This is a genomic window from Azospirillum sp. Marseille-Q6669, from assembly GCF_965111635.1.
The window spans coordinates 555,612-667,138 of sequence record NZ_CBCOOP010000005.1 but is presented as its reverse complement, the minus strand read 5'-3'; the positions used below and the strand labels follow the sequence as shown (position 1 = coordinate 667,138).

At 69.5% G+C, this 111,527-nt stretch carries 106 protein-coding genes and 1 tRNA gene (2 of these 107 cut by a window edge); 52 read left to right on the top strand and 55 right to left on the bottom strand.

What is annotated here, in order from left to right; all coding sequences use genetic code 11:
- The 8 genes from ACWPXE_RS28455 to ACWPXE_RS28420 form a co-directional block, all read left to right on the top strand.
- Window positions 1–1,180 carry the 3' portion of a GNVR domain-containing protein gene (locus ACWPXE_RS28455; protein ID WP_454020505.1) on the top strand. Its footprint begins 1,094 nt before the window's first position, so 1,180 of the gene's 2,274 nt are visible here — the last part of the coding sequence; the start codon falls outside the window, past its left edge; the stop codon is at window positions 1,178–1,180.
- 142 nt (window positions 1,181–1,322) lie between these two features.
- On the top strand, window positions 1,323–2,768 hold the full coding sequence (locus ACWPXE_RS28450) for a flippase (protein ID WP_454020504.1): 1,446 nt from the start codon (window positions 1,323–1,325) through the stop codon (window positions 2,766–2,768).
- 233 nt (window positions 2,769–3,001) lie between these two features.
- Window positions 3,002–4,357, top strand: a complete 1,356-nt coding sequence (locus ACWPXE_RS28445; RefSeq protein WP_454020503.1) for a nucleotide sugar dehydrogenase — start codon at window positions 3,002–3,004, stop codon at window positions 4,355–4,357.
- A 68-nt stretch (window positions 4,358–4,425) separates the two neighbouring features.
- Complete coding sequence (locus ACWPXE_RS28440) at window positions 4,426–5,424, top strand: NAD-dependent epimerase/dehydratase family protein (RefSeq protein ID WP_454020502.1); 999 nt, start codon at window positions 4,426–4,428, stop codon at window positions 5,422–5,424.
- A gap of 14 nt (window positions 5,425–5,438) precedes the next feature.
- Window positions 5,439–6,527, top strand: a complete 1,089-nt coding sequence (locus ACWPXE_RS28435; protein ID WP_454020501.1) for a GDP-L-fucose synthase family protein — start codon at window positions 5,439–5,441, stop codon at window positions 6,525–6,527.
- On the top strand, window positions 6,434–7,705 hold the full coding sequence (locus tag ACWPXE_RS28430; RefSeq protein WP_454020500.1) for a glycosyltransferase family 4 protein: 1,272 nt from the start codon (window positions 6,434–6,436) through the stop codon (window positions 7,703–7,705). Before ACWPXE_RS28435 ends, ACWPXE_RS28430 begins: the two co-directional genes overlap by 94 nt.
- Window positions 7,702–8,913, top strand: coding sequence for a glycosyltransferase (locus ACWPXE_RS28425; RefSeq protein WP_454020499.1), 1,212 nt, complete (start codon window positions 7,702–7,704; stop codon window positions 8,911–8,913). Before ACWPXE_RS28430 ends, ACWPXE_RS28425 begins: the two co-directional genes overlap by 4 nt.
- On the top strand, window positions 8,913–10,061 hold the full coding sequence (locus tag ACWPXE_RS28420; protein ID WP_454020498.1) for a glycosyltransferase family 4 protein: 1,149 nt from the start codon (window positions 8,913–8,915) through the stop codon (window positions 10,059–10,061). The genes ACWPXE_RS28425 and ACWPXE_RS28420 overlap by 1 nt, the downstream gene beginning before the upstream one ends.
- A 6-nt stretch (window positions 10,062–10,067) precedes the next feature.
- Here ACWPXE_RS28420 and ACWPXE_RS28415 read toward each other — a convergent pair whose 3' ends face one another.
- Both ACWPXE_RS28415 and ACWPXE_RS28410 read right to left on the bottom strand, forming a co-directional pair.
- Complete coding sequence (locus ACWPXE_RS28415) at window positions 10,068–10,670, bottom strand: demethoxyubiquinone hydroxylase family protein (protein ID WP_454020497.1); 603 nt, start codon at window positions 10,668–10,670, stop codon at window positions 10,068–10,070.
- A 4-nt stretch (window positions 10,671–10,674) separates the two neighbouring features.
- Window positions 10,675–12,627 (bottom strand): right-handed parallel beta-helix repeat-containing protein, encoded by a 1,953-nt coding sequence (locus ACWPXE_RS28410; RefSeq protein WP_454020496.1) that lies wholly within the window; start codon window positions 12,625–12,627, stop codon window positions 10,675–10,677.
- 280 nt (window positions 12,628–12,907) lie between these two features.
- Between ACWPXE_RS28410 and ACWPXE_RS28405 the strand changes: the two genes are divergently transcribed.
- The 5 genes from ACWPXE_RS28405 (at window position 12,908) to ACWPXE_RS28385 (ending at window position 17,490) form a co-directional block, all read left to right on the top strand.
- Window positions 12,908–14,335 (top strand): hypothetical protein, encoded by a 1,428-nt coding sequence (locus tag ACWPXE_RS28405; RefSeq protein ID WP_454020495.1) that lies wholly within the window; start codon window positions 12,908–12,910, stop codon window positions 14,333–14,335.
- Window positions 14,332–14,859, top strand: a complete 528-nt coding sequence (locus tag ACWPXE_RS28400; RefSeq protein ID WP_454020494.1) for a hypothetical protein — start codon at window positions 14,332–14,334, stop codon at window positions 14,857–14,859. Before ACWPXE_RS28405 ends, ACWPXE_RS28400 begins: the two co-directional genes overlap by 4 nt.
- Before the next feature lie 110 nt (window positions 14,860–14,969).
- A complete protein-coding gene (locus tag ACWPXE_RS28395) occupies window positions 14,970–15,512 on the top strand; it encodes an alginate O-acetyltransferase AlgX-related protein (protein ID WP_454020493.1) in 543 nt (180 codons plus the stop codon).
- 29 nt (window positions 15,513–15,541) lie between these two features.
- Window positions 15,542–16,546, top strand: a complete 1,005-nt coding sequence (locus ACWPXE_RS28390; protein WP_454020492.1) for a glycosyltransferase — start codon at window positions 15,542–15,544, stop codon at window positions 16,544–16,546.
- Window positions 16,546–17,490, top strand: a complete 945-nt coding sequence (locus ACWPXE_RS28385) for a glycosyltransferase family 2 protein (protein ID WP_454020491.1) — start codon at window positions 16,546–16,548, stop codon at window positions 17,488–17,490. The genes ACWPXE_RS28390 and ACWPXE_RS28385 overlap by 1 nt, the downstream gene beginning before the upstream one ends.
- Window positions 17,491–17,499: 9 nt before the next feature.
- Here the strand turns inward: ACWPXE_RS28385 and ACWPXE_RS28380 are convergent, their stop codons facing one another.
- Window positions 17,500–19,002: a hypothetical protein gene (locus ACWPXE_RS28380; RefSeq protein ID WP_454020490.1), complete on the bottom strand. Its 1,503-nt coding sequence runs from the start codon at window positions 19,000–19,002 to the stop codon at window positions 17,500–17,502.
- A 230-nt stretch (window positions 19,003–19,232) separates the two neighbouring features.
- Between ACWPXE_RS28380 and rpmH the strand changes: the two genes are divergently transcribed.
- The 6 genes from rpmH (at window position 19,233) to ACWPXE_RS28350 (ending at window position 24,019) form a co-directional block, all read left to right on the top strand.
- Window positions 19,233–19,367, top strand: coding sequence for a 50S ribosomal protein L34 (rpmH, locus tag ACWPXE_RS28375; protein WP_014239280.1), 135 nt, complete (start codon window positions 19,233–19,235; stop codon window positions 19,365–19,367).
- Window positions 19,368–19,372: 5 nt separating this feature from the next.
- The gene (gene rnpA / locus ACWPXE_RS28370) at window positions 19,373–19,855 is read left to right on the top strand and encodes a ribonuclease P protein component (protein ID WP_454020489.1); all 483 of its coding nucleotides are present in this window, start codon (window positions 19,373–19,375) and stop codon (window positions 19,853–19,855) included.
- Window positions 19,852–20,172: a membrane protein insertion efficiency factor YidD gene (gene yidD, locus ACWPXE_RS28365; RefSeq protein ID WP_079285227.1), complete on the top strand. Its 321-nt coding sequence runs from the start codon at window positions 19,852–19,854 to the stop codon at window positions 20,170–20,172. Before rnpA ends, yidD begins: the two co-directional genes overlap by 4 nt.
- Before the next feature lie 27 nt (window positions 20,173–20,199).
- A complete protein-coding gene (gene yidC, locus ACWPXE_RS28360; RefSeq protein ID WP_454020488.1) occupies window positions 20,200–21,939 on the top strand; it encodes a membrane protein insertase YidC in 1,740 nt (579 codons plus the stop codon).
- A 144-nt stretch (window positions 21,940–22,083) separates the two neighbouring features.
- Window positions 22,084–22,746: a ribosome biogenesis GTP-binding protein YihA/YsxC gene (gene yihA / locus ACWPXE_RS28355; RefSeq protein ID WP_454020487.1), complete on the top strand. Its 663-nt coding sequence runs from the start codon at window positions 22,084–22,086 to the stop codon at window positions 22,744–22,746.
- Between the two features lie 4 nt (window positions 22,747–22,750).
- Entirely contained in the window at window positions 22,751–24,019 is a 1,269-nt protein-coding gene (locus tag ACWPXE_RS28350) for a cation:proton antiporter domain-containing protein (RefSeq protein ID WP_454020486.1), read from the top strand.
- A gap of 4 nt (window positions 24,020–24,023) precedes the next feature.
- Here the strand turns inward: ACWPXE_RS28350 and ACWPXE_RS28345 are convergent, their stop codons facing one another.
- Entirely contained in the window at window positions 24,024–24,254 is a 231-nt protein-coding gene (locus ACWPXE_RS28345; protein ID WP_454020485.1) for a hypothetical protein, read from the bottom strand.
- A 169-nt stretch (window positions 24,255–24,423) separates the two neighbouring features.
- On the opposite strand from ACWPXE_RS28345, the gene argB reads away from it, so the two are divergent.
- From argB to ACWPXE_RS28330, 3 genes are read left to right on the top strand one after another with little or no spacing between them, the layout of a single operon-like run.
- The gene (gene argB / locus ACWPXE_RS28340) at window positions 24,424–25,323 is read left to right on the top strand and encodes an acetylglutamate kinase (RefSeq protein ID WP_145625606.1); all 900 of its coding nucleotides are present in this window, start codon (window positions 24,424–24,426) and stop codon (window positions 25,321–25,323) included.
- 24 nt (window positions 25,324–25,347) lie between these two features.
- Window positions 25,348–25,665 carry a hypothetical protein gene (locus ACWPXE_RS28335; protein WP_454020484.1) on the top strand — a complete coding sequence of 106 codons (318 nt, stop codon included), beginning with the start codon at window positions 25,348–25,350 and terminating at the stop codon, window positions 25,663–25,665.
- Window positions 25,666–25,681: 16 nt separating this feature from the next.
- Complete coding sequence (locus ACWPXE_RS28330) at window positions 25,682–26,665, top strand: magnesium transporter CorA family protein (protein ID WP_454020483.1); 984 nt, start codon at window positions 25,682–25,684, stop codon at window positions 26,663–26,665.
- Between the two features lie 7 nt (window positions 26,666–26,672).
- On the opposite strand, the gene ACWPXE_RS28325 is transcribed toward ACWPXE_RS28330, so the two are convergent.
- From ACWPXE_RS28325 to ACWPXE_RS28290, 8 genes are all read right to left on the bottom strand, one after another.
- Window positions 26,673–27,215 carry an MAPEG family protein gene (locus tag ACWPXE_RS28325; protein ID WP_454020482.1) on the bottom strand — a complete coding sequence of 181 codons (543 nt, stop codon included), beginning with the start codon at window positions 27,213–27,215 and terminating at the stop codon, window positions 26,673–26,675.
- A 6-nt stretch (window positions 27,216–27,221) separates the two neighbouring features.
- Window positions 27,222–28,178 carry an acetyl-CoA carboxylase carboxyltransferase subunit alpha gene (locus ACWPXE_RS28320; RefSeq protein WP_237904345.1) on the bottom strand — a complete coding sequence of 319 codons (957 nt, stop codon included), beginning with the start codon at window positions 28,176–28,178 and terminating at the stop codon, window positions 27,222–27,224.
- Window positions 28,179–28,265: 87 nt separating this feature from the next.
- The gene (locus ACWPXE_RS28315; RefSeq protein WP_454020481.1) at window positions 28,266–28,856 is read right to left on the bottom strand and encodes a DMT family transporter; all 591 of its coding nucleotides are present in this window, start codon (window positions 28,854–28,856) and stop codon (window positions 28,266–28,268) included.
- Complete coding sequence (locus ACWPXE_RS28310; protein WP_454020480.1) at window positions 28,829–29,665, bottom strand: DUF29 domain-containing protein; 837 nt, start codon at window positions 29,663–29,665, stop codon at window positions 28,829–28,831. Before ACWPXE_RS28310 ends, ACWPXE_RS28315 begins: the two co-directional genes overlap by 28 nt.
- 65 nt (window positions 29,666–29,730) lie before the next feature.
- The gene (gene aceB / locus ACWPXE_RS28305; protein WP_454020479.1) at window positions 29,731–31,335 is read right to left on the bottom strand and encodes a malate synthase A; all 1,605 of its coding nucleotides are present in this window, start codon (window positions 31,333–31,335) and stop codon (window positions 29,731–29,733) included.
- A 141-nt stretch (window positions 31,336–31,476) separates the two neighbouring features.
- Window positions 31,477–32,496, bottom strand: coding sequence for a site-specific tyrosine recombinase XerD (xerD, locus tag ACWPXE_RS28300; protein WP_237904349.1), 1,020 nt, complete (start codon window positions 32,494–32,496; stop codon window positions 31,477–31,479).
- A complete protein-coding gene (locus ACWPXE_RS28295) occupies window positions 32,493–34,532 on the bottom strand; it encodes a hypothetical protein (protein ID WP_454020478.1) in 2,040 nt (679 codons plus the stop codon). Before ACWPXE_RS28295 ends, xerD begins: the two co-directional genes overlap by 4 nt.
- Window positions 34,513–34,653: a hypothetical protein gene (locus ACWPXE_RS28290; RefSeq protein WP_247888010.1), complete on the bottom strand. Its 141-nt coding sequence runs from the start codon at window positions 34,651–34,653 to the stop codon at window positions 34,513–34,515. The genes ACWPXE_RS28295 and ACWPXE_RS28290 overlap by 20 nt, the downstream gene beginning before the upstream one ends.
- Window positions 34,654–34,901: 248 nt before the next feature.
- Between ACWPXE_RS28290 and ACWPXE_RS28285 the strand changes: the two genes are divergently transcribed.
- The 4 genes from ACWPXE_RS28285 (at window position 34,902) to ACWPXE_RS28270 (ending at window position 38,016) form a co-directional block, all read left to right on the top strand.
- Entirely contained in the window at window positions 34,902–35,537 is a 636-nt protein-coding gene (locus ACWPXE_RS28285) for a shikimate kinase (RefSeq protein WP_454020477.1), read from the top strand.
- Window positions 35,538–35,544: 7 nt separating this feature from the next.
- Entirely contained in the window at window positions 35,545–36,669 is a 1,125-nt protein-coding gene (gene aroB, locus ACWPXE_RS28280) for a 3-dehydroquinate synthase (protein ID WP_454020476.1), read from the top strand.
- Between the two features lie 113 nt (window positions 36,670–36,782).
- Window positions 36,783–37,268, top strand: a complete 486-nt coding sequence (locus ACWPXE_RS28275; protein ID WP_454020475.1) for a CBS domain-containing protein — start codon at window positions 36,783–36,785, stop codon at window positions 37,266–37,268.
- Between the two features lie 136 nt (window positions 37,269–37,404).
- The gene (locus ACWPXE_RS28270; RefSeq protein WP_454020474.1) at window positions 37,405–38,016 is read left to right on the top strand and encodes a DUF2889 domain-containing protein; all 612 of its coding nucleotides are present in this window, start codon (window positions 37,405–37,407) and stop codon (window positions 38,014–38,016) included.
- Between the two features lie 119 nt (window positions 38,017–38,135).
- On the opposite strand, the gene ACWPXE_RS28265 is transcribed toward ACWPXE_RS28270, so the two are convergent.
- A complete protein-coding gene (locus tag ACWPXE_RS28265; protein WP_454020473.1) occupies window positions 38,136–38,558 on the bottom strand; it encodes a ribbon-helix-helix domain-containing protein in 423 nt (140 codons plus the stop codon).
- A gap of 311 nt (window positions 38,559–38,869) precedes the next feature.
- Window positions 38,870–39,142 (bottom strand): BolA family protein, encoded by a 273-nt coding sequence (locus ACWPXE_RS28260; RefSeq protein WP_014239259.1) that lies wholly within the window; start codon window positions 39,140–39,142, stop codon window positions 38,870–38,872.
- 165 nt (window positions 39,143–39,307) lie between these two features.
- Between ACWPXE_RS28260 and ACWPXE_RS28255 the strand changes: the two genes are divergently transcribed.
- From ACWPXE_RS28255 to cobT, 5 genes are all read left to right on the top strand, one after another.
- The gene (locus ACWPXE_RS28255; protein ID WP_237904357.1) at window positions 39,308–39,892 is read left to right on the top strand and encodes a J domain-containing protein; all 585 of its coding nucleotides are present in this window, start codon (window positions 39,308–39,310) and stop codon (window positions 39,890–39,892) included.
- Window positions 39,893–39,965: 73 nt separating this feature from the next.
- Window positions 39,966–40,970 (top strand): cobaltochelatase subunit CobS, encoded by a 1,005-nt coding sequence (gene cobS / locus ACWPXE_RS28250; RefSeq protein ID WP_454020472.1) that lies wholly within the window; start codon window positions 39,966–39,968, stop codon window positions 40,968–40,970.
- 29 nt (window positions 40,971–40,999) lie between these two features.
- Entirely contained in the window at window positions 41,000–41,266 is a 267-nt protein-coding gene (locus ACWPXE_RS28245; RefSeq protein WP_094301715.1) for an AbrB/MazE/SpoVT family DNA-binding domain-containing protein, read from the top strand.
- Window positions 41,263–41,658: a type II toxin-antitoxin system VapC family toxin gene (locus ACWPXE_RS28240; RefSeq protein ID WP_186464801.1), complete on the top strand. Its 396-nt coding sequence runs from the start codon at window positions 41,263–41,265 to the stop codon at window positions 41,656–41,658. The genes ACWPXE_RS28245 and ACWPXE_RS28240 overlap by 4 nt, the downstream gene beginning before the upstream one ends.
- Before the next feature lie 9 nt (window positions 41,659–41,667).
- Window positions 41,668–43,533 carry a cobaltochelatase subunit CobT gene (cobT, locus tag ACWPXE_RS28235; protein WP_454020471.1) on the top strand — a complete coding sequence of 622 codons (1,866 nt, stop codon included), beginning with the start codon at window positions 41,668–41,670 and terminating at the stop codon, window positions 43,531–43,533.
- A 78-nt stretch (window positions 43,534–43,611) separates the two neighbouring features.
- Here the strand turns inward: cobT and ACWPXE_RS28230 are convergent, their stop codons facing one another.
- Window positions 43,612–44,124, bottom strand: coding sequence for an invasion associated locus B family protein (locus tag ACWPXE_RS28230; RefSeq protein WP_014239253.1), 513 nt, complete (start codon window positions 44,122–44,124; stop codon window positions 43,612–43,614).
- A gap of 279 nt (window positions 44,125–44,403) precedes the next feature.
- Between ACWPXE_RS28230 and ACWPXE_RS28225 the strand changes: the two genes are divergently transcribed.
- Complete coding sequence (locus ACWPXE_RS28225) at window positions 44,404–45,432, top strand: Fe(3+) ABC transporter substrate-binding protein (RefSeq protein ID WP_454020470.1); 1,029 nt, start codon at window positions 44,404–44,406, stop codon at window positions 45,430–45,432.
- Between the two features lie 67 nt (window positions 45,433–45,499).
- On the opposite strand, the gene ACWPXE_RS28220 is transcribed toward ACWPXE_RS28225, so the two are convergent.
- The 12 genes from ACWPXE_RS28220 to ihfB all read right to left on the bottom strand — a co-directional run bounded on the left by ACWPXE_RS28220 (window position 45,500) and on the right by ihfB (window position 55,484).
- Window positions 45,500–46,348, bottom strand: coding sequence for a pirin family protein (locus ACWPXE_RS28220; RefSeq protein WP_454020469.1), 849 nt, complete (start codon window positions 46,346–46,348; stop codon window positions 45,500–45,502).
- 104 nt (window positions 46,349–46,452) lie between these two features.
- Window positions 46,453–48,177, bottom strand: a complete 1,725-nt coding sequence (locus ACWPXE_RS28215) for an ABC transporter permease (RefSeq protein ID WP_454020468.1) — start codon at window positions 48,175–48,177, stop codon at window positions 46,453–46,455.
- Between the two features lie 131 nt (window positions 48,178–48,308).
- The gene (gene upp, locus ACWPXE_RS28210) at window positions 48,309–48,959 is read right to left on the bottom strand and encodes a uracil phosphoribosyltransferase (RefSeq protein WP_014239248.1); all 651 of its coding nucleotides are present in this window, start codon (window positions 48,957–48,959) and stop codon (window positions 48,309–48,311) included.
- Between the two features lie 108 nt (window positions 48,960–49,067).
- Entirely contained in the window at window positions 49,068–49,982 is a 915-nt protein-coding gene (locus tag ACWPXE_RS28205; RefSeq protein ID WP_454020467.1) for a diguanylate cyclase, read from the bottom strand.
- A gap of 184 nt (window positions 49,983–50,166) precedes the next feature.
- Window positions 50,167–50,811 carry a phosphoribosylanthranilate isomerase gene (locus ACWPXE_RS28200; protein WP_109138558.1) on the bottom strand — a complete coding sequence of 215 codons (645 nt, stop codon included), beginning with the start codon at window positions 50,809–50,811 and terminating at the stop codon, window positions 50,167–50,169.
- Window positions 50,812–50,824: 13 nt separating this feature from the next.
- A complete protein-coding gene (gene pyrF / locus ACWPXE_RS28195) occupies window positions 50,825–51,538 on the bottom strand; it encodes an orotidine-5'-phosphate decarboxylase (protein WP_454020466.1) in 714 nt (237 codons plus the stop codon).
- 104 nt (window positions 51,539–51,642) lie between these two features.
- Window positions 51,643–52,263, bottom strand: a complete 621-nt coding sequence (locus tag ACWPXE_RS28190; RefSeq protein WP_454020465.1) for a hypothetical protein — start codon at window positions 52,261–52,263, stop codon at window positions 51,643–51,645.
- 42 nt (window positions 52,264–52,305) lie between these two features.
- Complete coding sequence (locus ACWPXE_RS28185; RefSeq protein WP_014239243.1) at window positions 52,306–52,449, bottom strand: hypothetical protein; 144 nt, start codon at window positions 52,447–52,449, stop codon at window positions 52,306–52,308.
- Window positions 52,450–52,549: 100 nt separating this feature from the next.
- On the bottom strand, window positions 52,550–53,662 hold the full coding sequence (locus ACWPXE_RS28180; protein WP_454020464.1) for an NAD(P)/FAD-dependent oxidoreductase: 1,113 nt from the start codon (window positions 53,660–53,662) through the stop codon (window positions 52,550–52,552).
- 14 nt (window positions 53,663–53,676) lie between these two features.
- Entirely contained in the window at window positions 53,677–54,633 is a 957-nt protein-coding gene (locus ACWPXE_RS28175) for an ornithine cyclodeaminase family protein (protein ID WP_454020463.1), read from the bottom strand.
- A gap of 88 nt (window positions 54,634–54,721) precedes the next feature.
- Window positions 54,722–55,111: a lipopolysaccharide assembly protein LapA domain-containing protein gene (locus ACWPXE_RS28170; RefSeq protein ID WP_035671079.1), complete on the bottom strand. Its 390-nt coding sequence runs from the start codon at window positions 55,109–55,111 to the stop codon at window positions 54,722–54,724.
- An 88-nt stretch (window positions 55,112–55,199) separates the two neighbouring features.
- Window positions 55,200–55,484: an integration host factor subunit beta gene (ihfB, locus tag ACWPXE_RS28165; RefSeq protein ID WP_014239239.1), complete on the bottom strand. Its 285-nt coding sequence runs from the start codon at window positions 55,482–55,484 to the stop codon at window positions 55,200–55,202.
- A gap of 275 nt (window positions 55,485–55,759) precedes the next feature.
- On the opposite strand from ihfB, the gene ACWPXE_RS28160 reads away from it, so the two are divergent.
- Entirely contained in the window at window positions 55,760–56,566 is an 807-nt protein-coding gene (locus ACWPXE_RS28160; RefSeq protein WP_454020462.1) for a DUF2189 domain-containing protein, read from the top strand.
- A gap of 128 nt (window positions 56,567–56,694) precedes the next feature.
- Here the strand turns inward: ACWPXE_RS28160 and rpsA are convergent, their stop codons facing one another.
- The 4 genes from rpsA to ggt all read right to left on the bottom strand — a co-directional run bounded on the left by rpsA (window position 56,695) and on the right by ggt (window position 62,656).
- On the bottom strand, window positions 56,695–58,404 hold the full coding sequence (rpsA, locus tag ACWPXE_RS28155; RefSeq protein ID WP_035671076.1) for a 30S ribosomal protein S1: 1,710 nt from the start codon (window positions 58,402–58,404) through the stop codon (window positions 56,695–56,697).
- A gap of 157 nt (window positions 58,405–58,561) precedes the next feature.
- On the bottom strand, window positions 58,562–59,224 hold the full coding sequence (gene cmk / locus ACWPXE_RS28150; RefSeq protein ID WP_454020461.1) for a (d)CMP kinase: 663 nt from the start codon (window positions 59,222–59,224) through the stop codon (window positions 58,562–58,564).
- 5 nt (window positions 59,225–59,229) lie between these two features.
- Complete coding sequence (aroA, locus tag ACWPXE_RS28145) at window positions 59,230–60,567, bottom strand: 3-phosphoshikimate 1-carboxyvinyltransferase (protein ID WP_454020460.1); 1,338 nt, start codon at window positions 60,565–60,567, stop codon at window positions 59,230–59,232.
- Between the two features lie 310 nt (window positions 60,568–60,877).
- Window positions 60,878–62,656: a gamma-glutamyltransferase gene (gene ggt / locus ACWPXE_RS28140; RefSeq protein ID WP_454020459.1), complete on the bottom strand. Its 1,779-nt coding sequence runs from the start codon at window positions 62,654–62,656 to the stop codon at window positions 60,878–60,880.
- A gap of 206 nt (window positions 62,657–62,862) precedes the next feature.
- Here ggt and ACWPXE_RS28135 point away from each other — a divergent pair, with 206 nt between their 5' ends.
- The 4 genes from ACWPXE_RS28135 to ACWPXE_RS28120 all read left to right on the top strand — a co-directional run bounded on the left by ACWPXE_RS28135 (window position 62,863) and on the right by ACWPXE_RS28120 (window position 64,899).
- Entirely contained in the window at window positions 62,863–63,255 is a 393-nt protein-coding gene (locus ACWPXE_RS28135; protein WP_149164117.1) for a TIGR02300 family protein, read from the top strand.
- Window positions 63,256–63,382: 127 nt separating this feature from the next.
- Window positions 63,383–63,458: transfer RNA gene (locus ACWPXE_RS28130), tRNA-Ala, on the top strand.
- 170 nt (window positions 63,459–63,628) lie between these two features.
- A complete protein-coding gene (locus ACWPXE_RS28125) occupies window positions 63,629–63,907 on the top strand; it encodes a hypothetical protein (protein WP_119508056.1) in 279 nt (92 codons plus the stop codon).
- Between the two features lie 89 nt (window positions 63,908–63,996).
- The gene (locus tag ACWPXE_RS28120) at window positions 63,997–64,899 is read left to right on the top strand and encodes a pirin family protein (RefSeq protein ID WP_014239231.1); all 903 of its coding nucleotides are present in this window, start codon (window positions 63,997–63,999) and stop codon (window positions 64,897–64,899) included.
- On the opposite strand, the gene ACWPXE_RS28115 is transcribed toward ACWPXE_RS28120, so the two are convergent.
- Genes ACWPXE_RS28115 through ACWPXE_RS28095 form a run of 5 tightly spaced genes read right to left on the bottom strand, consistent with a single transcriptional unit; the run spans window position 64,877 to window position 75,596 of the window.
- Window positions 64,877–66,847: a molybdopterin biosynthesis protein gene (locus ACWPXE_RS28115; protein WP_454020458.1), complete on the bottom strand. Its 1,971-nt coding sequence runs from the start codon at window positions 66,845–66,847 to the stop codon at window positions 64,877–64,879. The two genes, ACWPXE_RS28120 and ACWPXE_RS28115, sit on opposite strands and share 23 nt — an antisense overlap.
- A gap of 27 nt (window positions 66,848–66,874) precedes the next feature.
- Window positions 66,875–68,107, bottom strand: a complete 1,233-nt coding sequence (locus ACWPXE_RS28110) for a molybdopterin-binding protein (protein WP_454020457.1) — start codon at window positions 68,105–68,107, stop codon at window positions 66,875–66,877.
- A 31-nt stretch (window positions 68,108–68,138) separates the two neighbouring features.
- The gene (locus ACWPXE_RS28105; RefSeq protein WP_454020456.1) at window positions 68,139–69,059 is read right to left on the bottom strand and encodes a diguanylate cyclase; all 921 of its coding nucleotides are present in this window, start codon (window positions 69,057–69,059) and stop codon (window positions 68,139–68,141) included.
- Between the two features lie 52 nt (window positions 69,060–69,111).
- Window positions 69,112–72,924: a response regulator gene (locus ACWPXE_RS28100; RefSeq protein WP_454020455.1), complete on the bottom strand. Its 3,813-nt coding sequence runs from the start codon at window positions 72,922–72,924 to the stop codon at window positions 69,112–69,114.
- A gap of 59 nt (window positions 72,925–72,983) precedes the next feature.
- The gene (locus tag ACWPXE_RS28095) at window positions 72,984–75,596 is read right to left on the bottom strand and encodes an ATP-binding protein (protein ID WP_454020454.1); all 2,613 of its coding nucleotides are present in this window, start codon (window positions 75,594–75,596) and stop codon (window positions 72,984–72,986) included.
- Between the two features lie 576 nt (window positions 75,597–76,172).
- Here ACWPXE_RS28095 and ACWPXE_RS28090 point away from each other — a divergent pair.
- The 5 genes from ACWPXE_RS28090 (at window position 76,173) to ACWPXE_RS28070 (ending at window position 80,036) form a co-directional block, all read left to right on the top strand.
- On the top strand, window positions 76,173–77,288 hold the full coding sequence (locus ACWPXE_RS28090) for a glycosyltransferase family 2 protein (protein WP_454020453.1): 1,116 nt from the start codon (window positions 76,173–76,175) through the stop codon (window positions 77,286–77,288).
- Window positions 77,285–77,710 carry a GtrA family protein gene (locus ACWPXE_RS28085; protein WP_454020452.1) on the top strand — a complete coding sequence of 142 codons (426 nt, stop codon included), beginning with the start codon at window positions 77,285–77,287 and terminating at the stop codon, window positions 77,708–77,710. The genes ACWPXE_RS28090 and ACWPXE_RS28085 overlap by 4 nt, the downstream gene beginning before the upstream one ends.
- Window positions 77,711–77,898: 188 nt before the next feature.
- Window positions 77,899–78,378: an Hsp20 family protein gene (locus ACWPXE_RS28080; RefSeq protein WP_014239222.1), complete on the top strand. Its 480-nt coding sequence runs from the start codon at window positions 77,899–77,901 to the stop codon at window positions 78,376–78,378.
- A 74-nt stretch (window positions 78,379–78,452) separates the two neighbouring features.
- On the top strand, window positions 78,453–78,686 hold the full coding sequence (locus ACWPXE_RS28075; protein WP_014239221.1) for a DUF1150 family protein: 234 nt from the start codon (window positions 78,453–78,455) through the stop codon (window positions 78,684–78,686).
- 252 nt (window positions 78,687–78,938) lie between these two features.
- Window positions 78,939–80,036 carry a hypothetical protein gene (locus ACWPXE_RS28070; RefSeq protein ID WP_454020451.1) on the top strand — a complete coding sequence of 366 codons (1,098 nt, stop codon included), beginning with the start codon at window positions 78,939–78,941 and terminating at the stop codon, window positions 80,034–80,036.
- A gap of 42 nt (window positions 80,037–80,078) precedes the next feature.
- Here the strand turns inward: ACWPXE_RS28070 and ACWPXE_RS28065 are convergent, their stop codons facing one another.
- On the bottom strand, window positions 80,079–80,480 hold the full coding sequence (locus ACWPXE_RS28065; protein WP_454020450.1) for a DUF2141 domain-containing protein: 402 nt from the start codon (window positions 80,478–80,480) through the stop codon (window positions 80,079–80,081).
- 186 nt (window positions 80,481–80,666) lie between these two features.
- On the opposite strand from ACWPXE_RS28065, the gene ACWPXE_RS28060 reads away from it, so the two are divergent.
- A complete protein-coding gene (locus ACWPXE_RS28060; RefSeq protein WP_454020449.1) occupies window positions 80,667–81,518 on the top strand; it encodes a LytTR family DNA-binding domain-containing protein in 852 nt (283 codons plus the stop codon).
- Between the two features lie 444 nt (window positions 81,519–81,962).
- Window positions 81,963–83,873, top strand: a complete 1,911-nt coding sequence (locus ACWPXE_RS28055) for an acyltransferase family protein (RefSeq protein WP_454020448.1) — start codon at window positions 81,963–81,965, stop codon at window positions 83,871–83,873.
- Between the two features lie 61 nt (window positions 83,874–83,934).
- On the opposite strand, the gene acnA is transcribed toward ACWPXE_RS28055, so the two are convergent.
- Window positions 83,935–86,625 carry an aconitate hydratase AcnA gene (gene acnA / locus ACWPXE_RS28050; RefSeq protein WP_454020447.1) on the bottom strand — a complete coding sequence of 897 codons (2,691 nt, stop codon included), beginning with the start codon at window positions 86,623–86,625 and terminating at the stop codon, window positions 83,935–83,937.
- Between the two features lie 248 nt (window positions 86,626–86,873).
- On the opposite strand from acnA, the gene ACWPXE_RS28045 reads away from it, so the two are divergent.
- Complete coding sequence (locus ACWPXE_RS28045) at window positions 86,874–88,217, top strand: ABC transporter substrate-binding protein (RefSeq protein ID WP_454020446.1); 1,344 nt, start codon at window positions 86,874–86,876, stop codon at window positions 88,215–88,217.
- 7 nt (window positions 88,218–88,224) lie between these two features.
- Here the strand turns inward: ACWPXE_RS28045 and ACWPXE_RS28040 are convergent, their stop codons facing one another.
- The gene (locus ACWPXE_RS28040) at window positions 88,225–89,244 is read right to left on the bottom strand and encodes a class I SAM-dependent methyltransferase (RefSeq protein WP_454020445.1); all 1,020 of its coding nucleotides are present in this window, start codon (window positions 89,242–89,244) and stop codon (window positions 88,225–88,227) included.
- A 320-nt stretch (window positions 89,245–89,564) separates the two neighbouring features.
- Here ACWPXE_RS28040 and ACWPXE_RS28035 point away from each other — a divergent pair, with 320 nt between their 5' ends.
- Together ACWPXE_RS28035 and ACWPXE_RS28030 are read left to right on the top strand one after the other, a co-directional pair.
- A complete protein-coding gene (locus tag ACWPXE_RS28035) occupies window positions 89,565–90,155 on the top strand; it encodes an NUDIX domain-containing protein (RefSeq protein WP_454020444.1) in 591 nt (196 codons plus the stop codon).
- Between the two features lie 14 nt (window positions 90,156–90,169).
- The gene (locus ACWPXE_RS28030; protein ID WP_237904388.1) at window positions 90,170–90,790 is read left to right on the top strand and encodes a 3'-5' exonuclease; all 621 of its coding nucleotides are present in this window, start codon (window positions 90,170–90,172) and stop codon (window positions 90,788–90,790) included.
- A gap of 24 nt (window positions 90,791–90,814) precedes the next feature.
- On the opposite strand, the gene mtnA is transcribed toward ACWPXE_RS28030, so the two are convergent.
- On the bottom strand, window positions 90,815–91,915 hold the full coding sequence (gene mtnA / locus ACWPXE_RS28025) for an S-methyl-5-thioribose-1-phosphate isomerase (protein ID WP_454020443.1): 1,101 nt from the start codon (window positions 91,913–91,915) through the stop codon (window positions 90,815–90,817).
- A 145-nt stretch (window positions 91,916–92,060) separates the two neighbouring features.
- On the opposite strand from mtnA, the gene ACWPXE_RS28020 reads away from it, so the two are divergent.
- Window positions 92,061–93,770 carry a sensor histidine kinase gene (locus tag ACWPXE_RS28020; protein WP_454020442.1) on the top strand — a complete coding sequence of 570 codons (1,710 nt, stop codon included), beginning with the start codon at window positions 92,061–92,063 and terminating at the stop codon, window positions 93,768–93,770.
- Between the two features lie 36 nt (window positions 93,771–93,806).
- Here ACWPXE_RS28020 and ACWPXE_RS28015 read toward each other — a convergent pair whose 3' ends face one another.
- From ACWPXE_RS28015 to ACWPXE_RS27995, 5 genes are all read right to left on the bottom strand, one after another.
- Window positions 93,807–94,376: a 3'-5' exonuclease family protein gene (locus ACWPXE_RS28015; protein ID WP_237904391.1), complete on the bottom strand. Its 570-nt coding sequence runs from the start codon at window positions 94,374–94,376 to the stop codon at window positions 93,807–93,809.
- 30 nt (window positions 94,377–94,406) lie between these two features.
- On the bottom strand, window positions 94,407–96,224 hold the full coding sequence (locus tag ACWPXE_RS28010) for a putative nucleotidyltransferase substrate binding domain-containing protein (protein ID WP_454020441.1): 1,818 nt from the start codon (window positions 96,222–96,224) through the stop codon (window positions 94,407–94,409).
- A 117-nt stretch (window positions 96,225–96,341) separates the two neighbouring features.
- Complete coding sequence (locus ACWPXE_RS28005; protein ID WP_237904393.1) at window positions 96,342–98,060, bottom strand: cation acetate symporter; 1,719 nt, start codon at window positions 98,058–98,060, stop codon at window positions 96,342–96,344.
- Window positions 98,060–98,362: a DUF485 domain-containing protein gene (locus tag ACWPXE_RS28000; protein WP_109070658.1), complete on the bottom strand. Its 303-nt coding sequence runs from the start codon at window positions 98,360–98,362 to the stop codon at window positions 98,060–98,062. Before ACWPXE_RS28000 ends, ACWPXE_RS28005 begins: the two co-directional genes overlap by 1 nt.
- A gap of 218 nt (window positions 98,363–98,580) precedes the next feature.
- Entirely contained in the window at window positions 98,581–99,108 is a 528-nt protein-coding gene (locus ACWPXE_RS27995) for a DUF1178 family protein (protein WP_454020440.1), read from the bottom strand.
- Between the two features lie 131 nt (window positions 99,109–99,239).
- On the opposite strand from ACWPXE_RS27995, the gene ACWPXE_RS27990 reads away from it, so the two are divergent.
- Complete coding sequence (locus ACWPXE_RS27990) at window positions 99,240–99,845, top strand: class I SAM-dependent methyltransferase (protein ID WP_454020439.1); 606 nt, start codon at window positions 99,240–99,242, stop codon at window positions 99,843–99,845.
- 7 nt (window positions 99,846–99,852) lie between these two features.
- Here ACWPXE_RS27990 and ACWPXE_RS27985 read toward each other — a convergent pair whose 3' ends face one another.
- The 4 genes from ACWPXE_RS27985 to ACWPXE_RS27970 form a co-directional block, all read right to left on the bottom strand.
- Window positions 99,853–100,689 (bottom strand): carbon-nitrogen hydrolase family protein, encoded by an 837-nt coding sequence (locus ACWPXE_RS27985; protein WP_454020438.1) that lies wholly within the window; start codon window positions 100,687–100,689, stop codon window positions 99,853–99,855.
- A complete protein-coding gene (grxC, locus tag ACWPXE_RS27980; protein ID WP_014239199.1) occupies window positions 100,686–100,949 on the bottom strand; it encodes a glutaredoxin 3 in 264 nt (87 codons plus the stop codon). Before grxC ends, ACWPXE_RS27985 begins: the two co-directional genes overlap by 4 nt.
- A gap of 89 nt (window positions 100,950–101,038) precedes the next feature.
- Complete coding sequence (locus ACWPXE_RS27975) at window positions 101,039–101,779, bottom strand: ComF family protein (protein WP_454020437.1); 741 nt, start codon at window positions 101,777–101,779, stop codon at window positions 101,039–101,041.
- Between the two features lie 13 nt (window positions 101,780–101,792).
- Window positions 101,793–102,059, bottom strand: a complete 267-nt coding sequence (locus ACWPXE_RS27970; protein ID WP_145701156.1) for a flagellar biosynthetic protein FliQ — start codon at window positions 102,057–102,059, stop codon at window positions 101,793–101,795.
- A gap of 94 nt (window positions 102,060–102,153) precedes the next feature.
- Here ACWPXE_RS27970 and ACWPXE_RS27965 point away from each other — a divergent pair, with 94 nt between their 5' ends.
- On the top strand, window positions 102,154–103,050 hold the full coding sequence (locus tag ACWPXE_RS27965) for a methyltransferase domain-containing protein (RefSeq protein WP_454020436.1): 897 nt from the start codon (window positions 102,154–102,156) through the stop codon (window positions 103,048–103,050).
- An 18-nt stretch (window positions 103,051–103,068) separates the two neighbouring features.
- On the opposite strand, the gene ACWPXE_RS27960 is transcribed toward ACWPXE_RS27965, so the two are convergent.
- The 3 genes from ACWPXE_RS27960 to ACWPXE_RS27950 form a co-directional block, all read right to left on the bottom strand.
- A complete protein-coding gene (locus tag ACWPXE_RS27960) occupies window positions 103,069–103,836 on the bottom strand; it encodes a sulfite exporter TauE/SafE family protein (protein ID WP_149164084.1) in 768 nt (255 codons plus the stop codon).
- Between the two features lie 104 nt (window positions 103,837–103,940).
- The gene (locus tag ACWPXE_RS27955; RefSeq protein ID WP_145681247.1) at window positions 103,941–104,546 is read right to left on the bottom strand and encodes a general stress protein; all 606 of its coding nucleotides are present in this window, start codon (window positions 104,544–104,546) and stop codon (window positions 103,941–103,943) included.
- Between the two features lie 83 nt (window positions 104,547–104,629).
- On the bottom strand, window positions 104,630–104,776 hold the full coding sequence (locus ACWPXE_RS27950) for a hypothetical protein (protein WP_014239193.1): 147 nt from the start codon (window positions 104,774–104,776) through the stop codon (window positions 104,630–104,632).
- 104 nt (window positions 104,777–104,880) lie between these two features.
- Between ACWPXE_RS27950 and ACWPXE_RS27945 the strand changes: the two genes are divergently transcribed.
- Window positions 104,881–105,444 carry an ankyrin repeat domain-containing protein gene (locus tag ACWPXE_RS27945; RefSeq protein ID WP_454020435.1) on the top strand — a complete coding sequence of 188 codons (564 nt, stop codon included), beginning with the start codon at window positions 104,881–104,883 and terminating at the stop codon, window positions 105,442–105,444.
- Between the two features lie 7 nt (window positions 105,445–105,451).
- A complete protein-coding gene (locus tag ACWPXE_RS27940; RefSeq protein WP_454020434.1) occupies window positions 105,452–106,459 on the top strand; it encodes a cobalamin biosynthesis protein CobD/CbiB in 1,008 nt (335 codons plus the stop codon).
- Window positions 106,460–106,707: 248 nt separating this feature from the next.
- Here ACWPXE_RS27940 and ACWPXE_RS27935 read toward each other — a convergent pair whose 3' ends face one another.
- The 3 genes from ACWPXE_RS27935 to secA form a co-directional block, all read right to left on the bottom strand.
- Window positions 106,708–108,261: a DEAD/DEAH box helicase gene (locus ACWPXE_RS27935; RefSeq protein ID WP_454020433.1), complete on the bottom strand. Its 1,554-nt coding sequence runs from the start codon at window positions 108,259–108,261 to the stop codon at window positions 106,708–106,710.
- Window positions 108,262–108,514: 253 nt separating this feature from the next.
- The gene (mscL, locus tag ACWPXE_RS27930) at window positions 108,515–108,961 is read right to left on the bottom strand and encodes a large conductance mechanosensitive channel protein MscL (RefSeq protein ID WP_454020432.1); all 447 of its coding nucleotides are present in this window, start codon (window positions 108,959–108,961) and stop codon (window positions 108,515–108,517) included.
- A gap of 135 nt (window positions 108,962–109,096) precedes the next feature.
- Window positions 109,097–111,527: the 3' portion of a preprotein translocase subunit SecA gene (gene secA, locus ACWPXE_RS27925; RefSeq protein WP_454020431.1), read on the bottom strand. It continues 320 nt past the right edge of the window; 2,431 of the gene's 2,751 nt are visible here — the last part of the coding sequence; its start codon lies off the right edge, out of view; its stop codon occupies window positions 109,097–109,099.

Here is a 111,527-nt window from a genome sequence, read left to right as displayed (position 1 = left end):
CGACCTGCAGGGCCAGATCAAGGCCGACGTGGGCCGCATCGTCCAGAACCTGAGCAACGAGGTGGAGGTCGAGCGGGGACGCGAGGCCGCCCTGAAGACCAACCTCGACCAGCTCCAGGCCCAGCGCAACCAGCAGCAGGAATCCAACGTGACCCTGCGCACGCTGGAGCGCGACGCCGAGACCTCGCAGACCATGTACGAGGCGATGCTGACGCGCTTCCAGGAGATCGCCGGCCAGACCGAGATCCAGCAGCCCGATGCCCGCATCGTGTCGGAGGCGGCGATCCCCCTGAACCCGTCGCAGCCCAACAAGAAGATGATCGTCCTGCTGGCCCTGGTCGCCTCGGCCACGCTGGGCGTGCTGCTGGCGATGCTGCGCGAGCAGTCGGAGCGCGGTTTCCGCAGCCCGCACCAATTCGAATCGGCGACCGGCGTGCGCTCGCTGGGCATCGTCCCGGCCATCGGGCGTCGCCGCCGCGGCACGTCGCCCGCCGCCTACGCCATCGACAAGCCGATGTCGGCCTTCGCCGAGGCGATGCAGAACCTGCGCACCACGCTGCTGCTCGCCAACCCGGACGGCCACCAGCGGGTGATCCTGTTCAGCTCCTCCGTCCCCGGTGAGGGCAAGAGTTCGATCGCCGCGGCCTTCGCCCGCATCTGCGCCAACGCCGGCCAGAAGACGATCATCCTGGACTGCGACATGCGCCGCAAGGGGCTGCACCCGATGCTGGGGCTGGAGAACCGGCACGGCCTGTACGAGGTGCTGTCCGGCGAATGCGCGCCGAACGAGGTGATCCAGACCGACCCGCGCACCGGCCTGCATTTCATCGCGTCGGGCCGCGGCTCCGCCCTGCCGCAGGACATGCTGGGCTCCAGCCGGATGCACCAGCTCATCTCGCGGCTGGCGCTCGAATATGACCGGGTGATCCTGGACAGCCCGCCGGTGCTGGCGGTGTCGGAGGGCAAGCTGCTGGCGGCGCTGGCCGACCAGACGGTCTTCATCGTGCATTGGGGCAAGACCAAGCGGGAGACCGCCATGGCCGGGCTGAAGGAGATCGTCGAGGCGGGCGGCGAGGTCGTCGGCGTCCTGTTCTCGCAGGTCGATATCCGCCGCCACGCCCAGTACGAGTTCCCGGACAGGGGGCGCTACCATGGCTACCGCCGCTACTACGCGAACTGACGGCGGCGTTGGAGAAAAGCGACGGCGTCGGGCCGCCCTCCCGACCTCCCCCCGGGGGAGGAGAAAAGCCCTCTCCTGCGCAGCGGGGGAGGGTTGGGTGGGGGCCCGCCGCCCGCACGTCCCTTTACATCCGAAAAGACCCATGACCGCCGGACGACGCATTTTCCTGAACATCCGCGCGCTGGGGCTGGCCCGCGTCGCCACGCTGCTGAGCGGGCTGATCACCACGGCCTGGACCGCGCGCGCGCTCGGACCGGACGGGTTCGGCGTGCTCGGCTTCGGCACCTCCATGCTCGCCTACGCCGCGCTGTTCGTGAATCTGGGCCTCTCCACCTACGCGGTGCGCGAGATCGCCCGCGACCGGGAAAAGGCCACCGATTTGGCGGACCATGTGCTGACGCTGCGGATGCTGCTGGCCGTGTTGGTCGGCGGGCTCTACGCCCTGTTCGTGCTCCAGCTCGACAAATCGGCGCTGGTCAAGGCGGTGCTGCTGGTCCAGGCGGTGCAGTTGCTGGGCAACGCGCTGTTGCTCGACTTCGTCTATCAGGCGACGGAGCGGATGAGCGTCATCGCGGTGCGCGAGATCGGCACGTCGCTCGGCAACATGGTCGCCGTGCTGGCGCTGGTGCGCGGGCCGGACGATCTGGCCATCGCCGCCGGCATCACCGCCATCTCCTTCGTCATCAACGCCGCCCTGATGCTGGCCCGCTTCAGCCGCGATTTCCGGATGCCGCGGCCACGGGTGGACCTCGCCAAGTGGCGGGACATCCTGAAGACCTCCGCCCCGATGGCGGTCAGCGTCTTCGCCTGGGCCCTGTTCTCGCACCTGGATCTGGTGATGCTGGGCTTCATGGCCCCGCAGACGGAGGTCGGCTGGTACGCCGCGGTGACCAAACTGCTGGTGCTGTCGCTGACCGCGGGGAACATCATCCTCAGCGCTTTCATGCCGCAGCTCGCCGCCGCCTATGGCGACCGCGAGGCGATGCAGGCGCGGATGCGCGACTACGCCGCGACCATCCTGTCCATCGGCGCGCTGATCGCGGCGGGCGGCTTCACCTTGGCGCCGGCCATCCTGGGCACCGTCTTCGGCCCGGCCTACGCACCGGCCGCCGACACGCTGCGGCTGCTGATGATCGCGGTCGCCATCGTCCACATCAATCTGACGATGGGCAACCCGCTGCTCGTCTGGCACCGGCAGACCGGATACATGACCGCCATCCTGGTCGGCGGCCTGACCAACGCGGCGCTGAACCTGATCCTGATCCCACGCTACGGGATCGAGGGCTCCGCCGCCGCCACCATCGTCGCGGAGTTGACCGCCATGGCCGGACTCGCCTGGCTGCACCGGCGGGCGGTCGGCCAGCTCTATCTCGGCATCGCCGCGCGGGCGGCACTGTGCGCAGCACTCGCCATGGCGGCCACCATGGGGCTGACCCACGCGCTGCCCGACCTGATGGCCCCCGCGCACCCGCTGCCCGCGCTGCTGATCGGCGGCAGCGTGCTGGTCGCGGTCTACGCGCTGGCGGCTCTGCTCACCGGGCTGGTGCGTCCGTCGCGGCTGCGCCGGCTGATCATGGCAGCGGCATGATGCGCCCGCCTCATCCCGAATCCCGAAGGACGCCGACCGGACGCACCCTTGCCGCCGGTCCGGGGTACCACGAACAAAACAATTCCCGATCAACGGCATAGCCAATTCACGCCACCCCGAATGGCCGGAACAATGCCGCGTTGCAAGACGTTCGGATTGCGCATGGCGCGGGTGGCGGATGGCGGCGGCGCCTTTGGATGCATGCTCCAATCACTAAGCAGGATCGAAAGACTATGCTCCCAAAGTCCTTTCCCGACCGGAACGTCTGCGTGCTCGGTCTCGGCTATGTCGGGCTGACGCTGGCCGTCGCCATGGCGGACGCGGGGTTCCAGGTGCACGGCGTGGAGGTGCGGGACGAGGTGCTGGACAAGCTGGCCCGCGGCGTCCCCCATTTCCATGAGCCTGGCCTCGCCGAGAAGCTTCGTCACGTGATGGAGCGCGGGCGGTTTACCTTCGGCCACACGCCGGACGGGTGCCGGGACTGCACCGTCTTCATCATCACCGTCGGCACCCCGCTGGACCGCGACGGCCGCGTGCGCACCGACATGATCGAGGCGGCAACCCGTCAGGTGGCCGACCGCATCCACGACGGCGACCTGGTCATCCTGCGCTCCACCGTGAAGCTGGGAACGACCCGCGAGGTGGTGGCGCCGATCCTGCGGCGCACCGGCAAGCGCTTCGACATCGCCTTCTGCCCCGAGCGCACGCTGGAGGGACAGGCGCTGGTCGAGCTGAACCAGCTTCCGCAGATCATCGGCGCGGAAAGCGTCGAGGTGGCGGCCCGCGCCTCGCAGATCTTCGGCATGCTGACCCCGACGACGGTCAAGGTCTCGACGCTGGAGACGGCGGAGATGATCAAGCTGGTGGACAACACCTACCGCGACGTCACCTTCGCCTTCGCCAACGAGATCGCCCGGCTGTGCAACGCCATGGAGGTGTCGGCGCTGGAGGTGTCGCGGGCGGGCAAGCTGGGCTATCCGCGCACGCAGCTTCCGCTGCCCGGTCCGGTCGGCGGCCCCTGCCTGGAGAAGGACCCGCACATCCTGATCGAATCCGCCCGCGGGTTCGGGGTGGACATGGACATCACCGCCGCCGGGCGCCGCATCAACGAAAGCCAGCCGGTCGAGGTGTCGCACTTCCTGGAGCGGCTGACCGGCTCCATGCAGGGCTTCCCGCAGGAGCCGACCATCAGCCTGATGGGCCTCGCCTTCAAGGGCCGTCCGGCGACCGACGATTTGCGCGGCACCATGGCGAAGCCGCTGTTCGAGGAGCTGCGCACCCGCTTCCCCAAGGCGCGCTGGCGCGGCTTCGACGCGGTGGTGGCGGCGGACGACATCCGTGGCTTCGGGCTGGAACCGGCCAACAGCATGGCCGAGGCGGTGGAGGGCGCCAACCTCGCCGTCATCCTGAACAACCACCCGGTCTTCACCTCCATGCCGCTGCCCGATCTGGCGCGCCGCATGGACCGGCCGGGGGTCATCTACGACTTCTGGAACAACTTCAACAGCCGCGAAGTGGACCTGCCCGAGGGCACGGCCTACGTGGCGCTGGGCAGCCACGGCGCCGCCCGCTTCGCCCATGTCGCTTGAAGAAATGTCGCCTGAAGGAACGTCGCTTGAAGAAGCGTCCCTTGACGCTGTCGCCTAAGGAAAGAACAATGCCGAAACATTATCTCGTGACCGGGGGCAGCGGCTTCATCGGCGCCGCCCTGGTCCGCCGGCTGGTGCGCGACGGGCACCGCGTCCGCGTGCTCGACGACAACTCCCGCGGCCACCCGCGCCGGCTCGGCGACGCCGTGGACGCGGTCGAATTCGTGTCTGGCGACATCCGCGACCCGGCGGCGGTGGAGCAGGCGGTGCGCGGCGTCGATGGCGTCCTGCATCTGGCCGCCGTCAACGGCACCAAGCACTTCTACGAGAAACCGGAGGTGGTGCTGGACGTCGGCGTGCGCGGCATGCTGAACGTCCTGGACGCCTGCCGGTCGAACGGGGTGGGCGATCTGGTCGTCGCCTCCTCCTCCGAGGCCTACCAGACCCCGCCGACGGTGCCGACGCCGGAGGACATCCCGCTGGTCGTGCCGGACGTGCTGAACCCGCGCTACAGCTACGGCGGGTCGAAGCTGATCTCGGAGCTTCTGGCGGTCAACTGGGGCCGCAGCGGCTTCGACCGCGTCGCCATCTTCCGCCCGCACAACGTCTACGGCCCCGACATGGGGTGGGAGCATGTGGTGCCGGAGTTCGTGCGCCGCGCCGTGGCCGCCATCGACCGCAGCCCGGAGGTGCTCGTGCCCTTCCCCATCCAGGGCGACGGCACCCAGACCCGCGCCTTCATCCACATCGACGACGCGGTGGATGGCATCATGACGGTGATCGAGCGCGGCGAGCATCTCGGCATCTACCATGTCGGCAACCCGGAGGAGATCTCCATCGCCGAACTCGCCCGGCAGATCGTCGGCGTGCTCGGACGGGTCGCGGACATCCAGATCGGGCCACCCGCCCCCGGCGGCACCCAGCGGCGCAGCCCCGACATCGCCCGCCTGTCCGCGCTCGGCTACACGCCGCGCATCCCGCTGAAGGACGGTCTGCCCGGCGTGGTGGACTGGTACGCCGCCCGCAGCCGCGACGGCGACGCCCCGATCGCCAGCGCCGCCGAATAAGGGAACCGAGACCCATGGAGCGAAACAGCCGCATCTTCGTCGCGGGGCACCGCGGCCTCGTCGGCTCGGCCATCGTCCGCCGTCTGGTGGAGGCCGGCTACAGCGACCTCGTGCTGCGTGGCCGCGACGAGCTGGACCTGACCGACCAAGCCGCGGTGCGCGCCTTCTTCGACCGGGAAAAGATCGACTACGTGATCCTGGCAGCGGCCAAGGTCGGCGGCATCCTGGCGAACGAGCGCTTCGGCGGCGACTTCATCCGCGACAACCTGCTGATCCAGACCAACGTCATCGACGCGGCCTGGCGGGCGGGGGTCAGGAAGCTGCTGTTCCTCGGCTCCTCCTGCCTCTACCCGAAGTTCGCGGAGCAGCCGCTGAAGGAGGAGGCGCTGCTGACCGGCGCGCTGGAGCCGACCAACAAGCCCTACGCCATCGCCAAGATCGCCGGCATCACCCAGTGCCAAGCCTACCGGCGGCAGTACGGCTTCAACGCCATCTGCGCCATGCCGTCGAACCTCTACGGCCCCGGCGACCATTTCGACCCGGAGGGCTCCCACGCCATCCCCGGCATGATCCGGCGCTTCCACGACGCGAAGATGGAGCAGGCGCCCAGCGTCACCCTGTGGGGCACCGGCACGCCGCGGCGCGAGTTCCTCTATGTGGACGACATGGCCGACGCCTGCCTGCATCTGATGGAACGCTACGACGGGGAGGACATCATCAACGTCGGCCCCGGCGAGGACATCGCCATCGGCGATCTGGCCCGGCTGATCCGCGGGGTGGTCGGCTACGAGGGAACGTTGACCCAGGATTTGAGCAAGCCGGACGGCCACCCGCGCAAGCTGATGGACGTGTCGCGCCTGTTCGCCACCGGCTGGCGCCCCAAGGTCGGGCTGGAGGAGGGGCTCCGCCGCACCTACGCGTGGTTCCTGGAAAACGCCGCCCCGCCGGTCCCCGCCCCGCCCCTGGATCCGCCGCCACAACGACCGGCGAAGCCGCGGAGTGACCACCCATGCCCGATGACTCCACACCCCTGCGCACCCCCGTCTCCGCTGGGACGATGGCTCCGGCCGCCCTGCCGCCATCGGTCCTGCTGGTGGCGATGAGCTATTGGCCGGAACCGGCCGGCAGCGCGCCGATGATGACCGACCTCGCCACCGCCTTCGCCGCGGCGGGGACGGACATGACCGTGCTGACCGCCCGCCCCAACTATCCGGGCCAAGCCATCTACGACGGCTACGCCGATGGGGCCGAGGACCGCCGCACCGTGAACGGCGTCCGCATCGAGCGGCTGTTCACCATCCCGCCGAAGGGCGGCGGCATGAAGGGCCGGCTGATCCACGAGGGGGTGCTGCACGCCGGCTTCCTGGCGGCGCGCGCCCGCGGGCGAGTCGGGCGGCACAAGGCGGTGCTGTCGCTCTGCCCCTCCATCTTCAGCGTCGCCGTCGCCGACCGCTTCCGCGCGCCGGGCGGGCGGCACATCGCCATTGTCCACGACATCCAGTCGGGCCTCGCTGGCGCGCTGGGGATGGGCGGCGGGGCTGCGCTGAAGGCCATCCAGGCGGTGGAGCGCACCGCGCTGAACCGCGCCGACGGCATCGTCGTGCTGTCGGAGGCGATGGCCGACGTGCTGCGCGACCTCGGCGTGCGGCGGCCGATCACGGTCATCCCGCCCCATGTCGACGCCGAGGCCGTCCGCCCCCTGCCCCGGCCCGAGGGCCAGCCGCCGACCGTGCTCTACAGCGGCGCCTTCGCCCGCAAGCAGGGGCTGGACCAGGTGCTGGAGATGGCCCGCCACCTCCACGCGCTGCGCCCCGACGCCCGCGTTCTGCTGCGCGGCCAGGGCGGGCTGGAGGAGGAGCTGAAGGCCCAGGCCAAGGCGATGGCGCTGCCCAACGTGGAGTTCGCCCCGCTGATCGCCTCCGACCGCCTCGCCGAGGGGCTGGCCGAGGGCGACGTGCATCTGGTGCCGCAGCGTCCGGAGGGGGCGGCCTTCGCCATGCCGGGCAAGGCGGTGACCATCCTGTCCGCCGGACGGCCCTTCGTCTGCACCTGCCTGCCGGGCTCGGCGCTCGACCGGCTGGGGACGGAGATCGACGCCTTCCTGCGCACCCCGCCCGACGCGCCGGAGGCCATGGCGCAGGCCGTGGCCGACCTGTTGAACGATCCCGCCCGGAGCGCGGCCATGGGCCGCCGGGGCCGTGCCTGGGTGGAGGGCAACGCCAGCCGCAGCGCCGTCCTGGCGCGCTACGCCGCGCTGCTGCTGGGAGACGACGCCGCATGACGAAGCCCGCCCTGGTCTTTTCCTGGGAGATGTTCGGCCCCTACCACATGGACCGGTTGGAGGCGGTGGGCCGTCGGCTCGGCCATCTCTACGACGTGGTCGGTCTGGAGGTCGGGTCGAAGTCCCACACCTACGCCTGGGACTCCACCGGGGAAGGGCAGCAGTTCCGCAAGGTCACGCTGTTCCCCGGACGCTCCAAGGCGGACATTCCGGCCTTCCAGGTCTACCGCGCCCTGCTGCGCGAATGCCGCAAGGCGGGGGCCAGCCATGTCTTCCTCTGCCATTACGAGGAGCCGGACGTCTTCGCCCTGGCGGTGACGATGCGGCTGATGGGCCGGCGCGTCGTCAACATGAACGCCTCGAAGTTCGACGACAAGCCGCGCGTCCTCTGGCGCGAGGCGCTGAAGTCCCTGCTCTACAAGCCCTATCAGGCGGCGATCGGGGGCAGCCACCGCACGGTCGACTACTACCGCTTCCTCGGGTTGCCCAAGGACCGGCTGTTCATCGGCTACGACACCCTGTCGCTGGAGCGGGTGCGCCGGCTGTCCGGCATGACCCCGGCCCCGGACGGCGTGCCCTTCGCGGAGCGGCACTTCACCATCATCGCCCGCTTCGTGCCGAAGAAGAACCTGTTCCGCGCGGTCGAGGCCTACGACCTCTACCGCCGGCTCGCCGGAGACGCGGCGCGGCCCCTCCACCTCTGCGGCTCCGGCCCGCTGGAGGCGGACCTGCGGGCGGAGGTCGCCCGGCGCGGGCTGGAGGGGCACATCCTTTTCCGCGGCTTCCTTCAGGAGAAGGGGATCGCGGAGACGCTGGGCTCCACCCTGTGCCTGCTGCTGCCCTCGCTGGAGGAGCAGTTCGGGCTGGTGGTGAACGAGGCGCTGGCGATGGGCGTGCCGACGATCCTGTCCGACCAGTGCGGCGCCCGCGACGTGCTGATCCGCAGCGGGCTGAACGGCCACATCGTCGAGCCCGACAACCCGGAGGGGCTGGCCCGCCACATGCTGTCCGTCGCGTCGGACGAGGCGGAATGGCGCCGCCTCAGCCTCAACGGCCGCCCATTCCAGGCGCTGGCCGACGCCGGCTATTTCGCGGAGGCCGTGGAGAAGGCCCTGCACAGCCTGGGCGCCCGCAAGGATGCCGACCAGGGCGCCGCCCAAAGCACCGATGAAAGCGCCCGCAAGGGCACTCGTGAAAGCGAAGCCTGATGACCGACCGCCGCAACACCCCCCACATCGTCGTCTCGGGCCGCCTTCCCCCGCCCATGGACGGGATGAGTCGGGTCACCGCCCTGGTGCTGGACCGCCTGCGCGATCGCGGGCCGGTGCAGGCCACGGTGGAGGTCGCGGACCTGTCGCCGGGTTGGAACGGCGGCGGCCTGCGCTACCACGCGGCCAAGGCCACGCGCGTCCTGCTGGCGGGCCTGCGGCTGGCGGCCGGGGCGACGATCCCCGGACGGCGTTTCTACATGCCCGTCGATTCGGGGCTGGGGATCTTCTACACCGCGGCGCTGGCCGGAACGGCGCGGCTGTTCGGCTATGAACGGACGCTGCACCACCATTCCTTCGCCACCATCTCCAAACCTACGTGGCGGATGAGCCTGCTGACCCGGCTGGCCGGCACGGACTGCATGCATGTGCTGCTCTGCCCGGCCATGCAGGCGCGGTTCCAGGCGCTCTACCCGGCAGCCAAGACGGCGATGAGCGTCTCCAACGCCATCTTCACCCCGCCGGTGCCGCGGCCGCGCCACGGCAAGTCCGGACCGCTGCGCATCGGCCACCTGTCCAACTTGTGCGCCGACAAGGGGCTGGACACGCTGTTCACCCTGCTGCGCGCCCTGCGGTCGGAAGGGGTGGACGTCAAGCTGGTGCTGGCCGGGCCGGGGCTGGGGCGCATGGACAATGCGCTGGTCGCGGCGGGGCTGGTGGCCTTCGACGGCGACGTGGAGTATCGCGGCCCGGTGGACGACGACGCCAAGGCGGCCTTTTACCGCGACATCGACGTCTTCGTCTTCCCCACCCGCTACCGCAACGAGGCGCAGCCGCTGGTGCTGTTCGAGGCGATGGCGGCGGGCGTGCCGGTGCTGGCCTATGACCGCGGCTGCATCGGCAGCGACATTCCCCGTCCCGGCCTCGTCCCGCAGGACCGGGATTTCATCCAGGCGGTGCTCCCGGCATTGCGCCTGTGGGCCAAGGACCGCGACGCGCTGGCGCTGGCCTCCGAGCAGGCCCACGCCCGCGCCCGCGCCGCCCACGAGTCCGGGCACAGCGGCCTCGACGCGTTGCTCGACCGCATCGCCGGCCCGCTGCCCGAAGCCGCCGGAACCGCCGTCCGGCCAAAACGCGCCATGGGCTGAGCGCCCTCACACCCAGCGCGCCGCCATCACCCCCACGCGGGACAGCAGCACCGCCAGCCACGCCAGCGCGCGGGCGGTCCAGGGCGGCGCCGGGTCCAGCCGGGCGGCGTCGCGGGCGTGGAGGCGCTCGTCGAGGCGGCAGGCCTCCAGCAAATTCAACAGATCCGGATCGGGAGCGAGCCGCCGCGCCAGGGCGATCTGCCGGGCGTAATGCCCGTCCACCCACGCCTCCACCCCGGCGACCACCGCGTAGAAATAGGGCGGGCCGAGCCAGGCCGGCAGCCCGCCCATCACCCGGCCCGACCAACGCCAGAAGGCCAGCGGCGCGCTGCGCTTCTCTGGCGGCAGGACCGCCTCGAACAGCCGCAGGTGCCGCCGCTCGACCCTTCGGTGGGACGCGGCGAAGCGCAGGACGTCCGGATCGGAGGTGGCGCCGGCGACGCCGTCGTAGAGGGCGACCGCCACGGTCTCGCCGACATGGCTGGCGCGCAGCTCGCGCAGGATGCGCGGCGGCAGGGCGGACAGGTCGAGTTGCGGCGGCGCCAGCCCGATGGTGGCGGATGGCGGGGCCTCGGCCAAGGGCTTGGGCGACGGACTGAGCGTGTCCACGGGCTCAGCGCGCCCCTTCCGGACCGATGCGCGACCAGGGAAGCTCCTGGAAGCCGATCTTCAGGGCGGGGGAATTCGGGCGCAGACGGTAGTCGTCCTTCGACGGGTTCATGAAATAGGGGTCCGGCTGGTTGCCTCCCTGAACGGAGCGCGCCTGCGTGCGTTCCACCGGTGCCCCCGGCGCGCGCAGGCCGCGGCCTGGCCGGTCGAAGATGTTGTTCTCCAGCCGGTACTCGCCGCCGGTCAGCGCGGTCACCAGCTGCTCCACCGGGACGCGGGCGTGGATCAGGTTGCGGCTGGCCTCGTTGTCGCGCAGGAAGCCCGCCGTCCCCGCCTTCGGCACCCATTCGAAGCGCATGAAACGGTCGCGCTCGTCGGTCAGCACGGCGATGTTGTTCTCCACCCGGTTGCCATCGCCGCCATGGATGAAGACCGACGCCCAGCCGGTGTCCTCCAGGAAATTGCCCTCGACCCGCACGCCGTTGGTCAGGTCGTCCAGATAGACGCCGAAGCCCTTGTAGCGGGTCATCCAGCGCCCCGCCGCGTCGGTGGCGATCCCGCCGGTTCCCCGGATGTCGTTGAAGCGGATGACCAGCTTGGTGTCGATGTCGCTGCGCCCCAGCGTCTCGATGGCGCCGAGGTCGGCGGTCTCCCGCCCGATGTCGCGGATGCGGTTGTACTCGATCACGTTGTCGGTGTTCTTCGTCTCCGGGTTCCAGTTCTTCATGGAGATGCCGTAGCGCGCGGCGTGCCGGATGTCGTTGTGGGCGATCTGGGTGCGGGTCACCCCAGCGCTCATGATGCCACCGCCGTAGAAGTTCACCTCGCCGACATGGCGGATGGTGTTGGCGACGATGCGGTTGCCGGCGCTGCCCGGGGTGAGTTCGATCCCGCTGCGCCCCAGATGCTCCAGCCGGTTGCCGCGCACCTCGCTGTCCGCGACGCCGACCAGCAGCATGCCGGTTCCGACTGCGGAGAAACGGTTGTCGAGGACGCGGTGCCCCGAACCGCCGGCCAGCCGCACCGCCGCCCCGTTGTAGGGCACGTCGGCGAAGGACAGCCCGTCGAGGGTGATGGAGTCCGTCTTCTCCGCCTGGATCAGCGGTGCGGTGCGGGCCACCACCGCCTCGCCGTCGCGGGCGAAGGCCGCCGGGTCGTGGGGGCGAAGCAGCAGGCGCCGGTCCTTGGCGCTCCAGGCGAACTGGCCGGGGAATTTCAGGAAGTCGGGATGGCCGAGCAGGCGGAAGGTGCTGCCGTCGCGGAACGGGTACCAGCCGTCGCGGTCGAGGACCAGCGTGCCGTTGCGGTCGATGCGCTCGATGCCGCGGATGTCATCGGCCTGCCGCTCGCGGTCGAGCGCCTGGACGCGCACGCCGGGGACCGCCCAGGCCGCCTGGACGGTGCCGGGCGGAAAGCGGAACTGCCGCTTGTCGCCGCCGCCCTTGGTCTGCTGGGCGATGAACCAGCCGCTGCGGATCGGGTCCTGCGGGTCGAAGGCGCCGCTCTGCGCGGCGCGCAGCCGCACCCCGCCGGCGGTCACGTCCAGCCCCGGCTCGCGGGCCAGCGGGGCGGAGACGACGCCGTCCCGCTCCGCCTTGAAGCCCGTCACCACCTCCCCGCCCGACAGGACCGGGGTTTCACCGGGAAAGGCGGCGATGCGCAGCCCGGAATCCTCCGGACCCAGCGTCACCGTGTCGGTCAGCCGGTGGGTGCCGCCGCGCAGCAGAACCAGATGCAGCCCGCGCTTGCGCGCCTCCTCCACCGCGCGGCCCAGCGTGGCGACCGGGCCGTCCCGTCCGTCCAGGGTGGAGGCGGCAACCCGCCCGGACCAGCGGTCGTCGCCCTGGGGCGAGACGTGGATCGCCGGTTCGGCCGCAAGGGACGGGTGGGGACCAGCCAGGAAGAGGACCAGCCACAACAGCCCGCCCGCGAAGAGTCCAGGAATCCGGCGCGTCATATCATCTCCGTTCGGCACCCCAGCGAAACTGGCGGCGGGGGCCGGATGAAGCAAAAGCGCGGACGGGGTGCCTCGAAGGTGCCCTGCGGATAGCCCTGACCGGGCGGACCTCGCCGTCTGCGCTCCCGGACGGGGGGACCCGACCGGGGCCGGCGGCGTTGCTTCCGGATGTGCCGCCGTCGCTCCCGAGGGCCGGCACGACGACACCGCCCCACCGGCCGCCCCACCACCGGCCGTGGCTGGCGGTGACGCGCGTTCACGAGGTAAGGCGGAGTCCGGCATGATCGAAACGGCGTTGATCGCGCAGGTGCTGGTGGTGGCCCTGGTCGCCGTGGTGTTCCTCAGCACCGGCACCGCGTCGATGTTCCACCCGCTGACCTACTATCTGATCTTCCACACGCTGGTCTTCGTGATCCGACCGCTGCTGGTCCACGGCTTCGGCATCGACAACGCCTGGCTGTTCATGGGCTACTGGCCGAGTGCGGCGGAGTTCGTGAAGTCGCTGACGGTCAGTTCGGTCGCGCTCGTCGCCTTCTCCGTCGCCTGCGGCTGGGCCGGGCGGGTCAAGCCGGACCTCAGCCGGGCGCCCACCTTCACCTTCGACCGGCTCGACATCACCGCCTTCGTCCTGACCGTGGCGGCGCTGGGGCCGCTGGCCATCTATTCGGCCATCCTGCGCCAGGACGGCGCCGACTTCACCGGCACCGGCGACGTGCAGATGGAGCGCGACCCGCTGACCGGCCAGCCGGTCTACGTCAACACCACCGGCTACATCGCCGAGGCCCATTCGATGGGCCTGCCGCTGACGCTGGGCATCATCTGGGTCAGCCGCTTCCACCCGCTGTCCTTCATCCCCTTCATCGCCTTCGTCAGCTACCGCGCCTATCTGGGCTGGGGGCGCTGGGCGATCATCATGGGCGTGCTGGGCATGGTGCTGCTGATCCTCTACCACACGCGCACCAAGTGGTTCCGCTGGTGGCAGCTCGCCTGCGGCCTGCCGGTCCTGCTGCTGTTCCACACGCTGGGCAACAACCGCGACTTCCTGCGCGGCGTGCTGGCCGGCACCGAGAACCCTGGCAAGCTGTTCAGCATCTTCCAGGGCGGCGAGGGTTCCTTCGTCGAGAGCGTGTCGAACCAGGACATCGCCAACTTCGACTTCCTGGCCTTCATCCTGTGGGCGGTGCCGCAGCAGTCGGGCACCTACACCTGGTTCACCCAGTATCTCCAGCTCTTCACCGAGCCGATCCCGCGCATGCTGTGGCCGGACAAGCCCATCGGCGCGCCGGTCAAATGGGTGTCGCTGCACGATTTCGGCAACTTCTCCAACCTGACCACCTCGCTGGCCGGCGACGGCTGGATGAGCGCGGGGTGGATCGGCGTGATCGTCACCATGGTGGTGGTCGGGCTGATCCTGGGCCGGCTGCACCGCTGGTTCTGGGAGTCCGGCTTCACCAACCGCTACGCGGTGCTGTTCTATTGCGCCTTCATCCCGCTGTCGCTGCAATGGTACCGCGACGGCAACATCACCATCGTCAAGTTCGGCTTCTTCTCGCTGCTGCCCATCCTGCTGTGGATCGGCGCGACCAAGGCGCTGCGCCTGTGGATCGGCGACTCCGCCGGGTCGCCGCTCGCCCAAAGCCGCATGTCCGTCTTCCACAAGCCCGCCTTCCGCCTGCCCGGCGTCCGGTTCCCCGCGGACCGGGCGTGAGGCGACCGGTGAGGGGCGGGCTGGACAGGATCGTTCTGCGCGGGCTGGCCCTCGCCGCCGCGCTGGTCCTGCCGCTGGCCTTCGCGCTGGACCCGCCCGACGGCGACCTGACGGAGTTGGGCGGCTTCGCCGAGAACCGCTTCGGCCCCAAGGCACCGCGCGCGATCTTCGTGCCGCCGCTCGCCGAGGCGGCCCGGCCCGGCGCCTCCTACGACGTGCTGGTGTTCGGAGACGGCTTCTCACGCCCCGAAGCGGAAGAGCGCCACGGCCGCTACGGCCATTACTGGACCGACCACCTGGTCAATCTGACCGGCCTGACCGTCGGCGTGCGGGCTGCGGGCGCCGCGCCGATGGCCGCCTATCTGACCTCCCCTGACTTCCGGGAGCGCCCGCCGCGCGTGGTGATCCTTCAGTTATCGGAACGCGACCTGGGGGAGCGTGTCGGCGGGCTGGCGCTGTCCACCGTCACCACCCCCGCCCCCCACGGGGTGACGACGCCGCGCCCCTCGCCGTCCAGCCCCTAAACCGCCAGCCACGGTCCCTGGAGCGCACACGCGCCCAGGCCTGGAACCCGCCGCCGGTCGGCCACGCGCTCGACCTGCTGGTCAAGGCGCTGCCGCGCGCGCTGCTGAACGTGACCGGTGGCCCGGTGGAGGAGCGGTCCCTGGCCTATGCAGGCCTGTTCAGCTCCGCCGCCGCGACGACCACCCTCTTCCGCGCGGAGGATTTCCAGCCCTGGCGGGCCGATCACCGCCTGCTGGAGGAGCGCCGCGCCGGGCTGCACGCGATCCAGGACGCGGTGGAGGCCAACGGGGCGACGCGCTTCCTGCTGCTGATCGCGCCGGACAAGGGCACGGTCTACGCCGATTTCCTGCTCGATCCGCCGCCTCAGCGGTCCGCGGTGGATGAGGTCATGGCCGCCGATCCGACGCTCCAGGCGGTGCCGCTGGCCTCCGGCCTGACGGCGCTGGCCGCCGGCGGGGTGCGCGACCTCTACGCGCCCAACGGCAGCCGCTGGGGGCTGGAAGGGCAGCTCTACGCGGCACGGACGGTCGCCCGCACGCTGGGGCGGCTGGGCGTGCTGTCCGGCGCCACCGATCCCTCACCCGACGTCGCCATCCTGCCCTGCCGGCCGGGCCAGGGCGACTGCGCCCCCACGCGCACCCAAACCGACTGATGGACAGGACCAGGAGGAACCGCCCAGCCATGGCTCAGGACCAATTTTCGGCAAACAGCGTCCCGGCGGACGTGGCCCACGGCGTCGTGGCGATCGTCGTCACCCACAACCGCCTGCCGCTTCTGGCCACCTGCGTCGCGGCGATCCTCGGCCAGCACCCGCGGCCGGAGCGGCTGGTGGTGGTGGACAGCGGCTCCAGCGACGGCACGCCGGAGTGGCTGGCCGCTCAGGCGGAGGAGTGGGACGACGCGCTGGTCGTGGTGCGGCAGGCCAACTGCGGGTCCGCCGGCGCCTACCACACCGCCTTCGAGACGGCGCTCGGTCTCGGCGCCCGCTGGATCTGGAGCACCGACGACGACGGCATTCCGCAGCCCGGCGCGCTGGCCGAACTGCTGGCCCAGGCGCGGCACCACGGCCTGTCCATGGTCGGCCCGCTGGTGCTGGCGGCGGAGGACCGCTCCACCCTGGCCTTCCCCATGCAGGGCACCCGCGACCCGGACAGCCTGATGGCGCGGGCGGTTGACGGGCTGGTGCCGGGCACCATCGCCCTGTTCAACGGCACGCTGATCGGGCGGGCGGTGTTCGAGCGGATCGGCAACGTGAAGCGCGAGATGTTCATCTGGGGCGACGAGTACGAGTTCACCCTGCGCGCGCGCCGCGCCGGGCTGAAGGTCGGCACGGCGGTGAAGGCGCTCCACATCCATCCCGGCATGTCGCGGACGGAGCACAAGGTGCTGGGCGGTCGGCTGGGCACGGTGGAGACGATGCGGGCCGACCGGGCGCCGCATTTCTTCCGCAACATGGGTTACATCCACGCCAACTACGAGAAAGCCGGGGTGATCCCGCGCATGATCGCCAAATACACCGCCCATTATCTGGTGAACCGGGACTTCCGTAGCCTGCGGGTCTTCCTGGACAGCTACCTGTCCGGCCTGCGCGACGAGTATCCGGAGGAGCTGAAGCGCCCGCCGGTCCGGCTGCCCCTGCCCGAGCGGCCGCGCACCGCCTCGTCCTCCTCCAGCGAGGTCGCCTGATGCCCACCGTCAGCGCCGTCATCGCCACCTTCAACCGCGCGCCGGAGCTTCGCACCGCGCTGTCCCGCCTGCTCGCCCAGACGCACCCCGTCGCGGAGATCCTGGTGGTGGACGACGGGTCCACGGACGGCACCGACGCCATGGTGCGGGGGGAGTTCCCCACCGTCCGCTACGTCCGGCTGCCGCACAACGCCGGGCTGATCTACGCCCGCAACTTCGGCTTCGTGAACACGGCGGGCGATTATGTGCTGTCGGTGGACGACGATTCCTGGTTCGCCGAGCCGGACGGCCTCGCCCGCGCGGTGGCCCACATGGAGACGCACGCGGACGTGGCAGCGGTGGCCTGCAACATCGAGACGCGCGACGGGCTGATCTATTTCCCGCCGCAGGCCGATCCCTTCGACGCGCCCTGGTACGTCGGCTGCGGCCATCTGCTGCGCCGCCGCGCGGTCGCCGCCGTCGGGCTCTACATTCCAGAGTTGTACCGCCAGGGGGAGGAGAAGGACCGCTGCCTGCGGCTGATCGGCGCCGGCCACCGGGTGGTCGCCCTGCCCGGCATCATGGTCTATCACGACAAGAGCGAGAAGGGCCGCAAGCCGGGGCTGGAGCGTTTCTACAACCACCGCAACGACCTGATCCGCGAGATCGCCCGCTGCCCCGCCGGCCTGCTGCCCTGGCGCTTCGCGCGGAGCTGGATCGGCAACAGCTGGAAGAACCTGCGCCACGGCCCACGGCTGACCGACCTCAAGGTCCTGCTGGCCCTGCCGGAAATCCTCCGCATCGGCCTGAAGCACCGCGCGCCCGTGAGCGAGGACGCCTACCGCCGTTGGCTGCACCTGTCCAAGACAGCCGCACCCGGCCTTCCCCAACCCGACCCGACCCCAAGCCACAATCCCTCCCCGCCCAGCGGAGGAGGGTTAGGGTGGGGCAAGCCGCCCCCTTGAAGCCCTCCCCTACGCCGACGTCCGCGCCAGATGGTGCCCGATCGCCGTGCGCAGCTTGTTCAGGCGGCGCGGCAGCTTGCGGAGCTGGCGCAGCACGGCGGGCTGCGGCGGGTTGATCGGCTCGCTCAGCAGGTCGGGGGCCATGCGGCGGATCAGTTCCGCCTGATGCTGGCTGGAGCGGCGGACATCCACCGGCATGGCCAGGGCGATCGCCAGGAAGTCCGCGCAGTTGCCGACCTGGAAGAGCTGCCGACCGGTCAGGTCCACCCCCTGGTCGATGGCCGACAGCCAGCCGGCCACCCGCTGCTCCAGATAGAAGCGGTCGCGCAGGTCCATCGTGCCGCCCGGCAGGACGTCCGGCGTCTTCACCACCCAGGCCAGCCACTCGCGCAGCGCCTCGCAATGGGACGGCGGGTTGTAGAGCTTGCCGCGGAAGGCGTCGAACATCCGGGCGGCGGTATCCTCGCCGTCGGCGGCAAGGCCCGGCGGAATCTGACCCCAGTAGAAGCAGCGCGCCACCTCGAAGACGCCGCCATGCAGGACCACGGCACCCTCCGGCACGCCGTCCCAGGCGCCGTTGGCGTAGAACTCGCCGTCCATCGCCGCGGTGTGACCGCCGGTGTGGGCGGCATAGTCCCGCGCGCGCTGGGCGTCCAGCGGGGGGCAGGGGATCAGGTGATGCTCCACCCCGGCCAGCCGGGCCAGCTTCGGCGGCAGCTTGCGGTCGCCCGGCGTCAGGTCGCGATGGTCGAAGGTGAAGGTGGCGAAGGGCACCTCGGCCTTCTGCGCGGCGGCCAGCAGCAGCCGCGTGTCGTAGCCGGCGGTGAGCTGGAGCATCAGCGGGCGATGGCCGCCCTCCGGTCCCGACAGCGTCCGGTGCAGGTTGCGGATGGCGGTGACCAGGATGGATTCCATCCGCTCATAGGCGAGCGAGTCGGAAAAGCCCGGCGGAACCGCGGGAAAGGGCCGGCGGAAGGTCAGGAAGCCCGGATCGTCCATCGGGCGGGCCGGGTCGAGCACCTGGGTCGGCAGCAGCCGGCGCACCCCCGCCAGCCCGGAGCCGGGCAGCGGGTACCAGTCCAGCCCGGCCTCGTGCGCCAGCGGGCGGCGGAAGCTCGCCTCCTCGCCCAGCAGTTCGGCCATCACCCCGGCGCTGGAGGTGAGCGTCAGGGCGCCATCCACCATCCCGTAGAAGCAGCCGAGCGTCCCGCCGGTGTCGAGATGGACCGCGCGGTTGTTGAGCAGCAGCCAGCGTCCCGTCCAGGAGCGGCACAGCTCCGCGATGTCCCCGGCGCTCGACGCGGCCAGCGCCTCCACCGGGTCGGGGCGCGCCGGGTCGGTCTGCACGGGCAGCCCCAGCAGATGCCAGACCGTCTTGTCGGCGCCCAGCACGCGCCGGACCGGCAGGTCGGGACAATGGGACAGGACGAGCCCGCCGATGTCACGGCTCACCCAATCCGGACGGAGCGCGTGGGTGTTTTTGGACACGATGAATTGCCGCCGGTGCAGCATGCCGACTTCCCCCGGACCTTTCGCGAATGTCAGGGGGTAAACACGCCGCACGGCAAGGGAGGCAGGGCCCTACCCCTTTTCACCCTCCTTTGCGCCACCCTTCTTGCCTTCGCCCATCCGAACGGAGAATATTTCCCACGCTTGGGTGGCAGCGCGTGATTGACTCCGGGGGTCGGTACCTCTATACAGCGGGGCTCATTTTTTGCCCTGAGATCGAGGAGTATGGTGCCGTGAAACGCACGTTCCAGCCCAGCAAAATCGTGCGCAAGCGCCGGCATGGCTTCCGCGCCCGCATGGCGACCGTCGGTGGCCGCAAGGTGATTGCCCGCCGTCGCGCCAAGGGCCGCAGTGTCCTGAGCGCCTGATACGCATGGCGGCGCCGGACCCCAGGGTCGGGCGCCTGAAGCGGCGGCCGGAGTTTCTGGCCGTGGCCGGTACACGGCGCAAGCATGTGGCTCCCGGCCTTATCCTGCAGGTGCGCCGACACGACGAACGGCAGCGGCCCGCCCCTGGCGAGCCGCCGATTCGTCTTGGCCTGACGGCGAGCCGCAAAGTAGGGAACGCGGTCGTGCGCAATCGCGCACGCCGCCGCCTTCGCGAAGCGGCCCGTCAAATTCTGATCGCCCACGCGGCCCCCGGTCACGATTTCGTGCTGGTGGCCCGCGCCGCGACGGCCGAACGGCCGTGGACGGAGCTGCTGGGCGATCTGATCGCGGCGCTGAAACGCCTCGGTCTGTGGCGCGACGTCTCTAAGAGCGACGCGTCCAGGAACGAGGTGAATGGCGGGCCAAACGCCGTCACACCCAAAGGCGGGACCGGCAACGGTTCCGGCGGCGGGGAGGTCGGCGCGTGAGCCCGCTCGCCTATTTTCTGCGCGCGCTCGTGGTCGGCTATCAGTGGACCCTGTCGCCCTTCATCGGGTGGCACTGCCGATTTCAGCCGACCTGTTCAAACTATGCGCTGGATGCGCTATCTAAGCACGGAGCGATCCGGGGCAGTTGGCTGACCGTCCGGAGGCTTCTGCGCTGCCATCCCTGGGGCGGGTGGGGATATGATCCCGTGCCCGAGCCGGGGCGGTCCACCCGCTGTTCGCACGGGCCGGACGACGCGGCGCATCGATGCAGCAATTCGCATGCCGGCCTGAAAACCGGCGTTCGGCCCCCTTCTTAACAGAAGGCCCACGGCAACCGGGATGCCATGACCGATCAACGCAACCTCATCCTCGCGATCGCTCTGTCGATCGCCATCCTCCTGGGATTCCAGTATTTCTACGATGGACCCCGGGTGAAGCAGCAGCAGGCTGCGCAGCAGGCCGCCCAGACGGAGCAGTCGGTCGCCCCCGGCGCCGCGCCCGCTCCGGGCGCCGCTCCCGGTTCGGTGCCCGGCACGGCGGCTCCCGCCACGGTCCGCGACCGCGCCGGCCTGCTCGCCGAGCAGATGGCCGCCGGAACGCGCGTCAAGATCAACACGCCGTCGCTGCACGGATCGGTCAATCTGGTTGGGGGCCGCATCGACGACCTGACGCTGGCCGACTACCGCGTCACCCCTGATCCCAAGAGCCCGGAAATCGTGCTGCTGGCCCCCGCCGGCACGCCCGAGGCCTATTACGCCGAGTTCGGCTGGGTTCCGGAGGACAAGTCACAGCCGGTTCCCGGCGCCGACACCCGTTGGACCGCCGCCGGCACCGCGCTGACCCCGGACCAGCCGCTGACCCTGACCTGGGACAACGGCAAGGGTCTGGTGTTCGAGCGGACCATCGCGGTCGATCCGAACTTCATGTTCACGATCACCCAGAAGGTGCGCAACACCGGCTCCGCCCCGGTCAGCCTGCTGCCCTACAGCCTGGTCAGCCGCGCCGGCACGCCGCACACCGACGGCTACTACATCCTGCATGAAGGCCCGCTCGGCGTCTTCGACGGCAAGCTGAACGAGCACAAGTACGACGACCTGCGCAAGGCCGGCACCATCTCCGCCCAGTCGACCGGCGGCTGGATCGGCATCACCGACAAGTATTGGCTGGTCTCGCTGGTCCCCGACCAGAAGGCCCCGATCACCGCCCGCTTCGTCCACTCCGCCCCCGGCGCCGCCGACCGCTATCAGGTCGACACGCTCGGCAAGGCCGTGGAGGTCGCCCCCGGCGCCACCATCGAACTGACCGACCGCCTGTTCGCCGGCGCCAAGCAGGTCCGGCTGCTCGACGACTATTCGGACAAGCTGGGCATCGCCAACTTCGATCTGGCGATCGACTTCGGCTGGTTCTACTTCCTGACCAAGCCGTTCTTCTACGGGCTGGACCTGCTGGGCCGCCTGTTCGGCAACTTCGGCATCGCCATCCTGGTCTTCACCGTGATCGTCAAGGCGGCCTTCTTCCCGCTGGCCAACAAGTCCTATCACGCGATGGCCAAGATGAAGAAGCTGCAGCCCAAGATGATGGAGCTGCGCGACCGCTTCGGCGACGACAAGGTCCGCCTGAACCAGGAGATGATGGCGCTCTACAAGCGCGAGAAGGTCTCGCCGGTGTCGGGCTGCCTGCCGATCCTGATCCAGATCCCGGTCTTCTTCGCGCTGTACAAGGTGCTGTTCGTGACCATCGAAATGCGGCACGCGCCGTTCTTCGGCTGGATCCACGACCTGTCCGCGCCCGATCCGACCACCATCTTCAACCTGTTCGGTCTGATCCCGTGGCAGCCGCCGCACATCCTGATGCTGGGCCTGTGGCCGATCATCATGGGCATCACCATGTACTTCCAGCAGAAGCTGAACCCGGCACCGCCCGATCCGGTGCAGCAGAAGGTGTTCCAGTTCCTGCCGATCATCTTCACCTTCATGCTCGCCAGCTTCCCGGCTGGTCTGGTGATCTACTGGGCCTGGAACAACACCCTGTCCATCGCCCAGCAGTGGATCATCATGCGGCAGGACGGTGTGAAGGTGACCTGAGGGTTCTCTTCACCTGATACCCGGCTTCCCTGACTTCAGGGCATCGACCGCCGGCAAGCGCCTCCCTTGACGGGCGTTTGCCGGCGGTTATGTTTTGGGCCGGTCACGATCATCCGTACCCCGTGTCTTTCGAAAGCGCCGTCCATGACCTCTTCCAGCAGCTCCCCGATCTCCGGTTTCGACGAGGAGGCCCTGGAAGCGGGGCGGCTTCTGTTCGCCAAGGAATGCGACTTCATCTGGGGCGCCCAGACGGCGGAGCAGTTGCCGGAGGCCGACCTGCCGGAGGTCGCCTTCGCCGGACGGTCCAACGTCGGCAAATCCAGCCTCGTCAACGCGCTGACCGGGCGCAAGACGCTGGCCCGCACCTCCAACACGCCGGGCCGCACCCAGCAGCTCAACTTCTTCAACCTCGGCAACCGGCTGAAGTTGGTCGACATGCCCGGCTACGGCTACGCCAAGGAGTCGAAGGAGAAGATCGAGATCTGGAACGACATGGTCCGCCGCTTCCTGCGCGGCCGCGTCACGCTGCGCCGGGCGCTGGTTCTGGTCGATTCGCGCCACGGGCTGAAGCCCAACGACGAGGAGATCATGACGATGCTCGATCAGGCGGCGGTGCCCTACGTCGTCGTCCTGACCAAGTCGGACAAGGTGCGGTCGCAGGAGCTGGCCGAGGTGAGCAAGCGCACCGTGGCGGCCCTGAAGAAGCACCCCGCCGCCTTCCCGGAAATCCACGCCACCAGCGCCGAGAAGGGCCAGGGCATCGCGGAGCTGCGGGCCAGCCTCGCCCAGCTCGCCAGCCTGGGATGACCCGATGCCCGTCGAGCTGACGCCGGCCCTGCTGTTCCTCATCCAGGCCATCCTGCTGATCGCCGGCCCGTTCCTGCTGTGGCGGCTGTCCGGCCTGAAGCATGTGGCCCCGATGGTGGTCATCCAGATCCTGTTCGGGATCGCGCTCGGCCCGTCGGTTCTCGGGCAGGCCGCCCCGGAAATCTGGCAACCGCTGTTTGCCAAGGGATCGCTGGCGCCGCTCTCCGGGCTGGCTCTGCTCGCCGTGGTCTTCTTCGCCTTCCTGACCGGGCTGCATCTCGATCTGGAGGAGTTCAAGGGGCGCGGGCGCGCCTTCGTCGGGATCAGCCTGTCGAGCATGATGGTGCCGACCCTGCTCGGCGGGGGGCTCGGCTGGTGGATCGTCGGCGCCTTTCCCGAGATGGCCGGGCCGAAGGCCGACCCGCTGTTGTTCGCCGCAGGCTTCGGCATCTGCGTCGGGGTTACCGCCCTGCCGGTGCTGGGGGCCATCCTGCGCGAGATGGGGCTGATCGGGGAGCGGGTCGGGCGGCTGGCGCTGGGCTATGCGGCGGTCAACGACGCGCTGCTGTGGCTTCTCATCACCGCCGTGCTGGCTCTGGCGGCGGGGGGAAGCGGCGGCTTCGCCGGGGTGGCGTGGATCGCCGTCCTCGGCTTCGCCTATCTGGCCGCGACGGAGCTGTTCGCGCGCCCCCTGCTGACCCGGCTGATGAACCGCATCGCCCCGGACGGCTCGGTCGGCGACATGGTGGTGGTGGTCACCTGCGCCGCCCTTCTCGGCTCGGCCGCAGTGACGGAGCTGATCGGGCTGCACTACATCCTGGGCGCCTTCGTCGCCGGCACGGTCATGCCGCGGCGGCTGGCGGCGGCCATCCTGGACCGGCTGGAGCATTTCGCCACGCTGATCCTGCTGCCCTTCTTCTTCACCCTGACCGGGCTGAAGGTCAATCTCGACCTCGCTGCCTCGGCGCAATGGTGGGTCTTCGCGCTGGCGACGGTGGCGACCATCCTGGGCAAGGTCCTGGGCACCGCCCTGCCCGCCCGGCTGTCGGGCGAAAGCGCCGCTGATTCCTGGCGGCTCGGCACGCTGATGTCCTGCAAGGGGCTGATGGAGGTCATCGTCCTGACCATCCTGCTGGAGGCCGGGGTGCTGTCGGAGGCCTGCTTCTCCGCCATGGTGCTGATGGCGGTGGTGGTCACCGCGCTGACCCAGCCGATGACCCTGCTGGCCGGGCGGATCGCCGCCCGCCGGGCGGGCCACGCCGGCACAGCCTGACCCGTCAGCCGGGTTTCCGCACGTTTCCGGTCACCACCGGATCGGCGCCCGGCCCCTCAGACCCGGCCTTTCCGTCCCCGCGCGCCTGCTCCTTCAGCGCCTTGTTGGCCTCCGTCACCTCCTGCGCGTCGGAGGAGCCATAGATCTCCTCGGCCCGCCGGGCGGTCTCCTCCATCTCGGCCTTGTGAGCCTCGGTGAAGGGGTTGCGCGGGGTCGGCATGATGCGGTCGTTCATGGCACCGTCCTTTGCGGTTCATCCTACCCCGGGCGAACCGCCGGGCGCGGCGAGGGTTCCCGGTCGCGGCGCCCCCCTGAAAAAGCCCCCTAGGCACCCCCGGCGCTTTCCGTTAAAGAGTCGGCGGAATCTCACCCGATTGGCCCACCCCGACGAACGGCTCCATCCCGTGCAGAACACGACCCGCGACGAGTGGCTCGCCAAGGCCCGCACCCTGTCCGAAGCCCTGCCCTACATGCGCCGCTACGCCGGGCGCACCTTCGTCATCAAGTACGGCGGCCACGCCATGGGTGACGACAGCCTGGCGGAAAAGTTCGCCCGCGACATCGTCCTGCTGAAGCAGGTCGGCATCAACCCCGTGGTCGTGCACGGCGGCGGCCCGCAGATCGGGCAGATGCTGCAGCGGCTGGCCATCAAGTCCAGCTTCATCGACGGCCTGCGCGTCACCGACAAGGAGACGGTCGAGGTGGTCGAGATGGTGCTGGCCGGCTCCATCAACAAGCAGATCGTCGCCGCCATCAACAACGCCGGCGGCCGTGCTGTCGGCCTGTCGGGCAAGGACGGCAGCCTGATCACCGCGCGCAAGCTGCGCCGCACACAGCGCGACCCGGACAGCAACATCGAGAAGGTGCTGGACCTCGGCTTCGTCGGCGAGCCCTATCAGGTGAACCCGCAGATCCTCACGTCGCTGGCCCAGTCGGACATCATCCCGGTCATCGCCCCGATCGGCTTCGACCGCAACGGCGACACCTACAACATCAACGCCGACACCGCGGCGGGTGCCGTCGCCTCGGCGCTGGGCGCCACCCGCTTCTTCCTGCTGACCGACGTCGCCGGCGTTCTGGACAAGAACAAGGAACTGGTGCCGCGCATGTCGCTGGATCAGGCGCGCGCCGCCATCGCCGACGGCACCGCGACCGGCGGCATGATCCCGAAGATCGAGACCTGCATCGACGCCGTCGAGCAGGGCGTGGACGCCGCCGTCATCCTGGACGGCCGGGTGCCGCACGCCCTGCTGCTGGAGATCTTCACCGAGGGCGGCGCCGGCACGATGATCGGCCGCGAGTGACCGGCTAAGCGAAGGGGACCCGCCATGTCCGACGTGCGCAAGGACCTGCTCCGCCAGATGAAGGCCATCCGCGAACGGATGGACCCGAAGCTGCTGGAACGCGCCAAGCTGTCGGTCTTCGGCAAGGTCCCCTACGACCGCGACTCGGCGAAGGAGGCGGTCGGGCATTTTCTCGACTCCAAGGACGACGGCGGGGCCTTCCGCCGCAAGCTGGAGGCCGCGCTGCGCCAGGACGGCGCACCCGTCGACCTGCCGGATGGGGACGCCGCGAGCGACTCCTCCGGCCCCGCCGAGGAGCCGTCCCAGCCGCGCAAGCCCCGCCGTTTCGGCCGCCTCCTCTAAGATCCAGGGGGCCGCCATGCTCCACGTCTTCGCCTGCGACGGTGACCGGCTGCGCTGGGCCCGCGAGGCCGAGGGCGCCCGCACCCCCCTGCCCGCCGAGGCCGTCTGGCTCGACCTACAGAACCCGACCCCGGAGGAGCTGGTCCGCGCCGAGGCGCTGATGGGCATCAAGCTGCCGACTCGGGAGCAGATGGCGGAGATCGAGGAATCGAGCCGCCTGCGCATCATCCCCGGCGCCGTGCACATGACCGCGCTCGTCCTGGTCTGGGCCGACACCGACCAGCCGCGCATCGTGCCGGTCAGCTTCGTCCTGGCCGGCGGGCGGCTCGCCACCATCCACGCCGTCGATCCGCAGCCCTTCCTGGCCTTCCGCCGCCGCGTCACCCGCAGCGGCGGCGCGGAGTTGACGGCCGAGGCGGTCCTGGCCGCCCTGCTTGATGGCGTGGTGGAGCGCACCGCCGCCGTTCTGCGCCGCGTCGGGCTGGAATTGGACACCATGGGCAGTCGCGCCTTCCGCGGGCGCGCCCTGCCGGTCAAGGGCGAGCGACGGGACGACACCCGCACGCTGAAGCGCATCGGCCACACCGGGCATCTGATCGGCAAGGCGCATGTCAGCCTGTCGACGCTCAACCGCCTGCTGACCTTCCTGGCCCGCGGCGAGGGCTGGACCCCGGCCAAGCGGACCCGGCGCTGGGCGCGCGCCGCCCTGCAGGACGTGACGGGGCTCGGGGAGTACGCCCAGTTCCTGTCCGGGAAGGTCAGCCTGCTGCTGGACACCACGCTGGGCCGCATCAACGTGGAGCAGAACGAGATCGTGAAGATCGTCTCGATCCTGACGGTCGCCCTGTTCCCGCCGACCCTGGTCGCCAGCATCTACGGCATGAACTTCGTGGCCATGCCGGAAAAGGACTGGACCTTCGGCTATCCGCTGGCGGTGATGCTGATGATCCTGTCGGCGACGCTGCCGATGATCTACTTCAAACGGCGGCGCTGGCTGTAACCCCCGCTCAGCCGATGGCGAGCGCCAGCGCCCAGCCCAGCACGACGAGGTTGACGGTCAGCGTGACCGCCATGCCCGGCGCCCGCACATAGGGGTGGATCAGGTAGCCCGCCCAGAACAGCAGGCGGCCCAGCACGAACAGCGCGGTCGCCAGTCGGGCGAATCCCAGGGCGGGCAGCGGCATCTGCGCCACCAGCGCCGCCAGGGCGGGCACGAAGATCAGCGTCTGCTCCACCGTGTTGGTCAGCACGCGCTGGCTGACCCGGTAGAAGCGCGACTCGGCGTCGTCGATGGGGTTCAGGGCGACGGAACGGGCGCGGGCGACCAGCACCCCGCCCACCGTCAGGAACAGCAGCAGCGCCGGCCACAGGGCGAGCCGGCCCCAGAAGGCCATGCGCGCGCCCGGATCGGCGATGTCGGGCGGCGGGGCGAACAGCGGCGGCAGCAGCCACAGGGCCAGCAGCGCCACGACAACCGCGGCGAGGTTGACGGTGGCCGCCAGACGCAGAAGACGGGTCTTGGAGGGACGGGTCTCCGGTGCGGCGGCCATGACGCCTTAGCCCAGGCCCTTCTGGCCCATGTCAAGGAACTTCTGGCGGCGCTGGGCGCGGATCGCCGCGCCGTCCAGCCCGTCGAGATCGCCCAGCGACTCCTCGATGGCGTCGCCCAGCGCCTTGACGGTCTCCGCCGGGTCGCGATGGGCGCCGCCGATCGGCTCGCTCACCACCCGGTCGATGACGCCGAGTTCCTTGAGGTCGTGGCTGATCAGGCGCAGCGCGACGGCGGCCTCGCCGGCCATGTCGGGGTTGCGCCACAGGATCGACGCGCAGCCCTCCGGCGAGATGACGGAGTAGATGGCGTGCTCCAGCATCAGAACCCGGTCGGCCGTCGCGATGGCGATGGCGCCGCCGGACCCGCCCTCGCCGATCACCGCAGCCACCATGGGCACGGTCAGGCGCAGGCAGCGCTCGATGCTCTTGGCGATGGCCTCGGCCTGGCCGCGCTCCTCCGCCTGGACGCCGGGGAAGGCGCCGGCGGTGTCGACCAGCGAGACGACCGGCAGTTTGAAGCGGTCGGCGAGGTCCATCAGGCGCTGGGCCTTGCGGTAGCCCTCGGGCTTGGCCATGCCGAAGTTGTGGCGCACGCGCGTTTCGGTGTCGTGGCCCTTCTCCTGCCCGATCACCACGACCGAGCGGCCGCGGAAGCGGCCCAGCCCGCCGATGACCGCGCGGTCTTCGGCGAAGCCGCGGTCGCCGGCCAGCGGCGTGAAGTCGTCGATCAGCCCCTTCACATAGTCCAGACAGTGCGGACGGTTGGGGTGGCGGGCCACCTGCACCTTCTGCGCCGGGGTGAGCTTCGCGTAGGTCTGCCGGAGGAGCTTGTCGACCTTGGTCTGCAGCTTCGTCACTTCGTCGGCGATGTTGATGTCGCCGGCGTTGGTCAGGTGGCGCAGTTCCTCGATCTTGCCTTCAAGCTCGGCGATCGGCTTTTCGAATTCCAGGAAGGTTTGCATGCCGGAAGGATCACGGACCGAATAGGATAGGACGCGGACGTCGCGGACCGGCCTTGGTACCACGGTGCGCGGCGGCGATGCCACAGCTTATCGCGCGAATCGCCGGCCAAAACTGACCAGAAGCACGCCCAGGACGATCACCGCCGCCCCGCCCCACACCCATGGGGAATAGCGCTCCCCGAACAGCAGCGTCCCGGTGCCCAGCCCGACGGAGGTCGCCACGTAGCCGATCTGGCTGAGATAGACCGGCCCGGCGACGATTTGGAGCCGGAAATACAGCACGTAGGTCAGCGCCGTCACCGCGATCTGGAGCAGGGCCAGTCCGGGCGCGAGACCCAGCGCCGGAAGCTCCGCCACCGCCCCGGTGCCGAGCAGCGCCAGCAAGACCCAGCCCGCCCCGCCCAGCATGGTGCCCGCCGCCAGCGCCACCGGCTGCCCGCCCGGCGGCCAGGCCACGGTGCGGTAGACGTTGCCCGCCGCGACCGACAGCGGCATGACGAAGGCCAGCGCCATCCAGCCGGCCAGATCGGGCGAGGGCAGGCTGCCGCGCGGCCCGACGATCATCAGCGCGCCGACGAATCCGAGCAGAATGCCCGCCACCCGCCCGCGGTCGGGCTTTTCGATCCGCACCGCCACGGCCATCAGCAGCGTCAGAATCGGCGGCAGCGTGTAGACCACCGCCGACAGCCCGCCCCCAGCCAGGGCATGACGAAGAACAGCACCACGTTGGGCAGCGCCATGGACAGCAGCCCCGACACCGCGAAGTAACGCAGGTACCGCCCGGTCAGCGGCATCGGTTGCCGTTTGACGCGCGCCATCCCGGCCAGGATCCCCCGGCGCCCAGCATCATGGAGAAGGCCCAGGGCAGCGGCGGCACGCCGGCCGCCTGCGCGATCTTGGTGACCGGAAAGATCACCCCGATCAACCCGCCGACCAGGAGCAGCAGCGCAAGCGATTCGGCCCCGCGCGAGACCGGCGGGAGGTTGGCGGATGGAAGGGTCAATGTCAGACCCGCGGGGTCCGGGGCTACGACGCCAGCCGTCTTCCAGATCGTCCGGAAAAGCCGGGTCGAGGGTCTGCTCCACCGTGAAGGGGCTGTCCTCGGAAAAACGCTCCACCGGCAGATCGGTTTCGCGGGCGGCCTCACGCCGGGCAAGCTGGTAGGCCTTGGCGAACAGCGCGGGCAGCTTGGGCGTCAGGCTGGGGTTGTCCTCCAACACAAGGGCCGCGTTGTCCCGCTCCCGCTGGATGCTGTTGCGCCAACTCCGCGACCGGCGGGCGGGTTGTTCCTGCCATTTCAGGAGATGCAAAAGAATCAGGCGCAGGCAGCTTCGCAGACGGTCGGCCTCGCTGCGGCCCATGCTCTCGATCTCCTCCGCGAGGTTTTCGGCGTCCACTTCGGACAGCTTGCCGGCGCGCAGAAGCCCGGCCTGCTCCTGCGTCCAGCCGTAGAAATCGTCTCCATACGCGGCGGCGTTGCGTCCCATGGCGGCCCCTTCGGGTGATGTGCCGACACCAATATGGTGAACACGCCGTGGGCTTGGCAACGCCCTCACGCCCCCTGCGCGACGATGCGGTCGTAGGCCGGCAGGGTCAGGAAATCCACGAAGTCGTCCCGCTCCACGAGGTCGCGCAGCATCACCGCGGCGTCCTCGTACAGTCCCCGTTCGAAGGCGCGATCGCCGACGCGGGCCTTCCAGGCGGCCAACTCCTCGGCAATGGTCTCGTCCACCAGCTCCATGGTCACCGGGCGACCGTCGTCCAGCGCGGCGCCGTGGTGGACCCACTGCCAGAGCTGGGTGCGGCTGATCTCGGCGGTGGCGGCGTCCTCCATCAGGTTGAACAGCGGCACGCAGCCGATGCCGCGCAGCCACGCCTCCAGATAGCCGATGGCGACGGCCACGTTGTTGCGCAGGCCGCGCTCCGTCTTCGGCCCCTCCGGGACGGCCAGCAGGTCGGCGGCGGTCACGCTGACGTCGGCGCGCTTGCGGTCGATCTGGTTGGGCTTGCGCATGTAGGCGTCGAAGACCTCCCGCGCGACGGGAACGAGGCCGGGGTGGGCGACCCAGGTGCCGTCATGGCCGTTGGACACTTCCCGCTCCTTGTCGGCGCGGACCTTGGAGAAGGCCACCTCGTTGGCCGCCGGATCGTCTTTCACCGGGATGTAGGCGGCCATGCCGCCGATGGCCGGGGCGCCGCGGCGGTGGCAGGTCTTGACCGCCAGCAGGCTGTAGGACTGCAGGAAGGGCGTCGCCATCGTCACCTCCGCCCGGTCGGGCAGGACGGCGGCGGGGTCGTTGCGGAAGGTCTTGATGAAGCTGAAGATGTAGTCCCAGCGCCCGCAGTTCAGCCCGGCGGAATGGTCGCGCAGCTCGTAGAGGATCTCGTCCATCTCGAAGGCGGCCAGGATGGTCTCCACCAGCACCGTGGCCTTGATCGAGCCATGCGGGATCTTGAGATAATCCTCGGCGACCGAGAACACCTCGTTCCACAGTCGCGCCTCGAAATGGCTTTCCAGCTTCGGCAGGTAAAAATAGGGGCCGGAGCCGTGGGACAGCAATTCCTGCGCGTTGTGAAAGGTGTAGAGGGCGAAGTCGAACAGCGCGCCGGACACCGGTTCGCCGTCGAATCGGACATGCTTCTCCGCCAGATGCCAGCCGCGCGGACGGACCTTGAGGACGGCGGTCCTGTCGTTCAGCCGGTACTTCTTGCCCGACACCGGATCGTCGAAGGCGATGGTCCGGCGCACGGCGTCGCGCAGGTTGACCTGTCCGTCGATCAGGTTGGCCCAGGACGGGCAGCTCGAATCCTCGAAATCCGCCATGAAGACCTTCGCGCCGGAATTCAGCGCGTTGATGATCATCTTGCGGTCCACCGGCCCGGTGATCTCCACCCGGCGGTCGAGCAGGTCGTGCGGCAGCGGCGCGATGGTCCAGTCGGCCTCGCGGATGGCGCGGGTTTCCGGCAGGAAGTCCGGCGTGTGGCCCTGGTCGATCAGCGCCCGCCGCTTGGTCCGCACGTCGAGCAGGCGCAACCGTTCCGACCCGAACCGCCCCTCCAGCTCCGCCAGGAAGGCCAACGCCTCCGGCGTCAGGATCGTCTCGAAGCCCGGCGTGATCGGACCCAGGATCTCAAGCCCGGAGATGGTCGTGGCCATGCGGTTCCCCCAGTTCGTCGCGAGGGCGGTCCGGCGCACTCGCCTGCCAACCCCATTAGGACAAGGGCTATACCACAGCGGGAGAAGCCGCCATAGCCGGATTGGCATCCTTTGAAAGGGGCAACCCTTTTGCGCGCAACACTATTGCGTACGAACGGTTTTTCGCCGGGCCAGCGGGTGATGCTCGTGAACGACCTGTTTCAGACGCTCCGACACCACGTGGGTGTAGATCTGGGTGGTGGCGATGTCGGCGTGCCCCAGCATCTTCTGGACCGAGCGCAGGTCCGCCCCACGGTCGAGCAGATGGGTGGCGAAGGCGTGGCGCAGGACGTGAGGGCTGACCTTCTCCGGGTCGATGTTCGACTCGATGGCCAGCTCCTTCAGCAACTGGGCGAAGCGCTGGCGCGTCAGGTGCCCGTTGGTGGAGCTGCGCGATGGGAAGAGGAAGGCGATCGGCCCGTTCTCCCGGCCAGCCAAAATGAAGTGGCTCCGCCAGGGCAGATAGGCGCCCAGCGCGGCGGAGGCCGGTTCGGACAGCGGCACCATGCGCTCCTTCCCGCCTTTGCCGCGCACGATCAGCCCGCGCCCGTCGCGCAGGATGGCGGCCATCGGCAGGCCGACCAGTTCCGACACGCGCAGACCGGTGGCGTAGAGCACCTCCAGAAGCGCGACCAGCCGCAGCCCTTCCGGACCGCCGCGGGTCTGGGCGGAGTCGATCATCCGCGTGACCTCCTCCACCGTCAGGATCTTGGGCAGCGGGCGGCCCTGCTTGGGGCTGTCGAGCGCCGAGGCCGGATCGTCCACCCGTCGCCCTTCCGAGACCAGAAAGCGGTAGAACTGGCGCATCGCCGACAGGCGGCGGGCCAGCGTGCGCGGCGCCGGCTTCTGCCCGCCCTCCACATACTGGAAGGCGAGGTAGGCGCGCAGATCCTCCGTCACCGCCTTTTCCAGCGGCTGGCCGCGCTGGGCCAGCCAGAGGGCGAGGTCGGCGAGGTCGCGCTCGTAGGCCATGCGGGTGTTCAGCGCCGCGCCGCGCTCCGCCGTCAGCATGTCCAGAAAGGCGTCGACATGGGGCGAGGCCGCGATCGGGCGCGGTTTGCAGGGGCGCCCGCGCCGCTTCGGCTGGGCTTTTGGCGGGGTCGTTTTGGGCATGGGACTCATCCGGCCAGGACCGCGGCGGCTTCACGGGCGATCGCGCGGGCATCGCTGTCCAGACCCACGGCGCGCAGGGCACTGACCACACGCGCCACCACCGCGGGCGGCGTGCCCGCCGGCCCGGCGTTGCCGAGCAGCAGCAGGGCGGCCAGCGCCGTCTCGCCGACGCGCCGGTCGGATGAAGCCTCGGCCAAGCGTTGCCAGAGGGCGGGATCGGCGGTGGGAGGACGGGCGTCCATAGGCGTGGGGGCCGTCTCCTCGGGGTCAGCGGTCCGGCGCCACGCCTCCTCCGGCACGGCGAGGCCCATCGCCTGGAGCAGGGCCAACTGCCCGGCGACGCGGGCGCGGCCCTCCGGATCGGCGCCGCGCAGCGATTCGTCCAGCCAGCCGGCGAGGCCCAGCGCCCCACCGCCCGGCGGCGGACCGAGCGCGATGACGGCGAGCGGCCACAGCCGCGCCACCTCCGCCGTGGGACGGCTGCGCAGGGCGAGATCGTACCAGCGCTTGCCCTTGTCGGCCCGACCCAACGCGAAGCAGAGCCGCGCGGCGGCGGGGGCCAGGGCGGCGGCGTCCGGAGTCGGCGACAGGGTGTCGAGCATGTCCGCCACCACCGCCCCCACCGGACCGGCCAGCATCGGCGGGTCGAGAAGCTCCAGCGCCAGCCCGGCCAACTCCACCCGCCGCCCGCCGCCCATGGCGGCGAGCATGGCCTGCTGCACCAGCGCGCGGGTGCGGGCCGTGCGGTCGCGGGCCGCGGCGTCCTTCAGCCGCAGCAGCTCGTCCCCCTTGGCCGGGGCGGCGCGGTACGCCTCCGCCAGCCGCCGGGAATCGAGGAACAGGGCGGTGGCGGCGCGCTCCGCCGCGGTCATGCGGGTCGCCGGGTCGGTGCCATTGTTGGACGCCACCGCGGCCAGACGGGCCGGGTCGGTCAGGGACAGCACATCCGGCGGCAACCCGGCCTGGACCGTCCGCAGAGCGGCCAGGGTCAGCGGGCTGGGGTCCTTCAGGATGCGCAGCCGGACCGCCGGGCCGCCGGCCATCGCCTCGGCCACCCGCAGGAAATCGGGATCGCCGCCGGGCTGCTCACGCAGCATCTCGAAGGCGAGGTCGTCCCCCGCCGGGGCAGCCCCGGCCTCGGTGGGCATCACCCCGCCGATCCGCCCGGCGCGCAGGCGGCAGAACAGCGCCACCCTCTGCCAATAGGGGCCGGTGAAGGGCTTGGCACGCTCCGTCGCGGCGGCGCAGTCCAGAGGGCCGGCGAGCAGTTGGGCGTCGGTCACGGCGCGGGCGGCGGCCTCGTCGGCCGTCATCGCCTCGGGCAGCAGAGCGGCAAGGTCAGCCGCGCCCCGCGGGTCGCCCATGTCTGCCAGCTTCTCCACCCGTAGCGCGCCGAAGCGGCGCACCGGCTCGGGTTCGCCCGGAGCGGCCGCGGGCGAGCCGCGGCTGAGCAGCAACCGGCGCTGCAGCTCCTTCACGGCGGGCGACGGGGTGAGGGTGGGCAGCTCCGGCAGCAGGGCCAGCACCTCGGCGCGCGGGATGCCGCGCCAGGGGTCGCCGCCCAGTCCGGCGGCTCCCTCCAGAGGCCCGGCGCCGTCGGGGTCGAGCGGCCCCAGCGTCTCCACCGCAATGGCCGAGGGCGACGCCACGGTGGGCACCACGTCGAAGGACGGCGTATGGACGGGCGGCGGAGCGGCGGGCGGGGTCAGCGGTAGCGGAGCAGCGGACGGTCCCGGCGAGGCCAGCGGATCGTCCAGGACCCGCCCGGCCCCGGATTCGACGTCGGGGACGGCCATCCGTTCCGGCGGCGGAAACAGGCGGATCGGCGGCCCGGAAGGCACGGCCTGGGTATAGGCCTGGGCCAGCGCCGGCGTCGCCGCTCCCATCAGGGCTGCGGACACAGCCAGGGCCAGAGGGGCCAACCCGAGAGAAGCGGCGGCAAACATGGAAACGGCGCCGGCTCCGACCCGTCCGCCCCGTGGCGGAGCGGCAGACCGGCGGCGGCGCCCGGCGGCGTCCCCGGCGTCAGCGGGGGAACCGCTCATCCGGAATGACCTTTTCCACCGTCTTGGACGGTGCCGGCATGTCCCAGGAGGCAAGGAAGGCCATGCCACCCCCGATGACGAAGAGGAACAGGACGAAAAGAATGGAAATAACCCGGCTCATGGCGATTGGAGTCGTGTTTCTGTGGAAGGAACGGCGGCGCTGTATCACGGTCTGCGTCCGTGCGGCTTGGGACAAGGGTGCGCTTTCATGCTAATCATCGCACACCGTCCGCACCGCTGGCCCGATGGCCGATGAACGCCGGACGTACCACTTTAGCCACGGGGGCGCCGCTGCGCAACATGCGCAGGCCCCTGCGACCGAATCGAACACCGGCACCCCGGTCTCGCATCAGGAAAGTCCACAGCACCATGACCGCCCGCCTACCACCGCAGGGACAACCGCAAGCCCCTTCGAAGATTCTGCCGAAGACGGTGGTGCTGGTCGGCTTGATGGGCGCCGGGAAAAGCGCGATCGGGCGACGGCTGGCCGCGCGGCTGCACCTGCCCTTCGTCGATGCCGACACGGAGATCGAGACGGCGGCGGGCTGCTCCATCGCGGAAATCTTCGCCCGCGACGGCGAGGCGGTGTTCCGCTCGGTGGAGCGGCGGATCATCACCCGGTTGCTGACCGAACAGCCGGTGCACATCCTGGCGACCGGCGGCGGCGCCTTCATGGACCCGGAGACGCGCGCGGCCATCCGCGCCCACGGCCTGTCGGTCTGGCTGCGCGCCGAACTGGACGTGCTGCTGGCCCGCACGGCACGGCGCACCCACCGCCCGCTGCTGAACGCCGGCGATCCCAAGGAGATCCTGAGCCGGCTGATGACCGCCCGCTACCCCGTCTATGCGGAAGCCGACCTGACGGTGATCAGCGACGAGCGCCCGCCGGAAGCGACCGTGGAGCAGGTGATCGAGGCGCTGGAGGCGCATTTCGGCATCACCCTGCCCCACTCGCATCACCATCATCACCGCCACCCGGCGCATCACCACCACGACAAGCCCTGATCCCGCCATGACCAAAACCGTCACAGACACCGTCCGCCTCGACCTCGGTCCGCGCAGCTACGACATCCTGGTCGGCGACCGGGTGCTCGACGGCGCCGGAGCGCGCATCGCCGCGATCACCAAGGGCAAGGCGCCCATCGTCGTCACCGACGAGAACGTCGCTCCGCTGCACTTGCCGACGCTGGAACGCACACTGCGCGACGCCGGCATCGAGCCGACCCAGGCCATCGTCCTGCCGGCGGGCGAGAAGACCAAGGACATCGCCCATTTCGAACGGCTGATGGACGCCGTCCTGGCGCGCGGGATCGAACGGTCGGCGGTCCTGCTGGCGCTCGGCGGCGGGGTGATCGGCGACATCACCGGCTTCGCCGCCGCCTCGGCGCTGCGCGGCATCGACTTCATCCAGGTGCCGACCACGCTGCTGAGCCAAGTGGACAGCTCGGTCGGCGGCAAGACCGGCATCAACAGCCCGCACGGCAAGAACCTGATCGGCGCCTTCCACCAGCCGCGTCTGGTCATCGCCGACACCGCCACGCTGGATACCCTGCCGCGGCGCGAGGTGCTGGCCGGCTACGCCGAGGTGGTGAAGTACGGGCTCATCCGCCTGCCCGGCTTCTTCGCCTGGCTGGAGGCGAACGGCGAACGGGTGGTCGCCGGCGACAGCGATGCCCGCCGCCACGCCGTCACCGAAAGCTGCCGGGCCAAGGCCGCCATTGTCGGCGTGGACGAGCGGGAGAGCGGCGACCGCGCCCTGCTGAACCTCGGCCACACCTTCGGCCACGCGCTGGAGGCGGCGACCGGCTTCGGCTCTCGCCTGCTGCACGGCGAGGCGGTGTCGATCGGCATGGTCCTGGCCTTCGACCTGTCGGTGCGGCTGGGGCTGTGCCCGCCGGCGGACGCTGAGACGGCGCGCGCCCATCTGGCCCGCGTCGGTCTGCCGGTCCGTCCCACCGACGTGCCCGGTGTGGAATGGGACGTCGACGGGCTGATCCTGTCCATGGCCAAAGACAAGAAGGTCAAGGACGGGCGCATCGCTTTCGTGCTTGTGCGCGCGTTGGGTGACGCCTTCACCCAGCGCGACGTCGATCCGGCGGTGGTGCGTGCGCTACTGGAGGATGCCGTCGCGCGCTGATGCGCTGCACCATAATCCCTTGACCGTTGGGGTGGCAAACTGTCAGAGTTAACGACAGTTCCGATTCGCGTCCAAGATGCGAGAAAAAGCCGCCCCACAAAGGGAGAAGGGACATGCCGAACCGCAAGCTCATCCCCGACGTCATCAAGGATCAGCAGCTCGTCTGCCTGTCCCCGGAGGCCAGTGTCCACGACGCCACCGTTCTGATGGCGGAACGCCGCGTCGCCGCCCTCTTGGTCACCCAGGACCAAGCGGAAGGCGGCCGGTCGCTGAAGGGCATCTTCACCGAGCGCGATCTCGCGGCCCGCGTCGTCGCCCCAGGCCGCGATCCAGCAGCGACCCGGCTCGCCGAGGTCATGACCGCTTCTCCCGACACGCTGGGACCGGACGCCCACGCCTACGAAGCGCTGGACCTGATGGAGCGCCACCATTACCGCCACCTGCCGGTCACCGCGAACGGCGAATCGGACGGCATGGTGATGGGCATCGTCTCCATCCGCGACCTGTTCGCCGTGGTCCGCGCTCATCTGGAGGACGAGATCCGCGACCGTGAGGCTTTCATCTTCGGGTCGAACTACTCCGCCGGCGCTCCTCCATAACCCCAGGCACAGCGCCTCGGCGCGTAATGCTGCAATGCGGTGAAGCCGGCTTGACCTGAACGCTGGCCCCACCGATATTCCCGGGTACGCCCCAACAATCAGGCCGTCCGAACTAGGCCGAACGTCAGAGAGTCCCATGCCGCTGTCCGAACCCGCCGCGCGCGAACCGATCCACATCCGGGAAGTCACCTGCCGGGGCTATCGGCGGACCGATGGGCTGTGGGATGTCGAAGGCCATCTGACCGATGTGAAGAGCTACGCCTTCCACACCGAGCAGCGCGGTCAGATCCTGCCCGGCGACCCGGTGCACGGCATGTGGCTTCGCCTGACGGTGGACAACGACCTGATCGTCCAGGCGGTGGAAGCGGTGACGGAGAAGAGCCCCTACCGCACCTGCGGCTCCGTCACACCCAATTTCCAGCGGCTGGTCGGGCTGAAGATCGGGCCGGGCTGGACCCGCGCGGTGAAGGAGCGGCTGGGCGGCGTCCAAGGCTGCACGCATCTGGTGGAGCTTCTGGGGCCGATCGCCACCACCGCCTTTCAGACCATCTATCCCATCCTGGCGCGCGAACAGGCCGAGAAGGCCCGGGCGGCCGGCGGCGAGGCGGGCAGCAAGGAGGACATGCTGCGCACCAAGCGCCCGGTGCTGCTGAACACCTGCCACATCTTCGACAGCAACGGCGAGGTCGTGCGGAAGAACTGGCCCGACCACTACACCGGCGACCGTCCGCGCGACGCCGCGGACTGAGGCGGCGGTCGGGGCCGACCGGTCTTCATCCGCATCGGACACAGCTTACCGGACAGACACATAAGGGCGCATCCTGTGGACGCGCCCTTTATCTTCTGCCGATCGGAATGCTCCTCCTGTCACGCTTCCAGCGCGGACCGCAGGCCCTCGATCGCCGCGCCCGGCTTTGCCGCCGGCGGCAAAGCCGATGCCGTGGTGCCGGCCCCGCTTTCCGTACGATCCAGCTCGTCGAGCGGTGGCAGGTCGAAGGGCGTCCCCACGAAGGGATCGCCCCCGCCGTGTCCGGCCTGGACATGACCGTCCTCGGTGCAGGCCCGGCGGAAATAGGCTGCGATGAAGACGCGGACCGCCGAGGTCAGGGTGACCTCCGCATTGTCCGCGCCCGGACCGCGCCGCCGGACCTGCTCGTCCAGCCGGTCCTTGATCAGCGTGCAGAGGCCGTTGACCGTCAGGCCCTCGCGGCGGGCGATGTCCTCCAGAGCGTCCCACATGGTCGGCTCCAGACGCATGCTCGTGCGGCGCCCGGCAATCATGATGTTCATGCTCTTCAGCGGTTCCACACACGCGTTGGGATTCACTGTTAACCGCTTCTTCGGCCCGCGCTTCGCCATACGCCGCCCTCTCCACGAACCCGCCGGACGACGCGCGAAAAGTGCATCGCCCACGGCGCATTGATTGGTTGCATGCGCTGCACTCTACTAAATACAGCGAGAATTGCAACCACGGCAGCACTCCAATTATGTTTGAAGACGGAAAAGAACCTCTAGTAGTTGCATGCGTATGTATGCATTTGCAGGTGGCGCTTTTCCCTTGCTGCACGGGCGGCGGCCCGGCGTTCTTGTCGGCGTTGCTGTCAGCGGGCCTCTTCGGGGGTCAGCGTGGTCAGGCCGAGGGCGTGAACGCGCTCCGCCATTTCTTGGGCGAGCAGGCCATAGACCAGCCGCTGGCGCTCCACCCGCGACTTTCCGGCGAAGGCCGCGGAGACGATGGTGACGTGAAAATGCGTCTCGCCTTCCGGGTGGGCGCCGCCATGGCCGGCGTGCCGGCCGGAGTCGTCCTGGATGTCGAGCCGCTCGGGGGCCAGCGCGTCAGTCAGCTTCCGGCGCATGCGGGTGGCGTATTCCATGGGGGTCCTCATTGGGTTTGGGCGGGGTCGGGTTTGGGATTGAGGTGACGGCGCGGCACCGCTCCCGTCAAGCCGCCAATGCCGCAGACCGGCCATTTTCCGCAGTTCGGCACCGCCCCCTTGCGTGCGCTTGCCAGAAAGGATGCCTCTTCCCATACTTCGCACATGAGCAAGCCACGCACCCGCTACGATTTCAGCCGCTACGACCAGCCGCGCACCGCCGTGCGCGCCTGCGATCATCCGGGCTGTGCGGGCGAGGGCGCGTACCGGGCGCCGAAGAGCCGCCGGCAGCTCAACGACTACTACTGGTTCTGCCTGGACCATGTGCGCGAATACAACCGCGCCTGGGACTATTACGCCGGCATGAAGCCCGAGCAGATCGAGGCCGAGGTCCGCCGCGACACCACGTGGCAGAGGCCGAGCTGGCCGCTCGGCTTCTGGGGGGTGCAGGAGAAGTTCCTGCGCGACCGCGCGATGCACGGCTTCAGCTTCGAGTTCGGGCGCGAGGCCGGCAAGGACCAGTCCGAGGAGAGCAAGCAGCGCCGCCAGGCCGCCCGCAGCGCGGAGGAGGAGGCGCTGGTCGTCCTCGACCTCGCCCCGCCGGTGGATTTCCCGCGCATCAAGGCGCGCTACCGCGAGCTGGTGAAAATCCACCATCCCGACGCCAATGGCGGGGACAAGGCGGCCGAAGAAAAGTTGAAGGAGATCAATCAGGCCTACAACACGCTGAAAGCCTGCTATGGTGCGTAACCCCGACGGTTGGCCGGACCAGATTGGCCGGGCGGCCCCGACAACAGACACGTTGGAACGATAAGAACCTCCCATGCCTTCTCAAGGAGCCACCCAGGCCAGCTCGGCCCTGTTCGATCACGTTCCCGACATCACCCTGTCGGTGCGTCAAGTGTTCGGCATCGACAGCGACATGCAGGTGCCGGCCTTCAGCCAGCGCACGGAGCATGTGCCGGACATCGACGAAGCCTACCGCTTCGACCGCGACACGACGCTCGCGATCCTGGCTGGCTTCGCCTACAACCGTCGCGTCATGGTCCAGGGCTATCACGGGACCGGCAAGTCCACCCACATCGAACAGGTGGCCGCGCGCCTGAACTGGCCCTGCATCCGCATCAACCTGGACAGCCACATCAGCCGCATCGACCTGATGGGCAAGGACGCCATCGTCCTGCGCGACGGCGTTCAGGTGACGGAATACCGCGAAGGCATCCTGCCCTGGGCGCTGCAGCACGCCTGCGCGCTGGTCTTCGACGAGTATGACGCGGGCCGTCCCGACGTGATGTTCGTAATCCAGCGCGTGCTGGAGGTGGAAGGCAAGCTGACCCTGCTCGACCAGAACCGCGTCATCCGCCCGCACCCGGCCTTCCGCCTGTTCGCCACCGCGAACACCGTCGGTCTGGGCGACACCACCGGCCTCTACCACGGCACGCAGCAGATCAACCAGGGCCAGATGGACCGCTGGAACATCGTGGCGACGCTGAACTACCTGCCGGTGGACGCCGAGGTGAAGATCGTCGCCTCCAAGGTGCCGGAATACGACAGCGAGGCCGGCCGCAGGACCGTGGCGTCGATGGTGCGCCTGGCCGATCTGACCCGCGCCGGCTTCATCAACGGCGACATCTCCACCGTGATGAGCCCGCGCACGGTCATCACCTGGGCGCAGAACGCCAACATCTTCAACGACATCGCCTTCGCGTTCCGGATCACCTTCCTGAACAAGTGCGACGAGGTGGAGCGGCCGACCGTCGCCGAATACTACCAGCGCTGCTTCGGCACCGAGTTGCCGGAGACGGGAGTGCAGGCGAACCTGGTGTGACGGGGGGCGAGCCGAGGGAAAGGCCGGCAATGGGGTACATCGAGGTCGGACCGAACGGGGAATTGGCGTTGCCGCAGGATCTGCGCGAGCGGCTGGGCGTGAAGCCCGGCGACCGCGTCGAGTTGATCCTGCGCGACGACCGCACCGTCCTGGTCAGACCCCGCCCGCACAGTCTGGACGATCTCATCGGCAGCGGGGGCACGTTCACGCGCGCCCTGTCCCAGGAGGAAATGGACGACGCAATCCGCCGGCGCATGGCGGAACGGCACGCCGGGCCACAGGACCGGACGTCGTGATCGGATTGGACACCAACGTCCTGCTTCGGCTGGTGGTGGAGGACGATCCGGACCAAGCCGCCAAGGCGCGGACCGCCGTTCGCGCCCTGGTCGCCGATGGTGAGGTCTGCTTCGTCGGCGACATCGTCCTGTGCGAGTTCGTCTGGGTTCTGGAAGGCGTCATGCGCCGGGACCGTGAGACCATCGCGCGCATCCTGGACCTCATCCTCGACAACGCGGACATCCGGGTGGAAAGCGAAACGGCCGCGCGGGCCGCATCGGCCCTGCACCGGCAAGGCTTCGACTTTTCCGACGCCCTGCTCGGATTCCGCAACCGGGACGCCGGCTGCACCACCACGCTGACGTTCGACCGCAAGGCAGCCCGTCTGCCGGAATTCCAGATTTTGAGCTGACAGCCCGCCATGACCGACCGTGAAAACCCCGTCGAGGCCTTCAAGCGCTCCACCGCCGCCGCGGTGCGGGCCCTCTCCCGCCGGGCCGACGTGCAGGTGGGCTTCTCCACCGAGCCGCCCGGCGTCGCCGGCCTGCGCGTGCGCATTCCCACCCCGGCGCGCGACCTGAACCCGCACGACGTCGCGACGCTGCGCGGCGCCGCGGATGCCGTGTCGCTGCGGCTGCGCTTCCACGACAACGCCATCCATCTCCAGCGCATGCCACTGGGCGACAGCGCCCGCGCCGCCTACGACGCGCTGGAGCAGGCCCGTTGCGAGGCGCTGGGCGCCAGCCACATGCCCGGCGTGGCCGCCAACCTGGAGGCGGCGCTGGACGAGCGCTACCACAAGCAGGGCTTCGAGCGGCTGGAGGAGCGCGACCAGGTCCCCCTGCCCGAGGTGCTGCGCCTGATCGCCCGCGAGGCGATGACCGGCGCCGCCCCGCCACCCGCCGCCGAGCACGCGGTCAGCCTGTGGCGCGGCTGGATCGAGGAGCGGCTGGGCAAGGACCTGCACGGCCTCGCCGGCCACATGGCCGACCAGGACGCCTACGCCCGCGCCGTGCGCAAGCTGCTGACCGATCTGGACATGGAGGTCGGCAACGACCCCGACGAGCCGCAGGAGCCGGAGGAGGACGAGCGCGACTCCGGCGAGAACGAGAACGAGCCGAACAAGGGCCAGACCCAGGGTGAGGACGACACCCAGAGCCAGGCCGAATCGATGACCTCGCAGGACACCCAGGAGTCCGACCAGGGCGAGCAGGCCGAGGAGGGCACCGGCGAGGAGGGCGACACCGAGATGGGCCAGGGCGAGGGGGCGGAGGAGCCCGCCGGCCCCGGCCAGCCCTGGCGCCCGGAAGCGCGCGGCCGCAACGAGCCCGACCCCAACGCCTACAAGCCCTTCACCACCCGCTTCGACGAGGTGGTCGACGCCGCCGAGCTGTGCGACCCGGAGGAGCTGGCCCGGCTGCGCCACATGCTGGACCAGCAGCTCGTCCATCTCCAGGGCGTGATCTCGAAGCTGGCCAACCGCCTGCAGCGCCGCCTCCTGGCCAAGCAGCAGCGGTCGTGGGAGTTCGACCTCGACGACGGCATCCTCGACGCCGCCCGTCTCGCCCGCATCGTCGTCAACCCGGTCCTTCCCCTCTCCTTCAAGAAGGAGAAGGAGATGGATTTCCGCGACACGGTGGTGTCGCTGCTGATCGACAACTCCGGCTCGATGCGCGGGCGGCCGATCTCCATCGCCGCGATGAGCGCCGACATCCTGGCCCGCACGCTGGAGCGCTGCGCGGTGAAGGTGGAGGTGCTGGGCTTCACCACCCGCGCCTGGAAGGGCGGACAGGCGCGCGAGCACTGGATATCATCCGGCAAGCCCGCCAATCCGGGCCGTCTCAACGACCTGCGCCACATCGTCTACAAGGACGCCGACCAGCCCTGGCGCCGCGCCCGCAAGAATCTCGGCCTGATGCTGCGCGAAGGCATCCTGAAGGAGAACATCGACGGCGAGGCGTTGATGTGGGCGCACAACCGTCTGATCGGGCGGCCCGAGCAGCGGCGGATCCTGATGGTGATCTCCGACGGCGCCCCGGTGGACGACTCGACCCTGTCGGTCAACGCCGGCAACTACCTGGAGCGGCACCTGCGGCAGGTGATCGAGTACATCGAGACCCGCTCGCCGGTGGAGCTGGTGGCCATCGGCATCGGGCACGACGTGACCCGCTACTACCGCCGCGCCGTCACCATCGTGGACGCCGAGCAACTGGGCGGCACCATGATGAACAAGCTGGCCGAGCTGTTCGACGAGGACGACCGCCGGGGCCGCAGCGGCTGGCGCTGAGGCCTAAGGCAGGACCGGAAACGACAAGGGCGCGGATCACTCCGCGCCCTTGTCGTTTATGCCGTCCGGTTCGTCCGGTCACTGCAGGCTGCGCTGCATCTCTTCGAAATTGCGCGAGAAGCCGTTCAGCGGGAAGTCGATGTCGCGCTTGCCGGCGCGCAGGAAGTTCACGCGGACCAGCACCGTGGAGCCGTTGCGGAACTGGTCGACCACGCGGCCCGACACGAAGTTCGGGAACATGCACATGTTGAGCGTGGCGATCTGCGTCTCGATCCGCGGCTGGCGGTCGACGCGGATGGCGCAGTTGTCGATCATGCCCTGGCTGGTCGTCAGGAACAGGTGATAGTCGTTGCCGGTCGGGATGACGCTCAGCGCCACGAAGCCGACCTCCTTGCCGTCGTCGAACAGCCGGTAGTTCATCAGCCGGCAGACCTTGGTGTCGGTCATCCGGTCGATCTCGCAGCGGCTGGTCCAGGCGCCTTCCGGGCCGTACTCGGCGGCGGATTTGGAGAAATCGACGGCGGAGGCCGGTGTGACGGCCAGCGCGGACAGCAGCGCCGCACCAAAAGCGAAGAGACCTGTCCAACGCATCCTGACGCTCCCCATCTGTCGTCCCGTTCGGCCGCTAGCGATCCCGCACGACGGCGGTTACCGCAAACGGATTATAGGCATACCCTAAGGACGAACAAGCCTTTACACCTTTGGTTGGCGTCTTAGTCCACGACGATCGTTCCGCTCCTCATCCTTTTTGAATATTGAGAATGGTTATCGTTCACGCTTGACACCCCGGCCCCCGAATGATCAAGTCGGTGCATGAGAACGCTTCGCAATTGCGGGCGTGAACCGACAAGAATTCGGGAGTCACTGAGAATGCACATCGGATCGCGCGGCGTGTTTGCCGCCACCTTCGCCGCCACGCTGCTGACCATGACGGGTCTCGCCAGCGCCGCCGAGGTGAACATCTACTCCGCGCGCCATTACGATGTGGACAAGGACCTTTATGACGCCTTCACCAAGAAGACCGGCATCAAGATCAACGTCATCGAGGGCAAGGAAGAGGAGCTGATCGAGCGGATGAAGACCGAAGGCGGCAACAGCCCCGCCGACGTGTTCATCACCGTCGACGCCGGCCGCCTGTGGCGCGCCCAGGAGGCCGGTCTGCTCCAGCCGACCCGCTCCAAGGTCATGGAGGAGGCCATCCCGGCCCACCTGCGCGAGCCGGAAGGCCATTGGTTCGGCATTTCCAAGCGCGCCCGCATCCTGGTCTACAACAAGGCCTCGGTGAAGCCGGACGAGATCAAGACTTACGAGGAGCTGGCCGATCCGAAGTGGAAGGACCGCGTCCTCGTCCGCTCCTCGACCAGCGTCTACAACCAGTCGCTCGTCGGCTCGCTGCTCGCCGCTCACGGCGAGAAGGCGACCGAGGAGTGGGCCAAGGGCGTCGTCGCCAACATGGCGCGCAAGCCGCAGGGCGGCGACACCGACCAGATCAAGGGCGTGGCCGCCAACGAAGGCGACGTGGCCGTGACCAACACCTACTACTTCGCCCGCATCGCCTCCTCCGCCAAGCCGGAGGACAAGGCCATCGCGGAGAAGCTGGGCGTGATCTTCCCCAACCAGGGCGACCGCGGCACCCACGTGAACGTCTCCGGCGCCGGCGTCATGAAGAACGCGCCGAACAAGGAGCAGGCCGTCCAGTTCCTGGAGTATCTGGTCAGCCCCGAGGCCCAGAAGATGTTCACGGAAAAGAACTACGAGTACCCGATCGTCGCCGGGGCCGAGACTGCGCCGGTGCTGGTGACCTGGGGCAAGTTCAAGGAAGACCCGCTGAACGCCGCCGTCTACGGCAAGAACAACGCCGAGGCTCTGAAGATCATGGATCGCGCCGGCTGGAAGTAAGCCACCGTCCGGCGTAGCGAAGGGGCGCGTCCCAGCGGTGGAGACGCGCCCTTTTCGTTTGTGCGGTTTAGAATTTTCCCTCTTCGTAGTCGCGGTAGGCTTGCATCACCTCCTCGCGGCTGTTCATGACGAAGGGACCGCCCCAGGCCACCGGCTCACCGAGCGGGCGGCCGGAGAGCAGCAGGAAGCGCGCGCCGGACGGGCCGGCGGTGATCTCCGCCCGGTCACCCTCGCCCAGCACCAGCACACGCGGCCCGCCCAGCCGGACGGAGCTGCCAGGCGCCACCACCGATCCTTCGAAGACCACCAGCGCCGCCGCGTGACCGGCGGGCACCGGCTCGGAGAAGGTGGCACCCGTCGGCAGACTGACGTCGAAGTAGCGGGCCTCCGTCGGGCCGCTGCGCACCGGGCCGGCGGTGCCGTTGCCGGTGGTACCGGCGATCACCGTCACCGTCGTCCCGTCTTCACGCGTCTCGACCGGGATGCGGTCGGCGGCGAACTCCTGGTAGGCGGGGTCCGACATCTTCAGCCGCGCCGGCAGGTTGATCCAGAGCTGGAAGCCCTTCATCAACCCTTCGGTCTGCTCCGGCATCTCGGAATGGATCACGCCGCGCCCCGCGGTCATCCACTGCACGCCGCCGGTCTCGATCACGCCCTCATGGCCGTGGTTGTCCCAGTGGCGCATGCGGCCGGCCAGCATGTAGGTGACCGTCTCGAAACCGCGGTGCGGGTGGTCGGGGAAGCCGGCCAGATAGTCCTGCGGCGTGTCGGACCCGAAGTAATCCAGCATCAGGAAGGGGTCGAGCATGCGCAGGCGCGGCGTGCCGACCATGCGGGTCATGCGCACGCCGGCCCCGTCGGACGCTTCCATGCCTTCGACGGCGGTCAGGACGGGGCGGACGGTTTCGGCGGTCATCGGACGCTCTCCTCAGGCAAAATCGCTGAGAGAGAGGTATTCTTTCCAGAGCGCCGGATAAAGCCCCAGCGCCGCTCAACACTGTTGCGGCAGGGGCAACAGCCTCACTCGTCCGTCTGGCCGGGACGGGAGCGGCTGATGGACAGGCTGAGCAGGATCACCGGCACGATGCCGACCGCGACGATGGCCAGCGCCCCGGTGGCGGCCTCGGTCAGCCGCTCGTCGGAGGCCAGCGTGTAGACGCGCACGGCCAGCGTGTCGAAGTTGAAGGGCCGGACGATCATCGTCGCTGGAAGTTCCTTCATCACGTCGACGAAAACCAGCAGGCCGGCGGTCAGCAGGCTGCCCCACATGATCGGCGCGTGCACCCGGAGCAGCGTCCGCCCCGCCGTGTGGCCGAGCACGCGCGAGGCGAAGTCCATCGTCGGGCGGATCTTGCCCAGGCTGGCCTCGATCGTGTTGAAGGACACCGCCAGGAAGCGGACCAGATAGGCGAACAGCACCGCCGCGATGGTGCCGCTCAGCAGCAGGCCGGTGGACACGCCGAAGGTCTGGCGCATGAAGGCGTCCACGGCGTTGTCGAGATGGGCGAAGGGAATCAGCACGCCGACCGCGATCACCGAACCGGGGATAGCATAGCCCATGGCGGCGACGCGCACCGCGCCCTTCAGCAGCGGCGTCGGGCGCAGCCGCTGCCCGTAGGCCAGGACCAGCGCCAGCGACACCGCCAGCACCGCGGCCAGCGCCGCCAGCGTGAAGCTGTTGCGGGCCAGCGTCAGGAACACCGGCCCGAAGGCCTGGTCCCCAGCGGTCACCGCCATGCGCACCAACAGACCCGCGGGCAGCAGGAAACCGAGCAGCAGCGGCAGGCCGCAGGCCGTCATGGCGGCGGCGGCGCGCCAGCCCTTCAGCGCGTGCTTGGGCAGGCGGCGGTAGCGGGTGGTGGTGTGGTGATAGCGGGCCTGCCGGCGCGACCAGCGCTCCATCAGCACCAGCACCAGAACGAACATCATCAGCACGGCGGCCAGCTGCGCCGCCGCCACCGGCTGCCCCATGGCGAACCATGTCCGGTAGATGCCGGTGACGAAGGTGTTCACCGCGAAATACTGCACGGTCCCGAAATCGGCCAGAACCTCCATCAGCACCAGCGCGAGGCCGGCGACGATGCTGGGGCGGGCCAGCGGCAGCGCCACCGTGAAGAAGCTGCGCCACGGCCCGCGGCCGAGCGTGCGGCTGACCTCCAGCACGCAGACGGACTGTTCCAGGAAGGCGGCGCGCGACAGCAGATAGACGTACGGGTAGAGCACCAGCGTCATCATGAGCGCGGCGCCTTCGAGCGTACGGATGTCGGGAAACCAATAATCCCGGCGCGACCAGTGGAACACCTCGCGCAGCGCGGTCTGCACCGGGCCGACGAACTGGAGCAGATCCGTGTAGACGTACGCCATGACGTAGGCCGGCACCGCCATCGGCAGCAACAGCGCCCACTCCAGCGTACGGCTGCCGGGGAACCGGCACATGGTGACCAGCCAGGCGGTGCCCACCCCGATCACCAGCGTGCCCAGCCCCACTCCGAAGACGAGGCGCACGGTGTTCAGCAGATACTCCGCCAGCACCGTGTCGACCAGATGCTGCCACACCCCGTCCGTCGGCACGAAGACGCGGCTGATCACCGCCAGCACCGGCAGGGTGACCAGCGCCGCGATCAGCAGCGTCGCCAGCGTCCAGCCGCTGAGTCCGATGCGCTGCCACAGCGAGGAGTAGGAGGCGGCGGCCTGAACCGGGCCGCCAGGCGTCGGGCCGGGGGTTTGAAAGGTGTCCGTCGTCAAGGCCGGTTACGCCCATAGGGATGTGTCGAACGGGAGCCCTATGGTCTCACACTGTGCGAATAACTCGCAATGACAACATGCCGCATCCCTTTCCCCTGACGGTATGACAGGGATGCGGCCGCCGTTTGTGGTTACTTGGTGCCGAACATGCGGTCGCCCGCGTCGCCCAGGCCGGGGACGATGTAGGCGTTCTCGTCCAGATGGCTGTCGAGCGAGGCGGTGAAGACCTTCACCCGCGGGTGGGCGGCGGCGAAGACGCGCATGCCCTCGGGCGCCGCGACCAGCGCCATGAAGCGGATGTTCTCGTCGTCCACGCCGTGGCGGTTGAGCACGTCGCAGGCGTGGACGGCGGAGTTGCCGGTCGCCAGCATCGGGTCCACGACGATGAACAGGCGGCCTTCCGCCTCGGGCAGCTTCACCAGATACTCGTGCGGCATCTTGGTGTCGTGGTCGCGGTAGAGGCCGATGTGCCCCTCGCGCGCCGACGGCACCAGCTCGTGCAGGCCCTGGGCCATGCCGAGGCCGGCGCGCAGCACCGGCACGATGGCCAGCTTCTTGCCGGCGATGACCGGCGCGTCCATGGGCTGGAGCGGCGTGTCGATCCGCTCGGTCGTCAAAGGCAGGTCGCGGGTGATCTCATAGCCCATCAGCAGCGAAATCTCGCGCAGCAGGGTGCGGAAACCGCCGGTGGAGCGTTCCTTGGCCCGCATCAGCGTCAGCTTGTGCTGGATCAGCGGGTGGTCGAGGATGAACAGATTGGGAAATTCGGTGTGGGTGCGCATGGATCTCGTGCCGCGGCCTGTCTAGACCCCGATCCTAACCCGACGGGCCCGCTTCGGCCAAGCCGCCCTTAAGCGATCCCGCCGGATGCACCGCTCGGGAGACGAAAATCAGCGGCGGTTGGGAAGCGCCGACCGCCCCGCCTCAACCTCCGGCTGGTCGACCCCGTAGCGGACCACCCGGTTGCGGCCGCTGTTCTTCGCCTGATAGAGGGCGCGGTCGGCGCAGACCACCATCTCTTCCACCGGCAGATCCTCCCCGGCCTCGACCAGCCCGAAGGAGGCGGTGACCGCGATCCGCCGCCCGTCCGGCAGCGTCACCGGCGTCCGCGCCAGCTCGCCGCGCAGCCGCTCGATGACCTGGAACCCCTCGCCGAGGCCGGTTTCCTTCAGGCAGATCAGGAACTCCTCGCCGCCCATGCGGAAGGCCTCGTCGAAGCTGCGGATGCCCCGGCTGATGGCGGCGGCGGTGGCGGCCAGGACGCGGTCGCCGATGTCGTGGCCGTAGGTGTCGTTGATGCCCTTGAAGCGGTCGATGTCGCAGATGGCGACGCAGAAGGCCGGGCCGTTCCGGCGGAAGCGGTTGTGCTCGCGCTCCAGCGCCTCCTGCATGCCGCGGCGGGTGCGCAGGCCGGTCAAGGGGTCCAGCCCGCTCGCCGCCGCCCCGAAGGCGCGCTCGACCCGGCGCAGATGCAGGACGAACTCCTCGAAGCGGGCGATCACCCCCTCATAATCGGCCTCGCTGGGGCTCTCGCCGCCGGCCGCCTTCAGCAGAAGCAGCTTGGCCTTGCGGTGCATCTGCTCATGCAGGGTGACCAGCTTCTCCACGGCGGGCTGGTGGGCCAGATCGTCGGCATTGACCGCCACGCACCACGCCGCGAAGGAGGCCGGCGCCGACACCCGCTCGCCCCCCTGCCCTCCGCGGAAGAAGACCGCGCGGTGCCATTGCCCGATCCATCGCAAATGCTCGTCGAGGACGAGGCCGAGGCTGTCGGATGGCGAGCGTGTGTCGGACGAGTTGGTCATCGGGCTTGCACGCCTTCCCTTCGGACACATCCACCGGTCGCGGCCAGCGGATGCCAACAGTATCGCACGAAGTCATAACCCGGGTCCGCAACCCGGTCGTGCGATTAAGTTGTGCTCATCCGCCAAAAGGGAAAGCCCCGCAGCAACATCGAATTTTATTCAAATGTCTCGCCGCGACGACACGTCACAGCCCGGCCACGCTGTCCAGGAAGCGGCGGATCAGCTCCGGGTCCTTGTGGCCGGGACGATCCTCCACGCCCGACGACACATCGAGCGCCGTGGCGCCGGTGGTTCGCACGGCTTCCGCCGCGTTCTCCGGCTTCAGTCCGCCGGACAGCATCCAGGGCTTCGGCCAGCTCCGCCCGGCGAGCAGCGTCCAGTCGAAGGCGATGCCGTTGCCGCCCGGCAGGGCAGACACCTTGGCCGGCGGCTTGGCGTCGAACAGCAGACGGTCGGCCACCTCGGCGGCCTCCAGCGCGGCGGCCAGATCCTCCGGCCCGCCGACCTTGATCGCCTTCATCACCGGGATGTTGAAGGCCGCCTTCACCTCGGCGATGCGGCGCGGCGTCTCCTTGCCGTGGAGCTGGATCAGGTCGAAGGGGACCTGGCTGACCACATGCTCCAGGAAGTCGTTCTCCGGATCGACGAACAGCCCGACCGTGCGCACGCCGGTGGGGACCAGCCGCGCCAGTTCCGCCGCCATGGATGGCGCAATGGAGCGCGGGCTCGGCGGGTAGAAGACGAAGCCGACGTAGCGCGCCCCGCCGGCCACGGCGGCGTGCAGCGACAGGGGCTCGGTGAGGCCGCAGATCTTCACGCTGACGGGCATGGGAAAGGGGTCCTTACAGTTCCGAAACGATGCGGCGGGCGGCGGCTTCCGGGTCGGCGTCGCCAGTGATCGGGCGTCCGATGACCAGATGGTCCGCCCCGGCGGCCAGCGCCTCGGCGGGGGTCATGACGCGCTTCTGGTCGTTGGCGGCGGCCCAGGCGGGGCGGATGCCCGGCACCATCAGGATGAAGTCCGGCCCGCAGGCCTCGCGGATCAGCGCCACCTCGGCGGGTGAGCAGACAACGCCGTCCACCCCCGAGTCCTTGGCGAGCAGCGCCAGCCGCTTCACCTGATCGGCCACCGGGACGCTCTGCCCGACGGCCTGGAGGTCGGCGGCGTCCATGCTGGTCAGCACGGTGACGGCGAGGATCTTCGGACGGTCCGCACCCGCGCCGGCCGCGGCTTCCGCCGCCGCGCGCATCATCGCCGGGCCGCCGGAGGTGTGGATGGTCAGGAAGGCGGGCTTCAGCGGCAGCGCCGCCCGGATGCCGCCCGCCACCGTGTTGGGGATGTCGTGCAGCTTGAGATCGAGGAACAGCGGCGGGCCATCCTCGCCGATCACCGCGCGGATGCCCGCCGGGCCATGGGCGATGAAGAACTCCAGCCCCAGCTTGATCCCGCCGACCACCCCAGCGATCCGCCGGCCGAGGTCTCGGGCGGTGTCGAGGTCGGTCGTGTCGACGGCGCAGAAGATGCGCGAGGCGGGCGCGATGCTGGGCGTGCTCATGGAAAAACGGCTCTCCGGACCCTGGAAGGTGGTGATGGCGCGCAGCCTAACAAGGGCCGGCGGCAATCACCAGACTTCCGGGGCCGGAGAGCGGAGCGGGACCGCTATTCGCGGTTCACGTCGACGCGCCGGGTCGGCGGAGTCGCGGGGGTGCCCATCGGAGGCGCGATCGGCGGGGCCGCGGGAGCGCCCGCCGCCGGGTTGGCGCCCTGCGTGTTGACGTCGCGCAGCGAGGCGGCGGCGGCGCGGCGGCGCTCCTCGGCGGCCTGATCGCTGTCGTAATCGGCGGTGGCGGCGTCATAGCCGCTCCAGCCGGCCTCACGGTAGCCCTGCGCCCGGCCGGGGATGTCCACCGAGCCGTGGCGCTGCATGACGGCCAGCGCGGAGTCGCACATCGCCTCCTCGACCCGGCCGACCAGCAGCACGCCGCCGCGGCGCACGCCCTCCGCGAAGACCTCCGCATCCTCCCGCGTCACGCCGACGCCGGTCAGCATGGAGACGCGGCGGTCGCGGGCGTCGAAATTCGGGTCCTCCCCGAAGTCGGCGGCGTGGCGCCAGCTTTCCAGCCGGTTCTCGGTGGCCAGACTGGCCGAGGAGCCCAGCTTCGCGCTGTCGGCGCCCATCATGGTGAAGTCCTGCCGCAGATTGGCGGCTTCGAGTTCGCTCAGCGCGCGTTCGGCGCCGGACAGATCGTCATACAGCGCGACAATGGTCTTCTTGTTCATGAACCCGCTCCTGTGCTGGTCCGATCCGGACGCGGTCCGGACTCAGAGGAAGAAATAGAGGAGGGCGAGGACCACCAGCACGACCAGCGCGATGACCCACCAGTTCATGGAGCCGGCCGCACCGCCCGTCGCCGTCCGGTTGCCGTCCGTGTCATAGACACCCACTTTGCGAGGTTCGTCGGCCATGGATGCTTCACTCCCTGTCGGTAAGGCTTCAGCCAACACAGGCTGATTGCCCTCTCAACAGGGGTGGAGCCGCACCGTTCCGCCGATGCCGGGAGGGCGCTCAGCGCCCGGCGGCCCAGTCCGGCAGTTCGGACGCCCGCGCCGGATCGGCTATGGCGCCCGACAGCGCCTCGCCCAGCGCCGGGGCGAACTTGAAGCCGTGGCCGGAGCAGGCGCTCATCAGCCAGCAGCGGGCGGACAGCGGCTCGACCACGAAGCGCTCGTCGTCGGTCACCGTGTAGAAGCAGGTCGCCGCGTTGGCGAGGCTGTAGCGGTGGCCGTCCGCCAGCACCCGGCGGGCGCGGTCCAGCACGTCGCGTGCCTCGTCCGGATCAGGGTCGCGCTCGGTGTCCGGGTCGCCGACGCGTGAGAAGCGGTGGTCGCCCGCCTTCATCGTCGTGCCGGCCACCGGGGGCACGACGTAGACCCCGCTCTCGCCATCCGCGTCGATCAGCATCGGCGCCGTCGCCCAGACGCCGCGCAGCCCCTCCGGCGGCATCAGATAGGCCACGACCTGCCGCGACGGGGTCAGGCGCGCCGCCGTTTCCGGCAGCAGCTTCGTCACCCAGGCCCCGGCGGCGACCACCAGCGCGTCGGCGCCGATGGTCCGGCGGTCGGCGAGCGTCACGGTGGCGCGCTCCGCATCGATCGCCGTCACGGGGGCACGCGCGTGGACCGTCACCCCCAGCGCGTTCAGATGGTGGCTGAGCAGTTCCACGATGCGCCCGGCGAGCAGCACGCCGCCCGACTCCAGATGCAGCCCCTCCGCCACCGCGTTGGCGTCGACGAGCGGGAACTCCGCGGCGATCTGCGCCGGGGTCAGGCGGCGGAAGGGGTGGCCCAGCGACTCCAGCACCGCGACGCTGTCGGCCAGCCAGCGCCGCCCGTCCTCCGCCGAGGCGGTGCAGAGCGTGCCGCTGGGGACGAGCAGCCGTTCGCCCAGATCGCTCCACAGCCGTTCCCACGCCTGGAGGGCGGTGTCGGCCATGCGGGCGTAGCCGGCGCTGGCGCCGTAGGCGTGGCGGAACAGCCGGTGCTGGTCGACGGAGCTGCCGAAGGGGTTGGGCACCTGTCCCTGGTCGAAGACCGCGACCTCGTGCCCGGCGCGGGCCAGCGCCCAGGCCGTGCACAGCCCCATGATGCCGGCGCCGACGACGGTGATGCGGAGAGTCATGATGGAAAAACGCCTCAGCGGATCGTGTCGTTGTGGATCACCATCTCCACCGCCAGCTGGGCGGCGCAGAGGTCTTCCAGCGCGGTGCCGACCGACTTGAACAGGGTGATCTGGTCGTAGAAGCGGCGGCCGGCGCGCTGGCCGCGGGTGAGATCGTACAGGTCGCCGGCGATGTCCGCGTCGGTCAGGATGCCGGCCTTCATCGGCTGCACGATGTCCCCCGCCTCCTTGCAGGCGCCCTCGCGGGTGTCCACGAAGACGCGGGAGCGGCGGATGCAATCGTCGTCCGCCTCGCGCATCTCCGGGGTGAAGCCGCCGACAAGGTCGAGATGGGCGCCCGGCTGAAGCCATTCGCCGCGGATCAGCGGCTCCTTCGCCAGCGTGGCGCAGGAGATCACCTGGGCGCCGCGCACCGCCCCTTCCAGGTCGGCCGTGGCCTCGATGCGGAATTTCGGGCGGTGGAAGCGGCTGGCCACCTTCTTCGCCTTCTCAAGGCTGCGGCCCCAGACCAGCACATGCTTGATCGGCAGGACGGTGGCGAAGGCCTCGATCAGTTCGGGCGCCAGCGCCCCGGTGCCGACCATCAGCAACCGTTCCGAGTCGGGCCGCGCGAGGTAGGAGGCGGCGAGCGCGGAGGCCGCCGCGGTGCGCCGCTTGGTCAGGGCGGTGCCGTCCAGAACCGCCTGGGGCATCCCCGTCTTGCCGTCCATCAGCAGGTAAAGGCCCTGCACCGCCGGCAGGTCCTTCGCCCCGTTGTCGGGGAAGACGGTGACCACCTTGACGCCGATGGACTGGTTGACCTGCCACGCCGGCATCAGCAGCAGCGTGCCGTCGCTCTGGCCATAGGTCTCGATCGTGTGGTGGTGCCGCATCGGCACCTCGACCCCGGCACGGAAGGTCTGCCGCATGCGCTCGATCAGCATGCGGAAGTGCAGGACGGATTTCAGCTCGGCTCCGGTGACGGTGCGCATCGGCGGCTCCCTCCACAGGTCCGGCAAAGCGGAACCCCCCTCCCGCCCCCCAGCCGGACGGGAGGCCGAGGGGGTTACCGGCGAGCGGTCAGTGGACCGTGGTCGCCGGTAGGGCGGCGCCGGACCCGGTCACCGCGGGCAGGCCGGCGGTGCCGGACAGCGGACGGTTCATCTCGGCCAGACGCTTCTCCGCGGCGGCGGCGCGGGCCTGCGTCTCCTTCAGCTCGCGCTCCAGATAGGAGACGCGGTCCGAGGAGCGGCGGGCGCGGCGGCGGTAGCGACGCTGGGCGTTCCAGGCGACGACTCCGCCGGCCAGGAAGCCGATCACCAGCGCCACCAGCGTGGCGAGATAGACCGGAACCTCCAGCGTGAAGGGCAGCGGCCAGAGCGACAGCGTGACCAGGCCACGGTTGGAAATGGCGAACAGCACCGCGGCCAGCGCGATGGGAACGGCGATGATGAGGGCGATGAAACGCACGGGTGTGGTCCTCGTATCCATGATCGGGGGCCGGGGCAGCGCCGGGTCCGCTCCGACGACTCAGTGACGGGCTGTCAATGAACGGACATCATTCGTCGGTGTTCAAGCGCTCGCGCAACTGTTTTCCGGTCTTGAAGAAGGGGATCGCCTTCTCGCCCACCTCGACGGCTTCGCCCGTGCGCGGGTTTCGGCCGGTGCGGGCGTCGCGACGCTTGACGGAGAAGGCGCCGAACCCGCGCAACTCCACCCGGTCGCCGCGGGCGAGCGCCTCGGAGATCTCGTCGAAGATGGTGCCGACGATCTTTTCGATGTCGCGCTGGTACAGGTGCGGATTGCGCTCCGCGAGCCGTTGAATCAGCTCTGATTTGGTCATGGCGATTCCGTTTCCCCCGGTTCGAGCGCCCTTGGACCGCGCTCCTTGACCTGCGCGCAAGCGTGCCACCGGGTCCGGTGACCGTCAAGCTAAGCCTTTCTGGCGGAACCCTTTTCCCGGCAACGCTCCGGCTTGCCCGACGGCCTCCGGGAAAAAGGTCCGAAATATGATTAATCCGTCTTACGGATTGCCTTTGAACTCACCATTTCCGATGACATGGTTGGAACGGTCCCGGTCGCCGGATGCGGTCGAAGGGACGCGGTTGGAGGTTCGCCATGACGCACGCCCATCACACCGGCCCCGCCGACCCGCTGGCCGGCCTGCCCTACGCCGACCGCGTCCGCACCGTCACCGCCGCCCAGGCCCTGGGTTGGCTGCGGGCGGGCTGGGCGGACCTGCGGGTCTCGGGCTGGGTCAGCCTCGCCTACGGCGCCCTGTTCGTCGCCATCGGCTTCGCGCTGACCGGCGGGTTGGTCCTGGCCGGGATGGCCTATCTGATCGCACCGATGATCGGCGCCTTCCTGCTGATCGCCCCGCTCCTGGCGCTTGGCCTCTACCGGATATCCAAGGACGTCGAGGAGGGGCGGCGGCCCAGCCTGTGGCGGGCGCTGACGGCGTGGCGGGCCAACCCTTACCACATCCTGACTGCCGGCCTGATCCTGATGCTCTATGTGATGATCTGGGCGCGGATGAACGTGGTGGCCTTTGCCCTGTTCTTCCCGCACGAGGCCATCGCGCTCGACCATTTCGTGGCGCAGATGTTCAGCCTGGACGGTCTGGTCTTCACCGTCTTCATCACGGCGCTGGGCTTCGCCTTCGCCGCCTTCGCCTTCATCACCAACGTCACCGCCCTGCCGATGATGATGGACCGGCCGGTGGACGCCTTCGCCGCGGCGCTGGCCTCAGCGATGGCCGTGCTGCGCAACCCGCGGGTCCTGGCACTGTGGGCCGGGCTGATCGTGTTGATCACCGGCGCCGGGCTGCTGACCGGCTTCCTCGGCCTGATCGTCGCCCTGCCCCTGGTCGGGCACGCGAGCTGGCACGCCTACCGCGACCTCATCAAGGAGGACGAGGAGGGGTGAGAGCGGTTTGAAAAAGGAAAAAGCCGCCGCGGGGTGACCGCGGCGGCTTTTTCGTAACCAAGTGCGAGAGGCGGGCTCCCTCCCCCGACCCTCCCCCGCTGACGCGAGGGAGGGAGATGGGAAGGACCTTACTCTTCGCCGGTCTGCTGCTTGCGCTTCAGAGCCGCACCCAGGATGTCGCCCAGCGAGGCGCCCGAGTCGGACGAACCGTACTCGGCCATCGCCTGCTTCTCCTCCTCCATCTCGCGGGCCTTGATGGACAGCGAGATGCGGCGGGAGCCGCGGTCGATCTGGGTGACCTTCGCGTCGACCTTCTCGCCGACGGCGAAGCGGTCCGGACGCTGCTCCGAACGGTCGCGGGACAGGTCCGACTTGCGGATGAAGCCGGTGTAGCCCTCGCCGACCGTGACCTCGATGCCACCGTCGGTGACCTGGGTGACGGTGCAGGTGACGACCTCGTTCTTCTTCAGGCCGGCCGTGGCAGCCTCGAACGGATCGTTCGCGAGCTGCTTGATGCCGAGGGAGATGCGCTCCTTCTCGACGTCGACGTCCAGGACCTTGACCTTGACGCGGTCGCCCTTCTTGTACTCGGCGATGGCCTCCTCACCCGACTTGTTCCAGTCGAGGTCGGACATGTGGACCATGCCGTCGATGTCGCCCGGCAGACCGACGAACAGACCGAACTCGGTGATGTTCTTGACCTCGCCTTCCAGCTCCGTGCCCGGGCCGAACTTGTCGAGGAAGGTCTCCCACGGGTTGTCCAGGCACTGCTTGAGGCCCAGGCTGATGCGGCGCTTCTGCGGATCGACGTCCAGGACCATGACCTCGACTTCCTGCGAAGTCGACACGATCTTGCCCGGATGGACGTTCTTCTTCGTCCAGGACATCTCCGAGACGTGCACCAGGCCCTCGATCCCCGGCTCCAGCTCCACGAAGGCGCCGTAGTCGGTGATGTTGGTGACGCGGCCCTTGAACCGCGAGCTGACCGGGTACTTGGCTTCCACGCCTTCCCACGGATCGGCCTCGAGCTGCTTCATGCCGAGGCTGATGCGCTGGGTCTCCGGGTTGAAGCGGATGACCTGGACCGTGACGGTCTGGCCGATCTGCAGGGCCTCGGACGGGTGGTTGATGCGGCGCCACGCGATGTCGGTGACGTGCAGCAGGCCATCGACGCCACCCAGATCCACGAACGCGCCGTAGTCGGTGATGTTCTTGACCACACCCTGCAGAACCTGGCCTTCCTTGAGGTTGGCCACCAGCTCCGAACGGGCCTCGGCGCGGCTCTCTTCGAGAACGGCGCGACGCGACACGACGATGTTGCCGCGCGAGCGGTCCATCTTCAGGATCTGGAACGGCTGCGGGGTGCCCAGCAGCGGGGAGATGTCGCGGACCGGACGGATGTCCACCTGCGAACCCGGCAGGAACGCCACGGCGCCCGACAGGTCGACGGTGAAGCCGCCCTTGACGCGGCCGAAGATGACGCCGGTGACGCGGGTCTGGTCCTGGAAGGACTTCTCCAGCAGCGCCCAGGCCTCTTCGCGCTTGGCCTTCTCACGCGACAGAACGGCTTCGCCGTTCTTGTCTTCCATGCGCTCCAGATACACCTCGACCGTGTCGCCCGCCTTCATCTCGGGCGGCTGGCCGGCAACGGCGAATTCCTTCAGCGCGACGCGGCCTTCCGACTTCAGGCCGACGTCGATGGTGACCATGTCGTTCTCGACGGAGACGACGCGCCCCTTGACGACCGAGCCTTCGAGGGACTCGGCCGTGCCGAGCGACTCCTCGAGCAGAGCCGCAAAGCTTTCCTTCTCGCCGGTCCGGGCCATAGCTTGTGCCATTGAAACTCCTAAGGTTGGCCGAAAGCGATCCCGCCATGGTCCGTCCCGCGGCAAAACGGGCCGGCCCCCGATGGGACCACCGCGCCGGGCACCACGCCCGGCGACTTGGTTGACATATGTTCCTTTGGAGGGCCGAAGCGCCCGGACCCTGATGCTCTCAGACCTTGGGGCCGAAACCGGTTTTCGTTCCGATAAAGGCGGTCGCCGCTGCGAACGCCTGGTCGGCGTCGAGGGCGGAGGTATCAAGCACAAAAGCGTCGGCAGCCGGCAGGAGCGGTGCTACCGTCCTCTGGCTGTCGCGCGCGTCACGGGCCTTCATGTCCTCCAGGACGTCGGACGGTATAGCCGGAATCCCGCGTTCCCGCAACTCCTTGAGTCGCCGTTCGGCCCGCACCTCCACCGAAGCGGTAACGAACAGCTTGGCATCGGCGTTCGGGCATACGACCGTTCCGACGTCCCGCCCGTCCAGCACCGCCCCCGGCGCGCCGCCGGGCGGGGCCGCGGCGAAGCGCCGCTGGAAATCGAGCAGGGCGGCCCGCACCGCCGGCACCACGGCGACCTTGGAGGCCGCCTGCGCCGCCTCGTCGTTGCGCAGAGCCGGGTCGTTCAGGATGCCGTCCTCCGGCCGCAACGCGCGGGCGGCCTGGGCCGCCGCCTCCGCGTCCGCCGGGTCGCCGCCCGCGCGCAGGACGCTGACGCCGACCGCGCGGTAGAGCGCCCCGGTGTCGAGATGCGCGAAGCCGTAGGCCTGGGCGATCCGCTTGGACAGCGTGCCCTTGCCCGCCGCCGCCGGGCCGTCGATGGCGATGACCAGACCCATCGCCCTCACGCCCCCGCGATCTTGGCGCCGACGCCGTTCATCAGGGCGACGAAGCCGGGGAAGCTGGTGTCGATGAAGGCGCCGTCGTCCACCTGCACCGGCTCGGCCGTGGCCATGCCCAGCACCAGGAAGCTCATGGCGATACGGTGGTCCATGGCGGTGGCGACGGTGGCGCCGCCCTGCGGCGGCTTGCCGGTGCCGTAGACGGTCAGGCTGTCGTCGGCCCCGACCTCGACCTTCACGCCGCACTTGGTCAGCCCGTCGGCGACCATGGCGAGGCGGTCGCTCTCCTTCACGCGCAGCTCCTTCAGGCCGAGCATGACGGTGGTGCCCTCCGCGCAGGCGGCGGCGGCGGCAAGGATCGGGTACTCGTCGATCATGCTGGGGGCGCGATCCGCCGGGACGACGATGCCCTTCAGCGGGCCGTGCTTCACACGGAGGTCGGCCACCGGCTCTCCCGCCTCGTCGCGGCGGTTCTCGAAGGCGATGTTCGCGCCCATCTCGACCAGCGTGTCGTAGAGGCCGGTGCGGCGCGGATTCATGCCGACGCCGGGGAGCAGCAGCTCCGAGCCGGGGCGCAGCAGCGCCGCGACCGCCGGGAAGGCGGCGGAGCTGGGGTCGGCGGGCACGACGATGGTGCGCCCGGTCAGCTCCGGCTGGCCGACTACGGACACGGCGAGCGCGCCGTCCTCCATCCGCTCGGTCGTCACGGTGGCGCCGAAATGGCGCAGCATCAGCTCGGTGTGGTCACGGGTCGGCTCCGCCTCGATCACGGTGGTGGTGCCGGCGGTGTTCAGGCCGCAGAGGATGATCGCCGACTTCACCTGGGCGGAGGCCACCGGCAGGCGATAGGTGATCGGAACGGTGCGGTCGCTGCCGACCACGGTCAGCGGCAGCCGTCCGCCGGACCGCCCGACGAAGCGCGCCCCCATCTGCTCCAGCGGACCGGTCACACGGGCCATCGGGCGCTTGTTCAGCGAGGCGTCGCCGGTGAAGACACAGGTGATCGGGTGCGACGCGACGAGGCCCATCAGCAGGCGCGCCGCCGTGCCGCTGTTGCCCATGTCGAGCACCTGCGCCGGCTCGCCCAGACCGCCCAGACCGACGCCGCGCACGCGCCACACCCCGTCCCCGCCGCGCTCCGCCTGGGCGCCCAGCAAGCGCATGGCGGCGGCGGTGTTCAGCACGTCCTCCCCTTCCAGCAGGCCGTGGATGACGGTTTCGCCCACCGCAACGGCACCCAGCATCAGCGACCGGTGCGAGATCGACTTGTCGCCCGGCACGCGGATGGTGCCGGCCAGCGCGCCGGTGGAGGATGAGCGAAGCGGCTTCGCCTGCAGCATGGGAGGGCTCCCCAGACAAGAATGTGACCAGGGCGGAGTACCTAGCACAGCGGGAAGGGCGATGCGAGCGATGCGCGGCTCCCAAAGGGTGATTGGCTGAAAGCCGCGCGCAGGCAATGCGGGCAAGAATCGACACGGATTTCACGGATTGAAACCGGATTTTCCGGAACCGGGCGGCTGGGCGCAGCGCAGCGTCCCGTGATCGGCAAAGATCCGTGAAATCCGTGCCCTGATCCGTGAAATCCGTGTCGATCTTGACCGCCAAAGCCGCGACCGAACCGTTCGAACGTGCCCGTGACCGCTCCCGCGATCAGTCGCCGACCGCCACCCCCTCGCGCCGGGTGTCGGCGCCGCCGGACAGTCCCTGGCCGGTCACCACGATCGCCTGGGTGCCGGAGGTCAGCTCCATCGCCTTGACCGTGTGCCCCCGCGCCTCCAACGCCGCTATCCAGCCTTCCGCCTCGGTGCCCTGCTCCAGCTCGGTCGGGCCGTTGCGGCTGCCGAAGTTGGGGGTGTCCACCGCCGCCTGCGGGTCGAGATTCCAGTCCAGCAGCGCGACCAGCGTCTTGCCCACGTAGTTGATGATGTTGCTTCCGCCCGGCGACCCCACCGAGGCCACCAGGGCGCCGTCGCGGAAGACCAGGGTCGGCGCCATCGAGCTGCGCGGGCGCTTGCCGGGCTCCACCCGGTTGGCGACCGGCTTGCCGTCCTCCGTCGGGGTGAAGGCGAAGTCGGTCAGCTCGTTGTTCAACAGGAAGCCGCGCACCATCAGACGGGAGCCGAAGCCGTCCTCGATGGTGGTGGTCATGGCGACGGCGTTGCCCGCCCCGTCCACCACGGAGATGTGGCTGGTGCCATGCTCCTCGGCCTCGGCGAAGCCCCAGGCGCGGCCTTCCCGGAAAGGCGGCTCGCCCGGCTGGGCCTTGCCCATCGACCGCTCGCCGACCAGGGCGGCGCGGCCCGCCAGATAGCCGCGGTCGAGCAGCCCCTTCACCGGCACCGACACGAAATCGGGGTCGGCCAGATAGAGCCCGCGGTCGGCGAAGGCGAGTCGCCCGGCCTCCGACAGCCAATGCGCCGCCAGCGCCGGATCGCCGCGGGTGGCGGCCATGTCACGGCCCTCCAGGAAGGCCAGCATCTGCAGCACCGCGATCCCACCGGAACTGGGCGGCCCCATGCCGCACAGGGTGTAGACGCGGTAGGGGCCGCAGACCGGTTCCCGCTCCTTCACCCGGTAGGCCTTCAGATCGGCCTCGGTCATGTCGCCGGGATTGGTGGGATGGCCGGTCACCGCCTTGGCGAGGTCGGTGGCGATCGGCCCCTCGTAGAAGGCGGCGGAGCCTTTCTCCGCAATGGCGCGCAGGGTTGCCGCGAACTCCGGGTTCTTCAAGACATGGCCGACCGGCCAGGGCGTGCCGTCCGGCTGGTAGAAATAGGCGCGCGCCGTGGGGTTGGCCGGCAGGTGCTTTTCCATCGCCAGCTGGCCGTTCAGCCGCGGGCTGACCGTGAAGCCGGTCTCGGCCAGCGCGATGGCGCGTTCGAACAGCCGGGGCCAGGGCAGTTTGCCGTGCGTGCGGTGGGCGTGCTCCAGCAGCATCACCGTGCCCGGCACCCCGACCGACCGGCCGCCGACCACCGCGTCGTAGAAGGGCATCGACTTGCCATCCGCCCCCAGGAAACGCTCCGGAGTCGCCGCGGCCGGCGCCGTCTCGCGCCCGTCGAGGGAGGTCACCACCTTCGTTGCGGCATCGTAATGGACCAGGAAGGCGCCGCCCCCGACGCCGGAGCTTTGCGGCTCCACCAGATTGAGGACGAGCTGCACGGCGATGGCCGCGTCAACCGCGCTGCCGCCCGCCCGCAGGATCTCGCGCCCGGCCTCCGCCGCCAGCGGATTCGCGGCGGCCACCATGTACCGCGTGGCGGTGTCGAGGCTGCGGCTGCCGCGTCCGGTCGCGCGCTCCGGCGCCACGTCACCCGCGGCGGAAGGAGTCGTGGACGGCGCCGTCTGGGCCAAGGCCTCCAGCGGCAGCGCCGCCAGCAGGCCGGCGGACAGCAACGCCCGCCAGCGGCGGGACAGCAGGATCGGCATCGGCTTCCTCCCCCATTATCATGGTATCCTTGTGGGCGGCCCGAAGGACCACCGCAGGGTGAAGTTTGGCACCGGCCGCCGGACCTGCCACGTCGACGGCGGCATTCAGCGAACTTTTTTTTGACAAGCGCCCGCTGGCGTGGCAAAGGGCGCGGCTTGCAATTCCCGAATTGGGCATTCCCTAGGAACGTGACGGAGGACGAGGCGTGGCCAAACCCGAATGGGGCGTCAAGCGCATCTGCCCGAGCTGTGGCGCGCGCTATTACGATCTGCGCAAGGACCCGCCGGTGTGCCCGAGCTGCGGAGCGCAGTTCGATCCCGAGGCGTTGCTGAAGTCCCGCAAGGCGCGCCCGGCGCCGGTCGACGATGTCAAGAAGGCCCCGGTGGTCTCCTCGGAGGACGAGGAAACCGAGACCGAGGAAGAAGAGTCGACGGAACTCGACGAAGTCGAGGACGATGTGACCGTCGACGACATCGAGGAAACCGACGAGACGCCCGAGGACGAGGACGATGTCCTGATCGAGGACACCTCGGAACTGGGTGAGGACGACATGGACGAGGTCGTCGACGTCGAAGGCGAGGACGAGGAGGAGCGCTGACCGGCGCTCTTCCGGGTGAGCGGAAAAAAGGTGGACAGGGCTGAATTTTTCTCTTGCATCGGCCCCTCGTCCTGACCAATATCCCGCTCCACCGAGGCAGGCCGTAAGGCTCGCCGCCCAGAGTTTCGGGGCCATAGCTCAGCTGGGAGAGCGCTACAATGGCATTGTAGAGGTCAGGAGTTCGATCCTCCTTGGCTCCACCAAACACCTGAAGGGCCTGCGCATCACCGCGTGGGCCCTTCGGCGTTTCAGGCCTCTGTTTCCTCCCGCCTCTCCTGTCGCCGCCGTCTTGACAGGCGTCAAGGAAGGCTCTTTGGTCGGGCGGCACCGTCGGCTTCCGCCGATTTCCCTTTCCTCCCGCTTCGGACACGCCATGGCCGACATCCTGATCGCCAACACCCTGACAGGCGACACCACCCTGGGCGCGCTGAACGCCGTCGATCCGGACGCCGTGGGCCGGCTGGCGCAGATCCATCCGGTCTTCAACCCCGGCGTCGGCGTGCCCGACAGCGCCAGCCTGAACGATCTCGCCAAGGCCACCGGCATCCCGCTGGACGTGCTGCTGGCCACGGCGCGCGGCGCCATCCACGTCACCGCCCCGGCTGGCGGCTGCGGCTGCGGAAGCGGTGGCTGCGGCACCCCCAAGCACTGAACGCTTTCCCCCTCCCATTCGCGGCGCCGGTCCCCACCTGTTGGTGGCACCCACCATTGGGAACAGGCTTCGGGAACGGGAGGACACGCATGACGACGGCGCCAACATCGACCGAGTCTCCGGACGGCTGGCTGGAAACGGTGGTCGTTCCGCGCACCAGCGACATCGGCGGGTTCGAGGTGCGACGCGCCCTGCCCTCCGTCCGCAAGCGGATGGTCGGGCCGTTCGTTTTCCTCGACCAGATGGGGCCGGCCATCCTGAAAGCCGGGGCGGGCATCGACGTGCGCCCCCACCCGCACATCGGGCTGGCCACCGTCACCTACCTGTTCGACGGCGAGATCCTGCACCGCGACAGCCTGGGCACCGTGCTACCGATCCGTCCGGGGGCGGTGAACTGGATGACCGCCGGGCGCGGCATCGCCCATTCCGAACGCTCCGCCACCGACGAGCGCGGCCGCGACCGGCTGCTGTCGGGCATCCAGTCCTGGGTCGCCCTGCCGAAGACCCATGAGGAAACCGACCCCGCCTTCGTCCATCTCGGCGCCGACGAACTGCCGGTGGTGGAGGGCGAGGGCAAGCGGCTGCGCGTCGTCGCGGGCGAGGCGTACGGTGTACGTTCGCCCATGAACACGCTGTGGGACACGCTGTACGTCGATGCCTCGCTGGACGCCGGCGCCCGCCTGCCCATCGACCGTGAGACGGAGGAGCGGGCGCTCTACATCGCCGACGGCACCGTCACGATCCACGGCGACCGCTTCGAGTCCGGGCGGCTTCTGGTGCTGCGTCCCGGCGACGCGGTGACGGTGGAGGCCGAAACCGCCGCCCGCCTGATCCTGCTGGGCGGCGCCGTGATGGACGGCCCGCGCCACATCTGGTGGAACTTCGTCTCCAGCCGCCAGGACCGCATCGAACAGGCCAAGGCCGAATGGAAGGCCGGGCGGTTCGACGCCGTTCCCGGCGAGACGGAGTTCATTCCGCTTCCGGAACGGTGAAGCCGAGCGCCGTCAGCTTCTCCCGCACCGCCGGATCGGCCAGCGCCGCCAGGAAGCGCTGGACCGCCGGCCGCTCCCGGCGGTCGTTGGGGATCACGAAGTCGTAATGCTCCGCCTGCAGGGGCAGGAAGCCCAGCCCGTAGAGGGTGGCGACGCTTTCGATGGCGACGCCCCAGTCGGCGCGGCCCTGGGCCACCGCCACCGCCACGGCGTTGTGCGACTTGGCCTGCGACCAGTAGCCGGTGGGGCGCACCGCCCCGAGCAGCCGGTCGGTCAGGATGCGTGTGCCGCTGCCGGCGTTGCGGTTGACCAGGATGCAGTCGGGGTCCTGCGCCGCCGCCAGACCGGCCTCCTCCGCCGTTTTGCCTTCGAAACGAACATCGCCCTTGCGGAAGACGATGCCCTGAAGGCGGCGGTAACCGGTCACGAGGCCGAGCGCCGGGGTCAGGAAGGGGCGATTGTACTCGCCGCTCTTCGGGTCCATCAGGTGGATGGCCGCCACGTCGCACTCGCCGCGCCGGGCGGCGGCGAGGCCGCCCATAGAACCGACGTTCAACGCCTTGACCGTCAGCCCTTCCCCGACCAGCCGGCCGGTGATGGCGTCCAGCCCGACGCAATGGCTGCCGATCACGATCAGGTCGGCGGGGCGGGTGTCGCGCCCGATGCGCTGGACCGACACCGGGGTGCCGGCCTCCACCGCCTCGGCCTGCGGGTCGATGGCGATGAAGCCGTCCGCCGCGCTGAAGGCGGTCACCGCGCCGGAGCCCTTGGACAGCGGGTAAGCCGCCAGTCCCCCGTCCGCCCCACGCACCAGCGAGACCATCACATATTCGGTTCGGCCCCGTTCCGATCCCAGCCGCATCGGCACCGTCGCGTCCACGCTCTCCTTCGCCGCGGGCGGCAGACCGGCCAGCGCACGCAGCACCGGGGCGACGAACTCGTGGAAGGTGAACATGGCAGAGGTCGGGAAGCCGGGCAGGATCACCACCGGCTTGCCCTTCGTTACGGCCAGGCACAGAGGCTTGCCGGGCTTCAAGGCGACGCCGTGCGCAACGATGCCGGGATCGGTCAGGCGGCTGACGATGCGGTAGGACAGGTCACCCGCCCCCTTCGACGTTCCGCCCGACAGCAGCAGCGCGTCGCAGGCCAGACCCTGTTCGACCAGCGGAGCCAGTTCGGCCTCGTCGTCGCGGGCGATGCCCAGCCGGACCGGCTCCCCGCCCAACTCCTCCACCGCGGCGGCCAGGATGGCGGCGTTCGAATCATAGACGGCACCGGGCCGGATCGGCGCGCCCGGCGCGACGATCTCGTCGCCGGTGGACAGGATCGCCACGCGGGGGCGGCGGACCACCGAGACCTCGGCCCGCCCGATGGCGGCCAGAACGCCGATCTCGCGGGAGGTCAGCAGCTGCCCACGGCGCATCACCGTCTCGCCGCGCCCGATGTCCGACCCGGCGGCGGCGACGAAGGCGCCGGGCACCACCGGCTTGCGGATCGCCACCAGAAGGGCGTCGCCTTCCTCGTACGACTCGGTGTGCTCGACCATCACCACGGCGTCGGCGCCGCGCGGCAGCATGCCGCCGGTGGCAAGCACCGTGGCCGTGCCAGGGGCGACGGTCAGCGCCGGGACGCGCCCGGCGGACAGCACCTCCTCGTTCAGGCGCAGCACGACCGGCGTGTCCTCGCCCGCCCCCAGCGTGTCGGCGGCGCGCACCGCGAAGCCGTCCACCGAGGAGCGGTCGAAACCGGGGACATCGACCTCAGCCACCACGTCGGCGGCCAGCACGCGGCCCAGCGCGGCGCCCAGCGGCACCGTCTCCGCCCCCTTGGGCGTCAGGTCGAGATGGCGGAGGAACCGCGCCTCGGCCTCGTCGCGGCCGACCACCTCGAGAAACTGCTCCTGCCGGGCCGCCTGGGCGACGAACCGCCGGATGTCCTGGTTGGACACGCCCTTTCCCCCCTCGCTTAACTCTGTTCAGAGACTTGTACCGTCAAAACAGCGCAGGGTCACGGTCGCCCCCGCCGGGACGCCCTCGCTTTCCGCGGGGATCAGCACAAAGCCGTCGGCCAGCACCGCCCCGGCCAATCCCGGCCGGTACGGGGAGGCGACCGGCTCGACCATTCCATCCGCCGTCCGGCGCACGCGGTACAGTTCGGTGCAGCCGATCTCCGACACCAGCTTGCGCACCACCACGGCGGGGACCGCCGGATGGGGCAGCCCAGGGTCCCGCCCGGCCAGACGGCGCAGCGCCCGCCCGGCCAGCAGCTCATAGGCCGTCAGGCAGGCCATCGGTTCACCGGGCAGCAGCCCGGCGGGCACGCCGCACGCCGTCCCAAGCGCCGCCGAATCGCCGGGGCGCAGGGCCACGCCGTGCAGGGCGAGTTGCCCCGCCTCGGCCAGCGCCAGGGGGGCCACATCGTCCTCCCCAACCCCGGTGCGCCCTGCGGAGATCAGCAGGTCGGCGCCGGGGGCCGCGTAGGCCGCGGCCAGCGCGGCGCGGTCCGCCGGCAGCGGTCCCACCAGCTCCGCCACGCCGCCATCGCGCGTCACCAGGGCGGTCAGCATGGCGCCCAGCGTTTCGGGTCCGGACCGCGGCCCCCCGGCCAGCACGATCCGCACCCGCGGCCGGGCGCCCACACGCACCATGTCGATCCCCAGCGCGGCGAGCAATCCAAGATCCTGCGGACGCAAGCGGTGACCGGCCTTCAGCAGGACCGTCCCGCCGCGCAGCCCCTCCCCCTGCCGCTCCACGCCCTCGCCCGGGGCGGCGCTGCCCAGCGCCTCGACGAAGGGACCATCGGCCTGCATCGCCTCCACGGGCAGGACGGCGTTGGTTCCCGGCGGCATCGGCTCGCCGGCCGCGACCGTCATGGCGCCCGGCAGCGGAACCGGGTTGTAGGAGCCGGCGCCCAACGTGTCGCTGGAGGCCACCGCCACACCGTCGCGGGCAGCCCGGTCGGCGGGCGGCCAATCCCCCGGCGCGTTCACCGGTTCGGCGAGAACCACTCCCACCGCCAGCATGGCGGCGAGGTCGGCGAGCGCCACGGCGCGCGGCGGCAGAGGGCCGACAGTGGCGTCGATCCAGCCTTCCATGACCGGCAGGGCGGCACGGCTGGAAAAACCGCGCCCGCGCACGTCGGGCGGACTCGCTGCAAAAGGAAGCCGGTCCCCGGTCGCGGGGTCGTCTCCGGCTCTGGCCGAACTCATGGCTGCACCCGTGATGCCTCAGGTCGGCCCCTTATACCGCAACCTCCACACCGCCGCTGCACACACGGTTGCGGCCGGCGCGCTTGGCCTCGTAGAGCAGGCCGTCGGCAAGCTGGGTCAACCGGTCCGGCGTGTCGTCCAGCGTCGGCCGGGCCGTGGCGACGCCGAGGCTGATGGTGACATGGTCGGCGACATGGGACACCGCGTGGGGCAGTCGGCGGTTGGCCACCGTCTCGCGCAGACGCTCGGCGACCTGGACCGCGCCGTCCTCGTCGGTTTCGGGAAGCAGGCAGACGAATTCCTCGCCGCCATAGCGGGCGATCAGGTCGCCCGGCCTCATCATCTGCTCGGCCAGGAGTTGGGCCACCGCGCGCAGGCACTCGTCGCCCGCCTGATGGCCGTAATGGTCATTGTAGGGTTTGAACTGGTCGACATCGAGCATGATCAGCGACAGCGGAAGCTGCACCCGCCCACAGCGCCGCCATTCGCGCAGCAACACCTCGTCGAAGCGGCGGCGGTTGGCGATTCCGGTCAGGCCGTCGGCGAAGGACAAGGTGCGCAGCAGGTCGGTCTGTCGCTTCAGCAGCAGGTGATTGCGCACCCGCGCCTTGACGATCGGCGGGCTGATCGGCTTGGAGATGAAGTCGATGGCGCCGACCTCCAGCCCATAGGTCTCGTCCTCCACCTCGCTCTTGGCCGAGATGAAGATGACCGGAATATCGCGGGTGATCGGATCGGTCTTGAGACGGGAACAGACCTCGTACCCGTCCATGCCCGGCATCATGATGTCCAGCAGAACGAGATCGGGCAGCCGGGACTGCGCCAGTTCCAGCGCCTTCGCCCCGTCGGTGGCGAAATAGATGTCGTGCTCGTCCTTCAGGATGCGGCTCAGGACATGCACGTTGGACGGGATGTCGTCGACCACCAGGATTTTGGAGCGTGCGTCGGTCATGTTCGGTTCCTGGTGGCCGGTTCCTGAAAGGCGGTTCCTGGTGCGAAGCGGGTCAGTCGGCCGGAAGGCTCAGACCGAGGTCCTGGGTGATCCTGCGCAAGATTCCTTGAGCTTTTGTAAAATCGAGGCCGTCGACCGCCGACGAGAGCGCCTTCATGGCCGCCGGGTCGATCCAGTCGGCCAGCGGCGGGGCCAGAACGGCGAACTCCTCCGCGGCGGCGAAGTTGCTGTCACGCAGCAGCCGGGCGAAGCGCTCCAGCATGGGCTCCAGCGTTGCGATGTCCATCGCCGGACCGCCACCGCCCGGCGGGAGGCCGGGGGCGTGTCCCGGCGCAACGGCCAACCGGGCGGCAGCGAGCCGGGCGGCGGAGTCCAGCACCGCCTCCAGCTCCGCGCGCAGAACCGGCAGCTGCTGCGCCGCCGCCGCCCCGTCCCCGCGGAAGGCGGCGACCTGCACCGCGTCCGCGGCGGCGGACAACGTCCGCGCGCCGATGTTGCCCGCCAGGCTCTTCAGCTCATGCCCCAGCGCCTTGGCCCGCGGCAGGTCGCCGGCGGCCAGCGCCGAGGCGATGCCGTCCGCCGCCCCGTCGTAGGTCCGGGCGAAGTCGGTGACGAATTTGCGGAACAGCCCGACGTCGCCGTCGAGGCGGTGCAGCGCGTCCTTCACGTCGATGCCCGGCAGGTCGGCGGGAAGCGCTCCACGGGCGTGGGACGGCACGGCCTTGGGCAGAAGCGGCATGCCGGGCGTCGCCGACGGCTGGCCAAGCCAGCGCGTCACCACGGAAAACAGTTGCTCCACGTCGATCGGCTTGGCGATGTGGTCGTCCATGCCGCCGTCCAGGCAACGCTGGCGGTCGGACGGCAGGGCGCTGGCGGTCATGGCGATGATCGGCAGCCCCTGCCCGGCGGGCCGGGCGCGCAGCCGGCGCGTCGCCTCGAATCCGTCCATCTCCGGCATCTGCACGTCCATCAGGACGAGATCGAAGGGCGGATTCGCCTCCTCGACCCGGGCGACCGCCTCGCGCCCGTTGCCGGCCAGGGTCACGCGGGCACCGGCGCGCTCCAGGATCTCGCGGGCCACCTCCTGGCTGATGCTGTTGTCCTCCACCAGCAGCAGGCGCTGCCCGAACAGCGGGCGCCGTTGCGGCGGGCGGAGAAGGCCGGCGGGGACCGGCGCGCAGGGGTGCAGCGGGATCGTCTCCAGCGCCTCGCCCTCCGCGCCGCGCCCAAAGGCGTCGATCACCGCATCGAGCAGGGAGGAGGCGGTGACCGGCTTCACCAGCGCGCCGCTCAGGCCCAGGTCCGGTGCTCCCGCATCCCCCATCCGCTCGCGGCCGAAGGCGGAGACCACGATGATGACCGGCGCCTTTACCAGCCCGTCCTCGCGGATGCGGCGGGAGGTTTCCAGCCCGTCCATCCCCGGCATCTTCCAGTCCATCAGCACGATGTCGTAGGGCTGCCCGGCGGCGGTCGCGCGCTCCAGCTCCGCGATCGCCTCAGGCCCGGAGGCGCAGAGCGACGCCCGCCAACCGAAGGAGACGACCAGTTCGGCCAGCACTTCGCGCGCCGTGTGATTGTCGTCCACCACCAGCACCGAGAGGCCGCGCGGCACGGCGGAGAACCGCGACGGACGCTCTCCCACCCGCCCGGCATTTCCGAAAGCGGCCTGCCCGAAGACGGGATTCCCGAAAACGGCGGTGAAATGGAAATCGCTGCCCCGGCCCGGCTCGCTCGTCACATCCATGGCGCCGCCCATCAGGGCGACCAGCCGCGTGCAGATGGCCAGCCCGAGGCCGGTGCCGCCGTAACGCCGGGTGGTGGAGCTGTCGGCCTGGCTGAAGGCCTGGAACAGCCGTTCCTTCTGCTCCGCGTCGATGCCGATTCCGGTGTCGCGGATGGAGAAGGTCAGGACCGCCCGCTCCTCCACCACCTCGACGGCGCGGACGGACACCACCACCTCCCCCGCCTCGGTGAACTTGATGGCGTTGCCGGCGAGGTTGATGAGCACCTGCTGAAGGCGCAAGGGGTCGCCGACGAGGTCGAGCGGAACCTCCGGCCCGACCGAGAACAGAACCTCGATGTCCTTGTCCTGCGCCGCCGCGCCGACGATCACCGCCAGGTTCTGCAGCAGGTCGTCCAGGCGGAACTCCACCCGCTCCAGCTCCAGCTTGCCGGCCTCCACCTTGGAAAAGTCCAGGATGTCGTTCAGGATGCCGAGCAGCGACTGGGCCGACACGCGGATCTTCTGGGCGTAGTCGCGCTGGCGCGTCGACAGGTCGGTCTGCTGGAGCAGGTGGACCAGCCCCAGGATGGCGTTCATCGGCGTGCGGATCTCATGGCTCATGTTGGCCAGGAATTCGCTCTTGGCGCGGCTGGCCGCCTCGGCCACGGATTTGGCTTGGCGGAGCGCCTCCTCGGCCCGCTTGCGCTCGGCGATCTCGTGGAAGACGACCACCGCGCCCTCCACCCGGCCGTCCTCCAGCATGGGGGAGGCCGCGAACTCCACCGGGAAGCTGGTGCCGTCCTTGCGCCAGTAGATGTCTTCCGAGCCGCCCCGCGCCTCGCCGGTGCGCAGCACCTCGAAGACCGGGCAGTCGATGGTCGGCGCCGGCGTGCCGTCGGCGCGGGTGTGGTGAAGCAGCACATGCAGGCTGCGGCCCAGCATCTCCTCGTTGCTGTAGCCGGTCAGCGCGCAGGCGGCGGGGTTGGCGAAGGTGATCCGCTCGTCGCGGTCCACGCCGCAGATCCCTTCCGACGCGGATTGCAGGATCAGGTTCAGCCGGCGGTTGGCCCCGGCGAAGGCGCGGTTGGCCAACTCCAGGCTGCGGGCGGTGGCATCCAGGTCGGCGTTCGTCTCGGCCAGCCGACGGCGCCCCACCTCCTCGCGCGACAGGCTGCGCGCCGCCGCCAGCGCCAGCGCCGCGCAGGCGGCCACCGCCAGCAGGACCAGCAGGCCGCCATGGATCGTGCGCTCGCGCCAGGGCGTCAGCGCCTCGTCCCGCGACACCCCGACCTGCACGATCAGCGGTAGATCCTGAACCCGCAGGTTCGCGACGATCCGCTCCGATCCATCCACCGGAGACTGGCTGAAGATCGTGCCGCCGATGGCCCGCGGCGCCTCGTCCATTGGTCGGGTCACCGGAGGCATGTCGGGGGGCGCCGCGGACAGCGATGCGGCGGTGTCCTGGCCCGACAGGCTGAACAGCAGGGTCCCGTCCTCGCGGTACACGGCGACGGCGCCCCCGCGTCCGATGTTCAGCCCGTCGAAGAAGGAACGGAAATAATCGAGGTCCAGGGCGATGTTGGCGACGCCCTGGAAATTCTCCACCGTCCCGATGCGGCGGCTGATGGTGAAGGTCGGCCGGCCGGACAGCCGCCCCCGGATCATCCCGCCGATGTGGAAGGTCTCGCCGTTCCGGTGAGCCTGGAAGAAGGCGCGGTCCGCGTTGTTCATTGGCGGCGACGGATACTGGCGCGTGGTCAGCAGCCCGTTTCCGGCGGCGTCGAAAATCCAGATGGAACTGACCTCCGGCATGGCGTCGGACATCGCGCGCAGTTCCTGCCACAGCGGCAGGTCGCGCCCGACCGCCTCCACCTCCCGCGCGCGGAGCCGGTCGTCGACGCGCTGCAGAATGAGATCGCTGGTGGCGACGGTGCGGCGCACATGCTCGTGCAGCAGGCGGGCGGCGTTCAGCGTCCGGTCACGGGCGTGGCTCACCGCCTCGTCGCGGTCGGCCCAGGTGGCGGCCCCCCACAGGCCGACTCCGAACAGGGCGATCACCCCGACGATGGTCGTCAACAGCGTCCGCAGCCGCGTGCGGGGGGCCGCGGCGTGTCCCTCCGCCGTCAGAAAAGCTTCGTCCATCGCCGGTGTCCGCCAGATCCGGCGCACGCCGGAGGAGAGAAAGGTGCCGCACATGGGAATTATGGCGTCCGGACGATATCCTTCGCAAGAGACTTGAAACGGCTGTCCCCCCGGCTGCGGGACAGCGTGTCGCGCAATGCCTCCGCCCCCTCCTCCGCGGCGTCCAGAACGCTGCCGGCCAGCCCCTCCGCCTCGTGCCGGCGGCCGGAGCGCAGGGCGGCGCTGAGCGCGCGGCAGGCGGACGCCAGACGGACCAGCCCCAAATTGGCCGACGGGGCGATCAGGGCCTGCGCTTCCGCCAGCGCGCAGCCGGATTCACCGCCCATGCGCAGGCGCCCTATCCGCTGGGGCAGCTCGTCGAGGAAGGCGGCGGCCATACGGTCGCACGCCTCGTCCCCCATCTCGTCGGACAGCCGGGCCAGCATCGCGCGGTCGAGCGGCTGACGGAGCGAGATCGGCTCCACCGCCGTGAAGGTCTCGGCCATGGCACCCCGTTCCGCGGAGCCGTCGGTTGCTTCGGCCGCCCGGCCGCCCTGGACGGCCCAGCCCAAGGCGGCGTCGATCGCGTCCAGCATGGTGGCGCGGTCCACCGGCTTGGCGATGTGACCGTTCATGCCGGCGTCGTGGCAGCGCCGAACCTCGTCGGGCAGCGCGCTGGCGCTCATCGCCAGGATCGGGATAATCCCAACCGGCGGCGGCAGGCCGCGGATCGCCCGTGTGGCGGAATGACCGTCCAATTCCGGCATGTGCACGTCCATCAGCACGAGATCGCAGGCGCCGCGCTGCACCGCTTCCACCGCCTGCCGCCCGTTGGCGACGGCGTCCACGCGGTGCCCCGCCCCCTGCAGCATGGCCGTGATCAGCTCCCGGTTCATCGCCAGATCCTCGGCCAGCAGGATGCGGGCCGGACGGCGGTGGACCAGCAGTTCCGCCGCGCAAGGGGCGCCGCTCCCGGCGGGCGGATCGGCTTCGGGCAGGACCAGCGACAACCAGAAGGTCGAGCCGACGCCCGCCTGGCTCTGCACCCCGACCGTCCCGCCCATCATCTCCACGAGCCGCCGGCTGATGGCGAGGCCGAGACCGGTGCCCCCGCGCGACCGGTCGATCTGGCTGAAGCGCTGGAAGAGCTGGCCCTGCCGGTCGGACGGGATGCCGATTCCGGTGTCGGCGACGCTGATCGTCAGATGCGGACCGCCGGGGGTGTCGGCGATCTTCACGACGGTCAGGCCGACGTCGCCATGCTCGGTGAACTTCACAGCGTTGGCCAGCAGGTTCAACACCACTTGCCGCAGCCGGTCGGGATCGCCGCGCAGCCAGTCCGGCACGTCCGAAGCCACGGCGGCGTGCAACGTCAGCCCCTTCGCCTCGGCCTCCAGGCGCAGCACCGCCGCGCAATTGGCGATCAGGTCGCGGATGGCGAAGGAGGTGTCGTTCAGCACCAGCCGCCCCGCCTCGATGCGCGAGAAGTCCAGCACATCCTCGATCACCGTCAGAAGCGACCGCCCGGCGTCGTGCACCAAGCGGGCGTGGCGGCGCTGCCGGGGCGTCAGATCCTCGTCCAGAAGCAGGCGGGCAAAGCCCAGGATGCCGTTCAGCGGGGTGCGCATCTCGTGGCTCATGGTCGCCAGGAACTCGGCCTTGGCGCGGCTGGCCGCCTCGGCCTCCAGGCGGGCCTGGATCAGCGCCTGCTCGTTGCGCTTGGTCTCGGTGACGTCGGTGACGATGCCGTCCCACACGATGTCGCCGTTGTCGCGCCGCGCCGCGCGGCTGGAGACGCTGATCCAGCGGATGTCGCCGTTCGGCCAGATGATCCGGTATTCCAGCCGCCAGGGCTGCAGCGTCTCGGCGGAAGCGTGGATCGAGGCGAGCAGCCGCGGGCGGTCTTCGGGGTGGAGGATGCGGTTCAGCGACTCCAGCGTCACCCGCTCGGTCGCCGGCAGCCCCATCACCTGGAAGAAGCCGGGGCTGCAGTAGGGGAAGCGCAACCGGCCGTCCACCGTCAGCACCCGCTGGTACACACCGCCCGGCAGGTTCGCCACCGTCGCGGTGAATCGGCGCTGGCTTTCGGTGAGGGCGATCTGGAGATCGCAGCGCTCCTGTTCCTTGCGCAGGAAGGTGCCCAGCGCCAGCGTGCCGAGAAAGTTGCCGAGGCTCAGCGGAACCAGCGCGGTGTCGACCAGACGGCGGGCCGTATCGGAGGGCAGCAGGAGGAAGCTGAAGGGCGCCATCACCGTCACCAGCAGGGCCAGCGCGATCAGATGCCGATTGCCGAACCGCCCGGACCGCTGCGCCGCCGCCCCCACCAGCATGCCGATCAGCCCCGCCCCGACCAGCGAGGTCACCCCCGCCACCGCGCCCGGACCGCCCAGCCAGAGGCGGAAGGCCCCCGACACCGCCGCCGCCCCCGCCCCGGCCAGAGCGCCGCCGAACGGCCCGGCCAGCCCGACCATCACGTTGCGCGCGTCGATGAACAGGCCGGGCGCCACCCGCACCGGATCGGCCATGCCCAGCACCGCCACCCCGCCGAACATCAGGCCCAGGAGGGCATTGGCCAGCGGCGCCGGCCAGCCGGCGGCACGGCTGCGGATCTGCAGGAAGACGACCGCCACGACCGCGAACAGCCCGATGTTCTGCGCCAGCCCGAGCAGCAGTTCACTGGAAAGCATGGTCATCACAACCCCCTGGCGGTCCCGTTTCGCATTTTGCCTGTGCGGCGAGAGACGGATTCGCATCGTGCGACGCATTCCCGGCATACGGGCGGATGCCGCTCCGTTTCGGTCCGCCTGTCGTTTCCGGTCACGCAAAGGACGTGCCGCGCCGGAGGTGGTCGTCCATCCTGGGCAGCCCGACAGAGGCAACCTGTTCGGGATCACCATACGGGGTAGCGGAGCGACGGCACGGCGGGGCGGGAAAGGTCCCGCGTTCCGCACCGCACCACGCCCTTCGGGGCACCCCTTCCACACCGGCAATCGTCGCAAATGCCATAGGCCTGTGACGTTCCGGGGATTTCCGCCGGGCGGTCCGGCCCGGCGGCCGCATGACCGGGTTAGTACCGAATTCCGGCGGGGCAAAAGGGCCTTCAATCCCGTTGGCGAAGCGGGATGCCGGCGGTACCGCGCCGGTGTCGCCCGAAGACCGCGCTCTCGCCCGAAGGGGTCCTCCTTTGGGATTCACGCCATGGAAAGCATCGGCAGGACGGCCATCGGGCCGGGGGGACGCGGACCGGAGGCGGTGACGGGAGAAGGTTTATGCAGCACGCCGTTGCCGGGGCCCCGCGGTTGTCCGTGGTGGTTCCCTGCTACAACGAGGCCGAGGGAATCGGCGAATTGCACCGCCGGGTGACCGCGGCCTGCCGCGCCGAGGTCGGGGAGGGCTATGAGCTGATCCTGGTGGATGACGGATCGCGCGACGGCACCTGGAGCCGCATCGCCACTCTGGTGCACGACGATCCGGCGGTGACGGGGGTGCGGCTGTCGCGAAACCATGGCCACCAACTCGCCCTGACCGCCGGACTCCACGTCTGCCGGGGCGAACGCATCCTGATCATCGACGCCGACCTGCAGGACCCGCCGGAGCTGCTCACCACCATGATGGCCCGCATGGACGCCGGGGCCGACGTGGTCTACGGCACCCGCATGGCCCGCGACGGCGAGACGTGGTTCAAGAAGGGCACGGCGGCGCTGTTCTACCGCCTGCTCGACCGGCTGGTCGACATCGAAATCCCCAAGGACACCGGCGACTTCCGTCTGATGAGCCGCCGCGCCCTGGAGGTGCTGAACGCCATGCCGGAGCAGCACCGCTTCATCCGCGGCATGGTGAGCTGGATCGGGCTGAAGCAGGAGCCGCTGCCCTACGACCGGCAGGCCCGCGCCGTCGGCGAGACCAAGTACCCGCTGGGCAAGATGATCCGCTTCGCGGTGGACGCCATCACCAGCTTCTCCATCAAGCCGCTGCGCGCCGCCTCCTACGTCGGCTTCTTCTTCGCGCTGTGCGCGGTGCTGGCGCTGGGCTACGCGCTGGTGAGCTGGTCGCAGCACGCGACGGTTCCCGGCTGGACCAGCGTGATGGTCGTCTCGCTGGTGCTGGGCAGCACGCAGCTGCTGATCCTGGGCGTCCTGGGCGAGTATCTGGGGCGGCTCTACATGGAGACGAAACAGCGGCCGCTGTTCGTGGTGGACCGTATCGCCCGCCATCCGGACGCCATGGCCGCCCAGGTCGCTGCCCAAGCCGCCGCCCAGACCGCGGCCGCCGAAGCCGGCGTGCAGGCCGCGCCGGACCCCGTCGTGGTGCATCTGGGGACCGGCATCGCCGCCGCCGCCGGAGCCTTCTCACGCATCGAGGCCAAGAGCGGGGCCAACAGTTGAGCGGCACGGAAGGCCGGGGACGGGCCGTTCCCTGGACGGCCATCCGCTTTGCCCTGGTCGGCCTGCTGAACACCGGGGTGGATTTCGCGCTGTTCCTGGCGCTGGTGTCGCTGGCCGGGGCGCCCGTTCTGGCCGCCAACGCCGTGGGCTACGGCGCCGGGGTGCTGTGCAGCTTCCTGCTGAACCGCAGCTGGACCTTCCGCCTGCGCCGCGAGGCGGCGCCCATGGCCCGCCGCCTGCCGCTGTTCCTCGCCTTCAACCTCGTCGGGCTGGCGCTGTCCACGCTGGTGGTCGGTCTGCTGGTCCCCGCCGTTCCGCCGCTGGTCGCCAAGATCGCGGCGACCGCCGTCACCTTCGCCTGGAACTACTGGTCCAGCCGGCGCTTCGTCTTCACAGCACCAGCCGCCAATCCCCTCGTCTGACTCCAAGCCACCGGTTGCCCTGCCGGAGGGCGCGAGCGCTTTGCCGCAACGGCGAACCTTGACCGCCGGGCGGCCTACCCCAATCTATGACGGAGCGGCGCCGATCCTCCCCTTTCGGGCCGCCAGCCAGCCGGGCGCCGGAAACGGGCCCAATGTGCAACTCGCTCGCCTCTCGAGGAGGATGCGCCGTGACGACACGTCTTTCGCTCTTCAACAGTCCGCTGCTCCTGGGCTTCGACCAGTTCGAGCGCACGCTGGACCGCATCGCCAAGAATTCCGCGGAAGGCTATCCGCCCTACAACATCGAACAGATCGGGGACGAGGGCCTGCGCATCACGCTGGCCGTGGCCGGCTTCACCTCCGAAGACCTGTCGGTCCAGATCGAGGACAACCAGCTCGTCATCCGCGGCCGCCAGACCGACGACCGCTCGCGCATCTACCTGCACCGCGGCATCGCCGCCCGGCAGTTCCAGCGCAGCTTCGTGCTGGCGGAGGGGATCGAGGTGGTCGGCGCCTCGCTCGACAACGGCCTGCTCAACATCGACCTCAAGCGGCCCCTGCCGGAACCGAAGGTCCGCACCATCAAGATCGAGCAGCCCGCCCAGGCCGCCAGCGGCACCGCCGGACCGCAGACCATCGACGTCGCCCCCGACCGCGGCGACGCCTGACCGGTTTCGGCGCCAACAAGCGCGACTGCCCGCCGCCCACACCTCATCGACCGATTCGTCCAAAGGACTGCGTCATGAACAGCTTCGACACCGACAAGGCCGCGGCCTTCCTGCGCCAACTGTCGCCCCAGGACTTCGCCACCTTCGGGCTGGACCATGTGGCCTATGTCCGGCCGGTGACCGTCGACGACGCCCCGGCCTTCTCCGTCCACGCCGCCGACGGCACGCCGCTGACGGTGCTGGCCGAGCGCGACGTGGCCTTCGCCACCGTCCGCCAGAACGACATGGAGCCGCTGAGCGTCCATTGACGCCCGGGGCGTCCCGCTGATGACGCCCGGAGGTTTCGCCGAAACCTCTCCGGCCGAAAAACCCCACGGAAGGTTGCGAAAGGGCCGGTCCACCGCGGACCGGCCCTTTTCGTTTCTGTACGTCCGGTGCTATGACATTGCTCCGGGACGCCCCCTTCAACCCTTGCCTGCCCCCCTCAACCCGCTATCCTTGTGGGGGACCGCGAAAGTGGCCAAGCGGGCGGATGGGCGCCGGCTTGCGGGGAGATGGCATTGAGCGACGGGGCAGACACCAGCGAGGCTGTGGCCGAGGTTGCGGGGGACAAGTCGGCACGTCCCCAGGGCGGAGGCCGGCGCAGGCAGTGGGAGGACGAGGCCCGCGACGCGCTGCACATCATGCCGCTGTCGGCCATCCCGCTGGAAACGCCGGGTCTTCAGCACGCCCGGCTGATCAAGAACGTGCGGTTGCAGACCGTCGTCGAGATGTTCCACGACGTCCAGACCGGCAGCGGGCAGGTCTCGCCGCGCCACCTCACCGCCTATTTCGAATCCTACAAGGAGGAGGTGGAGCGCGACCTCGTCAAGATCGAGAAGATCGCCGCTGCCTCCAGCTTCGACGTCTACACCTCCCGCATCGAGCTGCGGCGGATGAACATCGATGTCAACAGCATCGAGTCGCTGACCCTGTCCGACCGCAAGAAGGAGGAGCTGACCAACTACATGCGCGTCTTCACGCGCCCGCTGGTCGAGTATGTCTACGGGTCCGAGGACATGCAGGTCCAGGACGTGAAGGACATCATCGGCATGTTCTCCAATCCCAACCGGGACGAGGCGCTGCGCAACCTGCGCATGATGGCCGACCGGCTGGACATCGAGCTGGGGGAGATCCCCCAATTCCTCGAGGAGTACGGAGACATCTTCCTGTCGCTGGCCTATTTCAAGAAATGCCTGGACGACATCGTCCCGGAGATCCAGCGCTTCCTATCCTGGATGGCCGAGATCCGCAGCTCGACCGAGGTCAAGCGCGACGCCCGGCAGATGCGCATGCTCGACGAGATCAGCCGCGACCTGACCGACATCTCCACCTCGATCACCGGGCGGTTCGAGAGCTTCGACAACCGGTCCAAGGACTTCTGGCGCGACATCAACGCCGAGACCTTCCATTCCATCCGCGAGCTGATCGCCTCCCACCACGTCACCATCGGCGGCGTGCTGTGCGGTCTGGCGGTGAAGATGGACCTGTGGAAGGCCCGCTTCGCCCGCGGCGGCGGCGGCCCGAACCGGCGCATGGAGTTCGTGAAGTCGGAAATCCTGCCCGGCCTGTCCCACATCAAGTCGCTGGAACAGTCCGCCCGCTCCGCCAGCGCGTGAGGAGCCCTCCACGGCACGGCTCCGGTTGCCCGGAACGGCGGTTCACTCCGTCAGGGGCACCCTGGCGGTCACCGTCCCCCCGTCCGGCACCGCCAGGGCGAAGGCGTCGAAGGCCGGCGGGCCGAAGGCGCTGCCCGTCGCCCCGCCGCTGAAGCCGTAGGGCTCGCCCGGCATACCCAGCAGGTTTGTGGTGAGCACCGAGTCGCCGTTCCGATCCTGAAACACAGCGACTCCGTAGCGCCCCGCCGGCAGCCTGGCGAAAACCGCCGTCACCTCCGTCCCCGACGCCTCCAGGATTTGCCCGGCGAAACGCCGCTCCGCTTTGTAGGCATCGGCGCCGTCATACAAAGCGATCCACAGTTTGCCCTGTTGGGGCTTGACGTTGCCGATGGTTGCGCGAAGCTCCCCCGCGCAGACTCCCGCCGCGGCGAGGGCCAGCGTCATCGCGCCGACCAACCCCAATCCGACCCGACATGCGCCTCCCATTTCCTGTCCCTTTCCTTCGCCGCGGGGGAACCATCGCCTTTCCAACCCGGTCCCTTCCATGCCTGAAGGAGCGGTCGGCGGGCCACCGCCGCTGCGGGACCGGCGGGATGCGGCTTCGCGAAACGCCGGAAGCGACGTTTCACGATGCGTGAAACGGAGGCTCCCGCGGCGGGGCAGCCCCGCACGCCCTACCACCGCCGGCTGCTGGGCCGGCGCCTGCCCGTGCTGCTGGCCGCCGCGCTGGTGCTGACCCTGCTGGGTCCGTTCGGCACCTTCGCGGATCTGACGCTGGCGCAGCGGCTGGCTTACTGGTGCGGGCTGATCGGGCTGGGCGGTCTCGCCTTCGAGCTTCTGACCCTGGCCGCCGGCCATCGGCTGAGGGAGCGGGCGGGGGCGTGGCGCGCCATGCTGGCCGGGGTGATCCTGGCGGTGGCGGCGCTGATGACGCTGACCGTGGCGCTGCTTGAAAGGACGTTGCGCGGGATGGATTTTTTGCGCCCGCTGGGGTTGGCGGAGCTGTTCGTCTACGTCGTCCTCGTCACCCTGCTGGTGTCCGCCATTCCGGTCTGGCTGGAGTTGCGCGACCGCGGGCTTCTCGCCGGCCCCACGCCGCCGCCATCCCCGCCCGTTCCGGGCAACGCACCGGCATCCCCGGCGGAGCGGCCGGAGCCCACCTTCCTCGCCCGCCTGCCCGCGCGGCTCGGCCGGGACCTTCTGGCGCTGGAGATGGAGGACCATTACGTCCGCGTCCACACGGCGGAGGGCAGCGACCTGATCCTGATGCGGCTGCGCGACGCCATCGCGGAGCTGGCCGGGCTTGAGGGGATGCAGGTCCACCGCTCCCACTGGGTCGCCGCCGCGGCCGTCGCCGGGGTAGAGCGCAAGCCGGACGGCAAGCTGGTGCTGGTTCTGCGCAACGGCCGTCGCGTGCCGGTCAGCCGCAGTTACGCGGCGGCGGTCCGCGAGGCGGGCTGGACGGAGAAGACGGGTCCGTAACCAGCGCCCCCTCAACGCACACGAAGACCCTGTGAAAACCCGAACAGAGGCGGACACCCCACGCAATAACGGGTTCTTTCTCTATCACCATTGGGCGGCCATTACCGTTGAATTCTTGTTAGGTCATTCAAAGTGCCGACACCCTAAGGCTTTCATTCAATAATTCACTTCAACACGCCGTCGCGATGGCATACCATCGAAATCACAGGCACTTTCCTATCAAGGGCATCGAAAACAATAAGGCAATCCAGGCGATAAGAACGCCAAATTTACGCCTACGCCGTGAAGTCTTTCAGTCTTCATTGAGTTGTCAGAGAGCGATCTCACCGCTTCCCCTCGCGTAGCCGGGCATTCCCCTCCTCCCTCGTCGCTCGCCTCCCGCCGCAGAACCGGGTTCGGGACCGCCGACCCGCGTCGCCGTTCCACCCAAACCTTGCGGGTCCCATGACGTACCGCCCCGACATCGACGGCCTTCGCGCGGTATCGATCCTTTCGGTTCTGCTGTTCCATGCGAAGTTTTCCCTGTTCAGCGGCGGATACGTCGGCGTCGATGTGTTCTTCGTGATTTCCGGTTACCTCATCGGCTCGATCGTTCTGAACGACGCGCAGCGCGGCCGCTTTTCCCTCGCCGACTTTTATGTCCGCCGCATCCGCCGCATCCTTCCCGCCCTGTTCGCGGCGCTGGCGGTCACCGCGGTGCTCGCCCTGTTTTTGCTGTCGCCCCAGGAGTTGAAGAGTTTTTCCCAGAACCTCGCGGCGACCACGCTGTTCTCGTCCAACATCGTCTATTATCTGAAGTCCAGTTACTTTGAGAACGCGGCGGAGATGAACCCGCTTCTCCACACCTGGTCGCTGGGGGTGGAGCAGCAATTCTACATCGTCTTCCCACTCGCCGTGCTGGCCCTGCTCCCGTACGGGCGTTCGGTGTGGGTCGCCGTCCTGCTGGCGGCGGCGGCGGCGTCCTTCGCCTTGGGCGTATCGCTGGTCCGGGATCATCCGGTGGCAGCCTTCTACCTGCTGCCGCCCCGGCTGTGGGAGTTGGTGTTGGGCGCCCTTCTCGCCTTCGGCGCCGTTCCGGACATCCGCGGCCGCGCGGTGCGGGAGTTGGCCTGCATGGTCGGTGCCGCCCTGATCCTCGTCAGCGTGTTCGCCCTATCCGAGGCCACGGCCTTTCCAGGCTACGCCGCGCTGCTGCCTTGCCTGGGCGCAGCGCTGATCATCCATGCGGGGCGGGGCGGCTCGACGATGGTCGGGAGAGTGCTGACGCTGCGCCCCATGGTCTTCATCGGCCTGATCTCCTACTCCATGTACATCTGGCATTGGCCGCTGATGGTCTTCGCGCGGTTCTACAAGGGGCGGGACCTGACCACCAAGGAGACGCTGGTCCTTCTCGCGGCCATCGCCGCGGTGTCCGTGCTGTCCTGGCGGCTGATCGAAATTCCCTTCCGCAAACCCAGGGCAAATCTCGGGACGGAGTCGGGACGCCGGCCGTCCAAGGTCTTCGCCCGGACCGGCTGGGTCATGGCGGGGTTGGCGGGGGTCGGGCTGCTCGGCCATCTGTCCAACGGGCTGCCGCAGCGCTTCACCGACTACACGCCGCAGGACATCTCAGGGCGGGAACTCTACAAGGAACACACCTGCTTCCTCGAAACCGACCAGTCCCCCGAGGCGTGGCCGGGCGTGGAGAACTGCCGGATCGGCCCCCTGAAGGCGGAGGCGCCCACCGCCCTGCTGTGGGGGGATTCCTTCGCGGCCCATTATGTGCCGGGGCTCCAGACCGTCGCCGACACCCTGCCCTACAACATCGTCCAGTACACGGCGTCGGGCTGCCCGCCCATCAGGGATCTGTCCGTCAACGCCCGCCCGAACTGCCAGGACTTCAACAGCCGCGTCGACGAGATCATCGACCGCAACGGCATCCGCACCGTTATCATGGCGGCGCGGTGGGAATGGTACATGGACACGAACGCCCTCGATCTCCGCCGCCTGCACGCGACCGTGGAGGCCCTGCTGAACCGGGGCATCCGCATCGTGGTGCTGGGGCAGAGCCCGGTGTTCCGCTTCCGCAACCCCTACGACCACACCTACTTCATGAAGTCGGATCGGGCCTATTCGATCACCGGCCGAGCCGCCGACCAGCCGGTCATCGCCGCGACGCAAGGCGCGCAGTTCGTCGACACCTCTGACTATTTCTGCGACCCCGACCCCTGCAAGGCCCACCCGCTCTGCCGGATCAGGGACGACCAGGGCTTCTACTTCCTGGACCAGGGCCATTTCTCGACCCGTGGCAGCACCCTGATCGTGCAGAGCATCCAGGAGAGCCTGCGCAGCCCCGACCCGTCTTACGGGGAGTGATACCCCACCGGAACGCCGCGAGGCGGGAAGGCGTGGCCGCCCCCCGCCCCGGCGGCCATCGCTACTTCGCCAGATTGCGCAGGACGAAGTTCAGCACGCCGCCGTTCCGGTAATACTCGACCTCGTCCACCGTATCGATGCGCAGCAGCAGCGGCACCTGCCGGGTCTGGCCGTCGGCGCGGGTGATGGTCATCGTCACGTCCTTGCGCGGGCGCAGGTCCTGCTCGATGCCGTCGATGTCGAAGGTCTCCGTGCCGTCCAGCGCCAGATCGTTGCGGGTCAGCCCGTCCTTGAACTGCAACGGCAGGATGCCCATCCCGACGAGGTTGGAGCGGTGGATGCGCTCGAAGCTCTCGGCGATCACGGCGCGGATGCCCAGCAGCTTGGTGCCCTTGGCCGCCCAGTCGCGGCTGGAGCCGGTGCCGTACTCCTTGCCGGCGATCACCACCAGCGGCACGCCCTCCTGGGCGTAGCGCATCGCCGCGGTGTAGATCGGCAACTGCTCGCCCGAGGGGTAGTGCCGGGTCTCGCCGCCCTCCACGCCCGCCAGCATCTCGTTGCGGATGCGGATGTTGGCGAAGGTGCCGCGCATCATCACCTCGTGGTTGCCGCGCCGCGCGCCGTAGGAGTTGAAGTCCTGTGGGCGCACCTGATGGCTCAACAGATACTCGCCGGCCGGGCTGGTCTTCTTGATCGAGCCGGCGGGCGAGATGTGGTCGGTGGTGATGCTGTCGCCCAGAACGGCCAGCGCGCGGGCGCCCCGCACGTCGCTCACCGCGTCGGGGGTCTTCGGCATGTCGGCGAAGAAGGGCGGCAGCTTCACGTAGGTGCTGCCCGCCTGCCACTCGTAGGTCTGGCCCTCGGCGGTCCGGATGCCGCGCCACTGCTCCGGCCCCTCGAACACGTTGCCGTAGCGGCTGCGGAACATCTCCGCCGACAGCGAGGCGTCGATGGCGTCCTGGACCTCCTGGTTGGTCGGCCAGACGTCCTTCAGATAGACGGGCTGGCCGTCATGGCCGGTGCCGATGGGGTCCTTGGCCAAGTCGATCTTCATGTTGCCGGCCAGCGCGTAGGCGACGCACAGCGGCGGCGAGGCCAGATAGTTCGCCCGCGTGTGCGGGTTCACCCGGCCTTCGAAGTTGCGGTTGCCCGACAGCACCGCGGCGACCACGAGGTTGCCCTCCTCCACCGCCGCGGCGATGGGGTCGGGCAGCGGGCCGCTGTTGCCGATGCAGGTGGTGCAGCCGTAGCCGACGATGTTGAAGCCGAGCTGGTCGAGGTAGGGCTGGAGCCCGGCCTTGGCCAGATAGTCGGTGACCACCTGCGATCCCGGCGCCAGCGAGGTCTTGACCCAGGGTTTGGACTTCAGCCCCTTCTCCACCGCCTTGCGGGCGAGCAGGCCGGCGGCCACCAGCACCGCCGGGTTGGAGGTGTTGGTGCAGGAGGTGATGGCGGCGATCACCACCGCCCCCTGGTCGAGGTTGTAGCCGCAGCCCTGGACGGGGACCGAGCGGTCGGCGTCCTCCGCCTTGAAGGTGCCGACCAGATCGCCGCTGAAGCTCTGCGCCGCCTGGGACAGCGGCACGCGGTCCTGCGGGCGCTTCGGGCCGGCCAGCGACGGCTCGACCGTCGTCATGTCCAGCTCCAGCGTGTCGGTGAAGACGGGGTCCGGGGTGCCGGCGTCGCGCCACATGCCCTGGGCGCGGGCGTAGGCCTCGACCATCGCCACGCGGTCGGCGTCGCGGCCGGTGAAGGTCAGGTAGCGGATGGTCTCCGCGTCGATCGGGAAGATGCCGCAGGTGGCGCCGTATTCCGGGGCCATGTTGCCGATGGTGGCGCGGTCGGCCAGCGTCAGGTGGTCCAGACCGGACCCGTAGAACTCCACGAACTTGCCGACCACGCCCTTCTTGCGCAGCATCTGGGTGACGGTCAGCACGAGGTCGGTGGCCGTCGTGCCCTCCTTCAGCCGCCCGGTCAGCTTGAAGCCGACAACCTCGGGAATCAGCATGGAGATGGGCTGGCCGAGCATGGCCGCCTCCGCCTCGATGCCCCCGACGCCCCAGCCCAGCACGCCCAGCCCGTTGACCATGGTGGTGTGGCTGTCGGTGCCGACCAGCGTGTCGGGATAGGCGACGAGCTTGCCCGACGGGTCGCTGTCGGTCCACACGCCCTGGGCCAGATACTCGACGTTCACCTGATGACAGATGCCGGTGCCCGGCGGCACGACGCGGAAATTGTCGAAGGCTTTCTGGCCCCAGCGCAGGAAGGCGTAGCGCTCCAGGTTGCGCTCGAACTCCAGCTCGACGTTCTTCTCGAAGGCGGACGGGTTGCCGAAGTAATCGACCATCACCGAGTGGTCGATGACCAGATCGACCGGGACCAGCGGGTTGATCTTCTTGGGATCGCCGCCCAGCGCGGCCATCGCCTCGCGCATCGCCGCCAGATCGCAGACCGCCGGCACGCCGGTGAAGTCCTGCATCAGCACGCGCGCCGGGCGATAGGCGATCTCACGGTCGGACCGCTTGTCGTGAAGCCACTGGGCCACCGCTTTGACGTCGTCGGTGGACACGGTGCGCCCGTCCTCGAAGCGCAGGAGATTCTCCAGCAGCACCTTCATGGAATAGGGCAGCCGGGAGAGGTCGCCCAGCCCGGCGTCCTCCGCAGCCTTGATGCTGAAATAATCGTAGCTCTTGCCCCCGACGGACAGGGAACGGCGGGTTTTCAGCGAGTCCTGACCGGTGAACGTCGTCACGGCACCCCTCCTTCGCGTTATTGGCGGACCGGCCGGGCGGCGGCCATGGTTTCCGCATGTCTCAACCGCCTGATTTAGTGCCGATCCCGCCCCCCTTCAAACGGCGCCTTGCAAAGGGCAGGCAAGCGGAAGCGTGGGGGCTGCGCTCTCTTCGTGCGAAACGGGGCCGGTCCGTACTAGAATCGCGCAAAACGACAACCAAGCGAATGGGCGGAACGGCCCGGCGCGCGACGGGTGGAGGAAACGGAATGGCATGGCGCGCCCCAGCTTTGGCGGCGGTGGCCCTGGCGATGGCGGTGCTGTGCGCCCCGGCCAAGGCCACTTCGGAGTCGCCGCAAGGGGCGCAGTTTTTCCCCCACCTTGTCTACCGCAGCGGCCCCTACGCGCCCTACGGCATCCCGCTGGCCGACGGGGTGGCCGATTATCTGACGCTGGTCAACCGGCGCGATGGCGGCATCGGCGGGGTGCCCATCGCCTGGGAAGAGTGCGACACCGGCTACAACACCGACCGCGGGGTGGACTGCTACGAGCGGCTGAAGGCCAAGGGGCCGACCGGCGCCGCCGCCGTCCTGCCGCTGTCCACCGGCATCACCTACGCCCTGATCGAACGCGGGGCCGCCGACCATATCCCGGTCTTCTCCTCCGGCTACGGGCGGGCGGACGTGTCGGACGGGCGGGTCTTCCCCTACGCGGTCAACGCCCCGGCCAGCTATTGGACGGGCATCGACGCCGCGATCAGCCACATCGCAACGGAGCTGGGCGCCACGGAGCTGGGCGGGACGGAGCGGCTGCGCGGGCGGAGAATCGCCTACGTCTATCACGACAGCGCCTTCGGCAAGGAGCCGCTGCCCATGCTGGAGGCGCTGCGCGGCCGGCTCGGCTTCGAGATGCGCAGCTTCCCCGTCGCCCCGCCCGGGCTGGACCAGCGCGCCGTCTGGACACAGATCGCCCGCCACTACCGGCCCGATTACGTGATCCTGTGGGGCTGGGGCGTGCAGAACTCCACCGCCCTGCGCGAGGCCGCCGCCGCCGGCTATCCGGCCGACCGCATGATCGGCGTCTGGTGGGCCGGGTCGGAGCTGGACGTCCGGCCGGTCGGTGCGGCGGCGGTCGGATACAAGGCGGTGGCCTTCCACGCCGCCGGGGCGGACCTGCCGGTGATCCGCGCCATCCGCGAGCAGGTCCACGGCCACGGGCTGGGAACCGGCGATCCCGGGCAGATCGGCACGGTGCTCTACAACCGCGGGGTCTTCAACGCCGCCGTCTTGGTCGAGGCCATCCGCACCGCGCAGGGCAAATACGGGCGCCGGCCGCTGACCGGGGCGCAGGTCGCCTGGGGCTTCGATCATCTGGACCTGACCGCCGAACGGCTGGCCGATCTGGGGCTGGACGGCTTCATGCAGCCGCTGCGCATCACCTGCGCCGACCATGAGGGGATCGTGCCGCTGCATGTGCAGCAGTGGGACGGGGAGCGCTGGCTGGACGTCTCCGGCCCCATCGAGCCGCGCCGCGCCCTGATCCGCAAACTGGTGGCGGAGTCGGCCCGGCGTTTCGCGGCGGAGCGCAAGATCGAGCCACGCGCCTGCGATTAGGAAATCGTCAGGTCGGGCGCATCGCCACGTAGCGGCAGAAACGCAACCCGCTGCCCAGCACGCGCAGCCGCGACCACCACAGCGCCAGCTCGCGGGCCAGCGCCTTGAGCACGCGGGGCTCGGGGGCGGCGGTCTTCAACGCCTCGCCCAGCCGGCGCACCCGCTCCACGGCCTGACGACGGTGGAACTGGGTCAGATCCTCGGAAATGCGCAGGTCCAGGTTGCGCTGTGTCAGCTCATCAGCCATGCGGGTGCCCGACCAGGGATAGACCTCCAGCGGCTCGGAGTCGCGCCAGCCGTTCCAGCTTTCCCAGGAGGACGGCGTGCCCTCGATCACATAGTCGAACAGCAGCACGCCGCCCTTCGGCTTCACGCAGTCGCAGACGCGGTCGAGGAAATTCTCCTTGTCGCGCACCCGGTGCATCACCCGGTCGGCCAGCACGAGGTCGAAGGAGCCCGCTTGGTTGAAATGCTCGGGGTCGTAATGGCCGATCGGCGCCTTCTTCGACACACCCAGCGCCTTGGACCGCTCCATCCCCAGCTTCGCCAGCAGGGGCGACATCTCCAGCCCGGTTACCCAGGTGTCGTAGCTGTCGACGATACCGCGCGCCGGCCCGCCCAGCCCCGCCGAGAGATCCAGCACGCTCTTGGCCGGGTTCAGCCCGAAGGAGCGGACGGATTCGACCATCCATTGCGCGTCACCGGGACCGACGCAGTCCTGCCCCCACAGCATCTGCGCCCCTTCCGTGCGGGCGACCGACCAGACCGGTTCGCCCTGACGGTCCAGTTGCAGATTCTCCAGCCGTTCCAGGTCGGCATCGGGCCGCGGCGCCTCGGGCGGCAGGGCGGCAGCCGGCACGGCGGAACCCAGCGCCGCCACCGGGCCGCGCAGGGGCAGGCGGGAGGCGGGGGCGGTGCGGGCCAGCCGGGACAGGGCGGCGAGGTCGTAGCCTTCCCACCAGGCGACGAATTTCGTCCGCCAGTCGGGATTGCGCCAGCGCTCCCTATCCTGAAAATTGTGCCGCATCCGGCGCTGCGTTTCCAAAATTGCTGCCCCACGAAGGACGGCCACCGCCGGCATCAACGGATACCGCACAATATAGAGGTAGACCTCAACAGTCGGGGAGTCAAGTAACCAGCACGAACAGTTGGAGAGGACTTGCATGAACTGTCGCGAAAATTTTATCTAACTATGAAATATTTCCGCAACACCCACCTCTTGCGGTCCCGAAGGCGGCGCGCGGCACGGTGGCCGAAGCGCGCCGCGTTGCAGCATCGCGGCGCAATGCCTATAGTTCCGCCCCAGCACCCCGCAGCCTGTCCCCACACCGCTCAAGGAGCACCGGCGTGCCACACAAGACCGGCAATCCCTGGACCGTCCTGACGACCAAGCCGATCTACGAGAATCCGTGGATGCGGGTGGTGGAGCACGACGTGCTGACCCCGCTCGGCACCCCCGGCATCTACGGCGTCATGCACGCCCAGAATCTGGCGACCGGGGTGCTTCCCATCGACGACCAGGGCCGCGTCACGCTGGTCGGCCAGTACCGCTTCCCCTTGGAGCAGTACAGTTGGGAAATCCCGGAGGGCGGCGGCAAGAAGGGCGTCGAACCGGTGGAGTCGGCCAAGCGGGAGCTGCTGGAGGAGACCGGCCAGAGCGCCCGCCACTGGCTGCCGATCCTGACCATGCATCTGTCCAACAGCATCACCGACGAGACCGCCCATTGCTTTCTCGCCTGGGGGATCGAGCAGGGGCAGGCCGAACCGGAGGAGACCGAGGTCCTGCAACTGCGCCACGTCCCCTTCGCGGAGGCCTACGCCATGGTCAAGCGCGGGGAGATCACCGACGCCATCGCGGTGGCCTGCCTGCTGAGGGTCCGCCTGATGGCGCTCGACGGCGATCTGCCCGAGGACGTCACCCGCCTGATCCTGGGCTGAGGGGCGGAGAGATCATGCAGGCCGTCGCCATCGACTTCGAAACCGCCAACGAATCGCGGACCAGCGCCTGCTCCATCGGCGTCGCCTGGATTGAGGACGGGCGCGTGGTGGAGACCGAGGAGCATCTGATCCGCCCGCGGGAGATGCGCTTCAACCCCTTCAACACCGCTGTCCACGGCCTGCGGGCGGAGGATGTCGCCGGCGCGCCGGAGTTTCCCGAGGTCTGGCACCGCTTCGCCCGCCGGCTGGATGGCCGGCTGGTGCTGGCCCACAACGCCTCCTTCGACATCAGCGTGCTGCGCCACACGCTGGACGATTACGGGCTGGTGTGGCCGGCCTGCAGCTACCTCTGCACGGTGGTGCTGGCGCGCCGGGCGTGGCCGCAACTGGCCGCGCACAAGCTGAATTATCTGGCCGACCATCTGGGGATTGCGCTCGACCACCACCGCGCCGGCAGCGACGCCGAGGCCTGCGGGCGCATCGCGCTCGCCGCCACCAGCGTTCTGGGGCTGGAGCGGCTGGCCGACATCGCCGCGGCCACCGGCATCACGTTCGGGCAGCTGGCGCCGGGCGGCTACAGCCCCTGCAAGGGCGGCAACCCGCCGCGGCGGCGCAAGCTGGTGCCGGTGGTTTAGAGGGAAGCGTGTGGGGCAAGTGCCTCACACGCCACTCCGCTCCGGAAACAGCCCTGCCAATCCTTCCGCGCTTGCCGGACACACGCCGCGCTCGGTCACCAGACCGGTCACCAGACGGGCCGGGGTCACGTCGAAGCCGTAATTGACCGCCGGGCTGCCGGCCGGGGTGACGCGGATGGTTTCGATCCGCCCGTCGGCGGTGATGCCGGTCAGCTCGGTCAGCTCGCGGGAGTCGCGCTCCTCGATGGGGATCTCCTTCACCCCGTCCGCCATCCCCCAGTCGATGGTCGGCGAGGGCAGCGCGACGTAGAAGGGCACGCCGTTGTCGTGGGCGGCCAGAGCCTTGAGGTAGGTGCCGATCTTGTTGCAGACATCGCCGGTCGCCGTGGTGCGGTCGGTGCCGACGATGCACAGATCCACCATGCCGTGCTGCATCAGATGGCCGCCGGTGTTGTCCACCACCACCGTGTGGGGCACGCCGTGGCGGTTCAGCTCCCAGGCGGTCAGGCTGGCGCCCTGGTTGCGCGGGCGCGTCTCGTCCACCCAGACATGCAGGCGGATGCCCTCCTCGAAAGCGACATAGACCGGGGCGAGCGCGGTGCCCCAATCGACGGTGGCGAGCCAGCCGGCGTTGCAGTGGGTCAGCACGTTCACCGCCTCGCCCGGGCCCTTGCGGCGGGCGGCCTCGCGGATCAAAGCGGCGCCGTGCTCGCCGATGGCGCGGTTGATGGCAACATCCTCGTCGCAGACCGCGGCCGCTTCGGCGTAGGCGGCCTCGGCGCGGGCGGCGGGCGGCAGCGGAGCCAGACGGGCGCGCATCCGCTCCAGCGCCCAGCGCAGGTTGACCGCGGTCGGGCGGGTGGCGAGCAGCCGCGCGCCGGCTTCCCCCAGCGCGGCATCGGACGGGTCGGCCCGCATGGCCAGCGCGACGCCGTAGGCGGCGGTCGCCCCGATCAGCGGCGCCCCGCGCACCAGCATGGCGCGAATGGCGTGGGCGGCTTCCTCCAGGTCGGTCAGCCGCGCGACGGCGAAATCATGCGGCATCCGCGTCTGGTCGATGATCTCCACAGACCAGCCGTCCTGCGCCAGCCAGATGGTGCGGTAGGCCGTGCCGTCGATCTTCATACGCCATACTCCCCGCGCTCGATGCTGCTTCGGCCTTTCGGCCCGGCGCGACAATAGGGGGTGGCGCGGCGCGGTTCAACGGGCGTACCCAGGGAACAGGAGCCTGCAAAAAAGTGTTGGTCCGCCACGAAAGCCACGACCATCGATGCTCAACGGCCTCTCCCCCATGCCCCTGCGCGCCCTGCGATCCAAAGGTTCCCCTCTGCTCTACCGGATGCCGGGGTCGGCGCTGGTCCTGATGGTCTGCGCGGTGGCGCTGCTGCTGACGCTCGGGCTGTCGGCCAGCTTCGCGTTGCGCGACCGGGCAGCGGCCCTGCAGCACGCCCAGGACACCGCCGGCAACGCGAGCCTGCTGGTCGCGGAGCACGCGGCCCGGCTGGTGGAGACCAGCGACCTGATCCTGAAGCAGGCGGTCCAGTTCGCCGGACCGGCGGACGCCCCGCTGCCCAGCGACCGGGCGGGCTGGGAGCGCTACGCGGCGCTGGTGCGGGGCACGCCCTATCTGGTGTCGATCTGGCTGTTCGACGCCGAGGGGAACGCCGTCCTGACCACCCGCCGCTTTCCCACCCCGGCGATGAACGTCGCCGACCGCGACTATTTCGTGGCCCAGCGGGCCGGCGGCAGCGAGGCGGGCGGCCATCTCTTCATCACCGCACTGGACAACAGCCGCTACAGCCAGGAGCCGCTGATCCTCCTCTCGCGCCCGCTGGCCGCCGCACCGGGGCAATTCCGCGGCGTGGCCCTGGTCGCCGTCTCGCCGCGCTACGTCCGCGACATCTACAAGAGCTTCGACTTCGACTACGCCCGCTCCATCACCCTGCGCCGGGCCGACGGCACGGTGCTGCTGCACGAGACCCAGGGGCCGGACGCCACCGACAGCGCGTTGGCGGAGGCCGCCGGGGAGCCGGAAATCTCCGCGCTGCGCCGGGTGGACAGTGTACCCGTGACCGCCGAGGTGGCCATCCCGGTGAGCAGCGTCATGGATCGGTGGCACGGGCAGCTTTGGACCTACATCTCCTACGCGCTGGCGGCCTTGGCCGCCGTGGCGGTGATCGGCGGGATGGCCCTTCAGCGCGCCCGGCGGGAGCGGCAGGCGGAGAACGCGCTCCAGCACGCCTACGACACGCTGGAGGAACGGGTCCTGCAGCGCACGGCGGAGCTGGCGCAGACCAACGCCCAGCTCGAAACGGTGGTGACCGACAAGGAGGTTTTGCTGAAGGAGGTTCAGCACCGGGTGAAGAACAACCTTCAGGTCATCTGCAGCCTGTTGCGCCTTCAGGCCGCCCGCATCGACGAGCCGGCCCGCCGCGCCTTCGACGAGAGCCTGCGCCGCATCCAGTGCATGAGCCTGATGCAGGAACTTCTCTACCGCTCCGAGCAGCCGGCGCGCATCGACTTCGCCGACTATCTGCGCCAGCTCTGCGACGGGCTGGTCCGCTCGACCAACCCGACCGGGGCGCGGCTGACGGTGAACGCCCCCCAGCCCTGGAGCCTCGACGTTGATCAGGCCACCCCGCTCGCCCTGATCGCCAGCGAGCTGGTGTCGAACGCGCTGCTCCACGCCTTCCCCCTCGGCCATCCCGGCACGGTGAGCGTGGAGCTGCTGCCGGAGGGGAGCGAGGGCATGCGGATGGTGGTGCGCGACGACGGCACCGGCCTGCCGCCCGATCCGTCCGCCGCGCAAAGCCGCGCGACCGACAAGCGCCAGAGCGGGCTGGGGCTGGTTCTGGTGCGGGCGCTGGCCCAGCAGGCCGGGGCGGCGGTGACCATCGACCGCCAGCCGGACGGCGGACCGGGCACCCGCTTCATCGTGTCGGTGCCGACCCTCGCCAAGACGCAGACGAAAGCCGCCTGAAAGGGGTCAGCCTGAAGTGGGCCGCCCGAGGAGCCGTCAGGGCCGCGGCGGCTCCAGGCGCAGATAGACCATGGCGGAAGCGAGCGCGCTGGCGTAGGCGTCCTCCCCGGCGCGCGGCGGCAGGTCGAGATCGCGCAGGATGCTGTCCAGCCGCAGATCGACCGCGTATTTGCCAGGCGCCTTGGCCTTGCGGCCGTAATACAGGCTGGACACCTCGATGCGCTGGTTCGGCAGCGCCATGCCGACCATCGGCTGCACCAACCGGTCGAGAAGCCCCACGGTGAAATCCAAGTAGTACCCGACCAGCGGCCGGTTGCCGATGAAGGCCAGCAGGCGGGACAGCGCGGGCTCCGCCGGTTCGGTGGGCCAGAAGGACAGGATCAGGCGCTGGCTGGTCAGGACGCGGCCGCCGCGGATGCGCAGCGCCGCGACGCCGCGCAGATCCGCCGTGGCCGCATCGAAGGAGGTGGCCTCGCAATGGATCGCCACCCGCTCCCCGGTCTCCTCCCCGGACAGCAGCAGGGCTCGATCGGGATGTTCGGGCATCGCCGGAACGGACGGCGCTCCCCCGTTGGCCACCACGCTGGCAATGGTCTCGGTCGGCATGCCGCCTCCTCTCCCCGCGCGCCCGGCGGGTCAATGGTTCAGGTGGAAGTGGTAGGCGAGCAGTTCCTTGAACTTCTTCACCAGCGCCAGACAATCCTTGAACTGGTCGCGGTCGAGCTTGCCCAAGGTCTCCGTACGGACGAGGTTGTCGGTCTGGGTGCCGGACACGCTGCCGTCCAGCCCGGCCTTCAGCCGCAGCGTGGACAGGAAGGTGAAGGCGTCGGCCAGTTCGCCCGCCATGCTGCGGTCGAAAACGCCCTGGTCGGCGAGCGCCCAGATGCGTTCGGTCGTGTTGGTCTCCGCCATGTGCTTCTCCAGCGCCAGCGCGCGGACGCCGTGGACGATGGGGAAGATGCCGGCCTTCTTGATGTCCACCGCCTCGCTGCGGCGCCGTTCGAACAAGCCGCCGAACAGACCCGACGGCGTGTCGAACGCGAGCGCCGGGCGGGCGAAGGCGGTGAAGAACATCTGGTTGTCCTGAAGCCGGCCCAGCAGGTAGCCCTTCGCCTCGGCCAGCAGGGCGGCGTCCCCGGCCACCGCCGCCGCGTCGTAGAAGATGGCGAGGTTCATCTGCGCCGCTTCGTCGGGCCGGTGGATCCAGTGGAAGAGGGAATCTTTGTACAGCGCCAGCGGGCGCGTCCAGTCCGGGTTGGACACCATGATGCGCCCCGGGCAGGGCGGGTAGCCGAACTCGACCAGATGGCGGGTGAAGGCGTCGGTCACCTGCGACAGGGATGGGCAGTCGTAGCCGTCGCGCAGGATCAGACCGTTGTCCTGGTCGGTCTTCAGAAGCTGCTCGCCGCGCCCCTCGCTGCCCATCACGATCAGGCAGGAGTTGGCCAAAAGGTCGGGCGGCGCCAGCAGTTCGAACAGGCGGCGGAAGATCTTGCGGTTCAGCTCGGTCACGAGGTCGGCGATGAAGGACACCTTGACGCCCGTGCCGTGCAGCGTGCGGATCAGCCCGACGATGTCCTGGCTGGCCCGGCCCAGATCCTCCGGCGTGGCGGCGCGGTCGACCTTGAGCGCGACGACCTGGGAATGGTTGGACAGGACGGCCAGCAGGTCGGTCTGCTCCAGCAGGCCGGCGACCGCGCCCTGCTCGGTGATGACCAGACGGCGCACCGAATGCTTGGTCATCAGGATCAGCGCGTTGAACAGCAGGTCGTCGCGATCCAGAGCCAGCAGCTCGTAGCGGGCGAGCGGCCCCACCGGGCTGTCCACCGGCCGCCCCTCCAGCACCACGAGGTCGCGCAGGTCGGTGCCGGTCAGGATGCCGACGCGCCCCCCGTTTTTCGGATCGCCATCCCGGACCAGCACACTGCTCGCCTGGTTCCGCTTCATCGCCGCCGCCGCGTCGCGCAGGGACGCCCCGGCCTCGACGAAGACCGGCGGGTGCAGATAGGCCTGCCGGATGCGCGCCATCGTCAGCGCGGCGGTTTCGCGGTTGGATCGCTCGTTGGCCAGCGCGCTCAGCCGGTCGGCGAACGCCTGCTGGATCACCGCGCCGAAGGCGGCGTTCTCGTGCGCCAGTTCGAGAAGGATCGGACGCGGCACCAGATCGCACAGCGTGTCCTCCGCCGCGACGAAGCTGCGCGCCTGCCCGTCGGAGAACAGCGCCTGGAGGTCGAAGCTGTCGTGGGCGCCGTGCACCGCCACCACCTCGCCGCCCCGGCGTTCGTGGACCAGCCCCTGCCGCACCACGAACAGGCAATCCGCCGGCTCGTCCCGGCTCAGGATCACGCCGTCCCGGGCGTAGACGCCGAGGTCGAGCGCGGCGGCGAGCCGCTGCCGCTGCTCCGGCGTCAGGCGGTCGAAGGGGGAGACGGAGAAATCGAAAGCGTCGGACAAAATCCGCTCCACGAACCGGCGGGTGAATAAAAAAGGCGCCTCAAGACCGTGGTCTTGAGGCGCCTTGAAGATTACACCAGCCCCCTCATCTGCGGAAGGCGGGTGCGACCATTCGCATTAGTGAGCGGAAGCCCCTTCGGCGCCCAGGCCGGTCTGCGACCGGATGTACTGGGCCTTGTAAGCCTCGCGCTCGTCCTGCGCCGCCTTGCTGTTGTCGGTGATCGAGAAGAACCAGATCGCCAGGAACGACAGCGGGATGGTGAAGGCGCCCGGGTTGTCGTACGGGAAGATGGCGGCCGGGTTGCCCAGCACCGACTTCCACACGGTCGGACCCAGGATCAGCAGCGTCACCGAAGACACCAGGCCGATCCAGCCGCCCAGCACGGCGCCGCGGGTGGTCATCCGGCCCCAGAACATCGACATCAGCAGAACCGGGAAGTTCGCCGAGGCCGCGATCACGAAGGCGAGGCCGACCATGAAGGCCACGTTCTGGTTCTCGAAGGCGATGCCGAGGAAGATCGAGACGATGCCGATGACCACCGTGGTGATCTTCGACACGCGGATCTCGTCATGCTCCGACGCACGGCCCTTGGCGATCACCGAGGCGTACAGATCGTGCGACACGGCCGAGGCGCCGGCCAGCGTCAGGCCCGCGACCACTGCGAGGATGGTGGCGAAGGCCACCGCCGAGATGAAGCCGAAGAACAGGTCGCCGCCCACCGCGTGCGCGGTGTGGATGGCCGCCATGTTGGAGCCGCCGATGATCATCGCCGGGTTGGGCTTGCCGCCCGCCGCCGCCAGCTTGGCCGCGTCGAGGAACGGATAGGCGCCGGTGGCGTCCGGGGCCAGCAGCAGCACGATGGCGCCGAAGCCGATGATGAAGGTCAGGATGTAGAAGTAGCCGATGAAGCCGGTCGCGTAGAACACCGACTTGCGGGCCTCGCGGGCGTCCGACACCGTGAAGAAGCGCATCAGGATGTGCGGCAGGCCGGCGGTGCCGAACATCAGCGCCATGCCCAGCGAGATCGCCGAGACCGGGTCGGTGATGAGGGCGCCCGGCGCCATGATGCCGGTCGCCTTCGGGTGGACCTGCGTGGCCGTGGCGAACATCGCCTCCGGGCTGAAGCCGAACTTGGCGAGCACCGCGAAGGCCATGAAGGAGGCGCCCGACAGCAGCAGCACGGCCTTGATGATCTGCACCCAGGTGGTGGCGAGCATGCCGCCGAAGGTCACGTAGGCGATCATCAGGACGCCGACGATCACCACCGCCCACATGTAGTCGAGGCCGAACAGCAGCTGGATCAGCTTGCCGGCGCCGACCATCTGGGCGATCAGGTAGAAGGTCACCGTGGCGAGCGAGCCGCAGGCGGCCATCGTGCGCATCGGGGTCTGCTGGAAGCGGTAGGAGGCGACGTCGGCGAAGGTGTACTTGCCGAGGTTGCGCAGGCGCTCAGCGACCAGGAACAGGATGATCGGCCAGCCGACCAGCCAGCCCACCGAGAAGATCAGGCCGTCGAAGCCGGAGGTGTAGACGAGGCCGGCGATGCCGAGGAAGGAGGCCGCCGACATGTAGTCGCCGGCGATGGCGAGGCCGTTCTGGAAGCCGGTGATGCCGCCGCCGGCGGCGTAGAAGTCCTTCGCCGACTTCGTGCGGCGCGCCGCCCAGTAGGTGATGCCGAGCGTGGCCAGCACGAAGATCAGGAACATGACGATCGCCGAGAAGTTCGTCGCCTGCTTCTGAACCGCGCCTTCGACCGCCGCCGCGTGCACCGACGCGGGGATGAGCGCGCCGGCCGCAACGGCCGCGACGCCCACACGATTGACCAGCGAACGCATCACTTCGACTCCTCCATGATCTGCCGGTTCAGCTCATCGAACTCGCCGTTCGCCCGATGCACGTAGATGCCGGTCAGGATGAAGGCGGAGATGATGGTGAAGAGGCCGACGGGGATACCCCAGGTGGTCACGCCATTGCCGATCGGGGTACCCAGGAACCCCTTGCCGAACGCGACCAGCAGGATGAAGCCGAAGTAGATGACGAGCATGGCGATCGAAAGCGTCCACGCGAATGCGCTACGCTTCTGCACCAGCTCCTGAAACTTGGGATTCGCGAGAATCCTCTGAGCGTTTTCTTTCATAGTGCGTCCCCTCGCGAGTGCCGAGCGATTTTTGCAAGGTCATATTAGACACTCGGGCCATATGGTCTTTGTAACGAACTATCCCGTCAACAACTTTGATGCAGGCCAACCGCTAAAAAGCGGCTTGACGCAGCCCGCGGCCGTTGTTCCGGAGGTTCGTTCACAAACCCATGGCAGCGAAAGGGCAAGGGGTGCACGAAATATTGTGAAGCGTGGGCTTAAGAATTGGTGCGCGGAAGCCAAGGTATGCGACCAAAAGTCACACCTTCCTCCTTCAACTCCTCCGCTTCCTTGTCGGTGGCCTCGCCATAGATTCCGCGCGGATCGGTTTCGCCATAATGGATGCGCCGCGCCTCTTCCGCGAAACGCTCCCCGACGTAATCGCAATTCGTTTCAACCGTGCGGCGAACTTCCGCCAATTGACGCATAACCTCCGCCGCGAAGCGCTCGCGCAGTTCTGCCGGCACGGGGGGCGTTGCGGACGCGGGGGGAGCCGTGGGCACCGTTGCAGCGCCGCCTGCCTCTGCGGGCACCGCTTCCGGCGCGCCGCCGTCCCGGGGAGCCTCATCCCTGGAGCGCCCGCTTTTGGCGATGCGCGGGGCCATGGGGGCCTTGGTGATGTGCGTGTCGCCGCAGACCGGGCAGGCGATGGCCTTGGCGGCAGCCTGCGTCTCGTAGGCGTCGCCGTTGCGGAACCAGGCTTCGAACCGGTGGTCGGCCGTGCATTTCAGAACGAAGAGGATCATGTCCCCGTCGGATGCTCCACAATGAGAAGAACGGATGGTCATGATATACGGTCGGTGACCGGTTGCCAGTTCAGCACGACGCCGGCGTCGCGGTCAAACACACGTCATGAAAGAGCGGAAGGATCCGTCCCTTGTCCACACCGTCCCTCGCCGGATCGCCCCATTCCGCGATCAGCCCGCCGTCCCCCTGGGTCGCGCGCTTCGCGCCGCTGGTGCGCACGGGCGGCCCGGTGCTCGACCTCGCCTGCGGGTCGGGGCGGCACCTGCGGCTGTTCCAGGCGCGCAACCACCCGGTGGTCGGGCTGGACCGCGATCTGCGCGGGGTGGCCGACCTGACCGGGACGGCGGGGGTGGAACTGGTGGAGGCCGATCTGGAGAGCGAAGCACCCGTACCGCTGCTGCACGACCGCCGCTTCGCCGCGATCGTGGTGACCAACTACCTGCACCGCCCGCTGTTCCCCGCCATCCTCGACGCGTTGGAACCCGGCGGCCTTCTCCTTTATGAGACCTTCGCCCTGGGCAACGCCCGCTTCGGCCGCCCCGCCTCCCCCGCCTTCCTGCTGCGCAGCGGCGAGCTTCTGGAGGTGGCGTGCGGGCGTCTGCAGGTCGTCGCCTACGAGCATGGCGAGGTCGCCTCGCCTAAGGCCGCGGTCGTTCAGCGGCTGTGCGCGGTCAAGGATCTGGAGGCCGGAAGCGGCCTGGACGGCGACCCGGAGCCCCGCCCCCTGCCCGCCTGACGGCCGCTCAGAAGCCGACCCGCTCCAGCGTGAAGGTCCGGTCGTGGGTAAGGGCCGGCACCATGCGGCGGGCCTCCTCGACGCGGGCCATGTCCAGCTCCGCCAGGACAAAGCCCACCGCCTCCTCGGCGTCGGCCAGCACCTCGCCCCAGGGGGCGACGATCAGGGAATGACCGTAGGTCAGCCGTCCCTGGTCGTGGCTGCCGGTCTGGGCCGGGGCCAGGACGAAGCAGCCCGTCTCGATGGCGCGGGCGCGCAGCAGCGTGTGCCAGTGCGCCTGCCCGGTCGGCACGGTGAAGGCCGCCGGCACCGTCAGGATCGACGCCCCCGCCTGGGCCAGCGCCCGGTAGAGATAGGCGAAGCGCAGGTCGTAGCAGACGGTCATCCCCACCCCGCCCCAGGGCGTGGCGGCCAGGACCGCGCGGTCGCCGGGCCGGAAGGTCGCGGATTCGCGGTAGCTCTCCCCGCCCTTCAGGTCAACGTCGAACATGTGGAGCTTGTCGTAATGGGCGACGACCCGCCCCTTGGCGTCAAACAGGCAACTGCGGTTGGCCACCCGCCCATCGTCGAGCAGGACGCCCAGCGTCCCGGCGAGCAGCCAGGCTCCCGTCTCCCGCGCCAGATCGGCGAAGAAAGGGATCGCCGGATGCTCGTCCGCCGGCTTCACCCGCTCCAGAACCTTGGCGCGGCCCTGGACGATCATGCTGACATTCTCGGGCAGGGCGATGAAGTCCGCCCCGGCGTCGCGCGCCCGGCGGACCAGATCGCCCGCCGCCTGAAGGTTCGGAAGAATCTCCGTGCCCGCGTTGACCTGGACGCAGGCGGCCTTCAGGACGCCGCTCATCCCCCGATTCCCAGGATCGGGTCGAGCTTGCCGGCGCGGTCCAGCGCGTGGATGTCGTCGGAGCCGCCGTAAGGCTTGCCGTCGATGAAGACCTGCGGGACGGTCATGCGCCCCTCGGCCCGCTGCACCATCTCCTCGCGGCGGCCCGGCTGCATGTAGAGGTCGATCTCCTCATACGCCACCCCCTTGCTGTCGAGCAGACGCTTGGCGCGCGAGCAATAGGGGCAGAAGGGCGTGGTGTAGATGACGACGTCGGCCATGCGGAGGGCTCCTTGGCTGTTTTGAACGGTTATAAGATCAACCGTCGCACGACGTCACCCGTTACGTTGTCATGGCTCACACTCACGGCTCACGTCTTGACGACGCGCGCCAGGGTCAGTGCGTCCACCCGCTCCGCCCCGGCGCGCAGCAGAATCCGCGCGCATTCCGACAGGGTCGCCCCGGTGGTCAGCACGTCGTCGACCAGGACGATGCGCTTTCCCGCAACCCGCGGCTCCAGCCCCGGCCGGACCGCGAAGGCTCCCTTGACGTTCCGCCGCCGCCCCGAGCGGTCGAGCCCGCCCTGCGACGGGGTGGACCGGCGGCGGATCAGCAGGTCGGGAATCACCGGACGCCCGGCCTGCCGGCCCGCCGCCTGGGCGAGCAGGGCCGCCTGGTTGTAGCGGCGCCGGAACAGCCGAAGGCGGTGCAGCGGCACCGGGGCCAGCAGGTCGGCGTCGGCCAGCAGTTCCGCCCCGGCGCGGGCCATCCAGGCGCCGTAGGCCACGGCGGCGTGGATGCGGTCGCCATGCTTGAAGCCGAGGACCAGCGGGCGGCTGCCGTCGTCGTAGGCCAGGACGGCGCGGGCGCGGGCGAAGACCGGAACCTCCGCGATGCAGGCGCCGCACAGCGGCTCCCCCTCCAGCGCGAAGTCGAAGGGCGTGCCGCAACAAGCGCAGAGTGGAGGTGCGATGAAGGTCAGGCCGCTCCAGCACGGCGCGCAGAGGCCGCCCTGCCGGTCCACCGCCCCGCCGCAGCACAGGCAGCGCGGCGGCAGCAGCGTGTCGAGAATTCCCCCTAAAACCTTGGTCGCCAGCCGCTGAAGGGCCATCGCGGCGCGCCCCTCAGTTCAGGCCGGCGATGCGGTCGAAGATCACGAAGGTGTAGTCGCGCAGCGCGATGTAGATCGCCGGCCCGGTGATGAACAGAAGCGCCAGCGTCGCGAAGATCTTCAGATCCTGCTGCAGCGTCGATTCGTTGATGTTGGTCGCCTGCTGGAAGATGGTCATCAGCATGCCGAGCACCGTGGTGACGACGAGGACCGGGGTGGTGATCTTGATGATGACGATCAGCGCCTCATAGGTGGCGCCGATGGCTTCCTCGATGCCCATGGCCAAGCTCCCGCGACATTCAGGACCGACCATAGCACAATGCCGCCCCTTCGCCGATGGTTGTAGCCCGCCGGGGCTGGGCTATATTGCGGGCATGACCACGCCCGACAGCATGACCGTCTTCGACCGCGCGCTCGTCCGCCGCCGCCGCGACCGCGCCGTCCCCGCCTTCGCCGAACACGCCTTCCTGTTCGAGGAGGTCGCCGAACGCCTCGTCGACCGGCTGGAGGACGTGGCCCGCCCCTTTCCCACCGTGCTCGACCTCGGCGCCCATGACGGGGTGATGGGGCGGACGCTGCGCGGACGCAAGGGCGTCGAGACGCTGGTCGCCTGCGACCTCTCCCCCGGCTTCGCCCGGCGGGTCGGGCCGCTGGCCGTCGCCGCCGACGAGGAACTCCTGCCCTTCGTGCCGGAGACCTTCGACCTCGTGGTCAGCAACCTCAGCCTCCACTGGGTCAACGACCTGCCGGGGGCGCTGGTCCAGGTGCGGCAGGCGCTGAAGCCCGACGGCTTCTTCTGCGCGGCCATGCTGGGCGGGGAAACGCTGCTGGAACTGCGCCGCTGCCTGTATGAGGCGGAGATGGAGGTGGCCGGCGGCGTGTCGCCCCGCGTGTCGCCCTTCGCCGAGATCCGCGACGTCGGCGGGCTGATGCAGCGCGCCGGCTTCGCCCTGCCGGTGGTGGACAGCGACGTCATCACCGTCACCTACAGCGACGCCTTCCGCCTGATGCGCGACCTGCGCGGCATGGGCGAGACCAATGCCGTCCTCGCCCGCCGCAAGGTGCCGGCCACCCGCGCCCTGCTGTTCGACGCCGCCCGCCGCTACGCCGAGCGCTACGCCGAACCGGATGGCCGCATCGAGGCGACCTTCCAGATCCTCTATCTTGCCGGCTGGTCGCCGCACGAGAGCCAGCAGCAGCCGCTCAAGCCCGGCTGCGGCGAGGTCCCGCTGGGCGAGGCGCTGAAGGGGTCGGCCGAGAAGCTTCGGTAATCCGGAGCGGAAAGGCGGTCACCCGATCATCCGGATCGCCATCCAGCCCAGCACCCCGGCGTTCACCACCATGATGACCGGCGCCGCCCGCGCCACCGCGGAGCGCCACGTGCGCCCCGCGAGATGGCCGGCGAGGCCGACCGCCAGCAGGCTCGGCAGCGTGCCCAGCGCGAAGGCCGCCATGCCCAGCGCCCCGGTCAGCGCGCTGCCGCTGGCCGCGGCCACCGCCACCGCGCCATAAAGAAGGCCGCAGGGAATGAAGCCGAGCGCCAGCCCCAGCGCGTAGCCGCGCCAGCCCGTGGGGTTGCCGAACAGCGGGCGGGCCAGCCGGGACACCCGGTCGCCCCACCAGCGCTGCACCGCGCCGTCGAGCTTGGGCACCCAGGCGGTCAGCCCCTTCACCGCATAGCCGAGGAAGAACAGCGCCGCGAAGGCCAGAAGCGCCACCGACAGCCATTTCAGCCCCGGCAGCGCCCCGACATGGCCGGCGACCGCCGCCGCCGCCGCGCCGATCAGCGTGTAGGTGGTGCCGCGCCCCAGATGGTAGGGCAGCACCGCCGCCCCGGCCAGCCGGTGAAATTCGCTCATCCGCGAGGCCGGGACCTGCTCCAGCCGCGCGGTGACCTGGGCCAGCACGAAGGGACCGCACATGCCCGCACAATGGGTCGATCCCCCGACCAGCCCGGCGGTCAACAGCGCGACCAGCAGCCCGCCGTCGCGGTCGATGACGACGGCGCACTGGTTGAGGCCGGCTTCGAGAAGCGTCAGGGCCGAATGGGCATCCAAGGCGGACCTCCGGTTGGAAGACCGCCCGTGTATAGGGGAAGCCCGCAGCGAAGGCCATGACCTGAGTCAACGGGCTCCAGCCCGCGCCGGCTCAGCCTTCGAGGTCAGGTCTCGGAGCCGGACTGCGCCACCTCATGCACCTCCACCGGCTGGGCGGCGTGGCGGTTCATGATCTCCAGCGCCTGCTGCTCGCGCCCGGCGTCGGCCAGATTGACCCACAGCAGGATGCCGCCCTTGTCGAGATGCTGGAGCATCGGCTCGTTGCGCTTGTCGGTCAGCCAGTTCGACATGACCGAGCCCATGGCGCCGCCGCCCACGCCCGCCGCCGCAGCGGCCGCCGCCGCCGCCAGGGCCGTGCCGCCGGTCGCCAGGACGGCGCCGGTCGCCAGGATCGCCCCGACATAGGCCGGGAACCCCACCGCCACGCCCTTCACGCTGCCGACATCCTCCGGCGAGACGTAGGACTGGCGCGGCGCGTCGGGGTCGTGGGCGATGTCTTCCGCCCGCTGCGGCACATGGCCGAGATGGTCGCGGATGGTCTGGTCGTTGGCGAGCACGCTCAGCTCATGGCGCTGGAACCCGGCCAGGGTCAGTTCGTCGACGGCCTTCTGCAGGGCGTCGCGGCTTGCGAAGATGCCCACGGCCTCGCGCACGGCGCCGCGCAGATGGCCGGCGGAGCGGTTCGCGTTCGCATCACTTTCGAAGGTCATGGCGGTCTTCCCCTGTTGCGCTTCCCGGTTGAGCTTCAACCATGGGCGCGGAGCGGAGGTTCCCGCCGGGACACCAAGCGGCGTCAGGGCTTTGCCGCGGCGGCGGGCGGAGTCACCACGCCCCGCGGCTCCGGCATGGTGCCGAGGAACCACCACAGGCCCAGCGCGATCAGCGCGGCCTTCACCGCCAGGAACAGGGCGATGTGGCGGGCGAGCGGGTTGCGGACCATGGGCGGCTCCATTGCAGCGGGTCGCCGTCGCCAAACCGGGCCAAACTGGATAGTATCCCCGGCCGAAAGACGGATCACACACGGATCGCACAAAAGGACGCGCCATGAAACGGTTGCTGATGCTCAGCCTGCTGGCCCTCGGCCTGACCGCGCCTGTCGCCGCGCCGGCCCTGGCCCAGATCAACCTCCTGGAAGGCCCCTCCATGGTCAAGGCGGTGACGTCCAACGACGCCAGCGCGCTGCGGCTGCTGCTGCTGAAGGGGGAGAACCCGAATCAGGTCGACGCCGGCGGGCGGCCCGTCCTGCTGCTGGCGATCGGCAACGGCCATCCCGAGCTGGTGCGGCTTCTGCTGGACGGCGGGGCCAACCCCAACCGCGCCGACAAGTCCGGCAACACCCCGCTGCACTACGCGGTGGAGGCCGACGCGCCGGAGGCGGTGGACCTTCTGCTGACCAAGGGCGCCAAGGTCGACCAGGACAACCGCCAGGGCGTCACCCCGCTGATGACCGCGGCGCGCTTCGGCCGCGTCGATCTCGTGGAGCGGCTGCTGAAGGCCGGGGCGCAGGCCGACCGCACCGATTTCACGGGCCGCACGACGCTGAGCTGGGCGCAGGACAGCCGCAACGCCCGCGTGGCCAACCTGCTGCGCCAGGCCGGAGCGCGCTGAGGCCGCGATGGGCGACGCCCTGCTCACCTCCGTCCTCGGCGCCGCCCCCCTGAACGGTCCGGGGCCGCTGTTCCTGCTGCTGCTGGCCCTGGCCATCGACGCCGCCGCGGGCGACTGGATCGGGCGCGTCCTGCCCGACCCGGCGGCTCTGGCGCAGCGCGTCTGCGCCTGGGCCGACCGGCGGCTGAACCGGGTGGAGCGCGGCAAGACCGCCCGCCTGCTGCGCGGCACGCTGGTCGTGCTGGCCCTCGTGCTGGTCGCCGTCGCCGTCGGCCTGATCGTCGAGCGGATCGGCGCGCAGAGCCGCGGCTGGCTGCTGGAACTGGCGGTGATCCTCGCCACCCTGCGCGGGCGGAGCGCCTGGGCGCGGGTGCGGGCGGTGCGCCGCGCCCTGGACACGGGCGGGGTCGCTCCGGCGCGGGACGCCGTCGCCCCCCTCACCCGCCGCCACGCCTTCAGCCTGGACGAGCACGGCGTCGCCCGCGCCGCCATCGAGGCCGCCGCCAAGGGCTTCGCCCGCAAACTGGTGGCCCCGGTCTTCGGCTACGCCCTGCTGGGCGTGCCCGGCCTGCTGGTCTGGGCGGTGGTGGACGGCGCCGACACCGCGCTGGGCCATGCCGGCGTGCGGCACGAACGTTTCGGCCAGACCGCGGCGCGGCTGGACGACGCGCTGAACGCCATCCCGGCACGGCTGGCGGCGGTTCTCCTGGCGCTGGCCGCGCCCTTTGCCGGAGCGAAGGCCGGCGGCGCCTTCCGCACGATGATGCGGGACGGCGGCAAGGCGGCTTCCCTCAACATGGGCTGGCCGACCGCCGCCATGGCCGGCGCGCTGGGTCTGGCGCTGGGCGGACCGCACCGCGACGGCGGCGTGGTCATCACCGAACCGTGGATCGGCGAGGGCCGCGCCCGCGCCACCGCCGCCGACATCGGGCGGGCGCTGGCGGTCTACGCCGTAGGCGGGTTGATCCTGGCGTTGCTGGTGGCGCTGCTGCTGTGGGGGATCGCGGGGCTGTAAAGCGCGGGTGCGGGGGACAGGACTTCACACGGATTGCACGGATTTTTATTTATCCACTCACCGCTATCCCTGGCGACCTCGCACGATAGAAACAGGTTCCAATATTTATTATTAAAAGAAGTCCGTGAAATCCGTGCGTCGATCCGTGAAATCCGTGAAAAACCTTGCCCGCCACACTCCGACTTGACCAAGAAAAAAGGCGCGATCCCGAGGGACCGCGCCTTTTTCATGTCAGCGGCGAACCGCTGTTACCACTTGGACGCCCGGTGCGCCGGCTTGCCGCCCTGGGAGTCGCGGCGGGCGTGACCGCCGTGCTCGTTGCGGGCATGGTCGCTGCGGCCATGCTCGTTGCGGTTCATCGGACGGCCCTGCGGACGGCCACCCGGGGCGCCGTTCGGCTTGCCGCCCTCGGCACCGCCGTTGGCGTTGCGCACCCACGGCTTCTTGTTGTAGCCGCCGCCGTTGCCGCCGCCCGGACGGCCACCCGGACGACCCGCCGGACGGCCGCCGCCGCCGGTCTGGAACGGACGCTGCGGCTCCAGGCCCGGAACGACGTGGATGTCGAGACGGGTGCCGGTGTAGCGCTCGATCCGGAACAGGGCGTCACGGTCGGCGCGGGCGGCGAAGGAGACCGCCACGCCCGAGGCGCCCGCACGGCCCGTGCGGCCGATGCGGTGGACATAGTCCTCCGCCGAACGCGGCAGGTCGAAGTTGATGACGTGCGTGATGTCGCGCACGTCGATGCCGCGCGCCGCCACGTCGGTCGCCACCAGCAGGCGGACCTGGCCGGTGCGCAGGCGCTGGAGCGTGCGGTTGCGCTTGAACTGGTCCATGTCACCGTGCAGGGCGGCGGCGGCATGGCCGGCGTCGCTCAGCTCCTCGGCCAGCGCATCGGCGTCGCGCTTGGTGGCGGCGAAGATGATCGCCTTGCCGACTTCGGGCAGGTCCGCGAAGTGCTTCAGCAGGCGGCGCTTGTGGTCCATGTCGTCGGCATGGTGCAGGCGCTGCTCGACGTTCACCGCGGTGGTGGCGCTTTCCACGGCGACGCGCACCGGGTTGCGCAGCAGGTTGCCGGCGAGCTGGGCCATGCGGCGGTCCAGCGTGGCGGTGAACAGCAGCGTCTGGCGGTTGTCCGGGCAGCACTTGGCGATGGTCTCCACATCGTCCAGGAAGCCCATGTCCAGCATGCGGTCCGCCTCGTCCAGGATCAGCACCTCGACGGCGCTGAGGTCGATGCGGTTGCGCGACACATGGTCGAGCAGACGGCCCGGCGTAGCCACCATCACATCCACCGCGCGCGACAGCAGGCGCAGCTGGTCGCGGTAGGGCATGCCGCCGACCACGTCCACGATGTTGTACTTCATGAACTTGGCGTACTTGCGGGCGGCGTCGGTGACCTGCTTGGCCAGCTCGCGGGTCGGGGCCAGCACCAGCACGCGCGGGGCGGCGACGCCGAGGCGCGGCAGCTCGACGGTGCGGGTCAGCGCCGGCAGCATGAAGGCGGCGGTCTTGCCGGTCCCCGTCTCGGCGGTCGCCAGGATGTCGCGGCCTTCCAGGGCCGGCGGGATCGCCTCGGCCTGGACCGGGGTCGGGGTGTTGTATTCGAACGCCTCAAGCGCCTTCACGACCAGCGGGTGGACGCCCAGCCCGGCGAAAGCGTTGGGGGTAACGGTTTCAGTGGTGTCGGTCACGGTTTCGTCGGCGACGGCAACCTCGGTGACGGCAGTCTCGGCGACAGAAGTCTCGGCGACGGCGGTCTCAACAACGAGGGCGTCGGCGGCGGTGATTTCGATGGACGACAAGTAGGGTAACCTTTCCTCAGGACCAAGACGGCGCACGGCCGCCGCACCAGGATGGTGAGCGGTGGAACGCCGGCGTTTTCGCCGGGAGGAGGTCGGAAGAGGGAGAGGCGTCTGTCCGAAGCAACGGGCGACCGGGTCCCAAGGAAGGCCGTCCCGCAATATCAAAGCGCGTCTCGCTCAAGAGACGCGCGAGCCTCCAGCGATCAAGACGCCTTACATAATGGGTTGCGCTGCACAATCCAAGAAGATTCTTTCACGCCCCCGGTCGAGTCGTGTCCCCGCGAGCGGGTGCCTGCCGTGCGCGCAGCGCATCCCGGATCTCCTCCAGCAGAACCTCCTGGCGGGGCGGCGCCTTCGGCTTGGAATCCTGGAGGAAATGCAGACGGTTGACCTGCCGCACGATGAGGAACAGCGCCCCCGCCACGATGAAGAAGTTGATCAGGGCGTTGATGAAGCGGCCGTAGTTGATGGTCGCCGCCCCCGCCGCCTCTGCCGCGGCGAGGCTCTCGTAATGGCCGCCGGACAGGTTCAGGAAATAGTTGGAGAAGTCGATGCCGCCCATGACCCAGCCGATGGGCGGCATCAGCATGTCCCTGACCAGCGAGTTGACGATGCCGGTGAAGGCCGCGCCGATGATGATGCCGACGGCCAGTTCCACGACGTTGCCGCGGCTGATGAAGGTCTTGAATTCCTGCAACATGGCTGCGCTCCCGCTTGTTGATCGGAAGAACGCCACAGCCCAGCCGAAGTTTCCAGGACCACAAAAGGAAAGGGGCCGGACCCTGCGGCCCAGCCCCTTCCGGAACGTCCCTGGCGGCGTTCGTCGCGACGACGTTCAGCCGACCTTGCCGTGGCAATGCTTGTACTTCTGGCCCGAGCCGCAGGGGCACGGCGCGTTGCGCGGCGTGTTCGCCCAGGCGTTGGGGTCGGCCCCCGGCACCACCGAAGCGGCGGCCTCGCGACGGACCATGCCGGCGGGCAACGGCGCGTCGGCCGGCGGATAGCCCTGAGCAGCGCCCGCTCCGGCCTCGGCCATCGCCAGCGCCGGATCGTCGCGGCCCTCGTGCATCTCCTGCGGCGGACGGGCATACAGCTCCTCCGGCTGCGGGGCGATGCGGATCTCGACATGCATCAGCACGGCGGTCACCTGCTCGCGCAGGGTCGACAGCATGGTCTCGAACAGCTCGAAGGCTTCGCGCTTGTACTCGTTCAGCGGGTCCTTCTGGGCGTAGGCGCGCAAGGAAATGCCCTGGCGGAGATGGTCGAGCTGGAGCAGGTGGTCCTTCCATTCCTGGTCGAGGATCTGCAGCAGCAGGCTCTTCTCCACATGGCGCATCGTTTCGGCGCCGTAATTCTCCACCTTCTCCGCGTATTTGCGGTCGGCAGCCTCGCGGACGCGCTCCTCGATCTCCGGCTCGGCGATGCCCTCTTCCTTGGCCCAGTCGGCGACCGGCAGGTCCATGCCCAGGAGGCGGTTCACCTCCTCGTGCAGGCCGGCGATGTCCCAGGCCTCGGAGTAGGAGTTCGGCGGGATCGCCTTGTTGACCATGTTGGAGACGACCTGATGGCGCATCTCCAGGACGGTCTCGGCGATGTCCTCGGTGTCCATGATCTCGCGACGCTGCTCATAGACGACCTTGCGCTGGTCGTTCATGACGTTGTCGAACTTGAGCAGGTTCTTGCGGACCTCGAAATGGTGGGCCTCGACCTTGGTCTGGGCCTTTTCCAGCGCCTTGTTGATCCAGGGGTGGATGATCGCCTCCCCCTCCTTCAGGCCCAGGCGCTGGAGCATGCCGTCCATGCGCTCCGACCCGAAGATGCGCATCAGGTCGTCGTCCAGCGACAGGAAGAACTTGGAGGCACCCGGATCGCCCTGGCGGCCCGAGCGGCCGCGCAGCTGGTTGTCGATGCGGCGGCTCTCGTGCCGCTCCGTGCCGACGACGTAGAGGCCGCCGGCCTGTTTGACCAGCTCGCGCGCTTCGGCCACCTCGGCCTCGATCTGCTTGACCTTGGCGTCGCGCTCCGGTCCGTCCGGCAGGTTGGCCAGCTCCATCTGGATGCGCATCTCGACGTTGCCGCCGAGCTGGATGTCGGTGCCGCGGCCGGCCATGTTGGTGGCGACCGTGACGGCGCCGGGACGGCCCGCCTGCGCGACGATGTAGGCTTCCTGCTCGTGGTGGCGGGCGTTCAGCACGTTGTGCGGGATGCCGCGCTTCTTCAGCAGCTCGGCGATCAGCTCAGACTTCTCGATGGAGGTGGTGCCGACCAGCACCGGCTGCTGGCGCTTGCGGGCGTCCTCGATCAGGTCGATGATCGCGTCGTACTTCTCCGACGCCTTGCGGTAGACCTCGTCGTCCATGTCCTTGCGCTGGACCGGCACGTTGGTCGGCATGTCCACGACCTCAAGGCCGTAGATCTCCGCGAACTCCGCCGCCTCGGTCATCGCCGTGCCGGTCATGCCGGCCAGCTTCGGGTAGATGCGGAAGTAGTTCTGGAAGGTGATGGAGGCGAGAGTCTGGTTCTCGCGCTGGATCGTCACCTTCTCCTTGGCCTCCAGCGCCTGGTGCAGGCCTTCCGAATAACGGCGGCCCTCCATCATGCGGCCGGTGAACTCATCGATGATGATGACCTTGTCGTCCTTGACGATGTAGTCCTTGTCGCGCTGGAACAGCGTGTAGGCGCGCAGCGCCTGCTGGGAATGGTGGACCAGCGCCACGTTCTGGATGTCGTACAGCCCGCCCGCCTTCAGCAGCCCGGCCTCGGCCAGAAGCTGTTCCATATGCTCCTGCCCGGCCTCGGACAGGCTGACCGTGCGGTTCTTCTCGTCCAACTCATAGTCGTCCCGCGTCAGCTGCGGGATCAGGCGGTCGACCTGCACGTACATCTCCGACGAATCGGTGGACGGGCCGGAGATAATCAGCGGGGTGCGCGCCTCGTCGATCAGGATCGAGTCGACCTCGTCCACGATGGCGAAGTTGAAGGGCCGCTGGACCATGTCCTCCAGCCGGAACTTCATGTTGTCGCGCAGATAGTCGAAGCCGAACTCGTTGTTCGTGCCGTAGGTGATGTCGGCGGCGTAGGCGGCGCGGCGCTCCTCGTCGTCCAGCCCGTGCACGATGCAGCCGGTGGTCAGGCCGAGGAAGCCGTAGATGCGGCCCATCCAGGCGCTGTCGCGCGAGGCCAGATAGTCGTTCACGGTGACGACGTGGACGCCCTTGCCTTCCAGCGCGTTCAGATAGACGGCCAGCGTGGCGACCAGCGTCTTG

Bases quoted from the DNA above. Each gene is read 5' to 3' on its own strand.
- ACWPXE_RS28450 (WP_454020504.1), top strand. From the start codon at position 1,323: ATGACCGCCGGACGACGCATTTTCCTGAACATCCGCGCGCTGGGGCTG.
- ACWPXE_RS28445 (WP_454020503.1), top strand. From the start codon at position 3,002: ATGCTCCCAAAGTCCTTTCCCGACCGGAACGTCTGCGTGCTCGGTCTC.
- ACWPXE_RS28440 (WP_454020502.1), top strand. From the start codon at position 4,426: ATGCCGAAACATTATCTCGTGACCGGGGGCAGCGGCTTCATCGGCGCC.
- ACWPXE_RS28435 (WP_454020501.1), top strand. From the start codon at position 5,439: ATGGAGCGAAACAGCCGCATCTTCGTCGCGGGGCACCGCGGCCTCGTC.
- ACWPXE_RS28430 (WP_454020500.1), top strand. From the start codon at position 6,434: ATGCCCGATGACTCCACACCCCTGCGCACCCCCGTCTCCGCTGGGACG.
- ACWPXE_RS28425 (WP_454020499.1), top strand. From the start codon at position 7,702: ATGACGAAGCCCGCCCTGGTCTTTTCCTGGGAGATGTTCGGCCCCTAC.
- ACWPXE_RS28420 (WP_454020498.1), top strand. From the start codon at position 8,913: ATGACCGACCGCCGCAACACCCCCCACATCGTCGTCTCGGGCCGCCTT.
- ACWPXE_RS28410 (WP_454020496.1), bottom strand. From the start codon at position 12,627: ATGACGCGCCGGATTCCTGGACTCTTCGCGGGCGGGCTGTTGTGGCTG.
- ACWPXE_RS28405 (WP_454020495.1), top strand. From the start codon at position 12,908: ATGATCGAAACGGCGTTGATCGCGCAGGTGCTGGTGGTGGCCCTGGTC.
- ACWPXE_RS28390 (WP_454020492.1), top strand. From the start codon at position 15,542: ATGGCTCAGGACCAATTTTCGGCAAACAGCGTCCCGGCGGACGTGGCC.
- ACWPXE_RS28385 (WP_454020491.1), top strand. From the start codon at position 16,546: ATGCCCACCGTCAGCGCCGTCATCGCCACCTTCAACCGCGCGCCGGAG.
- ACWPXE_RS28380 (WP_454020490.1), bottom strand. From the start codon at position 19,002: ATGCTGCACCGGCGGCAATTCATCGTGTCCAAAAACACCCACGCGCTC.
- rnpA (WP_454020489.1), top strand. From the start codon at position 19,373: ATGGCGGCGCCGGACCCCAGGGTCGGGCGCCTGAAGCGGCGGCCGGAG.
- yidC (WP_454020488.1), top strand. From the start codon at position 20,200: ATGACCGATCAACGCAACCTCATCCTCGCGATCGCTCTGTCGATCGCC.
- yihA (WP_454020487.1), top strand. From the start codon at position 22,084: ATGACCTCTTCCAGCAGCTCCCCGATCTCCGGTTTCGACGAGGAGGCC.
- ACWPXE_RS28350 (WP_454020486.1), top strand. From the start codon at position 22,751: ATGCCCGTCGAGCTGACGCCGGCCCTGCTGTTCCTCATCCAGGCCATC.
- ACWPXE_RS28345 (WP_454020485.1), bottom strand. From the start codon at position 24,254: ATGAACGACCGCATCATGCCGACCCCGCGCAACCCCTTCACCGAGGCT.
- ACWPXE_RS28335 (WP_454020484.1), top strand. From the start codon at position 25,348: ATGTCCGACGTGCGCAAGGACCTGCTCCGCCAGATGAAGGCCATCCGC.
- ACWPXE_RS28330 (WP_454020483.1), top strand. From the start codon at position 25,682: ATGCTCCACGTCTTCGCCTGCGACGGTGACCGGCTGCGCTGGGCCCGC.
- ACWPXE_RS28325 (WP_454020482.1), bottom strand. From the start codon at position 27,215: ATGGCCGCCGCACCGGAGACCCGTCCCTCCAAGACCCGTCTTCTGCGT.
- ACWPXE_RS28320 (WP_237904345.1), bottom strand. From the start codon at position 28,178: ATGCAAACCTTCCTGGAATTCGAAAAGCCGATCGCCGAGCTTGAAGGC.
- ACWPXE_RS28310 (WP_454020480.1), bottom strand. From the start codon at position 29,665: ATGGGACGCAACGCCGCCGCGTATGGAGACGATTTCTACGGCTGGACG.
- aceB (WP_454020479.1), bottom strand. From the start codon at position 31,335: ATGGCCACGACCATCTCCGGGCTTGAGATCCTGGGTCCGATCACGCCG.
- xerD (WP_237904349.1), bottom strand. From the start codon at position 32,496: ATGAGTCCCATGCCCAAAACGACCCCGCCAAAAGCCCAGCCGAAGCGG.
- ACWPXE_RS28295 (WP_454020478.1), bottom strand. From the start codon at position 34,532: ATGAGCGGTTCCCCCGCTGACGCCGGGGACGCCGCCGGGCGCCGCCGC.
- ACWPXE_RS28290 (WP_247888010.1), bottom strand. From the start codon at position 34,653: ATGAGCCGGGTTATTTCCATTCTTTTCGTCCTGTTCCTCTTCGTCATC.
- ACWPXE_RS28285 (WP_454020477.1), top strand. From the start codon at position 34,902: ATGACCGCCCGCCTACCACCGCAGGGACAACCGCAAGCCCCTTCGAAG.
- aroB (WP_454020476.1), top strand. From the start codon at position 35,545: ATGACCAAAACCGTCACAGACACCGTCCGCCTCGACCTCGGTCCGCGC.
- ACWPXE_RS28275 (WP_454020475.1), top strand. From the start codon at position 36,783: ATGCCGAACCGCAAGCTCATCCCCGACGTCATCAAGGATCAGCAGCTC.
- ACWPXE_RS28270 (WP_454020474.1), top strand. From the start codon at position 37,405: ATGCCGCTGTCCGAACCCGCCGCGCGCGAACCGATCCACATCCGGGAA.
- ACWPXE_RS28265 (WP_454020473.1), bottom strand. From the start codon at position 38,558: ATGAACATCATGATTGCCGGGCGCCGCACGAGCATGCGTCTGGAGCCG.
- ACWPXE_RS28260 (WP_014239259.1), bottom strand. From the start codon at position 39,142: ATGGAATACGCCACCCGCATGCGCCGGAAGCTGACTGACGCGCTGGCC.
- ACWPXE_RS28255 (WP_237904357.1), top strand. From the start codon at position 39,308: ATGAGCAAGCCACGCACCCGCTACGATTTCAGCCGCTACGACCAGCCG.
- cobS (WP_454020472.1), top strand. From the start codon at position 39,966: ATGCCTTCTCAAGGAGCCACCCAGGCCAGCTCGGCCCTGTTCGATCAC.
- ACWPXE_RS28245 (WP_094301715.1), top strand. From the start codon at position 41,000: ATGGGGTACATCGAGGTCGGACCGAACGGGGAATTGGCGTTGCCGCAG.
- cobT (WP_454020471.1), top strand. From the start codon at position 41,668: ATGACCGACCGTGAAAACCCCGTCGAGGCCTTCAAGCGCTCCACCGCC.
- ACWPXE_RS28230 (WP_014239253.1), bottom strand. From the start codon at position 44,124: ATGCGTTGGACAGGTCTCTTCGCTTTTGGTGCGGCGCTGCTGTCCGCG.
- ACWPXE_RS28225 (WP_454020470.1), top strand. From the start codon at position 44,404: ATGCACATCGGATCGCGCGGCGTGTTTGCCGCCACCTTCGCCGCCACG.
- ACWPXE_RS28220 (WP_454020469.1), bottom strand. From the start codon at position 46,348: ATGACCGCCGAAACCGTCCGCCCCGTCCTGACCGCCGTCGAAGGCATG.
- upp (WP_014239248.1), bottom strand. From the start codon at position 48,959: ATGCGCACCCACACCGAATTTCCCAATCTGTTCATCCTCGACCACCCG.
- ACWPXE_RS28205 (WP_454020467.1), bottom strand. From the start codon at position 49,982: ATGACCAACTCGTCCGACACACGCTCGCCATCCGACAGCCTCGGCCTC.
- ACWPXE_RS28200 (WP_109138558.1), bottom strand. From the start codon at position 50,811: ATGCCCGTCAGCGTGAAGATCTGCGGCCTCACCGAGCCCCTGTCGCTG.
- pyrF (WP_454020466.1), bottom strand. From the start codon at position 51,538: ATGAGCACGCCCAGCATCGCGCCCGCCTCGCGCATCTTCTGCGCCGTC.
- ACWPXE_RS28190 (WP_454020465.1), bottom strand. From the start codon at position 52,263: ATGAACAAGAAGACCATTGTCGCGCTGTATGACGATCTGTCCGGCGCC.
- ACWPXE_RS28185 (WP_014239243.1), bottom strand. From the start codon at position 52,449: ATGGCCGACGAACCTCGCAAAGTGGGTGTCTATGACACGGACGGCAAC.
- ACWPXE_RS28180 (WP_454020464.1), bottom strand. From the start codon at position 53,662: ATGACTCTCCGCATCACCGTCGTCGGCGCCGGCATCATGGGGCTGTGC.
- ACWPXE_RS28175 (WP_454020463.1), bottom strand. From the start codon at position 54,633: ATGCGCACCGTCACCGGAGCCGAGCTGAAATCCGTCCTGCACTTCCGC.
- ihfB (WP_014239239.1), bottom strand. From the start codon at position 55,484: ATGACCAAATCAGAGCTGATTCAACGGCTCGCGGAGCGCAATCCGCAC.
- ACWPXE_RS28160 (WP_454020462.1), top strand. From the start codon at position 55,760: ATGACGCACGCCCATCACACCGGCCCCGCCGACCCGCTGGCCGGCCTG.
- rpsA (WP_035671076.1), bottom strand. From the start codon at position 58,404: ATGGCACAAGCTATGGCCCGGACCGGCGAGAAGGAAAGCTTTGCGGCT.
- cmk (WP_454020461.1), bottom strand. From the start codon at position 59,224: ATGGGTCTGGTCATCGCCATCGACGGCCCGGCGGCGGCGGGCAAGGGC.
- aroA (WP_454020460.1), bottom strand. From the start codon at position 60,567: ATGCTGCAGGCGAAGCCGCTTCGCTCATCCTCCACCGGCGCGCTGGCC.
- ggt (WP_454020459.1), bottom strand. From the start codon at position 62,656: ATGCCGATCCTGCTGTCCCGCCGCTGGCGGGCGTTGCTGTCCGCCGGC.
- ACWPXE_RS28125 (WP_119508056.1), top strand. From the start codon at position 63,629: ATGGCCGACATCCTGATCGCCAACACCCTGACAGGCGACACCACCCTG.
- ACWPXE_RS28120 (WP_014239231.1), top strand. From the start codon at position 63,997: ATGACGACGGCGCCAACATCGACCGAGTCTCCGGACGGCTGGCTGGAA.
- ACWPXE_RS28110 (WP_454020457.1), bottom strand. From the start codon at position 68,107: ATGAGTTCGGCCAGAGCCGGAGACGACCCCGCGACCGGGGACCGGCTT.
- ACWPXE_RS28105 (WP_454020456.1), bottom strand. From the start codon at position 69,059: ATGACCGACGCACGCTCCAAAATCCTGGTGGTCGACGACATCCCGTCC.
- ACWPXE_RS28100 (WP_454020455.1), bottom strand. From the start codon at position 72,924: ATGGACGAAGCTTTTCTGACGGCGGAGGGACACGCCGCGGCCCCCCGC.
- ACWPXE_RS28095 (WP_454020454.1), bottom strand. From the start codon at position 75,596: ATGACCATGCTTTCCAGTGAACTGCTGCTCGGGCTGGCGCAGAACATC.
- ACWPXE_RS28090 (WP_454020453.1), top strand. From the start codon at position 76,173: ATGCAGCACGCCGTTGCCGGGGCCCCGCGGTTGTCCGTGGTGGTTCCC.
- ACWPXE_RS28075 (WP_014239221.1), top strand. From the start codon at position 78,453: ATGAACAGCTTCGACACCGACAAGGCCGCGGCCTTCCTGCGCCAACTG.
- ACWPXE_RS28065 (WP_454020450.1), bottom strand. From the start codon at position 80,480: ATGACGCTGGCCCTCGCCGCGGCGGGAGTCTGCGCGGGGGAGCTTCGC.
- ACWPXE_RS28060 (WP_454020449.1), top strand. From the start codon at position 80,667: ATGCGTGAAACGGAGGCTCCCGCGGCGGGGCAGCCCCGCACGCCCTAC.
- ACWPXE_RS28055 (WP_454020448.1), top strand. From the start codon at position 81,963: ATGACGTACCGCCCCGACATCGACGGCCTTCGCGCGGTATCGATCCTT.
- ACWPXE_RS28045 (WP_454020446.1), top strand. From the start codon at position 86,874: ATGGCATGGCGCGCCCCAGCTTTGGCGGCGGTGGCCCTGGCGATGGCG.
- ACWPXE_RS28040 (WP_454020445.1), bottom strand. From the start codon at position 89,244: ATGCGGCACAATTTTCAGGATAGGGAGCGCTGGCGCAATCCCGACTGG.
- ACWPXE_RS28030 (WP_237904388.1), top strand. From the start codon at position 90,170: ATGCAGGCCGTCGCCATCGACTTCGAAACCGCCAACGAATCGCGGACC.
- mtnA (WP_454020443.1), bottom strand. From the start codon at position 91,915: ATGAAGATCGACGGCACGGCCTACCGCACCATCTGGCTGGCGCAGGAC.
- ACWPXE_RS28020 (WP_454020442.1), top strand. From the start codon at position 92,061: ATGCTCAACGGCCTCTCCCCCATGCCCCTGCGCGCCCTGCGATCCAAA.
- ACWPXE_RS28015 (WP_237904391.1), bottom strand. From the start codon at position 94,376: ATGCCGACCGAGACCATTGCCAGCGTGGTGGCCAACGGGGGAGCGCCG.
- ACWPXE_RS28005 (WP_237904393.1), bottom strand. From the start codon at position 98,060: ATGCGTTCGCTGGTCAATCGTGTGGGCGTCGCGGCCGTTGCGGCCGGC.
- ACWPXE_RS28000 (WP_109070658.1), bottom strand. From the start codon at position 98,362: ATGAAAGAAAACGCTCAGAGGATTCTCGCGAATCCCAAGTTTCAGGAG.
- ACWPXE_RS27995 (WP_454020440.1), bottom strand. From the start codon at position 99,108: ATGATCCTCTTCGTTCTGAAATGCACGGCCGACCACCGGTTCGAAGCC.
- ACWPXE_RS27985 (WP_454020438.1), bottom strand. From the start codon at position 100,689: ATGAGCGGCGTCCTGAAGGCCGCCTGCGTCCAGGTCAACGCGGGCACG.
- grxC (WP_014239199.1), bottom strand. From the start codon at position 100,949: ATGGCCGACGTCGTCATCTACACCACGCCCTTCTGCCCCTATTGCTCG.
- ACWPXE_RS27975 (WP_454020437.1), bottom strand. From the start codon at position 101,779: ATGGCCCTTCAGCGGCTGGCGACCAAGGTTTTAGGGGGAATTCTCGAC.
- ACWPXE_RS27970 (WP_145701156.1), bottom strand. From the start codon at position 102,059: ATGGGCATCGAGGAAGCCATCGGCGCCACCTATGAGGCGCTGATCGTC.
- ACWPXE_RS27965 (WP_454020436.1), top strand. From the start codon at position 102,154: ATGACCACGCCCGACAGCATGACCGTCTTCGACCGCGCGCTCGTCCGC.
- ACWPXE_RS27955 (WP_145681247.1), bottom strand. From the start codon at position 104,546: ATGACCTTCGAAAGTGATGCGAACGCGAACCGCTCCGCCGGCCATCTG.
- ACWPXE_RS27950 (WP_014239193.1), bottom strand. From the start codon at position 104,776: ATGGTCCGCAACCCGCTCGCCCGCCACATCGCCCTGTTCCTGGCGGTG.
- ACWPXE_RS27945 (WP_454020435.1), top strand. From the start codon at position 104,881: ATGAAACGGTTGCTGATGCTCAGCCTGCTGGCCCTCGGCCTGACCGCG.
- ACWPXE_RS27940 (WP_454020434.1), top strand. From the start codon at position 105,452: ATGGGCGACGCCCTGCTCACCTCCGTCCTCGGCGCCGCCCCCCTGAAC.
- mscL (WP_454020432.1), bottom strand. From the start codon at position 108,961: ATGTTGCAGGAATTCAAGACCTTCATCAGCCGCGGCAACGTCGTGGAA.